The organism is Desulfovibrio psychrotolerans, assembly GCF_013340305.1.
GTDB lineage: Bacteria > Desulfobacterota > Desulfovibrionia > Desulfovibrionales > Desulfovibrionaceae > Halodesulfovibrio > Halodesulfovibrio psychrotolerans.
This window is the reverse complement of the sequence record NZ_BLVP01000008.1, coordinates 404094-519436: the sequence shown is the minus strand read 5'-3', so window position 1 is coordinate 519436 and position 115343 is coordinate 404094. Positions and strand designations below refer to the sequence as shown.

The following is a 115343-nucleotide window of genomic DNA, read 5'->3' as shown; positions in this document are numbered from 1 at the left end:
GGCCAGCCTGTGCCTGCTCGGGGCCGTGTACTTCATCTTCCGGTCCTGACACCCGCAGCGTATCCGGCGTAGCCAGCGCATTCAGCGGATAACACGCCCTGCCTGTGCTGAACCACCCGTGCGCGTATTAGCCGTTGCACCTGCCGCCTATTTGTGAAATATTATTGGGAACAATTCCTGAAAACAGAGCACATCATGACAGGACCCTGCCCCGCCCGCACCGGCGGCACCATATTCGCCATAAAACGCTACGCCATTCACGACGGGCCGAATCTGCGCACCTGCGTGTTTCTCAAGGGCTGCCCCCTGCGTTGCGTATGGTGCCACAATCCGGAAGGCATGGACCACCCCGCCGTCATGGTCACCATGCCGGAACGGTGCGTGGGTTGCGGGGCGTGCATCGCCGCCTGTCCGGGCAACGCCCTGCGCATGACCGCGTCAGGCCCCGCAAGGGACCATGCCGCGTGCAGCCTGTGCACCACCTGCGAGCAGGTCTGCCCCGCCCTTGCGCACGAGGCAACAGGCAACGAACAGTCCGTGGAACAGGTGCTGGAAGCCATAGAAAAGGACCGCCCTTTCTACGACTGCTCTGAGGGCGGCGTCACCTTTTCCGGCGGAGAACCGCTGGCCCAACCCGGCTTTCTGCTGGAACTCCTGCGCGCCTGCGGCAGACGCGGCATCCACCGCGCCGTGGATACCAGTGCCTTTGCGGAGACCTCCCTGCTGCTCCATATCGCCAAAGAGACAGACCTCTTCCTCATAGACATCAAGCATATGGATGATGCCACGCACAGACGGTTCACGGGCGTTTCCAACAAGCGCATCCTGACCAACATCACCACCCTTGCGGAATACGGGCACCCCCTGCGGCTGCGTCTCCCCCTTATTCCCGGCATAAACGATGACGATGCCAACCTGCGTGCCACAGGCGCGTTCATCGCCGCGCTGTCCGAGAGAACGCCTGACGCAACGCCCGGCACCCGTTCCGTAGACGTGCTCCCTTATCACAGCGCGGCAAAAGCCAAGTACGCCAAGCTGGGCAAGGCCTATCCCGGCTCAGACATTCCCCCGTCCGACCCGCAACGGGTGCGGCACGCGGTAGACATTCTCAGGCAATTCGGACTCACAGTGCATACCGGAGGCTGACATGAACCAACGCATTTGGAACCTGCGCAAGGAGAGCTTCGGGGCAAAGCCCGCCATCTCCATAGAACGCGCCCTGCTGGAGACCGAATTTTACAGGGAACACTACGGCAAACATTCCCTGCCCGTGCTGCGTGCGCTGTTTTTCCGCCACCTGTGCGAGCGCAAGACCATCTACATAGGCGCGCACGAGCTCATCGTGGGCGAGCGCGGTCCCGCGCCCAAGGTGGTGCCCACCTTCCCGGAACTCACCTGCCATTCGGCAAAAGACCTGCGCATCCTGAACAGCCGCGAGATGGCCCGCTACAGCGTTTCCGAAACAGACATCGCCACCTATGAGCGCGAGGTCGTTCCTTACTGGAAGGGGCGTTCCATGCGCGACCGGGTCTTCGGCAACGTGCCGCAGGAATGGAAAAACGCCTATGAATCCGGCCTGTTCACCGAATTCATGGAACAACGCGCTCCGGGCCACACCGCGCTGGACGGCACCATCTACAGCACGGGCATGCTGGACTACAAAGCCCGCATAGCAGACCGCATCGCCCGTCTGGACTACCTGAACGACCCCCTTGCCCCGGAACGCGCCGAGCAGCTCCGGGCAATGGATATCGCCTGCGATGCCGTCATCATCTTTGCAGAACGCCACGCCGCCCTCGCGGAATCCATGGCGCAGGCAGAACAAGATCACCACCGCAGGGCGGAACTGCTCCACATGGCGCAGGTCTGCCGCCGTGTGCCCGCCCATGCCCCGCGCACCTTCCACGAGGCGCTGCAAATGTACTGGTTCGTCCATCTGGGCACCATTACCGAACTGAACGGCTGGGACGCCATGAGCCCCGGTCATCTGGACCAACACCTCGCGCCCTTTTACGAGGCAGAACTGGCACACGGCACCCTCACCCGTGACAGCGCAAAGGAACTCCTCGCCTGCTTCTGGATAAAGGTGAACAACCACCCCGCCCCGCCCAAGGTGGGCGTCACCGCCAAAGAAAGCGGCACTTACAACGACTTCACCCAGATCAACCTCGGCGGACTGCGGCGCGACGGCACCGACGGCGTGAACGAGGTCTCCTTCCTCATTCTGGAAGTGGCGGACGAACTCCACCTGCTGCAACCCCAGCCCAGCGTGCACATAAGCAGCCAGACCCCGCAACGCTTCCTCAAGGCTGCGGCGCGGGTCATCCGCAACGGCTACGGCTATCCCAGCGTTTTCAATACAGATACCGTGGTCATGCAGCAGATCCGCGTGGGCAAGACCGTGGAAGACGCCCGCGAAGGCGGCACCAGCGGCTGCATAGAAACAGGCAGCTTCGGGAAGGAAGCCTACATCCTCACCGGCTACCTGAACGTGCCCAAGGTGCTGGAAATAACCCTGAACAACGGCACAGACCCGCTCACAGGCATGCAGGTCGGCCCGCAGACGGGCGACCCGCGCCACTTCGCCACCTTTGACGACCTGTACGCCGCCTTCACCCGCCAACTGGAATACGTGGTGGACCTGAAAATCCGCGTAAACAACTACATAGAGCGCATGTACGCCCTGCATTCCCCTGCCCCGTTCCTGTCCGTGGTCATCCACGACTGCATAGAACAGGGACAGGACTACTACAACGGCGGCCCGCGCTACAACACCAACTACATCCAGTGCTGCGGCATAGGCACGGTAACGGACAGCCTTTCCGCCCTGAAAACCCATGTGTTCGGCACAGATACCGCCACTGCAGATGCCGAGGCCTCCAAGCTTCCCTTAGTTTCCATGGACGAGTTGCTCACCGCCCTCGCCGCTAACTTCAGGGGCAAGGAGGCACTGCGCCTGCGCCTGTGGAACAAAACCCCCTTCTTCGGCAATGATGACGACAGGGCAGACAACCTGATGCGCCGGGTGTACGATTCCCTGTTCGCCGCCATAGACGGCAAGCCGAACACCAAGGGCACCGTCTACCACCTGAATATGCTCTCCACCACGTGCCATGTCTATTTCGGCAAAATGCTGGGTGCCACACCGAACGGACGCCTCGCCCACCTGCCGGAGTCAGACGGCACCTCGCCCTCCCACGGAGCAGACAGACAAGGCCCCACGGCGGTCATCAAGTCCCTGAGCAAGATGGACCAGATCAAATCCGGCGGCACTCTGCTCAACCAGCGTTTCCTGCCTGCCGTCCTTGCAGGCGAGGGCGATCTGGACAAACTTGCCCAGCTTATCCGCACCTACTTTGCCATGAACGGGCACCACATTCAGTTCAACGTGGTAGATACCGCCACTCTGCGCAAGGCGCAGACCACCCCGGATGAATACCGCAACCTGCTCGTCCGCGTGGCGGGATACAGCGACTACTTCGTGGATCTGGATGCCGACCATCAGGAAGAAATCATCCGCAGAACAGAGCAGGAATTCGCGTAGCAGGGCACCCCATCTGCCGCGCCCGCCCGCAGCATCCAAAAGCAATCCCCCGCCATGCACATCGCGTGGCGGGGGATATTTCATGCAGTATCATCATGGCTGAAACCTCAGCCATAGCCGGGTGCCACCTGCCTGTTCATGTTCCCGTACTCGCGGTGAACATTCCGGCAAAGCAGCAACCGCTGCCGGGGATGTAAATCTCCGCTTACTTTTCAGCCTTTGCGGGCTTGGCCGTGCTCTTCTTGCCGCGGCTTTCCACCTTTTCCCAAATCCTCATGGAAGCCATCTTTTCCTTGCGCTGCTTGGCAAGACTTTTACAAACAAGGGCAGTACCCTTTTTGTAGCCGTGCTTCTCGCGATATTCATTAGGCGTAAGTCCGTGTGTAGCAAGATGCTTCTTGCCCAAAATCTTGAAGGACTTTCCGCACTCCACGCAAATAATGGAGTTCTGCTTAATGGCCTTTTTGGGATCAACAACCGGGCCTTCTGCAGCCTCTTCGCACACACACTCTGCAACTTCGCTGCCGGAAAGTTTTGCCAAACCTTCAGCCAAATCCTTAACCATTGCAATCATCTCGGCGGGGGTCATCTGCTTCACGCCAGCCTGCGCCTGCACCATAGCCATCGCCTGATCAAAATACGGGTTCGTGTTCATTATGGCACCTCTTAAGGGGGGGTTAGTTTCTATCCCCAGATAAACACAAACATGGAAAATGTACATGAAAATTTTACGGGAGAACAATTCCTTGCGCTAAACAATACTCCAGCAGCACTCCACATTCACCCTTAGCATGGTATAATCAAAGCATTTTCAACGGGGTGGAGCTTACAATTTTTAAGAACCATGAATAACACATTCATGAACACCCCTGCCCCCATACCTGAAACGACTGTGCAGTCTCTTGCACAAAAGTGCATTTCTTTTGCGTGCGTCTGCATGCTCCATCATCTTCCATCTCGTAAACAGTATATACTCACTCCCCAAATACAAACACCGCACTCCCTCCCCGACCGTCCGGCAGCAAGCAAAAAGCCCTCCGGCGCACATTTTCCGGGGCGCGGCGGGCGTTTCCCCTTTGCCTTTCATGTACCGCCGTGGTAGGAAGCCTCACGCCGTGCGGGTGCCATGCACCGCGCACAGGCATCGGTCAGAAAACCCCCTTGCAGAGCATTGAATTTGCGCTCACGCTGTGCTGGCATGCCGGATGAGGGGACGTTTTCTCCCATATCACGGTTACCGCTTGCTTTGCTTTGCAACTTGCGGGAATTCTGGCAACATGATGCATACGCATGCTGGCAAACCGCGCAGCACCCCGCACACGGGCTCACCACAGTCCCGCCCCGGTCCTGCCGCACGCCGCATGCCCAATGAAAAAGACTGCAATTCGAGAGGAAATCACATGGTCGACCCTAGAGATGTTAACTACGTACTGGACTACTTGATTCTGGGCACCCGAAACGCAACCTCGCCCGGCGGCAAGAAGTCATACAAGTTTAGCATCACCGATCTCGCCGACGATCTGGACTACTCCGAAGAAGACGCCGCGAACATTCTGGGCCACATCAACACCGCCGCCAAGCTCTGGCCTGCCGACTTTGCACAGGCGGACAAAAAGCTGGCCATACCGCATGCCGCGCTGGACGCCCTGAAGAAGATGCGGGGCTAACCCGCCTGCTCGGGCTGCGTTCATACGCGCCTGATCCGCATCCGCCGAACCATTTTCGCCTGACGGCCTGCTGAAAACCCGCTTTTCACAGGCCGTCAGGCGTTCTTCGGCCTATCCACGAATATGTCCGCACCATCACAAGAAAAGGGGCGCCCCGGCGGGACGCCCCTTCGTATGCACATCACACCATCAAGACCACACTAGCGTGCGCGGCCTTCCTTCCACGCCTGAATAAGCGTGTCGTAGTCGATGGTTTCGCCCTGCGGCTTTTCGTTCGCCAGCTTGGGCTTGGGAGCGCCGGGCTGGCTCAGCCAGTACTCTTCGTCCCGTTCGGGGTTCAGCTTGGGACCGCACTCGCCCAGCGTGTTGGAACGCTCAAGGCGGGCAAGAATCTTGTCCTGTTCGCGGGCAAGGTTGTCCATGGCGGTTTCCACAGTCACTTCACCGGCCACGGCTTCACCTATGTTCTGCCACCATAGCTGTGCCAGCTTGGGATAATCCGGCACGTTGGTTCCGGTGGGCGTCCACGAAACGCGTGCGGGGCTGCGGTAGAATTCCACCAGACCGCCCAGCTTGGGTGCGCGTTCGGTGAAGGATTCATGCCGTATGTCGCTGTCGCGGATGGGGGTAAGGCCCACATGGGTCTTCTTCAGCGAGGTGGTCTTGGCAACGCAGAACTGTGCAAACAGCCATGCGGCCTTGCGGCGGTCCACAGGGGTGCTCTTCAGCAGGGTCCACGAACCGCAGTCCTGATACCCGAGCTTCTGGCCTTCTTCCCAGTAAGGTCCGCGCGGCGAAGGAGCCATGCGCCACTTGGGGGTGCCATCGGCATTCACGACAGGCGTGCCTTCTTCCACCATGGAAGCGGTAAACGCAGTGTACCAGAATATCTGCTGAGCCACGTTACCCTTGGCAAGGCTGGGCAGAGACTGGTAGAAGTCCATGCCAAGCGCGCCGGGAGGAGCATACAGACGCAGCCATTCCATGTACTTGCGCAGGGCGTACTTGGCGGCGGGGCCGTTGGTCGCGCCACCGCGGGAAACGCTTGCGCCCACAGGACGGCAACCGTCAACACGAATGCCCCATTCGTCCACGGGCTTGCCGTTGGGCAGTCCCTTGTCACCGGCACCGGCCATAGAGAGCCATGCGTCGGTGAAACGCCAGCCAAGGTCGGGAGCCTTCTTGCCGTAGTCCATGTGACCGTACACGGCAACGCCGTCCACTTCCTTCACATGCTTAGAGAAGAACTCGGCAATGTCTTCATAGGCGGACCAGTTCACGGGCACGCCCAGTTCATAGCCATACAGTTCCTTAAACGCCTTCTTCAGTTCGGGGCGCTGGAACCAGTCGTAACGGAACCAATACAGGTTTGCGAACTGCTGGTCGGGCAGCTGATACAGCTTGCCGTCAGGTCCGGTGGTGAACGACTTGCCGATAAAGTCGTCGATATCCAGCGTAGGCAGGGTTGCGTCCTTGCCTTCTCCCGTCATCCAGTCGGTGAGGTTCACCACGTGGCCGGAGCGGAAGTGCGTGCCTATGAGGTCCGAGTCGTTGACATAGGCGTCAAACACGTTCTCGCCGGACTGCATCTGCACCTGCAACTTCTCAATCACGTCGCCTTCCTGAATCAGGTCATGCGTGACCTTAATGCCCGTGATTTCGTAAAACGCCTTGGCGAGCACCTTGGATTCGTACTCATGGGTGGGAATGGTTTCGGAAACCACCTTGATTTCCATGCCGCGGAAGGGCTTGGCGGCATTGATGAACCACTCCATTTCCTTCATCTGATCGTCTTTGCTCAGCGTGGAAGGCTGAAATTCCTGATCGATCCATTTCTTTGCAGCAGCCTTATACTGGGCATCATCGGCAACTGCGATGCCAGCGAGGCCGAGGAGCGCCGCAATAAGCGTTCCCACCAAGAACACACGCCTCAGTTTCATACATACCTCCGTGTTCAAAAGACAAAGAACTCCACAAACTCCGTACCATGTTCCGCCGGAAAAAGCTCTCCGGCATCTTCACCCCAAAAAAACCGCTGTATGCCCCATCAGGGTCACCTGCAAAACAGACCGTCTCCGCAGTCTGTCTCCGGCAGAGCAAGGCAATCCGCCACACCACAACTCAGGCATTGCACACTGCGGCAACGCAGCAGCACCTTCTGCCGCCCGGTTTCAGGGCACCCTGCTCTCTCCGGCTACCCCCATCGGATGACGGAGATAATAAAGCCCACCGCCAGCACCGTTGCCATCCACAGCGGAAAACCCGTAAGTCCCAGCCATGCCAGATGAATATAGGCGCTTCCCAGCAGACCGATGAACAACCTGTCTCCCCGCGTGGTCACAATGGGCAAAAACCCCTTGCGCGCCACGTTGGGAGAAACAATCTCCCATATGGTCATGCCGATGAGCATGACCACAATAACCGAAAAGAACGCAGCCGTAATCGGCGTCCACGCCATCCATTCCATGTTCATGTCCGCCTCCTACACGCGTCCCAGGGCAAAGCCCTTGGCAAGATGGTTGCGCACGAACCAGATGACCAGCGCACCGGGCACTATGGTCAGCATACCCGCCGCGGCGAGCAGACCCCAGTCAAGCCCCGTGGCACTCACTGTGCGGGTCATGGTTGCAGCGATGGGCTTTGCCGCCGTGGTGGTGAGCGTACGTGCAAGCAGCAGTTCCACCCAACTGAACATGAAGCAGAAGAAGGCGGTAACGCCTATGCCCGCCCGGATGAGGGGCACAAACACCCGGATGAAAAACCGGGGAAAACTGTACCCGTCAATAAAGGCTGTCTCGTCAATCTCTCTCGGCACGCCGGACATAAACCCTTCCAGTATCCACACCGCCAGCGGCACGTTGAACAGGCAGTGGGCCAGCGCCACCGCTATGTGCGTGTCAATGAGGTTAAAGGTGGAATACAGCTGGAAGAAGGGCAGCAGAAACACCGCGGGCGGCGCCATACGGTTGGTCAGCAGCCAGAAGAACACATGCTTGTCGCCGATGAACCGGTAGCGCGAAAAGGCATAGGCGGCGGGAAGCGCCGTAACCAGAGAGATAACCGTGTTCATGGAAACATAGATAATGGAGTTTATGTAGCCGGAATACCATGAAGGATCGCGGAATATCTTCAGGTAGTTCTCCAGCGTGGGCTCCTTGGGATACATGGACAGGCTGCCCAGAATATCCGCGTTGGTGCGCAGCGACATGTTCAGCATCCAGTAGATGGGCAGGAACAGCAGCACCAGATAGATGATAAGCACAAAGTAACGTTTGCGTATCTTCATTTCTTGTCTCCCGTGCCCACGGCCTGCAGGGCCTGATAAAACAGCCAGCAGAACAGCAGGACAATGAGGAAGTAGATGAGCGAGAACGCGGCAGCGGGACCAAGGTCAAACTGCCCCACCGCTATCTTGACCAGATAAATGGACAGGAAGGTGGTCGCGTTGCCGGGGCCGCCCCCCGTAAGAACAAACGGTTCCGCGTAAATGAGGAAGCTGTCCATGAACCGCAGCAGCAGCGCAATGGTCAGCACCCCGCGCATCTTGGGCAACTGAATGTAGCGGAACACCGCCCATGCCGATGCACCGTCAATCTTGGCCGCCTGATAATAGGCTTCCGGTATGGCGCGCAGTCCGGCATAGGCCAGCAGGGCCACAAGCGGCGTCCAGTGCCACACCTCCATGAGCATAAGCGTTATCCACGCATCCAGTGGGCTCGCCGTATGGTCAAACGGTATGCCCAGATTATGGAACGCCGCCCCGAAGAGTCCTATATCCGGCCTCGTAAAGATAATCCAAATGGTGCCTATCACGTTCCACGGAATAAGCAGCGGCAGTGCCAGCACAACCAGACAGGCAGAAGACGCCCATCCCTTCTTGGGCATGGTCAGCGCAATGCCCACACCCAGCGGCATCTCAATAAGCAGCACCAGCCCGGAGAACAGCAACTGCCGCCCCAGCGCGTCATGCAGGCGCTTGTCGGCAAGGGTTTCCGCAAACCACTCCGTGCCCACAAACATGCGCTGCCCGGGGCCAAAAATCTCCTGAACGGAATAGTTCACCACCGTCATAAGCGGAATAACGGCACTAAAGGCCACAATCACGAAGACAGGCAGGATAAGGAACCACGCCCTGTTGTTTTCCCATTTATTCATGCCGCCTCCCTAGCCCACCAGCCGTTCATTGTAATACAGCCGCACCTTATCCGCCGGAAAAGTCATCCAGCAGGCGCCATCCGGCACCGTGCGCTCGTCGTTCACCCGTGCCTTCATCTCATGCCCGCCGAACTGCACAGTCACAATGCGGCAGAAACCCTGATCCTCCACACCGGTCACGCGCCCTTGCAGACAGGGGTTCTCGCCGCACTCGCCTCTTGTGGCATGCACGCCGAGATACATGGGCCGTATGCCCAGCTTGAATTCACGCCCCAGCGCAGCGGCGCGTGCGCCGTACCCCGGTGCCAGCGCAATGGCAGCTTCGCCCGCCACTGCGTTGTCCCCGCTGACCGTGCAGGGCAAAAAGTTCATTCCCGGGCTGCCTATGAAATAGCCCACGAACACATGCTCCGGCCGTTCAAACAACTCCTCCGGCGTGCCCGTCTGCACTATCTCGCCCTCGTACATCACCACGATACGGTCGGCAAAGGTCATTGCCTCCACCTGATCGTGGGTCACATAAATCATGGTCAGGTTGAATTCCTTGTGAATCTCCTTGAGCTTGCGGCGCAAATCCCACTTCAGGTGCGGGTCTATCACGGTCAGCGGCTCGTCAAAGAGAATGGCCGCCACATCGCTGCGCACCAGCCCGCGACCGAGCGATATCTTCTGCTTGGCGTCGGCAGAAAGCCCTGCGGCGCGCTTGCCCAGATCGGCAGAAAGTTCCAGCGTCTGCGCTATGTGGCGCACCCGCGCATCCACCTCGGTCTTGCCCACGCCCCTGTTGCGCAGGGGAAAGGCAAGATTGTCGTACACCGTCATGGTGTCATACAGAACGGGAAACTGAAACACCTGTGCAATGTTGCGCTGTTCCGGCTGCAGGGAAGAAACATCCTTCCCGTCATACAGAATGCTCCCGTGCGAAGGCTTGAGCAGTCCGGAAATAATGTTCAGCATGGTCGTCTTGCCGCACCCGGAAGGACCGAGCAGGGCATAGGCGCCGCCATCCTCCCACGTGGTGTGCACCCGTTTAAGCGCAAAATCGTCGTCGCACTTGGGGTTCGGCTTGTAGCTGTGTCGTATCTCATGCAAATCTATACGGGCCATGGCATCCTTCTCCGCTATCGGTCGTGCTTGGGTGCAACGAGCAGTTCGCCCGCCGTGCTGAAGACATAGAAATCACCGGGATGCGCATACACATCCACGTGGCGTCCCACCTCATGCATGTGCACGCCTTCATCCTGCACGACAAACGTCTTTCCCCCGTGCCGGAAGTGAATGAACGTTTCCGAGCCGTTTATTTCCGCCAGCCCCACCTTGCCCGTCATGGTCAGAAAATCCTTCTCCGGGCGCTTCAGGGTGAACTTGTTGGACCGTATGCCGAACACGTATTCGCCGCTCCCCAGCCCCGCCATGTCCTCTGTGAGGGGAAAACACAATTCATCCCCGAACCGGGCGCACTGTGCGTCCACGGACACGGGGATAAAATTGATGGGCGGATCGCTGAACACTTCCGCAACTTTCATGGAAACGGGATTCTGATACACCTGCGCGGTGGGTCCCACCTGCAGAACGCGCCCCTCGTGCATGACGATCACATTACCGCCCAGCATCAGGGCCTCGGTAGGTTCGGTGGTGGTGTACACCACTACCGATTCGCGCTGGCCGAAAATCTTCTGCAGTTCCTCGCGCAGCTCCTCACGCAGTTTGTAGTCAAGGTTCACCAGCGGCTCGTCCAGCAACAGCAGGTCCACATTTTTCACCAGTGCCCGCGCAATGGCTGTGCGCTGCTGCTGACCCCCGGAGAGCTCTGCGGGCAGCCGCCCCAGCAGGTGCTCTATGTGCAGCATGGCTGCCACTTCCTGCACCCGCTTTTCCACCTCCGCCCGGGCCACGCCATGAATCTTCAGCGGAGAGGCTATGTTGTCATAGATGGTCAGTGACGGATAATTGATGAACTGCTGGTACACCATGCCTATATCGCGCTCGCGTACCGAAACACCTGTCACGTCCTTGCCACCCGCCAGCACCGTTCCCTTGGTGGGACGGTCCAGCCCGGCCATTATGCGCAGCAGCGATGTCTTTCCCGCCAGCGTCCTGCCCAGCACAACATAGCGTTGCCCCGGTTCAAGGCGCAGGGAAATATCCCGCAGATGCACCTCCTGCCCTACCAGTTTCGAAACACCCTTCAGTTCCAGACCCATACCACTCCTACTCCGGATGAATCACCTAGTCCCCACACCGGCTGCCAGTCGCGGCTATTTTGCCACATGCAGTGCCACATTGGCCCGCCGGATAATCTCCACCAGTTCGTCGGGGGGCCGCCTGTCCGTAAAAACGGCGTCCACCTCCTCTATACTGCCCAGCCGCACCATGGCGTTGCGCCCGAACTTGGTGTGGTCCGTCACCAGAAACACCTTGCGTGAATTTTCCATTATCGCCCGCGCCGCGCGCACCTCGCGGTAATCAAAATCCAGCAGGGTACCGTCCATATCAATACTGCTTATGCCTATAATACCGTAATCCACCTTGAACTGGCGGATAAAATCTATGGTCGCCTCGCCCACAATGCCGCAGTCCTTGTGCCGCACCAAGCCGCCGGAAACAATAACCTCTATGGAGGCGTTCTTGCACAGAATCTGGGCCACATTCAGGTTGTTGGTGATCACGCGCAGCCGTTCATGCTTGAACAGTGCCTTGGCCACCTCTTCCGTCGTCGTCCCTATATTGATGAAGAGCGAGGAGCGCGGCCCTATCTGCCTCGCCACCAGCTTGGCTATTTCGCGCTTTTCCTGCAGGCAGAGCACCCGCCGTTCCAGATAGTCCATGTTCTCGGTGCTCAGAATGGGTCCGGCACCCCCGTGGTGCCGCTGCACAAGCCCCTGCCTGCTCAAAATATTAATATCCCGCCGCATGGTCTGCGGCGTCACGCCAAAGCGTTCCGCAAGAGCACCTATGGACATAAACCCGTTCTCGCGCACCAAATCCAGAACCTTGCCATGCCGCGAACGCACTGCCTCATGGCGTGCTTCCGCCAACTCGCCCGTTGCGCCGGACGCAGTGGTCACATCGGCTTCGTCCGGCTCGTTCACCGCATCTCTCCTGTCTACCTCATCGGGAGACGTTTCCCCGTGTCCGGCTTCCGCCTTCATCACTTTCGGCCTCTTATGTTCGTTTCCGAAAAGAAAACAACGCCTTCACTTTCACATTCGAAAAAACTGATGACTCTACAAAGCGATTGCGCTACTATTCAACTCAATTCGGTCACCGAATGATATTTTTTTCGTTTCAAATTGATATCACGTTCGGTTTTTTGCTACAAGGAAAAAAGCAAATTTCATCGTCCGCTCAAGACAGTCTCCGTGCAGGAGAAGAGGGGGCAAAACGGCAATGCCGGAGCCAGGGGAAAAAGGCCACTCTCTCATGTTCCACGGGCCTTCCCTGCCTGCGGAAAGACATGCGGAACGATACCGGCAACAATCGGCAACGACCGACAACAACAACCGGCGCTCCGGGGTTTAGCAGACAAGAACAAGCCTGCCCCGCGGCCATGCCCATGTTGGATACCATTAGCATTTTTTTCGAAAACGAACGCCTTTCTCCGGATTCCGTATCAATCAGACCGCACCGTTCGTTAAACAATTCCGGGCAGAGCGGCATAATACGACCCGCAGAATCGGCAACCGCCGGAAACACCCCGGCACGGAACAGACATGAAGACAATCGGAACGGACGTGCTCATCATCGGCGGCGGGGCCACAGGGTGCGGGCTTGCGCGCGACCTTGCCCTACGCGGGCTCACCTGCCTGCTGGTGGAAAAACGCGACATCAACTCCGGCGCTTCCGGAGCCAACCACGGCCTGCTGCACAGCGGGGCGCGTTATGTGGCGTCCGATGCGGAAGCCGCCGTGGAATGCCGCGAGGAAGGCGATCTGCTCAAGCAGCTTGCCCCGCAGTGCATTGACGACACAGGCGGCCTGTTCGTGGCCGTTCAGGGCGATGACGAACGCTACATAGCCGACTTTGAATCCATGTGCGCCCGCAGCGCCATTCCCTGCACGCCTCTGGAAACGCAGCAGGCCCGCCACATGGAACCGGTGCTCACCGAAAGACTCATCGCCGCCTACGCCGTAAACGATGCCGCTGTAGATCCCTTCATGCTCTCGCTGGACAACATCGCCCATGCCGTGACCATGGGCAGCACCTACCGCTGCCACACCCGCGTCACCGGATTCCGTGTGGAATCCGGCCTCATCCGCGCCGTGGAACTCACAGACGACACCACAGGCGAACCCCTGCTGGCAGAAGCCCGATGTATCGTAAACGCTTCCGGCGCATGGGCGGGCAACATAGCCCGCATGGCCGGGGCGTCCATCCCCCTGCTCTACTCTTCCGGCAGCCTGCTCATCACGCAGAACCGCCTCACCTCGCGGGTGGTGAACCGGCTGCGCAAACCTTCGGATTCAGACATCCTCGTCCCCGGCGGCACGGTCTCCGTGCTGGGCACCACCTCCGTGACCATCCACGACCCGGACCTCGCCCGCCCCACCGTACCGGAGGCAGACAGCATCATCGGTGATGCGCGCGCCATGGTCCCCGTGCTGGAAACCACCCGCTACATCCGCGCCTACGCCGGAGTGCGCCCGCTGGTCCTTGCGGGCGACGCCTCAGACGCGCGCAACGTAAGCCGGGGGTTCAGCCTCATAGACCACGAGCGGGACAACATCGCCAATTTCGTCACCATCACCGGCGGCAAGCTCACTACCTACCGGCTCATGGCAGAAAAAACAGCAGACCTCGTATGCCGCAAGCTGGGTGTTACCGCCCCGTGCCTCACCCGCACCACGCCGCTCCCCGCCTCCTCCATGGGCATGTGGACAGAACCGGGCCTCACCGCCCGCACATGGCTCGGCACCCGCGACGCCCACGACCAGATACTCTGCGAGTGCGAAATGGTCTCGCGCAGCGTGGTGGACGACATCATCAACACCGTAGGCCCCAACCGCGGTCGCTCCATGCTCAACGCCATCGGGCTGCGCAGCCGCGTGGGCAAGGGGCCGTGTCAGGGCGGGTTCTGCGGGCTGCGCGTCACCAGCCACCTGTACGACAGGCAGTGTGTTTCCGGCACGCAGGGCATGGCAGAACTGAAAAGCTTTGTGGAACGGCGCTGGCGCGGTTTCTCCCCCATCCTGTGGGGCCTGCCCGCCATGCAGGCAGACCTGCAGGAAGCCCTGTACTGCGGCATGATGGACATGGAACTGCACCATCCGGACGGGTCCGGCGCGTGCGAGGCAGAAAGCCCCTCTGCGGACTCAACGGGAGAGCGGGCATGAACAGGTACGAAACCCTCTATGATGTCATGGTGCTCGGCGCGGGCTTTGCGGGCATGGCCGCCACCCTGTTCGCGGCGGAACGCGGCCTGCGCGTGGCCCAGACGGGTGCCACCGGCGGCATAGATTTCAGCACCGGCTTTCTGGACCTCATGGCCGTGCATCCCGTGTCCGAAGGCCGCGTGTGGGACGACCCATGGGCCGCCGTAGAGGCCGTCACGCAGGCCGTGCCGCACCATCCCTACGCCCGCATCCCGCGTGAGCGCATCCGCGCCGCCATAGATGACTTCACCGCCTTTCTGGCCGGCCAGAAGCTGCCCTACATGGGCTATGATGACCGCAACGCATGCATCCTCACCCCCGCAGGCACGGTCAAACGCACCTACCGCGTGCCGCAGACGGCATGGAAGGGCACTCTGGCCCTGCGCGACAAGGCCCCCACGCTGCTGGTGGATTTTCACGGCCTCAAGGGATACAGCGCCCGCCAGATTCAGGAAGTGCAGGGCCCCCGCTGGCCGCACCTGAAAACGCTCCGGGTGGAATTTCCCGGCTCCATGGGCGAGCTGTACCCGGAGCACATGGCATGGACCCTCAGCTCGCCGGAGCGCTGCGCCGAACTTGCCGCCTCCGTGAAAGAACACGCGCGGGATGTGGAATACATCGGCTTTCCCGCCGTGCTGGGGCTTAACGACCCCCTGCGCACCGTGACCATGCTGGAAGAGATGACCGGCAAGCACGTCTTCGAAATCCCCACCCTGCCCCCCTCCATCACCGGACCGCGCCTGCGGGCCACCTTCGACAGGGGCCTCGCCCCGCGCGGGGTGTGCACCTTCTCGCAAAAGCTCGTGCTGGGGGCAGAAAGGGACAGTGAAGGCATCTTCACCTTCCACGTAGGTACCGGGCAGGAAACCCGCACGGTACGGGCGCGAAACGCCATCCTCGCTTCCGGGCGCTTTTTCGGCAAGGGACTGCGGGCAGACCGTGCATCCATCCACGAACCGGTCTTCGCCATCCCCGTCACGCAGCCGCAGCAGCGCGCCCAGTGGCACAGAACAGACTTTTTCGACCCACGCGGCCATGCCGTGAGCATGGCGGGCATAGAAACAGACGCGGCCCAGCGCCCCCTCGGCGCAGACGGCACGGTGCTGCACGAAAACCTCTACGCCGCCGGAGCCATTCTCGCGCACCACGACTGGACACGCATGAAGTGCGGCGCGGGCATCGCCATTGCCACGGCGTACAACGCGGTGGAAGCCCTTACCGGACGCCTCTGAACATCTGAACAGGCGCAGGTCAGCTGGACATTATCGGAACATGATCGGAACATGACCTGAACATTATCTGAACATGATCTGAGCAGGGACATACACAAGAACATATGCGAAGCCGGAATAACCTCCGGCCCATATTCAGAACAAACCCGTAATCGGCCCAAAAACAGCCGCACCAGCGGCAGCCCGATAACTGAAGAGGGGGTCCGGGAATGAGCACCTTCAGCATCCTCCTTGCACTGGTCTGCGCCATATGCATCGCGGGCCTCATTCGCCGCTATGCGCGCCACCGGGCTCGCCTCTTCGCCCCGCCCGGCAAAACCCGCGCCGAATCGGCGCAGACGGCGCACAACCCGCCACCCGGTCTTGCGGGGCGCATGGGCCGCGCAGCGCGCTCCGCCGCCCGCTCACTCGCCGCCGCCGTCACAGACGTACTGCTCCTGTGGCGCACCGCACGCACAAGCCCTTACCGCTGGCTGGCGCACACCCTCATCCTTTCCGGCTTCACCGGCCTGCTGGTATTCCACGCGCTGGACGACATCATCTCCTATCCCTACATCGCCGGATATGAATCCACGCTGGACCCGTGGCAGTGGCTGCGCAACCTCTTCGGGGCCATGGTCCTGTGCGGTGCGGGCCTCGCAGTGCTGCGCAGGCTGCGCACTCCCGCCCTGCGCCGCCTCAGCCGCGTGCAGGACTGGCTCCTCCTCGCCGCCGTGGCGGGCATCGTCGGGTCCGGCTTTGCGCTGGAAGCCGTCAAAATCATCTCCCCCCACGTCTTCACCCGCATGACGGACGAATACTTCCTGCCGCAGGACGAAACGGAACTCGCCGCCCTGCGCGCCTACTGGTCCACCGTAAACGGAGTAATCTTCACACCTCCCGCCTCCACAGACCCCGCCCTGCTGGAACAGGGTGCCCAGCTGAACGAGAACAACTGCGTCTACTGCCACGCAGAAACCGCCTCCGCCTTTGTCTCCCGCGCCCTCGCCACCGCCGTTTCCCCTGCGGCCGCCCCGCTGAACAACGCCCGGGCCGACCAGTTGCTGTGGTATCTGCATGTGGGCCTCGCCCTGCTTGCGCTGGCGTGCATGCCCTACGGCAAATTCCTGCACCCCATTGCCACGCCCCTCAATCTTGTGGCGCGGCAGGGTTCGCGCAACGCGGCAGGCCCGGCTGATATCCCGGCTGATATCCCGACTGATACCCCGCCTGATATCCCGACCAAAGCCCCGGCTGCTGCCACAGCTTCCCCGCCCTCCCCTGTCTCCCCGCCCTCTCCTTCGGGCGCACAACGCAGGCTAGGGCTGGAAGCCTGCACCCGCTGCGGCGAATGCAGCCTGCATTGCAGCGTTGCCCCGGCCTACACGGTCGTGGGCAACCCCAACATCCTGCCTTCGGAAAAACTCCTCTCCCTGCGCAGATATACGGAAGGCTCACTCCTTCCCGCCGCCACAGACGCCTTTGCAGAGGGCAGCCGCATCTGTACGGAATGCCTGCGCTGCACAGATATCTGCCCTTCCGGCATCAATCTTCAGGATCTGTGGCTCGCCTCCAAGTCCTCGCTCAAAAAGGAGGAACTGGACGGCCCGAACACCACCATACGCCAATGTTCAGCAGCGCAATGGGCCAACGTGCTCGGCGCACAGGGCAAATCGCGCTTCGAGCAGGAAAAGGGCGACGGTCTGGCAGACCGCGCAGAATCCTTCTGGGGCTGCGTGCAGTGCACCACCTGCACCAGCGTCTGCCCCGTGGTGGCGGTGTGCGAAGCCCCGGCCAAAGATCTGGACCTCATGCCCCAGCAGATCATGAACCTGCTGCGCATGGGCCTCAAGGACGAGGCGCTGGGCGTGCGCATGGTCTGGAGCTGCACCACCTGCTACAAATGTCAGGAACACTGCCCGCAGGATGTCCCCGTGGCCGACATCCTTTTCGAGCTGCGGCAGATCGCCACGGAACGGTTCAAGGAACGCCGCCTCACCTCCTGCCCGCTGCCCGCCGTCTCCCCGGTGCGCATACCGCCTGTTGACGGCGGGACCGGGCCGACCGGGCCGACCATGGCAACCACTTCAACCGCAGCTACAGTGGCAACCGCAGCTACCGTGACAAATCCGGGCACCGCCCTTGAGCCGAATACGGCACCTGCGGCGCATACAGGAACCTCAGACCCCAGCACAGGAACCCCCGCATGAGGTACGCCTATTTTCCGGGATGCAAAATCCCTCACCACCTGCCGGAATACGGCGCATCGGTCCACACCGTATGCACCGCGCTGGGCATAGAGCTGGTCCCGGTAGAATTCGCCTGCTGCGGCTGGCCCATCCGCCACGAAAACCCCATGGCCTCCATCTATTCCGCCGTGCGCAACTTCGCCGTTGCGGCCAAAGCGGGCCTGCCCATCGTCACCCCGTGCAAATGCTGCTTCGGCAACCTCAGATACGCGCAGTCGCGCATGGCCTCAGATGCCCGCCTTGCTGCCGCCGTGGGCAACCTGCTGGGCCGGGAAGGCCTTGCCGTGCCCGCGCACACAGAGGTGCACCACCTGCTCACCGTGCTGGATAAAGACGTGGGCGCATCCCGCCTGCGGGAAATGACCCGCACCCCCCTCAGCGGGCTGCGCGTGGCCTGCCATTACGGCTGCCACGCCCTGCGCCCCGGCAACGTCACGGAATTTGACGACCCGCTGGCCCCTTCCGTGTTCGAACGGGTGCTCTCTGCCACGGGTGCGCAGACCTTGGACTGGGATTTACGGGTGGAGTGCTGCGGGCATCCCCTGCGCGGACGCGATGACGCCATTTCCGATGCCCTCATGCGCAAAAAGCTGGAAAATGCCCGCGATGCCGGGGCAGATGTGGTGGCAACCGCCTGCACCTATTGCCAGATGCAGTTCGGGCAGGAGCGGAGCAGGCTGTCACAACCTGCCCTGCCGCAGGCCGTCCTGTTCACCCGGCTGCTGGAAGCGGCACTGGGCCTTGCGCCCCTGCCTGACTCATGGGCACTATGATGAACCAAGGCTCACTCAGGCACACCGGCGCGACCTTGGACCACCAGGCCGCACGAACATGCGCTGCGGCACGCGCATATTGTCATCGTTCACGGTTCCGGGCAGAGTAACCGGGCACAATATCTGGATACAATATTTGGGATAGTCGCACATCGCGGCTGCGGCCGCACCGTCCGGCAAAGGGCAACGCACGCAAGGAGGAAGGCATGGCACAATACATCGGAGCGGTGGATTCCGGCACCACAAGCAGCAGGTTCATCATTTTCGACCAGCACGGCAGAATCGTGGGCATGGACCAGAAGGAACACCGCCAGATATACCCCAAACCGGGCTGGGTGGAACATGACCCCATGGAAATCTGGGCCAACACGCAGGAAGTCATCCGGGGCGCGCTGGCCAAGTCCGGCATACAAGGCTCGGAACTGGCCGCCATAGGCATCACCAACCAGCGCGAAACCACCGTGGTGTGGGACAAAACCACCGGCAAGCCCTTCCACAACGCCATTGTCTGGCAGTGCACCCGTACCCACGAACTGTGCAAGCAACTGGCTGCAGAAGGCGGACAGGACCGCTTCCGGGCACGCACGGGCCTGCCCATCGCCACCTATTTTTCCGGCCCCAAAATCCGCTGGATTCTGGATAACGAACCGAAAGCCCGCTCGGCGGCGGAAAAGGGAGACATCCTGTTCGGCACCATAGAGACATGGCTCATCTGGTGGCTCACGGGCGGTCCCAAGGGCGGCGCGCACGTTACCGATGTCACCAATGCCAGCCGGACCATGCTCATGGACCTGAAAAGCCTGCAATGGGATGACGAAATCCTCGGCATCATGGGCATCCCGCGCCACGGGCTGCCGCGTATCGTGCCCTCCTCCGATGCCCAGACATGGGGCCCCACGTCAGAAAACGGCCCGCTGGGCGCGCGCATCCCTGTCTGCGGTGCCGTGGGCGACCAGCAGGCAGCGTTGGTGGGCCAAACCTGCTTCGCCCCCGGCGAGGCAAAAAACACTTACGGCACAGGGTGCTTCCTGCTCATGCACACCGGGCACGAACCCATCCAGTCCCGGCACGGGCTCATCACCACCCTCGCCTACCAGTTCAGCGGCAGAAAGCCCTCCTACTGCCTGGAAGGCTCCATCGCCATTGCGGGCGCGCTGGTACAATGGCTGCGCGACAACCTGCGCATGTTCGATTCCGCCCCGCAGGTGGAAAAGCTCGCCCGCGAGGTGGAAGACACCGGCGGCATGTACATCGTGCCGGCGTTCTCCGGTCTGTTCGCCCCCTACTGGCGGCCGGATGCGCGCGGCGTCATGGTGGGCCTCACCCGCTACATAAACCGCAACCATATCGCCCGCGCCGTGCTGGAAGCCACCGCCTACCAGACCAAAGACATCGTGGAAGCCATGAACAAAGACTCCGGTGTCCCCTTAAAAACCCTCAAGGTAGACGGCGGCATGGTTGTCAACGAACTGCTCATGCAGTTCCAGTCAGACATTCTGGACGTGCCCGTGGTGCGGCCCAAGGTGGCAGAAACCACCTGCCTCGGCGCAGCCTACGCGGCAGGCATCGCCTGCGGTTTCTGGTCCGGGCGCGAAGAGCTGTACAACAACTGGGAACAGGACAAGGCGTGGACGCCGAACATGGCGGATGCAAAACGCCGCACCATGTATACCGGATGGAAAAAGGCCGTGGAACGAACCCTTAATTGGGAGGAATAACTCCCCACCCCTCCCGCTTGCGGACGGAACCTCGCAAGTCCGTTTCAATCGCATCGCCCCCGCCACCCCGGCCTGTCCCTGTCGCGCAGACAGGCACAAGGCCCCGGCGGGGGCTTTTATTATCATGCGCAAAATCGCACCATGTTATTATTTTTTAAGAAATAATAACGGCATGTTATGTAAACAAACCATAAGGAACCCAAAAAACATGCCGCGCACCCTAAAGCTCTCTGCATACTGCGCCGATAGGGCATGCGAGTGGGGAGGGGAGAATCTGTGGTCAGAAGGAGGCTTTCGCAACTGACCGTATCCCCCGTAACGGCAAGGAAGTCGTGACCTATTCAAGGAGGAATGGTCATGAGTCTTATCATCAACCACAATATGATGGCCATGAACGCAGCCCGTAACCTGGGCTCGTCATACAGCGGTCTTTCCACGTCCATCCGTCGCCTCTCTTCCGGCCTGCGTGTCGGCAATGCGGCGGACGATGCGGCGGGCCTCGCCATCCGCGAACTCATGCGTGCGGACATTGCCTCGCTCAATCAGGGCGTGCGCAATGCAAACGATGCCATCTCGCTGATCCAGACCGCCGACGGCGCGCTCGGGGTTATCGACGAAAAACTCATCCGCATGAAGGAGCTTGCAGAACAGGCGGCAACGGGTACCTACACTTCCGACCAGCGTCTGATCATCGACTCCGAATATCAGGCCATGGCATCGGAAATCACCCGAATCGCCAACTCCACGGACTTCAACGGCGTACACCTGCTGAACGGTCACCTGTCCAGCGACACGCACTCCGGCAGCGCCCTTCAGGCTACCGGCAAGATGAAGATCCACTTCGGTACCAAGAACGACAGTGCGGAAGACTACTACTACATCAAGATCGGCACTGCCACCGCCTCCGCACTGGGCATAGGCTCTCAGGCCACTGCCACAAACAAGGGCTACACCATTTCCACGCAGTCTGCCGCGCAGGCAGCGTTGGAAGGATTGGAAAACGCCATCATCTCCAAGGACAAGATCCGGGCCGCTCTCGGCGCCATACAAAACCGGCTGGAGAACACCATCTCCAACCTGCAGATACAGGCCGAAAACCTGCAGGCTGCCGAATCCCGGATCTCCGACGTGGACGTATCGACTGAAATGACCGAATTTGTGCGCCAGCAAATTCTCGCTCAGTCCGCAATAGCCATGCTTTCGCAGGCAAACACCCTGCCCCGGCTCGCCCTGAATCTGCTCGGCGGCTAACGGCAGGACACTGCAAGGCTTTGTAGAACGGAACATCCATACCCAAGGCTTCCTCCAACTGCCTGGGGAATATGGAGCGACAGACCGAATTCATGGAACGGCCATATCCTCCTCACTCAATTTTCTGCGCCAGAGGCACCTCCGCAAGGGGGTGCCTTTTTTCATCCGGCACACACGGCGGCCCCATGTTCCGGACAGCCTGATACTCCGGGCGGCTTCCGATAACTTGCCGCCAACACAGGCAGATCGAGGACAAACGCCCATGCACGCATAGAGCCGGACGAGGCAGAACACGTCCTCCTGCCGCGCACGCCGGACGGTCATACCGGCAAGAAATCCCCGGTGATATAGCAGAGCATGACAGAGCATGGCAGAGCATATCGAACCATGGCAGACCATGGCAGGCCCGCACCAACCGTAACGGGCCATAACCTAACGTAATCGGCCACGGTTGCAACTCCCCGCACCGCATGGCAGAAAAAAGACCATGTATCTCCTTGCCGCCAACCTCGTGCTTCTGGTGCACCTTCTTTTCATAGGGGTGGTCGTGCTCGGCGGCCTTGCGGTCCTGCGCCGCCCGCGCCTCGCCCTGCTCCACATTCCCGCCGCAGTGTGGGGATTTCTGGTCGAAGCCATGGGCTGGTACTGCCCCCTGACCGATCTGGAAAACACTCTGCTGCGCCGCGCGGGAGAAGCCGGCTACACAACGGGCTTTCTGGAGCAATATCTTCTGGCCGTCATCTATCCGGAAGGACTCACCCGCGAAATCCAGTATGTCCTTGCCGCGCTGGTGGTCGTGATAAACGCCGCCGTCTACATCACCCTGTGGCGCAGACTGCGGCACCCGCGGCATCCGCAGCACCCGCGCCGCCCGACCCCATGATTCAACCGACTCACCCGATTTGCCCGATTCGCCCGGTTCGCCCGATTTGCCCGGTTCGCCCAGCTCACCCGGTTCACCCGGTTCACCCGGCTTACCCGATCTCTAACCCCCCAAAAATCCTTTAATAAAAAAGGGCATCCTTTACGGATGCCCCAAAAAAACGCGATACGGACCGCCTTTCCCCGATACCCGGCTGAATACGACTACCGCCCCTCAGACTTCAGGTTATGCTTGTTCATAAGGTCGTAAAAGGTGGGACGGCTCACGCCAATGGCCTGCGCGGCCTTGACTATGTTGCCGCTATACCGCTCAAGCGCCTGCTCCACAATGTCGCGCTCCAGCATATTGCGCGCCTCCTTGAGCGTCACATCCTCCTCAGCCAGTCTGCGCCGGTAGTTGCCGCCCACCTTCAGGCCAAGGTCTTCAGGCAGAATCTCCGCGCCGGAGGCCATAATCACCGCCCGCTTCACCCGGTTTTCCAGCTCCCGGATATTGCCCGGCCAGTCGTGATTCAGAATGCTCATCACGGCCTCTTCACCAAACCGACGGGCACCCGAACCGCCGCTTACGGATTTGAGAAAATAATTCGCCAGCAGCATCAGGTCGCTTCCCCTGTCCCGCAGCGGCGGCAGAACAATGTTCACCACCCCTATGCGGTAGTAGAGGTCTTCCCGGAAGCGGTTATCCGCCATGGCCGATTCTATGTTTATGTTGGTGGCGGCAATGATGCGGGTATCCACCTTTATGTCTTCACGCCCGCCCACCCGCGTTATGACCATTTCCTGCAAAAAGCGCAGCAGCTTTACCTGAAGCGAAAGCGGCATCTCCCCTATTTCATCTAAGAACAGCGTTCCCTTGTCGGCAAACTCCACCTTGCCCTTGGTGGTTTTCACCGCGCCGGTATATGCCCCCTTTTCATAGCCGAAGAGTTCAGACTCAAGCAGATTTTCCGGTATGGCCCCGCAGTTTATGCTCACCATCTCGTGGCGCGCGCGGGCACTCCGGTGATGAATGGCCTTTGCCACCAGTTCCTTGCCCGTGCCGGATTCTCCGGTTATCAGCACCGGCACATCAGAATTTGCCACCTTGCGAATCTGCTCAAACACCATCTGCATGGACTGGCAGTCGCCCACTATGCCGTTGCCGGAACTTCCCCGCAGGGAACGGTTTTCCTCCTCAAGCCGCTGCAGATGAAAAGCCCGTTCCACAATGACCTTAAGCTCTGAAAGATCAATGGGCTTCTTGTAATAGTCATACGCGCCGTAGGTCACGGCTTCCAGTGCCGCCCCATGCTCCTCGTTGCCCGTAATGACAATAACCTTGGCCAGCGGGTTATAACGCAGCATCTCGCTCAGGCAGCGCAATCCCTCGGACACGCCGTTCTCATCGGGCGGCAGTCCAAGGTCCAGCGTCACCACGCGCGGCGATGACTTCTTAAACATCTTCAGCGCTTCCTCGCCGTTACGGGCGAGCAACAGTTCATAATTGCCCCGGGAAAGCCCCCACTTGAGCTGCCGCCGCACTTCCTCGTTGTCATCCACAATCAGCAGTTTGTTCATCAGGAACAACCCCGTTCACCTTCGCAACCCCCGTTCAGCGGGGCAAATTAACCCAAAACGTCGCGCCCTTGCCGGCAACATTGGTCACATTCAGCGTTCCGCCGTGCGCCTCCACAATCTGCTTGCTCTGATACAGCCCTATCCCCAGCCCCTTCTCCTTGGTCGTCCGGAAGGGCACAAACAGCCCGTCGCGCAGCACAGATTCATCAATACCCCTGCCGTAATCCACCACCTTCACATACGGCTGCGTCTCGCATCCCACATGTACATCAAACGGCGCGCCCGTTCCCGCCTCAAATGCGTTCAGGTAAAGGTTCAGCAGCACCTTGCGCATCTCTTCCGCATCCGCCTGCACAATAACCGGCTCACCAAAAAAGCGCACCGTATTCTCCGGCATGCTTTCAGCGGTGTCCCGCGCCAGTTCCATCAGGTCCACGGGGCGCATGTCCAGTGCAGGGTTGGCGGGAATATGCGTCAACTGGCGAATGAGCGCCTTCATCCGCGCAACCACTCCCTCCAGCGAATCAAGCATGTCTTTCTGGAACTCCGGCTCGTTAATGTATTCCCGCGCGTTCTCCGTGAGCAGCCCCAGCGGATAGACCTGATTCTTCAGGTCGTGGAGCAGAAAGGCCGCCACCTTGCCAAAGGCTTCCATGTCGCGGGCTTCCGCCAGCTCATCACCCAGCCGCAGATTCTTGAACACCACAGCCACCTGTCTGGACAGCGCGCCCATCAGCGCCATGTCTTCCTCATCGTACTGCTCGGCCATATTGATGGGCCGCCCCAGAACAATAAGCGCCAGCATCTGGTCGCCCGCGCACGCGGGAATGATGAACCGCGCCTCAACATCTTTCAGAAAACGGGCTTCGCCTGCGTCAAAATCCGTACCCTCACGGCGCAGGTCCAGCACTGCCCGCTCCTGCGCCATGCGCACAGCCAGCTTGCCGTCGCTGCAAAAAAGCGTTTCCGCAGAGTCCATTTCATGAAAACAGACGGGCAGAAAGTTCCTGCTGTGGCGGCCACGCATGAAAACGGCCCCGCCCACCACGCCAAACGTCTCGCAAAAGGCGATGAGAATGTTCTTGAACAGTTCGTCCCGCGACCGGGCGGAACTTATCCGCTCTGTAAAGGCATCCCACTCCACCCGGTAGTCGTATTTCTCGCCGTAAAAATTCCGTTGCACCAGCACCCGCAGCTTGCGCCGCAACCCTTCGGAAAGCACCAGCAGCACCAGCGCCACGCAGGCGGCAAACCCCATCCCCGTGAGCATGTACTGGTTAAAACTCTTGCCGAACAGCTTCATCCCCTCGCCCATGATGCCCACCCCCACAAGGAACAGGGCGGCAAGCAGCAGCACAAACGAACGGTAGGTAAGCGACCGGGAAATGACAATGCGCTCCTCAGCCCCGCGCTCCACCTCGGAATAGGCCACAAGCAACGCCCCAAAAGCCAGCGCGCCGAGCCGCACCGTCATGAACCCCATATCCAGACTGCGGAACAACAGGCTCTGGCTGAAGTACAGGATAAAACTCATGGCCATTGCACCCGCGCCCACCACGGCAAATTTCACCTTCCAGCGCACGCCGTGCGAGGCATTGGCTATGGTGGCTTCCAGATTGAACAGGGCTATGGCCAGAAACAACATAATCTGCAGGTAAAAGAAGAAGGCCAGCGGCTCAAGAAACAGCACTTTCTCATAGGCAAAATCCGGCGCAAAGAGAAAGGCACGCACAGGATACACGGCCACAATGGCCGCAGGAATGAACGAAAGCACAAACGCCGCCCGCTGGGTTATGGAAATCTCCCGCAGGGAAAACCGCCGCGCGTAGCACAGGCTGAAGGCTATCCAGACCGGGCAGAGCAGTGCTTCCGCGTACAGCCCCGCCCCCTTCCAGAGCAAGAACGCTTCAGGACTGCGAACGGCCTGTCCGTCCAGCCCCAGCACAAGGGCGGAACACCAGAAGGCAACCAGCATGGCCGCTGAAGAGACACTTCGGTTCCTGAACAGCCGGTACGCGGGGTAGACTGTCAGCAATACCAGCACTGTGATATGAAAAATATCTGCCATACTCCCTCCCATGCCCTACGAAGGCAGAAATTCCCGTATCAACGGATAAAACTCCCGGAAAAACAGTTTGAATGCTGCCCCGTCCCCGTCCATCTCCACGCTCTGGTCCATGGCAACACGTATGAAGGATGAATCCTTGCGCCGCATGGTCAGGGAACTGAACAACTCCATGAGCTTCAGGGAATACTCGTCCGTCACCACGCGGTCCCGCACGCTGAACCAGTAGTAGAACACCGTTGTCTCCCCGTCCTTGCTGTACTCCGCCCGCACCACTTCCACCTCGCCGTCCGGCCCGCTTACGGTCACGGGACGCTGCGACTCAAGCTGCCAGCCGGACCCCGGCAGGCAGTTGCGCGGAGAATGGATGGGACCGGACTTGGGCCCGCCGTCATGAAACCCGATATACAGGTTCATCCTGCGCCCCCCCGCGTCCACATAGTCCCGGAAAAGATAGTCCGTGGCCCGCAGCACGCCCAGAATCCCCTCGCTGAAGGTCACATCCTGCACCTGCCGCCAGCCGTTCACCTGCTGCGGAAACTCCTTGAGCGGCCGCGCAAGCGGAACATTCAGGTTTTCATGAAAATTCGTCAGCCCGCCGAGCATGAGCAGCAGGGCACAGGCAATCAACAGTCTACGCTGCATCACGCACCTCCAGCCGCCGCAGGATAAAGGCCAGCATTCCCGTCAGCACCAGCGCCATAATGAACACGCCAAGCCCGGCCATTTCATGAAACACGCCCTCGGCAAGCTCCGGGCTTACCTTCTCCGCCAGAATGCCGGTCACAATCACCCGTGCCATGTTGGTAATCACGGCAAAGGGAACAGCCGCCGCCACAAGCACTATGCGCATGAGGGGCCTGCGCAGCACCAGAAACGCGCCCGTTACCGAAAGGGTGACAAGGGTCATCAGCGAGCGCAGCCCGCTGCACGCGTCCGCCACCTCCAGCACCAGGTTGGGAAACATGATGATGTTCCCCTCCCGCACCACGGTCATGCCCACCAGCTTGAGCGCAGAGACAGAGGCATTGGCCACCAGCAGCTTCAGCGGAAATGCCGCCGCGTCATACACAATGTAGGGTATGGGAATCATAAGGAGCAGATACAGAATGGGCATACGCATCCTGCCGAACACGTTGCGGCCGAACAGATACAGCACCACCCCCGCCAGCATCACCACAAAGGAAAAACGCATGGTGAAGTATTCTGTGGAAAGAAACCCCATCACCAGCATCACCGTTGCAGCCAGCATCACCGCAAGGCCGCTCAGCGAAGGTTCCACCGGGCAGGCTTTCACGCCTTCCCAGTCCCGGTACAGAAACCAGCAGGCGATGAGCGGAACAAAAAATCCATGGGAATAATTGGGATCAATGTACCATTGAGTCACCAGCCTCTCTCCCACGGGCCAGTAGGCAGCCCCCACACATATCGCAAGCAGGGCCATGCCCATTCTGTACTTGCGCAACGATTCTTCCAACAGCATTGTATTACCGATCCGGCGTTCATGTTCTACGGCTGCTTGCACAGCCCCGGCCCATGCCGTCCCCCTCCTCCGCCTTTGCCTCACTGCGGCCTGCAGCCGCTCAGATTGCACGCCTGCCTGCTCCGGCCCCCCCCTTCCGTTCCGGCCGGTCTGACCATATTATCCAGCCCTGCGGGTCTGACCACATTCTCCGGCCCTGCGGGTCTGACCATATTTTCCAGCCCTGCGGGCCTGACCATATTTTCCAGCCCTGCAGGCCCGATCATACTTCCTGCCCTGTCGGCGTCAGCTTTTCCGGCCCGGACACTCCAAATGGCGCGGCCACCTCCGCATCAAGCCCCGGCAGCCCATCCAAAACCTCACCCATGGGCGCGAACGAAAACCGGGAAAGCAGCTTGCGGAATTTGTCCGCTGTCCGGCTCAGGTTCACGTAATGCCGGAACCGGGATTTAAGCCCCGCCCCCGGAATACGCGGCTGTTCCGGGTCAAACTCCCACGGATGCAGATAAAACACGGCAGGCATCCCCTCCCTTCCGTTCACCGCCCGCAGTCCGGCGCAGACCAGCGATACCGGCAGCAGACGGAAATAGCCCCCTCCGGCGACAGGCACATTGAACTGCCTGCCCGCCACAGAGAACGGCACGGTGGTAAGGGGAAATTCGAGAATGCTTCCTGCGGCAGTCTCTATGCGGTGCGGGCAGCGCCGCGCGCCGGGAATGCCGTACACGTCGTGGTGTATGGGAAAAATGCTGGAATCGTAGGAAAAGCCGGTTTCGGCAAGAATTTCAAACGCCCAGAGAGACTGGGCCGTAATGGAATAGCTGGGTGCCCTGTAGCCCCGCACGGGCTTGCCGCAGGCGTCTTCCAGCAAGGCTTTCGAGATGCGTATATCCCGCCGGAACCGATCAGGGCCGATGCGGAACACCAGCTCGTGCCCGTAGCCGTGGCAGGCAACCTCATGCCCCCTGTCCGCAATGGCGCGCACCAATTCCGGGGTGCGTTCCGCCACCCAGCCCAGCACAAAAAAAGTGCCCTTCACGCCGGTTTCGTCAAGAATATCCAGAACGCGCGTGGTGTTATCCACCACCCGCAGGGGATAGGCGTCCCAGTTGCTCCGGGAAACCACAGGCTCAAACGCGTTGACCTGAAAGTAGTCTTCCACGTCAATGGTAAGGGCATTGATCATCACTGCCATCCGCAGGCGCATTGCGCGCCCGTGCTATGGACAGCGATGCCGGTCGCTGCCCCTGTTACGGCACCTTTTCACGCCTCATGGCGTCATCCCGCGCTTGTTCCGCTTTCATCCGCATCCCCTTCACCTCAGAAGCTGGCGTCCAGATACAGTCCGAGCCGATTGACCTGATAGTCATCGCTGCTGCCGCCTGTATCGACCAGTTTATACCGGTACATCAAACGCCCGGCGAAGGTTTCCGAAAGCTGGTAGCGGAGACCGGCATTGCCGTAAAACCGCGTTGTATTGTCACCGGGTGCATCCTCCATGGTTGAGGAAAGCCCCCCGGAAAGCATCAATCGTTCTGTCAGCTGGTAGGTGGTTCCAACCCCCGGCGACCACACCGCGGTCCGCGCGGCGCTGTTGCCGTTCTCGTAATCGCCGTAGCTCACCTGTGCGTACCATGTGGCGCGCTTGAGTTCGTGGTCAAAACGCACCGTGTGGCGTATGCGGTCTCGGGGCGTGCTGGACTCCGCATCCTCCTCAAGATCCCGGCTGGTTGTCAGCGAAAGCGCCATCCCCTTTTCCAGCGCGTGCTTCACGCCTGCTTCCCATGAAGGGTCGCTTGAGCTGCCGCCTCCCTCGCGTATCATGTGAGAAGGTCCCGCCAGCAAAAACACCTTGGAATCTTCCGCATATTCATAGCTGGTGCCGAGCAGCAGCTTATACACATCCAGCCACGGGTCGCCCTTGTCCGGGTTGTGGTGCGCGTAGCTCAGCCGGGTTTCCGCATTCCAGCGGTCGGTCAGTTCATGCTCCACGTTGCCGAACAGCATGTGAATCGCCTTGCCCGTGCTTGCATCCGCAGAGTAGTCGTACCTGTCGTACTGATACCCCGATTTCAGGCGCGTCCGCTTGAGCAGGTCCGTTTCCACGTAGGGGGAGAAGGTAAACCGGTTCCGGTCCGTCACATCCCCCGAACTGTTGTCCCCCTCCTGCACCTCACCTCGGGCGGCATCCGAATACACCTGCGCGTAGGAGTCGCTCACTTCAAAGAACATGAAATTTTTCAGTGCTTCCAGTTTCATGCGGGCATCAAGCTGCCCCAGCGTCTCACTGTCCTTCACGCCCTTGGCGTACTCGCGGAACTCCATGGATCCCTTGGCAGAAAACTCCAGACGCGAGGAGTCATACGTCACCTCGGCTCCCGGCGTGGCCGAGAGAATGAAATCCCCCTTCCCGTTCCGCCTCTCCTCCACGTTGTCCGAGTATTCGGTTCCGGCACTCATTTTCGGCGTAATCCGCAATTCGCCCGCAAAGGCATACCGGCCCGTCACCGCAAGGCAGAGAAACACAAGCACTGATAGATGTAATCGGCTCATATCCGGTCGCTTTCTTTCTGGAGTGTTATGAATATTTCATTCCGCATAAATACATTCATGGGTATCCGCTCTCCAGAATTTCCGCAACCACCAATTCTGTCCCGTGCCTCCTACTCCTCTCCCAGCAGCAGACGCACGGCCCAGTTGCGCCGCCGGTGCGGAACGGGTTTCGCCTCCGGTTCCCTTCTGGGCTGGACTTCCCGCGCAAGAGCGGCCCGGGCCACTTCCAGTGCAGATTCGCTCATGTCGCGCTGCTTTGCCAGTTGCGCCTCAAGCGCTGTAATGCGCTCTGCCAGCGTCTGCACGGCTGCCGGGTCCATCTTCAATATCTGCGTCTCCAGCCCCTTCACCCGCGCCTCCATGCGCCGGAAAAGGCTCGTCAGCGCATTGGCTCCCGCAGGCCTGCCCTTACCCCCGTCCGCCACGGGCACCGCCTCTTTCCTGCCGGCCGCGCCCTGTACGTCTTCCCCGCCCCAGAACTGCCGCTCAAAATCCAGATCATCCACAATCTCCTGAACAGCCGCCACGCTCACCTCGGCCGTTCCGTTGCCAAAGGCATCCAGCAGGATATACTCCATGAGAATGTTCACCAGCCTCGGCGTTCCGCGCGTAACGCGGTGAATAATCTCCAGCACCTCGTCAGAAAGAACCACGGCGGTGCGGTTTCCGGCGCGCTCCAGCCTGCACAGAATGTATTCGCGTATCTCCTCGGCCGATATGGTTCCCAGATGACAAAAAACCTGTATCCTCTGGCGCAGTTGCAGCAGTTCCAGGCTCTTAAGGGTCTCCTTCAGCTCGGGCTGCCCCACAAGCACAATCTGCAACAGCTTCCCCTGCTCCGTTTCCAGATTGGAGAGCAGCCGCACCTCTTCCAGTAGCTCCACACTCAGGTTCTGCGCCTCGTCGATGATGAGCACGCAGCGGTTGCCCTGCGCATACTGCTCTATAAGAAAATCGTTCAGCATGCGGATAAGGGCTGTCTTGTCCCTTCCCTCCGCGTTCAGCCCAAAATCCTCCACAATCATGCCCAGAAGCTGCGTGGAATCCACCCGGGTATTAAAAACCTTGGCAAGCCTCAGTCCCTTCAGATGACTCCCTATCAGCTCCCTTATCAGCGTCGTCTTGCCGGACCCCACCTCGCCGGTCAGCAGAATGAATCCGCTGCGCTCCGATATGCCGTAGCGCAGATAGGTCAGCGCCTTGGTATGCGTCCGGCTCATATACAGAAACGCCGGGTTGGGCAGCAGTTCAAAGGGCTTGGTCGTAAAACCGAAATGATCGAGATACACGTTCACCCCTCGCCCTACCGCGCTGCGGAGTAATACCGGTCGTAGTAATACCCGTGTTTTTTCATCCAGTTGCGATTAGAAGCCTGATTCAGCACCGTGCCGTAAATAGACGTCTCGCGCAGTGCCTCAACGGTTTCGGCAATATCCTTCTGCGAAGAGGCCCCCTCGCGGATAACCAGCACCGCGCCGTCCACCATACGGCTCAGGGAACGGGTTTCGGCAAAGGGAAGCGCGGGCGGCGTGTCTATGAGCACAAACCGGTCGGGGTAACGGTGCTTCACCTCTTCCAGCAGGCTCACCATGCGGTTAGAGGCCAGAAGCTCCCCGGGATTAGGCGTGGCCTTGCCCGCAGGCATAAAGCTGAGCTTGCCCACGCCGGTCTTGCAGATCAACGAAGAAACGTCCGTCGCCCCCAGCAGAAAATCAGAAAGCCCTTTCTCGTTATCCAGGTTCAGCAGGGTATGGCAGGTGGGCCTGCGCAAATCCGCGTCAATCAACAGCACGGTAAAATCCATCTCCTGCGCAAGGCTTATGGCCAGATTGACGGAGGTCACGCTCTTGCCCTCGCCCACGGAAGAACTGGTAATCATGAGCGTATTCCGGAACCCCTTCTTCTTGCTTATGTTGACAATGCTTTCCTTGAGCTTGCGATACTCTTCCGCAGCATGTCCGGCAGGGTCGTTCAGCGTTACCAGCATGTGCTGGTGCTTCAGGCGTTCCGGCACCTCTTCCTCAAAATGCGTAAAGGTTTTGGCAAAGGAAGAAACACGCGGCACCTGTGCCATCACCGGCACCGCACCGGCCTCTATTCCGGAAGCCGCCCCGGCCATCTCCAGCCTGCGTTCGGCAGCCCTGCTTAAGGCTTCCTCAATTCTGCTCATAGATAATCCCCTTGGGGTCAGACGAGTTTGCGAATGGAACTGATGGCAGCGTCAATAACATTCACATGCAGCACTTCCAGCCCGAGCACGGTAACAATCATCAAAAAATAGACACCGGAAACAAGGCAGATAGTAACATCCCTGCGCCTTCTGCCCAGTTCCTCCGCCACGTTCCCGATAACGGGGACCACCGCAAAGACAGGAATGCCCATCTGCTTGATGCTCTCCGGCGACTTGATGGACGGATTGAGAAAATCCTTCAGCAGAATAAGTCCGGCCCCAAGGCCTATTCCCAGCACAATGCCCGCCAGTATGATAAGCGGCCTGTTGGGGCTCACATGCTGCGATGCCGGAACAGCCGGATCAAGCACCCGAAAGTTCACCGACTTGTTCTGCAGCTCCATTTCCTTGGAAACTTCAGACTGTCCGTAGCGGGCCACCAGCTTTTCGTATATCAGCACCTCGTTGTCCCGCTTGCGCCCCAGTTCCGCCAGTTCCGTCCGCTTGGCGGGAATCATGAGCAGCACTTCCCTGTTGTCGGCAAGGCTTGCCTCAAGGTTCTTGCGGGCCATCTCCAGTGCCTCCAGCTCCACCTTCACCTGCTGGTATTCCGGGGTCACATACACCGCCCTGCGGTCCGCCTCTCCTTCCGAGGCAAGCTGCCGCCGGGTGGCTTCAATAAGCCCCTTTGCCCGCAGCACCTCGGGATGATTCTCGGTATACCGGGCCATCTGCGCGTTCAGCAGCTCCTCCTGCGCCAGCAATTGCCTCCGAAGCGGCGTATTGCCCGCCAGAACCCTGCGGCTGGCCTGCAACCCGTTTATCTGCGACTGCATCAGGCTCAGCCGCTCCTCCATCTGCGCAATCTCGTTACGCAGCGTCACCTCGTCCTTGGAAAGATACTTCCCGAACTCGGTCTTGTACTTGTCAATGGCGGCTTCCGCGTCGTCGATACGTCTCTTGAATACCTCAATCTGGTCGGCAAGAAACTTTGTCGCCTCGTACGATTCCTGCCGCTTGGAAGAGGTATTGTCCTCAATATACAGCCGCGTGAGCGTGTTCACCACATCCGCCGCCCGTCTCGAATCCTCGTTGCGGAAGGAGATCACAAACACGCCCTTGCCCTCGTCCATGCGCACATCAATGGTCTTCTGCAATCCCGCCACAAGGGCTTCCAGCCCCTTGTTGTCCATAATGCCGGCATCCAGATCCAGTTCGTTGACGACCTTAAGCAGCATGGTCCGGCTGAGCATGGTTATCTTGATCGCCTTGACCTTGTTGTCCATGGAGGGGGTAACAGCTATGCCCTTTACAAGATCATTCACCACGTTCTGTTCAATAAACACGGTGCTCTTGGCCTCGTACCGCTTGGGCAGCACGTAGCTGGCAATGACACCCAGCGTCATCACGGTCAGGGCAATGATGGCGAACAGCCCCTTGCGCTCAAACACAAGCGAGACATAGCGCGCCACATCCAGCGTCTGCCGTCCCTCTTCGTAGCCTGCATCGGCAGCGTGATGGGCGTTCATGCTAGAAGTAGCTCTCTTTCACGATAATGTAGTCACCGGCCTGAAGCGGCAGGTTCTGGGCAAGATCACCCTTGTTGACCAGGTCCTTGGCCTTAACGTCAATAAAGCGCTTCTCATCGCCTTCCTTGCGCACAACAACCGTCTTGTTTTCATCCGCATACTTGGAAAAACTCCCCGCTTCGAGTATGGCATCCAGCAGGGTCAGTCCTTCGCGGCAAAATATGGCCTTGGGGTTGTTCACAGCACCCACCACAAACACGTTCACCTCTGTCTTCAGGGGAAGATACACGGTATCGCCCGCCTCAAGCTGTATGTCCTGCTCAAACTGTCCCTTGCTGAACAGCTCATGGAATCCGGTCATAACCTTCTTGCCATCGCGATAGACATAGGAGGCGTGCAGGTCGGCAGCTTGCAGCGAGCCGAGCGATGCAAGCAGTTGCAGCAGCGTGGTGCGGCTTTCCATATGAAAAACGCGCGATTCCACTCCCCCGCCTACCACAAACACGTTGCTGTTGCGGCTGTCGATAAGGCTCACGCTCACAATGGGGTCCTTAAGCAGGGTGGTCAGTCCCCCGGTCAGCAACTCCCGCAACTGTTCCGGCGTAAGCCCCGCCGCCTGCACATCGTTAATACCGGGCAGCGAAATCTTGCCGTCGGGCCGCACCTTCACATGCGTGGTCAGGTCCTGCTCTCCCCACACGCTCACCCCCACCACATCGCCCTCGCCAATCACGTAGTCGGCGGCCAGAGCGCTCACGGGCAGCATCAGCAGGCACATCAGCGCCAGTAGCACATTCTTCACGGCAAACCCTCCTTGCGAACCAACGTACTGTTAAAAAATCCATCTTCTCAGGCTGATCAGGCAACATGCGGGGCTGGTCATTTCCGCGCCGCACGGCAGCGCACCCGTCACCGCCCCATCTTGTTTATGACCACGCCCACCGTCTTGAAAATGATCAGAAAATCGAACGCCAGCGAATAATTCTTAATGTAGTAGAGGTCGTAGCGCAGCTTCTCCAGCGCATCCTCCACGGAAGACCCGTAGGGGTAGCACACCTGCGCCCAGCCCGTTATGCCCGGCTTCACAAAATGCCGCTCCGAATAGTAGGGCACCTTCTCCCGCAGCGTGCGGATAAATTCCGGGCGCTCCGGGCGCGGCCCCACAATGCTCATATCGCCTGTAAGCACGTTGATAAGCTGGGGAATCTCGTCAATCCGGGTCTTGCGCAAAAAACGGCCCAGGCGGGTTATGCGCGGGTCATTTTCCTTGGCCCAGACCGCGCCGGAATGCTTTTCCGCGTCATGCCGCATGGTGCGGAACTTAAAGATCACAAACTCCCGGTCCGCATATCCCGTACGTATCTGCCGGAACAGCACGTCACCCGGCGATTCCAGTTTAATGGCCAGCGCGATGAACGGCAGGAAGGGTGCTGTGATAATCAGCCCTGTAAGCGCCATAACAATATCCAGTCCCCGCTTCACGCCACGCCGGAACCCGTTTATCCGGAACCCGCTGGCAAAGATGAACCAGCTGGGCGTTATCTTCTCCAGCATCAGCTTGCGGTTGACCAGTTCATAAAACTGCTGGGCATCCAGCACAGCCATACCGCTCAGCTTGCAGTCCAGCATGTCCTGCAGGGGAAAGGCCCCGCGCCGCTCGGCAAGAGAAACCACCACCGTATCCGCCTTCACCTCCCGCGCCTTGTGCAGGATATCCCGCGACCCCACCCGCAGCGAACGCCCGCATGCGTCCAGCAGCGGCTGGCATTCAATCACGTCCCGCAGGACAAAACGCCCGTTGGAGTTGGCGATGAGCGTGCGCATTTCGTTAAAGAGTTCGCCGTTGCCCACCAGCACCACGCGGCTCACCAGTCCCGGAATAAGCCGCCAGTACTGTCCGGCCAGCTGCCACAGCAGCTTGAACACGGCAAACAGGCACACGAGTATGACCGCCGCCTTTTCAAGCCCCTCAAACATGCCGGTCGTGGAGTGCAGAACCAGCAGCAGGTTTATGGCAATGATGACACTCAGTCCCGTGCCGACAATGCGGGAGGAAATGAACTCTCCGGCCACACGCTGCATCACCTGCACGGCGCAGGAGGTGACCAGAATGATCGCACCGAGCATCAGCAGTTGCTGGCCGTTGGCCTCCATGAGCATATGGGGAAACCGCGAATCGGGCATTGCCAGCAGAATACACAGCAGCAGCGCAGCAATGTATATGACGCTGTCCCTGAGAAATGCCATGGCCGCAAATGTCGTCATAACCGCCTCCCGGTTTCGTTCCTACAGAGATTTGAGCAGGGCGTTGGCGGCCTCTGCCTCTTTGGGACCTGCATGCTTAAGGCACTCCTGCAACACTTCGCGCGCACGCCCCGCGTTGCCGGCCTCGCTGTATGCAAGTCCGAGATGATAGAGCACCGTGGGATTATTGGAGGCAAGCTCCACGGCCTTTTCAAGTACCTTCACCGCCTCCTCGTGTTTGCCGTTGCGGATGAATGAATAGCCAAAGGTATCCAGCACAGAAGGGTCCCATGGCGCGCGGGAATAGGCCGTGTAGGCAAGCCGCAGCGACTCTGCGGCCTTACCGGGCATATCCGCGTACACCATGGCCAGGTTGTTCAGTGCGGGGACAAAGGCATCCGCAATCTCAAGAGCCTTGGTGTAGCTCTCTATGGCTTTGTCGCGCTTGCCCTGCGCCATCAGCACATCTCCCTTGGCGGTATGCCCCACCACAAACTTGGGGTCGCGCTTAAGGGCTGCGTCCAGATAGGCAATGGACTTATCCATGTCGCCCTTGCCTGCGTGCAGTTTGCCAAGGGCAAGAAAGAGTCCCGGTTCCGGCCCCGCCTTATCCACACCTTCCTCAAGCGCGGCAACGGCGTCGTTAAACTGACCGGAGGCAAGATACACATTGGCAAGGGCCTGATACCCTTCCGGGTTGCGGGGTGAGAACTCGCAAAGCTGGCGCGCCACACGCTGGGCACCCTTGGCGTCGCCCATCATGAGCCGGGTGCGGATTTCCAGCCCCACGGAAGAACCGCTCTGGCGCATCTCCATATCCCGGCACAGGGCCAGCACATCATCAAATCGTTTCAGCCGCAGCAGCAGGTCGGCTTTCAGGCCCACCAGCCGCGATTCCAGCGGAACCTGCGCAAGCCCACGCTCCACAATCTCCAGCGCCCCCTCGGCATCGCCCCGTCTGGCCAGGCTGGCGGCATAGCCGAAATGCGCCTTCACTCCGCCTCTGGGCAGGGCGGCTGCGTAAGAGGCATCGGCATCCTTCTGCCTGCTCATGGCCTCCAGAATGGCGGCCTTCTGCAGCAGCGCATCGGCATACTCCGGCCTGTTGGCCAGCAGCGTGTCGTACTCGGCTATGGCTCCCGTCGCGTCATTTTCCGCAAGGCGTATGGTCGCCATAGTGGCATAGGCAGCCGGGTCCGCAGGGTCGGCCGCCTTGGCCTTGGCCAGCAGCCCAACCGCCTCCTGCCGCTTGTTTTCAAGAAGCAGCATACGGGCCATGGGAATATACAGCGAGGCATCATCCGGCGAACCGTCCAGCCCCTGTTCAAGGGTCTGCATGGCTTTGGCCCGGTTCCCCGAGCGCAGGTAAAAGGAGGCAAGCACCAGACGGGGCCGGGTGTTGTCCGGCGCGCTGTTCAGGGCAGCCTGCAGGGCATCTTCCGTTCCGTCCATATCGCCCATGGACATGTGCAGCAGCCCCTTCTTGATGGATGCGCTATAATCCTCCGGCTTCAGTTCCGTCACGCGCTCCAGTTCCTGCAACGCCTTTTCACTGTTGCCGGAAGCGATCAGTGCATCGCTGAGTATGGTACGCGCCACGGCGTTATCCGGGTTAAGCTCAATAACCTTTTCCGCTTCGGCAATGCTCTCCGCAATACGGCCCTGCTGCAGATAGATAAGGCTGATCATCTCCAGCGACCGCGTGTCCCCGGGGGCACCGTCAGCCGCCATGCGCAATTCCGTCAGAGCCGATTCAAGGTTGCCCGAACCATAGTGGCTCAGGCCCAGATAAAAAAAGCTTTCCACATCGCGGCGCTTGTTCAGTGCGCTGCCAAAGTAGGTAATGGCAGAGGCGTATTCCCCCCGGAAGAAGGAGACCAGCCCCCGGATTTTCAGCCCGTAGGGTTCGGCGGGGTATTTGCCGATCATGGTCTGCCCAAGGGTGTCGGCACTTTCATACTCCTTGCGGGAAAGCATACCCTTGGCCACCATATATTCGGCAACCGCCTCGTTGGGATAGTTTTCCGCCAGCGTGGAATACGCCTTCATCATGCGGTCTTCATTTCCCGTAGCGGCCCCTATGCTCGCGTCCAGATACAGGGCACCCTTGTTCACCGGGTCTTTTTCCAGCACCAAGCGCACAATGGGCGTAGCTTCGTCAAACCGCTTCTGCTCGGCATAGAGCTTGGCAAGCGCAACGGAGGCACTCACCCGACCAGGCTCAATCTGCAGCGCCCGCTGCAACTCCGCTTCGGCAGAAACGGGATCCTTGTCGTTCATGTCCAGAATGCCCTTGGCTTCATGCCCTTCCGCAGAATCAGGAAATGCCTCAAGATACTCCTTCAGACTCTCCTGCGCGGAAAGATTCCGGCCCATGGAGGCATGCAGCCGCGCCATGTCTATGAGCACGGACTTGTCGTAAGGATTCTGCTTGCGGTACTTTTCAAGGTTCGTCTCGGCCAGTTCGATTTTTCCGGACATCAGATACGCCCTGCCCAGCCCCAGCCGGGCAGCCATGCGCCCGGGGTCCTTCTCGAGCACGGTCTTGTATATGACAATGGCCCCCTGATAGTTCTGCTCAGCCATATACCGGTCGCCCTCGGCTACCATGGCCTCCAAATCCCCCCCGTTACACGCAGACAGCATGACCACAAATATGAAGCAGGCCACCAGCGGCAATACTTTCATCAACTTTTCTGGCACGATACGGTTCCTCCATTACACGGTGAAGAACTGCCGGACTGCAGCGGATATAATTCACTCCCCCATTCGCTTCGCCAGAATAGCCAGAAGCGTGCCAAGGCCCGGAACGGAGTACTTCTACGGCAATTAGGGCGTGTTAAAGAAAGTCTATACTCCCGGCACGACCCGGTGCCTCCCAGCATGGTCCGGATTTTCCGGACACTTTTCCGAGAACAGCCGTTTCCCGTGTCCGGCCAGATCAGACCCCGCCTCATCCAGCCCTATCCGGCTGCACCGGACACCAAAAATGTCTAATAATTTCACAATAATATCAGACACTATAATAACTGGGCAAAAGCACACGATTTTTGCATGCCGCTGGCAACACGCATCTCCAAGGAGTCCATCATGCGCACCTGCCACGCCCACACCGGCCCCCCTCTGCGGCAGCCCTCCGCACAGCCTGCCCGTTGCGCACCCGTTGCCGGGCCATGCCGCACGGCTCCTGTCTACCTCCTGCGGACAGGCCGCCCATCCCACGCCCGGACGGTTCCCGCCGCATGATACTGACCATCGCCCGGCAGAACCTCTTCCACGACAAACTCCGGCTCGGCGTCACGCTCACCGGGGTCGCCTTTGCCGTGCTGCTTGTCACCGTTCAGATCGGGCTGTTCATAGGCTTCACAACCACCATCTCCGCCGTCATCGATCATTCAGGGGCCGACATGTGGATTGCCTCGCGGGGCGTGAAAAATTTCGATATCGCCCAGCCGCTCAAGGAACGGCTCCTGTACAGGGCACGCGCGCTGCCGCAGGTGGAGGAAACCGCCCGCTTTCTCATCCGCTTTGCGGACTGGAAAAAGCCGGACGGCGGGCAGGAATCCATACAGATCATCGGGTACGAAACCGCCAAAGGCCTCGGCGGTCCATGGGGGCTGGTGCAGGGCGGCGCAGAATCGCTCTCGCTGGAGGGGGGCATCATCATGGACCAGCTCTACATGCGTCAGCTCGGCATCTCACAACTGGGCCAGTATGTGGAGATTAACAACCGCAAAGCCAGGGTGGTGGGCTTCACACGCGGCATACGCTCTTTCACCACGTCCCCGTACGTGTTCACCACCTTTGAAAACGCCCGGACCATCTCCCGCATGGAACCGGATGAAATGACCTACATCCTGCTCCGCCTCAGCCCGGAAGTGCCTGCCGATGCCGTCAGGCAGCAGGTGGCAACCCTTTTCCCCCAGCATGATGTCTACACCACGCCGGAATTCCGCAAGAAAACGCAGTTGTACTGGATGTTCAACACCGGCGCAGGCACGGGCATGCTCATTGCCGCCTTTCTGGGGCTGGTGGTGGGTACGGTGGTGGTCGCCCAGACCCTCTACGCCACCACCATGGACCACCTGAGTGAATTTGCCACCATCAAGGCCATGGGGGCCCCGGACAGTTTCATCTACCGCATCATTCTGGCTCAGGCACTCATAAGCGCCTTCTTCGGCTACGGCTTCGGCATGGGCATATCGGTCATACTGGCGGCCATAAGCGGCTACACGGCCATGCCCATTCTCATTCCGGCCGAACTGGCCACCGGCATGTTCCTTCTCACCGTCGTCATGTGCGTCACCTCCGCCTGCGTCTCCATCAATAAGGTGCTGCACATAGACCCCGCCATCGTGTTCAGGGGCCGCTGATGAACCACCCCCCGCTCATACGCCTGCACGGCATACACAAAACCTTCGGTGCGCCGCCGTCGGAATTCCACGCCCTGCGCAACGTTTCGGTGCACGCCTCGGCGGGCGAAATCCTCCTGCTCATGGGGCCGTCCGGCAGCGGCAAGACCACCCTGCTCTCCATCATGGGCTGCATTCTGGCTCCCACCTCCGGCTCGGTCATGATCGCGGGCGAAGAGGTCACCACCATGAACAGGCACCAGATGGCCCGCGTACGGCTGCGCCACATCGGCTTCATCTTTCAGGAATATAACCTCTTTCCCGCGCTGACCGTGCTGGACAACCTGCTCGTCACCCTGCGCCTGCGCAACATCACGGGCGGCAAGGCAAAGGCGGCTGCCTTGGCCTGCCTCGACTCCGTGGGGCTATCCGGAAAAACCGGACTCTACCCGGACACCCTGAGCGGCGGGCAGAAGCAGCGGCTCGCCATTGCCCGCGCACTGGTGGGCGAGCCGAACATCATCCTCGCGGACGAACCCACCGCCGCACTGGACTCGGAAAACGGTCAGCGTGTCATGGAACTCATGCGCACCCTCTGCCGCGAGCACCGCAAGGCCGTGGTCATCGTCACCCACGACCAGCGCATCCGCACATTCGCCACCCGCGTGGCCCTGATAGAAGACGGACAGATAAAGGACAACGCACCATGAGAACCGCATTGCTCCTCCTCATCCTGCTGGCACTGGCCGCAGCGGGCATCCACATGGCTGCCCCGGACATGCTTTCCCGCTACCTGCCCTCAGTGCACAATGCCACGCCCGCCATGCAGGCCGCCCCGCCGCTCGCGCCTCCCTCTCCGTGGGTCTGCGGTGTCGGCAGGGTGGAACCCGCGTCAGAAGAAATCGATCTGGCCTTCGAATACAGCGGCATCGTGGCCGATGTTCTCGTGCATGAGGCAGATCCGGTGCGCCGCGGTCAGGTGGTGGCCCAGCTCAAGTCCGACGAGCACAAGGCGCGGCTGGATACGGCCCTTGCCGAGCAGGAGGCCATGCAGGCAGAGTATGATAAGGTCGTTTCCGGAGCCCGGCAGGAGGAAAAGTCAGCATCATGGATTGTCGTCCAGCGCATGCGCACCCTCATGGACAACGCCCGCACCGAAATGATGCGCAGGCAAACCCTGCTGCACCAGCAGATCATCGCACCGGAAGAACTGGACCGCGCCGTCACGGAATACAAGGTCGCCCAGCGTGAGCATGAAGAGGCAATGCAGCGCCACCTTGTCACCCTCAACCTCTCGCGCAGGGAAGACATCCTCATGGCCCACGCGCGCCTGCAGGCTTCCCGCAGCAAGGTCGCAGAAGCGCAGGCCGCCCTGCTGTCCACGCAACTGCGCTCCCCGCTGGACGGCACAGTGCTGCGCCGTTACCGCCACCCCGGCGAGAACGTCTCCATCTTCTTCCCCAGCCCCGTCCTGCGCGTGGGCGACATCTCCACCCTGAACATCCGTGCAGAGGTGGACGAAGCCGATTTCAACACCGTCCTTCCCGGCCAGCAGGCCTATTTCACCTGCGACGCCTTCGGTGACAAAAAATTCACCGGCACCGTGCTGCGCGTCACGCCCATGATGGGCACCAAGGGGCTGCTCACAGAATCCCCCACAGAGCGCGTGGATGCCAAGGTCATAGAGGTGCTCATTGCCGCAGACACCCCCGCCGGGCTGGTCACGGGCCTCATCGTGGATGTCTTCATAGACACCTCCCCGCAGCCCTCCTCCGGCGTCTTCAAGTCCAAAGTCTCAGTAACCTCAGCCCCGCAGGAATAGCCATGTCCGCAGATCACTTGCCCGTGCTCGCACGCACGCTGCCCTTCGCCGCCTACATGCTCTTCATCGCCTTTCCGGAAACCGTGGCCCTGCTGGGAGAACGGTTCGCCCTTGCCCCGCAGGAAAAGCAGGCACTCTATCCATTACAGATAGGCCTGCCCGTTCTGCTCATGGTGCTGTTCCGCAAATACTACACAGAAATCGCCGCCGCAGACCTGCGCACCATGCGCGGCACCCTTGCCTCGCTGCTGTGCGGCATCATCGTCTTCCTGCTCTGGCTGCCGCTGGGCTGGGTACCCTTCGGCGCCGCCCCCGCAGAAGGCTTCCGTCCGGACCTGTACACCCATCCGACAGAACGCGCAGCCATGACCCTCCTCCGCGTCACGGGCGCCACCCTTGTGGTTCCGCTGTTCGAGGAACTCTTCTGGCGTTCGTTCCTCTCCCGCTACCTCATCTCCCGCAATTTTCTCGCCGTGCCGCAGGGCACCTTCACAGCCTTCAGTTTTGCCGCCACAACCCTGCTCTTCGGGCTGGAACACACCTTCCTCGTGGCGGGCATCATGGCCGGAGCCGCCTACAACCTGCTCTACCGGTTCACAAAAAGCACCACGCAGTGCGTGCTCGCCCATGCGGTGACAAACGGCCTGCTCTGCGCCCACGTTCTCGCCACCCAAAGCTGGCACTACTGGTAGTGTAAACCCCGCTGCCAAACTCGTCGGCAAACTTTACAAACACAGGGTCATTTCGCCAAATTCAACAAAAAATCACTTATATACCAAATAAATACACACTGGCACGCCACTTGCTATAGACAGGTCGAACTTCGTTGAAAACCCAAAACTAAGGATACGACCATGAAAAAGATTTTCTCCCTCCTGGCAGCAACACTTCTGGTGTTTGCCCTTACCGTTCCTGCTTCGGCATATGTACAGGACTGGACACTCGACCTCAGCGGCGCGGGCGGCTCCACCTACACAGGCGTTGAACTGCTCACCGTTGTGGGCGAAGGCACCGTCACCCAGAATCTGGGAGGCGACGGCATCCTGAATGACGGCGACACCTTCTCACTTTCCTCCTACCTCGCCACCATCCAGATCATAAACAACAACGGCAACCCCTTTGTAGACGGCTCGTTCTTCTTCCACAGCACCGACCTCGGCGGCTACGTCTATAACGTGGTTCCCGGTATCGGCAATCCCTTGGGCGTGTCCTCCCTCAACTACATGTACACCACCGGCTCCATGCAGCTGTACTATGGCGACCATAACAATATCGCCGGTTCCCAGCTGCTGATGGACATGAGCTTTGAATACGGCAAGGGTGACGGCGCACAGCCCGACCTCGGCGGCAACCTGTTCTCTGGTGCCACAGACATGATCTTTGAATTCGCCGCCTCCAACCCCGGCACCAACCTCTTCTCCCACGCCTCCTTCGGCGACCTTGAAGAGTTCCTGGCCGCCAACCCCCTGTATCAGGCCTTCTTGGTCTTCGACCTTAACAACAACCTGCTTCTGAATACGTTCGTAATGGGTGACGGCTTCTTCGATGTGGGCATCTCCGTAGGCGGCAACGTCTCCCTGATGGTCACCCCCGAGCCCTCCACCTTCCTCATCTTCGGCCTCGGGCTTCTGGGCCTCATCGCCTTCCGCAAAAGAATGGCACAGTAAAACAGCAACGCCTTAGTTCGGCGAGGTTTATCCGGGGGAGCGGGCAGCACCGCTCCCCCTGCTGTTTGTAAAACTTCCCGACACACATTCACATACCGCGCTTATCCGGTAATCCTCCCCCCCCGCCTGCACCGCCGCATTCCCGAGCGGCTCCTCGGCACGCTTCCTCATACAAACAAAAAACCCGCCATCCTTCCGGACAACGGGGTATCACATGCTCACCGCCCTGCGTGTTATCTGCCCGGCGTCCGGTTCATCACCCGGCGCAGGCTGGAAGCAATCTTCAGGAAAAACGGTTTTACGTCGTCCGCAGCAAACATGCCCAGCCGCAACGGCCCTTTCAGCATCCGTCGGCAATCCTGCAAAAAATAAGAAGGCTTCCGGGCAACCACCAGCAGATACGGCACCTCATTCACGTACAAAACGCCGTCACGCTGTTCAGAAATGTTCCCCGCGTCAATACCGCACGCATCCGCATAAGCAATCCACGGCAGATCAACCCCTGCATCCATGGCTATCTTATGAAACATTTCGCTCCGCGTACTCATCTCGATAAAATACAACCCGCCGTTCCCGCGCTTGAACTCCACCCCGCCAAGCCCCCGGTAGTCCACGGCTGAGATAAATGCTTCCCCCGCGCTTCGCAAATCCGCTATGGCATCGGTCATCCCCAAGGCCATAATTCCCGCTCCGGGCGGAAACTGCCGCAGCTTTCTCCCGGTGCAGCCATGCAGCCGTGCGCCATCAAGGCTCCTGTAAAACAGAAAAAACTCCACACTCTCATCGCCGCCCTCAATATAGTCCTGCACCACCACTTCGCCCCCGCCGTGCAGTACAGCCGCTGCGCGCTCCCGCAACGCCTCCCATGAAAATATGATATCCGCCTTGATGGACACCCCCCCGCCGGAATTCCAGTTGCAGGGCTTGAGCACCACGGGATACCGGAATTCACCCGCATACGCGTCAAGTGCTTCCGTCGCAGACACATGCCATGTGCCGGGCACCTGCAATCCGCTCCTGCGTGCCAGCGCATCAACCGTGTCCTTACCCATCAACATACGACAACCGTCCGCATCGCCCATCAGCACAATGAACCGGGCATCCAGTGCCTGCCTGTTGTCCGCAGCAAACGCGGCGTCCTCATCGGTGCAGTAATAGAGCACCGGTCGCCCCTCCGCACCTATGCGCTGCGCATACTCCGTCAGTGCAGCCAGCCTGTCCGCCCCCGATGCTGCGGGCAAGGCAACCCCGGCTGTGTAATACCGGCTGGCACGAAGAATATCCTGCTCCACCCCCCATGATACAACATGGACAGGAACGCCTCTTCTGCCAAGGCTCCGCATGATGGCAAGATAACTCCCCCACGCCCGCCCGGAAACCATAATCACTGCCGGTCTCATTACCAGTTCCCCCTTGCCGTCACTGTTCGCACACCCTGAAAACCGCACGAAATATCCATACGACGCAGCATCAATCAGGCTTAATCAGACGTAATCCGCCCTCTCCGTCATGACAGAATGGACAAAACCGACATACTCATCTGCCGGCTGCGCGAAAAACCGCTCAACATGGCGCACATCTACCGCGCCGAACTGCAACGCATGGTACATGGCAAGTCCCCTGAACGCATGGGCGTAGTCATTGTTGCGCGTCTGGCTGGCAAAGCAGGCAATCAGGTCCATCTTGCCGTCAATAAAACGGTCTATGTTCACAGCGGTGCTGGGAATGCACAACCCCCACACCTCGTAGGAATACACCTGCGCCTTCACCGGCGTTGCTTCCAGCGCCATGGCAAGTGCCTTGGCGGTATACGCATGCTCCAGATTATTATCGAGCACAGAGGGGGCAAAAATGGCATCAGGCGCGTACACCTTCAGAACAGCCGACAACCGGTCCGCCACCCGCCCTGCCGTCTGCCCGTCCACGGCGGGAAAACGCAAAAATTCCGGCTCATCGCATCCCATACGCCGCGCGCATTCCATGGATTCCCGCTCGCGGATATTCATAAGCTCCTCCCTTGTCATGCCCAGTGCGTGCTCCGCGCCGCAGCCATCCTGCACCACCACCGTCCGCGCATGTCCGCCTGCGTTCAGATGCGCCAGAACAGCCCCGCCGCAGCCTATGGCCTCATCGTCCTGATGCGGCGCAATAACAAGTACCTTCTTTCCGAAAGGCGGCGGAATCAAAATGGGCCGCAGCACGGCATTCAGCATGTTGCTTGCCAGAACCTGACGCCTGATCCTGTTGTCCAGATCGGCAAAAGAACCGGCCATAAAAAATTTGTAGTTGCGCCGTGCGTACAGAAGAGGAAGCAGCGTCCTGTATCCTCTGCGAATATATTCCCTCAGCATACCCTCTCCCTCTCCGTTGCCCGCCTGCTCCGAAACAATAAAGTGCCATAAGAAAACGGACAGTGGCCGTGCCGTCACGCCCGCTGTGTCATCACGGCACTATTCTGTACCTCGTAAGCCCCAGAAGATACCGCGATTCAAGCACACCGGCGGACCTGAACCCCGCCTTTGCAAAAGACCGTACAGATGCATGGTTTCCTTTCATCACCTGCGCAAAAACCCTGCATCCCTCTCCTGCCGCACTCACGGCATGCCGTATCAGGTAGCCGATCAACCCCTGTCCCCGGCATGCGTCATCGGTTGCGCACTTGGCTATCTCAATCGCCGGTTCCCGGTTCCATGCATACGCATCCTTGATAAACAGCACGCTCACCACCCGGCCCGAATCCTCAAGCACATAACAGCCCATAGCCTCATTCATATGCTTGGTTATCACAGACGCCGCATCGGCATGCCGCAAGCCGGACGGCATAAACGATTCAGGCCATATACGGGCTATGGCGGGCACATCCTCCGCCCCGGCGTCCCGTATGGTCATGCCCTCCGGCACACGGACACCAAGAGGTTCTGTCCGGGCCGCTTCCAGCAGCTCCATATGCCATACGGCATACATACGGTTCCGTACCCGCCTCAGAATGAAGGGCACCTCCCCTCTGCACACAAGTCTCCCCAACTCCCCAAGCTTCCCCATTGTCATCCTCCGCCGTCTTCCACCACATGACAGATTCCCTACCCTGCGGACCCTGCGCTTTTGCGCCGCCTGCATCACTGTCTTAACCGCTGCCCTCATCACCTTCAGGCCCGCTCCGGCGGCAGAACGGCCTGTTCCGTTTCACAGGCAATACGCTTAAACAGGCACCGGAACCCGTCACTTGTCGTTAGACCTGCCGCAAAGCGTTTCCGGTAGTGCACCGTCCGCATATTCCATGCCCACGGCCCGTCGCACCATCACGGCAAGCAGTGCCTGTCCGGGCGGGCTAAGGTGTAACCCGTCTGACGAAAATTCCTTCCGCAGGCGGCCTTGCCCGTCCGCAAAACAGGGCGCTATCTCCGCAAAAAGTAATCCGTTCCGCCCGCACATGGCGGCTAATTCTCTGTTCACCTGCTCCAGCACCTGCGGCGAACGGGTGGCCAGATGCTCACCGGAAACAGGCAGCACGCTGCACACCACCACCCTGCAACCGGCATGACGTGCCGCCAGTCCCAGCCGTTCCACGGCGGCTACCGTTTCCTCCGGCGAAACACCGGTCCCCAGATCGTTGGTACCCAGCAAAATAACTATATCCGTGGCTTCTGCCGCTGCCTTCACAAGGTCCGGCAGCGCATCCACGGCAAGCCGCCCGGAAACGGAACGGTTCCTGTACGGAGCAAGCCCGAAGTGCCGGGCCAGCGACATCTGCGCCATCAGGGAATCTCCGAACAACACCACCGACCTGTGCCTGTACACGCCGCACGCCGCAGCCAATGTCTCCCACGCGCGATTATCAGCTGCCAGACGCGTCCCTGCGGCTGCACTCGTCACCAGAAGCAGCAACACGCCCGCAATGAGCATTCTCCAGCCGTACCCTGCGCCGGAATGGCTCATTGCCGTCCCCCGCTCCTTCCCAGTGTCCACGGCATATAGCGGTTCACCACGATAAGGGCGGGCGTGAGCAGCAGCAGATTCACCACGGTCTGCAGCAGCCCGAATCCCATGGGAGGCAGCAGAGCGGGGGTTATGCCCAGCAAAGCGAACAGGCGGGAAGAAATGGCACCGGGATACCCGTGCAGCAGGTATATGAGCAGGCTGTTGGCCCCAAGAAAGGAAAACACTGCGTTACGGGGCATGCAGCCGCCTGCGAATATGGCCAGCAGAATGCCGCAAAAGGCCAGCAGGTAGGCATAGGCGTAGTTGTCCACATGGCCTATGGTTTCCATGCCGTAGGCAGGATACCCCCAGTGAAATGACAGCGCAAAAACCACAGCGGCTGCCACCGCAACAGCCGCGCGCACCTGCAATCCGTAGCTGCGGTAAACATACCCGGCAGCATAGAACCCCAGCGCGTTCATGGCGTGCACCAAGGTACCGGCATACGGCACAAGGGCATACCCCTCAAAAAGATGGTGCAGCAGGGCGCACCCGGCAACCAGCACCGGCAGAACCGTTATGCTCACCCAAGGGTACAACTGCCGGAACAGAAGCGAAACCACAAACAGCACAGGCAAAAACCAGTACTGCCCCAGCATGAGCAAATCCCGGAGCGGTTGAAAAAGATACGCCCCCGGCTCTCCCCCGTGCAGCACCGTTACCCGTAAAATCCATATCCCCCATGCCACCAGCCCGAAGAACAGGTAGGGCAGCATGAGCGTACGCGCCTTGTTCACAGTAAATTGCATGAAGGAACGACCGGGCGAAAAAAAAGCCCCGGAGAGAAAAAAGAACAGATGCATATGAAAACCGTAAATGACAGCCTTGGCCGCCTCCGGGATGAACGCATGCCCCAGCACCACAAGAACAATCGCCATGCCGCGCGTATTGTCTGCCCAGACCAGACGTTCAGCCCGGGAAGCCTGCAACTCCCGCGCGCCGTTCCAAAAATATGACGTTGCAAGCTTCTCAGACCCGCTCATGCGCCGCCTCCTGCTTCCACCCCGCAACAGCCCTGCGCAGCCATTTCGCCACCAGAGCCGCCTCCCCGGCATACTTGGGCGGTCCCAGCCGCCGCAGAGGAGAGGCAAAATAGCCCCACACCCCGCGCGCGCCCAATCCGGCTCGGTGGCACACATTCAGCCACTTCACGGCAACCGTCCGCTCCAGATCGCGCCGTTCAATCCCAAAACGCTCCGCGCCCGTGCGGGCGTAATACTGCAAAAGTTCTCCGATTTCCGGCACGGCCACGCTGTCCACAGGCGTATCCGTCTCCGCCAGAATATCGTGCAGGAGCACCTGTTCCGGCAGCAGTCCGGGAAACACGCGCCGCGAATACCGGCTGCGCACCACCCCGCGCTTTTCCCGCATGGCGCGCCCCTGCTGTTCCGTCACCTGCCCTGCATGCCTGCGGTACCGGACAAGCACCTCAGGCAGGTTCGCAAGCCCCGTGCCGTGCGACAGCCGCTCTATAAAATCGTAATCCTCGGCCTGACGCAGTGTTTCGTCGTACATAACCCCGGTCTGCCGCACCGCATCCATGCGCACCATAAGCGAAGAATGCGCATAAGGATTGCCGAACAGCATGGCACACCGAATGGCCGAATCGCTCTGCGGATATGCCACCCGGTACGGTTCCAGCCCCTCGCCGAACACCTCCACCGCGCCGCCGCAGCACCCCGTCTGCGGATGAGCCTCCATAAACGCTGCCTGCCGGGCAAGCCGCCCCGGCAGCATCAGGTCATCCGCATCCAGACGGGCATAATAGCTGCCCCGTGCAAGCTGCATCCCCCTGTTGGTCGCCGCGCTCACCCCGCCGTTTACAGCCATGCGCACCAGCCGGATACGCGCATCGTCAAACGCCGCCACCCGAGCAGACGTGTCATCGGTCGAGCAGTCGTCCACAACCAGCAGTTCAAAAGAGACCTCCTGCTGCGCAAGCACGCTGGCGATGCTCTCGCCTATAAACGCCCCGGCGTTGTAGGCGGGCATAATCACCGTCACCAAGGGGGTATCGTTGCCGCTCACACAAGCCTCCGGTCAGCTGCCGCACACCATCCGGCTGTGTTTGCCGAAAATGCGTTTAACGCTCATGACAAAGAGCATGCTCGTGCCCAGAATCGCCGCATAAAACAGCATGAGCAAAAAGACGCTCCCCTCCGTTGCCCCACCCCCGGCCCGATTCACCACAAGCTTGAAGACGCTTATCAAATAGCTGTGCACAAAAAAGATGCCGAAGCTCATGGTGGCAAACAGGTCCATCCTCTTGCCGATAACATGTTCAAAACGGACCAGCAGCCCGATGTAGAAAGGACACTGCACAATATGCTGCACAAAATTCAACCGCTTGGCGTACATACTCTGAAAATCAGAGCCGTATTCAAGAAGCCCCAGCGCCGTCACTGTAAAAAACAGTAGCAGCAGCACATCTCCCCTGCTGAGAATAGGATTAAAGCGCTCTCGATACCTGCACAGGAACATGCCAAAAAAGTACACAAAGGCATAATGCAGATACGACTGCAACTGATACGGACCACCCCGCCACACAAAAAGGCCGATGATAAAAAATAGCGGGAGCAGGTAATACAGCCAGCCACGCCTGTCGCCATGTATATAAAATGGAGAAAGGAAGAAGTGGATAAAAATCATGGGAATGAACCAGAACGGCACAAGCTGTGCCCCCACAAGATAAAATTCCACCACCCGCAGCAGCCATGGCCATTCGTTCACATATTCCATTCCTGCACGCTGAGCGAAAAGAGTAAAATAGAGTACTCCGGGAACAGACATGATCACATACGGCATACCCACATTCAAAAATTTTGACTTCAAATACTTGCCGTAGTTGTATTTGTAAGAAAGGTACTGAAAGAGATAGCCAGCAATAAAAACGAACAACACCGTTCCGTTCGTGAACACCACGTGCACCACGTCCGCAACCACCCGGTTCGCACTCCAGTCAAAGGCAGAAAGACAATGACCAAGCACAATGTACAATATGGCTATACCTCTAAAATTGTTTATGTAGTTCAAAAATTCTTTTCGCATACTGCTCCCGCCCCCTTTCCCTCTTCAGACCATATGTTCCACATACCCGGCGGCTCCCTTGTCCGAAACCACCTGCGCCGGAACCCCCAGCACAACGGCATTATCGGGCACATCTCTGGTCACCAGACTGTTGGCGGAGATAAGCACGTTGCTGCCCACCGCCACCTTGCCCGCCACCACCGCCCCCGGTCCCACATACACACGGCTGCCGATTGTGGGCACCCCCATGTGCCCGCCCCGGTTCGCCTGCCCCAGCGTCACGTTCTGGCTAATATTCACGTTATCCCCCAGCACACTCTCCCCGTGCAGCGTTATGCCGTGACAGTGGCTTATATATATGCCCACGCCCACCCGCATGTTCACACACATCTCCACACAGCACCTGCGGCACAAGGCCCCAAAGAGGTACCGGAACACTCCGTACAGCGGCAGAAAATCCCTGCGGCTCCACACGGCAAGCCGCTTGTAAACCATCAGCCGCAGGCCGGGTTCCCGACGCATGGTCCGCCACAGCCCCCCCATGCCCCGCGCTCCGCCGTATCGGAACAGGTCAGCCGCAATGGCTGCCCGCGTACCTTCCCAACTCTCTCCCACGCCCGTCTCCTTTCGCCGCCCGCCAGCCGCATTCCATCGCCTGCGTTCCCCGCAACACGCCGGACTCGCGCACTCAACCCCGTCCGTGCATCATTCAGGCAGATGCGGCCCCACCCACGCACCCGCCCCGAAGGTGGTCAGGAACATCTGCGAGGCATCGGCGGGATGAAAGTCTATCCCCTGCACGCTGGCAAACGGAAACGACTCCGCATTACGCCACGTCCCGCCCCGGTCGCGCGATATCCACAATCCCGTCTGCGCCCCTCCCAAATAGACAAGAGAGGCATCGTCGGGATGCAGGGCCACCGCCATCATCCTGTCATAACTCCAGCGGGTGTCTGAGGCCTTGAACACATGCGCCCACCGCCTGCCCCCGTCCTCTGTGCGCCACACGCCGCCAAAATGGGGTTTGTTCCCCGGCACACTGGCCACAGCCACAAAGATGCGGCCTTCATCCGCAGGGTCCACCACAAATGCCGTGGGCCAGATAACCGGCGTGCCCTGCATGAGATTGGTCCACGAAAGCCCGTCATTCTCCGACTTCCACAGTCCGCCGGGGGTCATCACATTCTTGCCGCCCACCACATCGCGCTTGGCTGTCACAAGGCAAAACAGGTTCCCGTTTTGCGGATTACGCCAAAGCCGCAGCGCATGCATATTCTTGGGGTCCATATTGGCGGTAATGTTCTGCCACACCACGCCGCCGTCACGCGAGACAAACACGCCGGCCCCGTAGACGGTCGCATACAGCACGCGGCTGCCGGTCAGGGCATCCATATGGATAATCACATCCGTGCACGGCAGTTCGGGCAATCCTTTCAGGGGTGCCCATGTGGTGCCAAAATCGGACGAGACAACCACCCCGCCTATGTTCCACGCCTTGTTCCACCCAGCAAGCTGCGACCAATTGGGAATATCGTGCCTGTTGGCGGCTGCGGCATACATCTTTCCCGGCACCTGCGGGTCAAACCGCACCCGGTAAAACGTATTGGGCCACGGGGAACCTTTGGCGGCATAACTCCACGTCCTGCCCCCGTCCTCAGAGCGAATGAACCCTATGTCCGTAAACGCCACATAGTGCCTCTCAGGCTCCCACGGGTCGACCAGATACTGAAAACAGGTCGTCATCTCCAGCCCCACACTCGCAAACCGGGGGGTCTTCCCGTCCGCGAGCAGGCCCATGGGCCGGTTTATCAAAAACTTCCACGAGTCTCCGCCGTCCCGTGTCATGTAAAAATCACCCTGCGTCGTCACCAGCGCCACGTCCGGGTCCGCCATGGAGGCATAGAATCCGTTGTTGGTAAAAAAATACCCCCACCGCATCTGTGTCTGCACCCATGAATAGGTAACGTTCTGCCGCAACCCGGAATACCGGAAAACCTCCGCCCAGCGACTTCCGCCGTCAGCGGATTTCCACAGCCGCTTGCCGCGTATGCCGTCAATCTCCATCATCCACGCCACACGGGTCTGCCCGCCCGGTATCTGGATAATGACCTGATGCGCGTACTCCGCCACCTGTTGCCAGCCCGCCCCGTAATCCACGGAGCGGAACACCCCCCTGTCCTTCACCGTGGCCAGCAGCAGGGCATGTTCACCGTCATGCGACCCGGCAAGCGCCTGCATCTCTCCCTCGCTTTCTATCGGCGCATTAACCGGATGCCACGTATCCCCCGCGTCATCAGAGCGCATCATGCGGCCGCCGCTCATAACCATCAGCACGTCGCCCAGCACTATGGGCGGCAGGCAGTCCCCTTCCAGCACCATGTCCCATCTGTCTTTATCAATATCGCAACGCCACAGGTCCTCGCGGGTGGCCACAAAAAGATACCGCTTACCGCCCGGCACGGCTGCCCAGTCTGCCCTTTCTGTCCTGTCTGGCTGGCCTGTCCGATCTGGCTGGTCTGTCCGGTCTGGCTGGCCTGGCATGGCACGCACAGGGGTCACGGCGGTCATGCCCACAATATGCCTGCGCGGTTTCCACGGCCACGGCACATTGCTCCACGCCTTGCCCTTATCCACGCTCACCATGGGCGAAAGCCGCGAATACCAGTACACCCGGTCATGAAAATAGGCGGGCGGCGCGGAGCCGGCGACATCCTTTATATTGTCGCTGCGCACCAGCGACCAGTTCTCTCCCCCGTCGTGGGAGTAGTACACGCCGCTCATGTCGCTGCCCACCAGCATGAAATCCCTGTCAAACGGCGACACGGAAGGAGAAAAGATGCCGCCGCCGCCACCTATGCCCCGCACGGAAAACACGCCATCTGCTGCCCCCGCCACCACCGGAAAAACGGACAGGAGCACAGCGGTCAGCAACACCGCACACTGCAAACGCGCCGCCCATGCACCAACAAACCGATACACCACCATACCTGCTCCTTTCCCCGGCAGCGGGCACGGCAAAGGCACAACGCCACGCCGTTCCCAGCCCCCGTTCCTATCGTCCACCGCTCAACGCGCTCTGTAGTGAAGAATAACCCACCTTGCACAACTCCCGCACAGGCTCCAGACCAGCACCATACCGCATAGCACTCAGGGCAGACCGGGCGGCATCACCCAACCTCCCCTTTTTCCGCATCCAGTACGCATGCTCCATATACTCCTGAACAAGACGCTTCCGGAGCGTCTTCCTGTACCGAGCAAAATCCTCATCACGCATATACGACTCAAACAGCTTGATATGATTCTCCACACAGCAGATACTTCTATCCAGCGATGCAGCCGTTATGCCGCCTGCGTGCCTGTTGTATATTCCGGTAACATCATTGGCGCAGGCCATAACATGCCCGCCTCTTCTGCTCAGCCGAACACAAAAATCCAAATCGTCAACAGAGAACATTTCTTCATCAAAATACATGCCTTCAAAGGCAGACGCTTTGGCAACCAAAGCCTGCATATGAATGAACGATTCATTCAGCAGCACTTTCACCACATCACCTTCAAGCACATAAAGGCATCCGGAAACATGCCGCCTGTCCATTGCCTGAAAAAGCGGCTTCCTTTCAAACCAATTAAAAAGATGCTCTCCAGTTTCATAATCAACCACGGAGAAATCATTAAAAACGATATCAACCCCATCTCGCTCGCAATATTCTATGCTCTTTTTGAGATGCCCGGGAAGCCATACATCATCTGAATCAAGAAAGCTTATATACTTTCCGTTGGCATTCATAAGTCCGGTATTTCTCCCCCCGGCAGGCCCTTTTCTTCTCACATTTCGCATGATCCATATATTCGGGTACGTCCTTTGCATCTCAGAAACAAGTTCCCATGTCGTGTCTGAAGACCAATCGTCCACCACAAGCAGTTCCAGATCATCCATTCCCTGCTCGGCAACAACGCTGAGAATCGCCTTCTCAATAAACCGCTCACTGTTGTAGGCAGGCATGATCACGGAAACAAGAACAGACATGACATCTCCTTTGTGCTGCAACAAAGCGTTCCCCAAAAACATCAGTGCTTACGGCCCCACCAACATCGGTATCCGCCCCCGGAAGGCACGCCGCGCCGCCCTTCCGCCTGCCGCTCGCCTTCCCCGCACAGGCTGTCCGCCGCTTCTTCCGGGCTTCGTCCACATCTCGTCCATATTCGTCCGGCTCGTCCGTCTCCGCCCGACTCAATCCCCGGTCACGCCCACTTAACCCCCCGGAAAATAACACTTTTATCAATTCTCTCCCGGTGCGACAGAACAAACTCCATCAGCTCCCCAAGCACCTCGTCCGTCAGCAGCGTCGGCTCAAGACCAAGCCCAATCAATCCCGTATGTGCCGGATTATAATAATGTTTTTCAAGCTCCTTGCGCGGATTCGGCAAATTCTGAACAGTAACCCCAAGCCCCATATCCTTACCCACCCGGCACACCATCTCCGCCAGTTGGTTCACAGAAAAAGTCTCCGTAAACTGGTTAAATATCTTCAATTCTCCCCTCTCCGCCGGATTCTCCATCGCCAGCCGCACACAGCTCAGCGTATCCCGCAGGTTCAAATATCCCCGCGTCTGCCCGCCCTGCCCGTATACGGTGAGCGGGTATCCCGCCACAGCCTGCACCACAAACCGGTTCAGCACCGTTCCGAACAGCTCGTCATAATTGAAGAAAGGCAGCAATCCCGCATCATGCCCCGTCTCTTGCGTAAACACGCCGTACACCGGCCCCTGCATCAGGTCAGTCACCCGTATGCCCCACGTACGCACGTAGAACCACAGCAGATCCGTATCCATAATCTTGGTGGTGTGGTACAGGCTCGATGCCTGCCGGGGGTACATAAACCGGTGGCTGCGCCCCTTGTGCTCCACGTCCAGCCAGCCTTCCTCAATGTCTATGTTCGGCGTGCCGTACTCGCCCATGGTTCCCAGCTTCACGATGTGTGCATCCGGGCAGAACTCGCGCACGGCGAACACCATATTGGCCGTTACCTGCAAATTGTTGTTCAGCGTCAACGTAGCGGAACGCCTGTCCAGCATGGAATACGGCGCAGAGGGCTGCTCCGCGTAGTGCACCACCACCTCCGGCTGAAAATCGCGAAAAACGTCCGCTGTCACATCCCATTGGGCCAGATCGCCAAAATAGGTCTGTATCCTGTGACCCGAAAGACTCTCCCACAACCTCACCCGCTCATGCAGGTTGGGCACGGGATAGAGTGCCTGCGCATTCACCTCACGGCAGATATTTCTGCGCAGGTAGTTATCCACCACGGCAACAGTGTGCCCGTGCGCGGAAAGATGCATGGCCGTAGGCCAGCCAAGGTATCCGTCACCACCCAGAATCAAAACGTTCATCACTCCCCCCGGTTGTTGCGCGGCTATTCGGCCAACAGGTCATGCGCCAGCAAAAACTGCCGCAGGGCTTCCTGCGTCAGCGGGGCCTCATTGCCGGAATGATACGGCTCAGCCACGGACTCACGCAGCAATCCATTGTAATTATACTGTATTTCCTTGTAGTAATTCCTGAACGCCGGCAAAACCACAAAATAGCGTTCCAATTCCAGCGTACGTCGCGTTTCTTCCAGACTCATCAATTCCTCATACATCTTCTCACCGGGCTTGGAGCCGATAATGGCTATCTCCACGCTGTCCGGGTCGTGCCCATACCTCGGAGCCAGTTCCCTGATCATCACCTCCGCAAGGTCCCGTATGCGTATGACCGGCATCTTGGTGATAAAAACTTCTCCTCCCCGCACATCAGTGGAAGAGTCGATCACCAGCTCAGCCGCCTCCTGAATGCTCATAATGAAACGGGTCATGGAATTATCGGTAACAGTAACGGGACCGCCCCGCCGGATCTGCTCCCGGAAGATGGGAATGACTGACCCGCGCGAGCCAAGCACGTTGCCAAACCGGGTGGACGCAAACCGCGTCACCCCGTTGCGTGCGTTGCTGTTTGCCGCCGTCATAAGCCGCTCCCCCATGAGCTTGGATGTGCCCATAACGTTGGTGGGGTTCACCGCCTTGTCCGAACTGGTAAAAATCACGCGGTCCACCCGGCAAGCTGTTGCCGCCTCAATAATGTTCTGCACGCCCACAATATTGTTCTGCACGGCCTGCATGGGCGCACGCTCACACAGTCCCACATGCTTGAAGGCAGCGGCATGAAAGACGATATCCACATCCTCCATCTTGGCCTTAAGGTCCTGCTGGTCGCGGATATCCGAAAGAAAGAAGGTCATGCCGCCACGCCCGTTCCACTCCTGTTCGGCAAAAAACAGTTCGCTCTCGTTGTTATCCAGCCCGATGAGCTCCCCCACCCCGTATGTGTGGACAAGATGTGTAACCAGTTCCTTGCCCACAGTGCCGCAGCAGCCTGTGACCATGACCCGCTTGTCCGAAAAAAACGATTTCATGCAACGCTCTCCTGTTCCGGTATATTGCGCCTGTCTCTGACAACGCGGGCAGGATTTCCCACCGCAACCGCATAGTCCGGTATGTCGTTTACAACCACACTGCCTGCTCCGATAACGCACTTGCGGCCCACATTGGCCATAATAACGGCCTTGTTGCCTATCCAGCTGTCCTCGCCAATGTGCACTACCTCGTGCCTGCGTCCCTGCAGGCGAATGGGGGTATCCACATCATCGAAAACATGATTCCTTCTTCCTCCGATAACGGAAACATAGCTGCCGATTATGCTATCCTTGCCGATGACCGATTCCGCGATGATGCTGTACGGGCCGATATAGACCCCTTCCCCGATGGAAACGTCCGCATAGGGAAGCAGTACACCGAAATCCAGCGCCACGGACCGATGGCACGAGCGCAGAACCGCTCCGTAAAACTCGGCCCGTGCATACCGCCCCACCACGCCGGGCAGCAGGGCAAGCACCTGTGTACACCCCGGTGAAAGCACCCCGGAGCCTCCCGCGAGTACGCGGTTCAGCAGCACCAGCGGCAGCACCGTCAGGGCAAAAAGCAGACGGACAGCTTTCTTTACCGTTTCCCGCACGGCATTCTCTCCTGTTCCTGTGCAACGTCCGCCGTCACAGTTTTCCTCCCCGGTACAAATCGAGATATCTCCCCACTGCGGCATCCAGATCATAGGCGGCTTCCACACGCCTGCGACCGGCCATTCCCATCCGCGAGGCACGCGAAGGGTCTTTCAGCAATCCGGCGACAGCCCGTGCCAGAGCCTGTTCATCGCCCTCTGCAACCATATGTCCGTTCTCCCCCTCGCTGATGAGTCTGGGCACTCCGCCCACCCGTGTGGAAACCACAGGCAACCCTGCGGCCATGGCCTCCAGCAGAAACAGGGGCAGGCCCTCATCGCACGAGGAAAGCACCGCCACATCCGCCAACGGCAGAATCTCGTGCACATCTCGCCGGGGACCGAGAAAATACACACTGTCCGCCAGACCCAAGGCGGCTGCATCGTCACGCAATGGCTCTGCAAGGCTGCCCGTGCCTGCCACCAGCAGCTTCGCCCCCGCCACCTCGCGCACCACCTGCTGCCATGCCCGCAGCAACATCTGGTGGTTCTTCACCGGCTCCAGCCGGGCTACGATAACGGCAACCCGGTCATCATCTCCCAACCCCAAATCCGCCCGGCGCAGCGCGCCAGTTCCGGAGAATCGCCTTATATCTATGCCGTTACCCACGGTAACCAGCGATTTTCCGGGCAGACCAAGCCGCTGTTCCATGAACAGACGGGTTTCGTCGTTCACGGCGGTAATCCAGCGGCAAAACCGCGCCAGAAAAGGCATGAGCAGGCGCCCTTTGGCGGTATCAAGCGACCAGAATTCGTGCTCGGTGTGCACTATGGGCGTGCGGGTCAGCACGGCGGCGGGAACAGCATGAAACAGCATGTACATGTGGTGGGTATGGAGCGCGTGGGGCCGGAATTCCCTGACCAGCCTGAAGAGCCGGTACATGGCTCCCAACATGCTCCCCTCCCCCCGGTTCAGGGCGTGCGCGGCAATACCCGCCGACCTGAATTCCCCGGAAAGCGGACCGTCATGCTCCAGTGCCACAACCATGTTCGCATGCCCCTGCTCGCCAAGCCGCAGGGCCACCTCCCGGGCCACGGTCTCGGAGCCGCCTATCCCGAAGGAATACACCACATGCAGTATCCGCAGGGGAGAAGCAGGAACGGATGACTGGCTCATGCGGTCCTCCCTGCGGGCACGAGCGCGCCCAGCCGGTTGTAAAAGTCCACGTGGCGGCGCACCCAGCTTTCCATGTCAAACCGCGTACGCACGTTCATATGCGCCGCCTGCCCATGCCTTTCCCGCAGAGGTGCATCCGCAAGATACGCATCCACCCGGACGGCAAGGGCGTCCATGTCTCCCACGGGGTACAGGGCACCGTTCTCTCCGTCCGCAACCACGGCACCGTTGCCGCCCACGTCCGGCACAACCGCAGGAAGCCCGTACGACTGCGCCTCCAGCAGGCACATGGGCGTTCCCTCCCATATCGAGGTCTGCACAAGCAGGTCGGCTCCGGTAAACACCTGATCCATCTCGGCCACAAAGCCCGTGAAGACCACGTGCCGTTCCACGCCGAGCCGCCTTGCCTCTTCCTTCAGTTCCGTCTCCAGCGCACCGTTGCCCAGCAGCAGATAGTGCGCACCGGGTTCGCCCCCGTTGCGCTCCACATCGCGGGCCACCAGCCGGAGGTAGAGGGGGAAATTCTTCTGCGGGCACAGCCTGCCCACGTTAATCACCACGGGCCTGTTCCCGCAAAGGCCGAACCGTTCCATCAGCCTTTCTCTTGCTGCGGCACGCCGCGCAGCAATGTCAGCGTATTCCGCAGGGCACTCAATGGCGTTGATAATGGCAGTCGCCCGGTCTCCGGCACTGTCCGATACGTGCGCCCGGAGAATCTCTTCCGAGCATCCCACCACGCCGTCGCACAGGCGCAGCCCCACATGCTGCACCAGCCGGATAAACGAAGATATCCACCCCGGCCGCAGAACCAGGCCATGCAGGGTATACACCACGGCAATATCCGCCAGTCCGCACTCGCGCAGCAGCAGCGCGTAGAACAGGGATTTGTAGCAATGGCAGTGCACAAGCCGCACGCCGTCTTCCTGCAGCTTCCGCCGCAACTCCATGAGCAGACGCACCGAAAACCGTGAACCGGTTCTGAAAAATCGCATGCGGGCCGTGTCGTCCCCCAGCGAACGGAAGAGGTTGGCATTGCCCGTGGCTCCCACGCGCTCTTCCACCACCATATACAGACGGCAATCGTATCCTGCCCTGTACGTTGCCCTGTGCAGGCTGGCGGCCACCTTCTCACGCCCGCCGAAATCGCCGGAAAAGCTCATATGCACAATGGAAGATGCCATTCCTGCGGTCGGCCTTGCTTTCCTCATGCCCCCTCCCCGCCGCGCGCCAGAATGCGGTCCGCAAACCAGAAGTAACGCTCCGTATAGCGTTCCGGGGTAAATTCCGTGCCGCACCGATGCAGGCCCGCTTCCCCCATGCGCCTGCACAGGGCAGGGTCGTCGAGCAGCATCGCCATCTTGCTGGCAAGGTCCGCGTCATCCTCACTGCGGAACAGAAGACCTGTCTCGCCGTCCGCAATCACATCGGGCACACCGCCCACCCGTGCGCCCACCACGGCCTTGCCGCACGCCATGGCCTCAATCATCACGCGGCCCATGGATTCCGTGCGCGATGCCAGCACGTAGAACAGGCACTGCTGGAAATAGGGAACGATTTCCCTGTGTGAGATGCCCGGCAGAAATTCCACACGGGCCGCATCGCCCACCATTGACTGATACGCAGCAAGGTCCGGGCACATGCCGATGATCTTGAGCCGCACGTCCGGGTACAGCGGGGCTATTCTGTTGAACGCGCGGATGAGCACATCCACGCCCTTAACCCAATACGGATGCCCCACCGTAAGAATGACTCTGCCCTCAGCGGCTGCATCCGGTCCAAACGCCTGCGTGCCAATAAAGGAAAAAAAGGAGTCACACACAGGCCCGCCTGCCCTGCCCGGACGCAGACGACCGAACCGATGTCCGTAGTCTTCCGCAAGCCGGGAGTTAATGAACTTTACAGCGTCCGCTCCTGCAAAGCTCAACCGCATCATGCCTGTTTTGACCCATCGCATGACGCGCGCCTTCAGGCTTTCCCGTTCTGCTTCCGGCCGGTAGAAATGGTCGGTATTCACCTCCACCAGCAGCTTTGCCCCGACCATACGCTTTACCAGCAGGCTGATGAGGCCGCAGATCATAGGATCATAACTGATGACAAGATCATACGTGCCGTGCCTGCGCGCATGCCGCAGGCAGAACAGCAGATACCGCCACTGGCGCAGCAAAACGCTGCCCCGGTGATAGGCACACCCGCGAAAGACAAAGTTGCCGGCTCCGCACTCCGCATAGGCGGGCGCCAGATGCAGCACATCGCCCCTCCAGCGTTCAGAAAGCAATGCGTACTTGGGCGCAAACCCGGGCACGGACGGATCATCAATGTAATAGCTGATAAACAGAACCCGCAGCGGCCTGCCCGTACCGGCAGCGCCCGTCTCATCGCCGGTGCCAAGCTTGCCGGCATAACCATTTGTATCGGCGGTCCCGCTCATGCGGCACCTCCGCACGCCTGTTCCACAACATGGCGCAACGTCTGCCCCACAACGCTCCAGTCAAACCGTTGCCGGACAAACTCCCGCCCCATAAGGGCAAGGCGCTCTCCTTCCGCAGGATTGCCCAGAAGTGTTGAAACAGCGTCTGCAAAAGACCGGGCCGTATCGCCGATAAGAATGTCGCGGCCATGCACCGCCCCAATCCCTTCCGCCCCCAGCGAGGTCGATACCACCGGCACTCCCGCCGCCATGGCTTCCAGAATCTTCAGCCGCGTTCCGCCGCCCACAAGCAGAGGCACTATGGAAACAGCCGCCCTGTGCAGGTAAGGGCGCACATCGTCCACAGCCCCCGTGACCACAACCCCCTTGCCCCCCATGGCACGGATGCGGTCGGGCGGGTTCTTGCCCACAACATACACCGTAAGGTCAGGATGCCGTTCCCGCAGCAGGGGCAGCACCTGCGCATGGAAATACTCCACGCCGGAAATGTTTGCGTGATAATCCATGCTGCCCACAAAAACGAGGCTCATCGGCTCCCTGTCGCTTCCGTTACGTGCATGCAGGGCGCAGTCCACACCGTTGGGCACCACATGAACCGGCACCCGGATTCCGTTGCGTTCAAGTAATGCCCTGTCTTCCGCCGAGCAGACAAAAACCGCATCAAAGCCCTCTGCCGTGCGCTGCTCATACCTTCCCAGCTTGGCAGCGGTAACGGATGCGTATACCCGTTTGAAAATATTATCGCAGTTTGCGGCAAAACGGGCCATCAGGTCGGATTCCACATTGTGCATATCCAGAAACCGCCGGGCCCCTTTCACAAGCGGCGCGTACTGCGCCATGACGATATCCTCCACCAGTGCCAGATCATACGCGTTGCGCCCTGCAAGCTCCCGGACAGCGCGGGCAAACTCCGCATCGCCATAGTTCAGCACGGAAAACGGCGTGGGCAGCACAAGGCCGCACAGCAGGTCCGATGCCGCGTACGCTTTCACACGGGGCACCACCACAACGTCCCTGCACAGGGCCTGCAGCACCTCCGGGCAGCCGGAATGGCCGGGTTCCCCGAAGACAACCATATCCACAGGCCTGCTCCCGGACGCCAGTGCCCGGAGAAGATGAAAGGTTCGCAGCTTCCATCCATCGTCAAGAGGATAGGGCACGCGGCCCGCAAGCATCAGTATGCCGGACATCACACCTCCGCCCGCGTGCGCATGTTGAACGGTCCCAGAGCGAGAACCTGAGCCTCCTCAACCATACCGGAATGCTGCATGGCCTTTCGCGAAGCCACATTGTCCCAATGCACCACCGTACATACCTTCTCCACACCCAGACCGCGCAGACGCCGGAATGCCTCCGCCAGCGCAGCGGAGCATATGCCCTTGCGGCGATGTTCCGGAAGCGTGACAATATACCCTATCTCCGCCACACGGCTGCCTATCCGCAGAAAACGGCTGTGGCCGCCCTCATAGTACAGCCAGTGCAGGTAGACGATCTCTCCGTTCTTCAGCACCGCATGGCAACCGGAGACCTCGTGCATACGGTCGGTGTAAAATTCCTTGGGAAGGCCCTGTGTTGCAGACCTGTAGACATCCAGTTCATCAGGATGCAGTTCCGCAAATTCATATCCGTTCACGCTAAATGCCCCGTCCTTTCCTATGTCTGCCAGGTGCACCGCATACACGCAGAACCTGTTAACCCTCAGGCAACTGTAATAGACAAATTTACAATACCCGCGCAGCCCGCCGCCATACTGCGACCGGACCGACTCGCCAAGGTGCCCCAGCGAATGGACGACACGTCGCCATACATTACGCATCGGCAGCCTTCCTTTGCTGCGCAGGCACGCGGAAATCCCCGCGCAGGTGACATTTCCATACAAGCGTGGAGCACGAGGCCATGAAAATGATCTGCGAGCTGAAGGCAACGGATAAGAACTGCCCGCCTATGAAAAAGGCGAGCCACGCGCATTCAAGGCCGGAAAGCAGCGCATATGCCCGCATGTTGTTCGGCGTGCGCCGCACCTGTGCCCGCATCCGCCTTGCCTGCCGCCACGACACAGCGAAGATGGACAGCAGAATCAGGGCTCCCGGAATACCCAGTTCTGTCGCAACCTGCAGGATGAAGTTGTGCGTCACCACCCCCCTGCTCTGGTTGTTCACCTCCGATTCCACAAAGATAAAATTGTGCATGCCCACCCCGAAAACCGGATTCTCCTCGACGAGGGACATGGCCCGCTCCCATACCATCATGCGCCCGTGCTTGTGGGTCAGGTTGTAGTCCTGCTCCGTGTCTCCAAGCCGGTCAAACCGCTCCCGTATACCGTCGGGCATGAACAGAAACACGGCAGAAACCGTGACGGCAATGAGCAGAATCTTTTTCAGAAACATGCCGCTGTCGACAAGATAGGCGTAGCTCAGCACCACACACAGCGCGATAACTCCGCCACGTGACCCTGTACAAAGCACCGCTCCCGCCCCCAAAACCATGCCGAACAGAAACGCCATGCGGAAGAAACCCCGCTCCCCCCTGAAAAAGTAATAGAGAAACGGCATGAGCACGGCGATAAGCAGAGCACCCTCGTTAGGGTCCAGCGTGTAGCCTCCGGCATCAGCCCTGCCCATGGACGCTCTGGCTATAATGGACGTGCTGAACACGAGCATGCCCAGCAGGAGCACGCGAACCACCTTGTACAGGTCGTTCATGCTATCAATACTTTTCATGAACAGCAGAAAAAACACCATATTCTTCAGAAACGACACACCCCCGGCAATGCTGGCACTGGGCCATACCCCCATCGTGGCAGAAATGAACAGCCAGATGACAAAGAGGACATACAGGCGCACCTGCGGCAACCGCCGCCACGGCACGCGCACCGCCCCCTTGGATGTGAGGATGCAGAACAGACAAAGCAGAATCACCAACTTGCCCGGGTCCGCATACACCAGATACGGCACCATCTCGTGCAGTCTGGGCAACGCCATAACCGCCAGCAGGGTTATGCCCGTCAGCGAACAACTACTGCGTATGCCAGCCCGCCGCACCGATACCGCCGTATCAACAGGCCCCCGGGTCTCGCTGATCATCAGCACGCTCCCCGCAGGTCGGCCGCAGCCGGAACCGCCGTATCCGCCATACGTTCTGCAACGGGGTCGCGCCCCGTAAACAGCCCGTTACGGGCGCATAAATCCGCATAGGTCCCCACCGGACTGGCCTTGCCGTTCTCAAAAACAAAAATCGTATCGCACTTCTCAAGGGTGCTCAGCCTGTGCGCAATAATCACAATGGTCATCTCCCCGGCCAGTCCGGCAATGGATTCCATGACCTTGCGCTCCGTATCAGCATCAAGGGCACTGGTGGCCTCATCAAGCACAAGCACATCGGCCCCCTGATACAGTGCCCTCGCAATGCCTATCCGCTGCCGCTGACCGCCGGAAAGACACACCCCCTGCTCGCCGATGACCGTATCGTACCCGTCGGGCATGTTCTGCATCACATGCTCATGAATACTGGCCGCCTTGGCTGCGTTCACCAACCGCGCCTCATCCACCTCTGATGCGGGCACCCCAAGGGCTATGTTCATCTTTACGGAGTCATCCAGAAGATTGATGACCTGCGGCACATAGCCTATATGCCTGCGCCATGCCCGGATGTTCCCGGTATCGATAGGAACGCCGTCCACAAGAAGCCTGCCGCTGTCCGGCGCAAGAAGCCCCAGCAGCATATCTATGGCGGTGGTCTTGCCCGCCCCGGTCGTCCCCACAATGCCGACCATCCTGTTCCTGCCGATGATCATATTCAGCCCGTCCAGCACCGGTCCGGCTTCCTGCGCGTAGGCGAACGACACATCCTCGAACCGGATTTCCCGCTCAAAGGAAACTGCACCGGCATGGGCTTCCTGTTCCGCTTCATCCACCTTAAAGCGGCTGAAGTCACTGTGCAGCAGGTCCAGGGCGGGCAGATAGAACCGTATGTTCGTCATGCCCGCAAACACCTGCTGCAACGCGGGCATCATCTTCATGCCCCCCAGCGCATACACCCCCAGAAGCGGCAGAATATGGCCTATGTTCCAACCAGATATGAAGAACACCATAACAAGTACCACCATGGCTCCGTATGCCACCACCTCAAGGCTGTAGCGCGGGCTCATGGCAACCACCTCGTTTACCGTGCACTGCCGTGCAAATGATTCCGAAGCATCTGCAAACTTGTCATAAAAAAACAGTTCGCGGTTCGCGGCCTTCACTTCCTTGATGCTTCTGAATGTTTCACCGGCAATACGGAACCTGCGCTCCGTTGCCTCCAGTCTTTTTTTGGAGACACGCTCCATGACACGCCGCGTAAGAACATAGGCAAGAACATAACTTCCGCCAAAACACACAAACACCGCCAGCGAAACCAACGGGTTTATGAAGATCATAAAGATCATTATCGCAATGACTATGGCGCAACGTGAGAGTATGATCATGGCATTCTGCAGAACATAACAGCATACGGATGCCACCTCACCCAGCACGTTCTTGATGATGTCGCTTGAGTTATGATCAAAAAAGAATCTGTACGGTTGCAGAATATACATCCTGAACATGCGCTTCGAGAGTGTGTAGTTGGTCATATGCGTGAACCGCAGCATTGCCCACGTCACAGCAAACCGGACAGCATTGGAGACCAGCAGCATGCCCAGCGAGAATATTCCGCAGTACATGATGAATTGTTTTTCGCTCTCGGCGCCGAGCATTCCATAGGCCATATTTACCCAGCGGTTCTCCTGAATGATGCCGGGGTCGCCCACCAGCGCCAGAAGCGGCATGACCGAGGCAAGCCCCATCACCTCAAAGACGGCAACCGCCATCTGCAGCATCAGCAACAGCACAACGGTGCGTCTTTCCGACCGGCTCAGAATATCCAGCAATTTTCTGGCGGGCATGAACACAGGCATTCCTCCTCGTTGCTACTGCGCTCTGGGCGCCCATCGCACAACAGTTTCACCGCGCAGACATCGTACCAGCCCCGTCACGCCGCTCGCATGCATAAGCAGAAACAGATACGGCAGCTTCAGCATCCCGTTGTCCGCATTGCGAAACGTAATGGCGCAGGCATAAAACAGCCCCTGCATGAACAACACCGCACCATACAGGGGCGATGCAGCGGCAAGCGGGACATTCAGCGCAAAAATGGCAGCCATCAGCGGCAGAACCAGCCACCGCAGCACCTTGTGCGACACAACCTGCCAGAGAAAGCCCCACTTTCCCGCACGGGCAAGCGCACCGGCGCAGGTCAGCACCACCAGCCACGATTGCGTCATGATGCGTCTTTGTCGCCGGTATTCGTTCCCGCCGGTTCCCGGCGTTTCCTCGGTGCAGAAAGCCCCCTCGCACTGCACGGGCAGCCTGCCCGCCAGTACCACCTGTATGGGGTGCAGCAGGTCGTTGATAAGCGCAGGGTCCAGCGCCTCGTACAACGCTCTGCGCATGGCGTAGATGGCACCGTCAGCACCCACAATGCCGAACAGGCGGGACTCCATGCGTTTGAGCATGTCTTCGTAACGGCGGTACATTCCGTCACCGCCCGCCGCCGTGTACATGGTGGTGCCGCTCGCCAGTCCCACCATGGGGTCCGCGAACTCCGCCACCAGATGCCGCACCGCGCCGGAATCCAGCATGGAGTTGGCATCGGTGAACAGCAGTATCTCGGCATCCGTCTCAGCCACAGCGCGGTTCAGAGCCACGGTCTTGCCCATGTTGCGGGGCTGCACGAGCAGACGCACCCGCGCATCGGAGCATGCCCGAACCACATCGTCCGTTCCGTCCGTACTGCCGTCCGAAACCACAACAAGCTCCAGCCTGTCGGGCGGATACTCCAGTTCCAAAAAATTCCGTATTTTCGCCTCTATGACACGCACTTCGTTATACACAGACACAATCACCGCCACGCGGGGCTCGCTGTCATGCGGCTGCCGCACACTGCGGCGAGGCAAAACACGCCCGGCAAGATGCAGCACGGCGGGATACCCGGCAAACACATACACAAGTAACAGGGCGCACACCCAGAACAACACTTCCGTCATCATGCCGCCCGTCCTTTGCGCATGGCCTGCACCGCTTCGTCCACCGCAGCTTCCGTGACATAGCAGTGGGTGGGCAGGGTCATGAGTTTTTCCGCCAGCAGGGCGGCACCGGGATACGGGCCATTGCCGCGCCTGTGCGGTTTCAGCTCATCCAGTGCGTCCAGGCTTTGCGGGTAGCCGCGCACAATGCCGAACTCCTGCAACGCCTCCGCCTGTTCCATAACGGGAACCCGCAGCCATACCGGTTCCGTATCCGGCAGGGGCGCAATGCAACCAGCACCGTCACCTTTCAGGCGTGACCGCCATAAAGCAGCCACGGCCCTGCGCCGGGCATTTATATCCGGCAACCGTGCCAGCATGCGTCGGCCCAGCGCGGCCTGAAATGCCGTAAGTCCGGCCACGGCAAACTCCGGCGCAAAGTGCGACTCTCCAAGGCGGAGCCACGGCAGCCCGGCAGGAATCCAGTACAGCCGCGGATGCAAAAAAAAGCACAGCACCAGCGCCATAATGGCGGTCTTCATCTGCCGTAGAACGGAAGGGCTGCGCAGGGGCATAGCGGTCAGTGCCCGCGCAAGGCGCTCGTCATCCGTTACCAGAATACCCCCGTCCACGGCAGATATGGTCTTGCCACGGCTCATGCTGAACAGGCCCAGCGTACCCGCTGTTCCCGCCTTGCGCTGCCCGCTGCCGACGTTCGCAACTCCTTTGGCGGCCTCGGTGTCATGGATGGAAGCTGTGGCCCCCATCGCCTGTGCCGCATCGTCCAGAACAGGAATGCCCCGCTCCGCCGCCAGGGTCAGCACCGTCCGCATATCCGCAGGCAGGCCGTAAAAATGGCAAACCACAATGCACAGTGTTTTCCCGGTTATGGCCGCCGCAAGGCTCTCCGGCTGCGGGCTCATGGTCTGCGGGTCAAGGTCATACAGGCGCACCTTCAGCCCCGCATGCACCACGGCAGACGGTACGGAATAGGACGTATAGGCGGGAAGCAGCACCTCGTCCCGCTGCGGATGCAGCGCTTGCAGCGCCGTAAGCCCGCAGCTCATGGCCGCCCTGCCGGATGAAAAGAAAAAAACATGTTTCTGCCCGCTGAACGCTTCCACATCCCTGCCAAAGCCTCGCAACGCCTCGTCCCCGCTGAACACTGCGGCCAGAGCGGCAACCATGTCCGCAAGCGTAAACGGCATTCCGGCCGGTGCCAGCATCTTCCTGCTCACGGAATGCACCTCACAATATGCGGCCCCATGAACGTAGCCACGGAAACCGGCAGCCGCTTCCAAATTCGTATGGGCAGGTCGTATTTGGGATTATCCGGATTCACACCGGGCAGGCGCGCGCCCTCTGCCAGCAGATAGTGCCAGTACAGTTGAACCGGTTCCGCTCCCCACTGCTTCTTGAAGCGGTATGTTCCCTTGTCCGGCGTGGACCGGCCAAAGTCGAACACCGTGCAACCCAGTTCGCAGGCATGCCTGAGCATACCCCAATACAACAGATTGTTCGGGCACAGGGAGTTGAATTCCCGCAGGGAAGAGGCCCAGGGAATCTCAAACACGCCCCGGTGCCACACCCCCACCCCGCCTGCGATGCAGGCATTGCCGTGCCATACGGAAAACACGCGCGACTCGTCCGCAAACATATCCAGAACAGCCTCAAACAACTTTCTGGAATAGACAGGGGTACCCAGGTCGCGCATATTCTTGGCAAAAACGTCATAAAAAGCGGCGAGCAGTTCCGGGCCGCCGCTGCGAAATTCCAGCCCCACCTTCTCGGCCTTGCGGATCTGATTACGCACCTTGGCGCTGAAGCCGTTCCATAATGCATCCGCTGTTCCGGGCAGTGCAAGACGCATGGTCACCTTGTGCGTGCTCGCTGGCAGGCCATCCATACGCCAGCCCATATTCCGCAGTTCCACAAACCCCGCCCGTGTATGCACCAGCAGCTCGCGGGCCTTGTCCAGCAAAGCCCCGCGCGCCTGCGCGTCATGCGCCAACAGCCCGCCGTAGTTAAAAAACGGAAGCGAATTCAAGGAACTGCCAAAAACCATACTGCGCACATGCACCAAGGGCAGCACGCCGCGCACGCTTCCTTCCCCGTCGCGCACCCATAGCGGATACACCGCATGCCCGAACACGCGCACCACAAGCGCAAGCCACCGGCTCCTGTGGTAGTTCACAGCATCGGCGCATGCGTCCACAAAGCGGTCCCATTCTTCCGCATCGTGTCCGCTGGCCAAATCTGCCACCGAAGCGGCACACATTCCCCTCGCCATCACTCCCCCCTGTCCCGCCCGCAAACTCAACCGGCAGTCCGGCTGTATTTGTCTTCCAGGCGGACAATATCGTCTTCGCCGAGGTAGCTGCCTGTCTGCACTTCTATAAGCTCAAGCGGAATCTTCCCCGGATTCTCCAGCCGGTGCACATGACCGAGCGGAATATAGGTAGATTCATCCTCACACAGGATGAACTCTTCATCTCCATTAACAATGCGGGCTGTTCCGCGAACCACAACCCAGTGCTCCGCCCTGTGGAAATGCCTCTGCAGCGAGAGAACCTCGCCCGGCTTCACCACAATCCGCTTCACCTGAAACCGGTCACCCGCCACAATGGACTCAAAGCTTCCCCACGGCCTGTACACCACCGTGTGTTCCTGCGTTTCCCTGCGGCCCGCACGGTCAAGCTGCCCTATGGCGGTCTTCAGGTCGTCCAGAGCATCGTTGGCGGCCACCAGTACGGCGTCCTTGGTCTCCACCACCGTCAGGTCCTTCAGCCCCAGTCCCACCACAAGACGGTCAGAAGAACGCACATAGCTGCCGCTGCACCCCTCCGCCAGCACATCGCCAAAAAGGCCGTTGCCGTTGCCGTCCCGCGGCTGCACCGCATGCAGGGCAGCCCACGACCCCAAATCGCTCCACTGTCCGTCAAAGGGCACCACCTCCATGTCCTGCGCATGCTCCATAACCGCATAGTCGATGGAACGCGCAGGGCACCGGCGAAACGCCTCTTCACCCAGCCGGATAAAATCCAGATCGCTGTAACTGCCCGCCACGGCCTCGCGGCACTCCCTGAGTATTTCCGGCGCATGCCGCTCCAGTTCCTGCAGATACACGGATGCCCTGAACAGGAACACACCGCAGTTCCACAAATAGCCGCCGGATGCCACAAAGCTCTCGGCAGTGGCCGGATCGGGCTTTTCCACAAACCTGTTCACGGCCAGCACGCCCGGTGCAGCCTGTTCGCCTGTCCGGATATACCCATAGCCGGTATGCGCACATGTGGGTGTTACCCCAAGACATACCATGCGCCCCTGCGCCGCCCGCTCCCCCGCCGTTGCCACGGTTCGGGCAAAGGCGTGTGCATCGGCAATGCAGTGGTCAGCCGGGGTCACCAGCAGAACCGGGTCTTGCTCCAGTGCCATAAGCGCCGTCACCGCCACGGCAGGAGCCGTATCCCGCCCGCACGGTTCCAGCACAAGCCGCCCGGCCACCTGTCCGTTGCGCATCTGCTCGGAAACAAGAAAACGATGGTCATTGTTACAGACAATCAGGGGCGGCAACGCTCCGGCTATGGACATGCATCGGGCAAGGGTATCGGCAAAGAGCACCCTGCCCTCCGTTACTTCAATAAACGGCTTGGAGCATTTGACTCTGGACAGAGGCCAGAGACGGGTTCCGTTTCCTCCACAGAGTATGACCGGCTGCAACATGAACATTTCTCGCGGTATCAACAGGTTTGCATCGGGGAGACATAACAACGTGCCGCTGGTAGCCAGTTCTATGCCAAAGGGTTTCCATACATTTATCAGGATATATTTCAGGGTGATACAAGATGCCCCCATCGCCCGCAGTTCCAAAGAAAAAGGAAAAGTCCGATAAAAACAGACAGGGGCGCAAAGCCGCAATGCTTACGCCCCAATCCGGAAGACGACACATAACCTTCTGCCTTCATGTATAATTTCATATCCGGCAGAAGAATCTGATAAAACCGGACACCACTCCTTGCGGCCCCCCGGGGCGTATCAGCCGGAACACAGAAATCAGGCCACCTTCCGGCCCGGACCGTCATCCGGCACCCCGACCGGGATACGCCGTGCGGAGCATGTCCGGAAAAGCCGGACATCGGCAGACGCATCGGCAGTGACCACTCTCAGGCATGCCCGTATCACGGCAAAGACCTATGTGGCCTCCCCCCTTGCCGACATGGCAGATGCCGCCCGAAAACTGTTGCCCTCACCGACTCAACTGTCGGTTTGCCTTACACATAACCCCCTTCATTTCCTTCACCACAGCGGCACAATCACCGTTACAGGACTTTGGCACGCATAATGCTCACAGATGCCCAATTCAGTCTGAAAAGCACTCTGAGAGGAAATCCGGGAGGAAACTATTTATGCATACACTGAGACACACACTGGCATGCGGTGCCGCACTCATTGCCCTTCTTATCCTGTCTGCTCCGGCCTTTGCGAGCACGGTATCGTTTACAGATACCAGCAAGGTCTGGCCCGGTTTCAACGCCAAAGCGGGCGAAGATGTTCACGGCATCCCCGACATCCTGTCCGGCGAAGTTAGCGGGCACGGCGGGCTTGATTACCTGAGCATCACCTACCAGAGCGACTACGCCCTGCGTCAGGGGAGCAAATTTAAGAACCTCACCGACTACGGAAAGCTCTGGAACCAGCTGGACTTCGGCAATATCTTCATCAACACGGACCCAAGCGCCAACAACGACTGGGACATCATCATTCAGGCCACGTCCGGTAATCAGTGGACCATCTACAGCGTTGTGGTTCCCTATGTGAACAACGACTACATCATGAGCAGTTCCCCCAGCGGCACCCCCCGCACGGGTCACCCCGTAGCCATAGACCTTTCCAGCTATGATGCAGTTGCCATCGGCACAGCCACCTACAGCGGCTGGCAGGTTCCGGCGGGCGCGGGGGTGGATACTCCGGTAACTTCCTCGTGGCTGTTCTCTCTCTTCGAAGGCTACTCCTGGAATTTCCTGGAAGACACCTTCATTCTGGGCCTTACCGTGACCTGCGCAAACGATGTTCTGTACCAGCGCATCGCCGTTCCCACGCCGGAGCCCTCCACATGGCTCCTGTTCGGAATCGGCCTTGCCGCACTGCTTTTCTTCAAGCGGCACAGAGACAGTCGCGAAGCATAGCACTCGCAGATTATTAAACGTAGTCCGGCCATCCCGGCAACAAGGCGCAATCCATCAGGACTGCGCTGTTGCCGAGATGGCCGGACACTGTTGCTCCATAGCAACACAGAAGAGTGGCATCGGAAGAGATTTCTCTCTAGACATTATTGAGACAGAACAACATAAAAAAAATGACAACATACAATATGATAGATGTGCACTGCGTCTTTTTTTCAAATTGTCACGTATCCGCAATGGACATAAAATAAAGAATGCGCTACGTCATACGGTCAAGGCTCTCATCATTCTTTTCATGCAGATTCTGGTTGACGGGGTGCTTCAGCAGAGGGGGGCATGTAACCGAAACCGAAGGGGGCTCCGCCGCAAGGCGGGACAACGGGGAAGGGACATGGCGAATATTCTGATCATTGACGACAGCATCATCCTGTGCACGTCACTGGATGCGAATCTCAAAAAAATGGGACACTCCAGCCGGTACGCCACATCGATTAACGATGCGGTCAAGCGCATGGAGGAAGAGCGGGCAGACATCATCTTTCTGGATGTGAACCTGCCGGAAGGCAGCGGCATCACATTCATTCCCAAGCTGCTCTCCCTGTCTCCCGCGTCCAGCATCGTCATCCTGTCCGGAGAGGGAGACGGTGAAATCATTACAGATGCCTTTGCCGCAGGGGCCAAGGACTATCTGCTCAAACCTGTTTCCCGTGCAAGATTGGAAAAGGTTGTCCGCAACCTCATCCGGCACGGCATTCCGGAATGCGCAAACCTCACGCTTGCCCGCGAAGAAATCATCGGCAGCAGTGCCGCCCTCATGACCAGCCTGCACAAGCTGGCCCTTGCCTGCAAGGCAAAGGGCAACGTCCTCATCACCGGAGAGACAGGTACCGGCAAGGAACTCTTCGCCCGCGCGCTGCACAAGAACAGCGACCGCGCCGACAAGCGATACATAGTGGTAGACTGCACCAACCTGCCAGGATCACTGGCAGAAAGTCTGCTCTTCGGGCATGACAAGGGCTCTTTCACGGGCGCGGATCAGAAGAAGAAGGGGCTTTTCCACCTCGCGGACGGCGGCACCTTGTTTCTGGACGAAATCGGCGATCTGGACCTTGCCACGCAAAAATCCCTTCTCAGGGTACTGCAGGAAAAAAAGTTCCGCCCGCTGAGTTCCAGCGAAGAGGTCTTCAGCGACTTCCGGCTGGTGGCGGCAACCAACTGCGACCTCAAAGAAATGGTCCGCAAGGGCACGTTCCGGCACGATCTCTACTACCGCGTTCAGGCGTTCACCATTGAACTGCCTGCCCTGCGCGAACGTCTGGGCGACATAGACCTTCTGACAAGGCACTATGCAGAAGCCATCTGCCGTGAGCACAAGATTCCCCCCAAGGAAATGGATGAAGATTTCCTGCAAGCCCTGCGTTCGTACAACTGGCCGGGCAACATCCGGGAACTGGTAAACGTGCTTCAGGTGGCCATTCAGAAGGCCTTTTATGACACCTGCCTGAACTACTACCATCTGCCGCAGGAACTGCGCCTGAACCGGGCCATGCAGGACGCCGTGGACCGTGCCGCCCCGCAGGAAGAACCCCAGCAGGGGCTGCACCTCGGCGACATCTTTGTTTCCGCCTCATCACTGGGCAGCTTCCCAGACATGAAATGCGTCCGGCAGGAAGCCATAAACACTATCGAGCACCAGTACCTGAAAAAACTGGTGGATGCCAGTTGCGCCTCGGTTGTTACCGCCTGCCAGCTTTCGGGCCTTTCGCGGGCCCGCCTCTACGAGCTGTTGCAAAAGCACAACCTGTCTCTGCGCAGCCACTAACTCCGACCCGCACAGGAAACATCACCATGAAGGAACATGGATACAGCCAGTTGATTGAACTGGGCATCAACACACGGCCAAGCGAAAACGCCCCGTTCACCCGGCTGGTAGACCAGATGTGTCCGCAACCGGAACAACTCGCGGAAGAATCCGGCGACAAGCGCAGATACTCCCGGCACAGCACGGCCATCCCCTGCGTGGCTCACATAGCCCGCAAAGGAAATCAGGTCATTGTGCTTACCGGTACCATCCGGAACATCTCCACCAGCGGCATGCTGCTGGAACTGCGCGATAAAGGCCATCTTTATGCGGCCATGTTCAGGGAAATAGAAAGTTTTCAGGTGTCCCTGATTCTGGAAGGCGACATCGTCGCCTGTGTAGACTGCCTGCCCAGGCATATAGAAGATGCGGAAGAACTCATGATAGGCGTTCAGGTCAATGACGAGGACGCCCACCCCCTTCTCCCCATGCCGCGCCGCATCATGTAGCCGTTCCCCGCCGGAAACGGAACATGCCCTTGGCGTGCACTCCTGCCAACCTTGAAGCGGCTTGCCGCCACCCGCCAGCCACCGCTACTGCACGGCCTGTTCCGCGCGGCTTTGCGCCACCCCGTCCGTACAACTCATAATCCGGTTGCGCTCCGAAGCCACAGCCAGCGAATGCGCCCTGATAGCCTTGTCATACACTTCTATGGGCGTTCTGCAATCGCAGAGCCTGGTGCAGCACGTGCCAAAGGCCACCGCGTCCGGCAGCGACGGCTTCATCTTCCTGTACTCCCGCATGATCATATTTTCCAACCTGCGGGCCAAAGCCTGCGCACCCGCATCATCTGTGTTGGAAAGCAGCAGCGTGTAGGCATTGGCATCCACCCGCGAAAAAACGTCCGTTTCGCGTATGGTGGAAGCCACCGTCTCGCAAAACAATCTATGCACCAGTTCAAGGCTCTTTCCCAGCTCGTCCGCCAGCCACTGCACGTTAACAAGTGAGCAGCGGATCAAGGCAAGCGGGGCGTCCACCCGCCTGCTGCGAGAAAACTCCGTATCCAGCGCGCGGAAAAAATACCGCTTGTTATACACGTTGGTCAGCGGATCGACGAGGATCATTCCCCTGATTTGTCTTTGGGAGTATGCCAGCGCGGCAAGGCATGCCAGCACACAGAGGTAGGAATACAGAAATAAAGGCAATCCCCCCTCTCCGGCGGCTTTCCCCGACAGCGTAAGGGAAACAGCCAGCCAGCCAAGGGGAAATCCCACCAGCACCACGCATGCCACCCTGTTCTCGCGGATCATATCCAGAGCTTTCTTCGAAAGCGGCATCGTTGCGCCTCCCTTACAAGGGGTTAACCGGCCATTGAAACAAGGGAATCCGCTGCGTTGCAAAGAAGTTTTCAGACAGTCGCGCATGCCTGGCAGCACGCCCTCCAAAAGCAGGCCTGAACATTCCTTGCGCCCTGCATCGTCCTGTTTTCCCCTGCCCGGCAGAAAGCGGCTTTTTCAATAGCCAGTTAGCCGGGCAGCGGCACCATGACCAACTCCCCCGTCCTTTTGTTAATAAACATCCTCTCATCAGCCAGTTGCAGCAATGCCTCGGTATCGGCAGAATCATCCGGGTACACGGCAATGCCTACAGAACCGAAAACCGTCACCTCTGTCCCGCTCAGGTCGTACGGGGCAGAGACCACCTGCTGCACTTTGGTGGCAATTCTCAGCGCTGCGGCATAGTCCTCCACCTCCGGCAGCAGAAAGACAAACTCGTCTCCGCCAAACCGCGCCACCGTGTCGGAATCTCTTACATTTTCTCCAAGCCGGGCGCCCACTTGCCGGAGCAGTTCATCACCCAGCAGATGCCCCAATCCGTCATTCACCTTTTTAAACCCGTCCAAGTCCACCATCATGATGGCAAACTTGGAACGGCTGCGCCTGCATCGCCGCACCTCCTGCTGCAACCGCTCCTCAAAAAGCAACCGGTTCGGCAACTGGGTAAGCCTGTCATAATATGCCAGCTTGAGTATTGCGGCCTCTGCATTTCTTTGCGATGTAACATCCTGAATAGAAATAACATATCCTGCAAGATGCTTGGCGCTGGGCACACGGTTCACCCGGCATTGCAAGAAGTGCTTAACACCTCCTTCCATCCGCCAGGAGTTGATGGTCTGCTCTCCCCCGTCACGCACTCCGTTCAGGGCGTTGGTCAGTTCGTCCCGCGAAATATTGCAGGCTTCCGTTATCACCCACACCTGACTTCCCAGACTCAACTTTTCAGTACATCCAAGCAAACTTCGGGCCGCGGAATTAAAATAGATGATGTTAAGATATTCGTCAGTGCCCACAATGCCACTTTTGAACGAACAACTCAGCAACCGTTCCAGAAAATCGGCCTGCAAGGCCTTCTGCCCTTCTTCCGCAGACCCGCAAGGCGGAAAGTCGCTAACACCGGCCCCGACGCGCCCGAACAACTCCGGCATAACGGCATCCCGCCACAACAGTCCTTCCGCCCTGCCGTCCTCTCCCGTCACCACCATGCACTCCAGCGCAGAGGTCATAAACCGCACACAGACCTGCTCCAGAGGAACACCGCCCCCTATCTGCACCACGGGTCCGGCAACTTCTCCCAGCAGGGTGTTCCAAACATCACAGCCCTTCTCTATGAGCACGCTGATGTCCTTGTCATTGAACATTCCCACAGGACGCATCGCGTCATCCACAACCAGAATGGTCTGTCTCTGGGATTCAAAAAGGCTCTTGTGCGCCTGATATACGGTCTGCGATGCCCCAAGCACCACATGCCGCGCGGCATCCGCCACATCCCTCGCCAGCCCGGTAATACCCCGCAGCACCCACGACATAAGCTCAACGGCGGTAATAAAGCCCAGCGTCCCTTCTTCTCCCTCTATGACATATACCTGATCGGCCTTGAATGCTTCCGGGGAAAAGAAAGAATCCACAAGGTCCGATGAACGCACCCGCACCACGTGCGAGCACACCTCTGCAGGCACGGCAGAAAGCCTGTCATCCAGCGCATCCAGCAGGCTCCGGACAGACAGCCCTGCAAGATGCCCTTCCCCTGTCCGCACAGGGATAGAAAACGTTCCGCTCTGCCGCAAAGCAGAGGTAACCTTCTGAAATCCATCTTCCAGTGCAACCTCAGGCAATGGCTTCATTGGCACGTCTGCAAAAAGTCTTGTTCCGGCCATGGCTTCCCCTTAGTACTCGAGTGTTGGCACAAATATAGCATAACGTCATTTCAAAAACAAGGATCATCATAGTTAATACGGCAACAGGAACACGCTATGCACAGGACAGCACTGGAGCACCTTCTCATGAGTGATTTAAAACAGTTATGCGTCACTCTTTCTGAGGATGAGTTTCGCTCTCTTCAATTCTACGCGCACTCAAAAGGCCATTCTTCAGAATCCTTCGCCCAGCACATTATCAAGGAACGCCTGCACACGTATCTGCTCTCTGAGGCTAAACATAGTGATGACAGGAGAACAGCCCCACGGGTGCAAGTGTCAATTCCTGCCGTTTCACTTGTAAACTTTCCCGACAACACATCACGAAGCTATCCTGTCACCATCCGCGACATATCCAAAGACGGCATGCGCATATCCTTCCCGGAGATAGACAGTGCCATTTATCAGCAACTCCGAAAGGCCACGGACTTCGAAATAGTCTTCACCGTTCCCAAAACAGCTACAACCATTGCCTTCTCATGCAACGTCTGCCGGGTAATTTCTTCAGACAGCGTGCAGTTTGCCGGAAGATTCGACCCCGAAAGTGCTGGCGGAGTAAGAATGCTCGATAACCTGTTCAACTAAAGCAAGGGAGCGATATGGGCGCAGACATCGAACGCCGAAGAACCATACGTATTCGCAGATCGTCGCTGGCGAACAACAAGCTTGCGGATATGGACAGGCCGAGCATAAAGATTGCGGAAGATCTAAACGATTATGCAGAAGCCTTCAGAATAGTCTACGAGGCGTACCGGGAGGTCGGCTACATACTGGAGCCGCACCCCTCGCAGATGCAGTACAGCATCTTCAGCATGCTGCCCACCACCTGCGTCTTTGTTTTCAAGCAGTATCTCAAACCCATTTCCACCCTCACACAGGTTCTGGACAGCGAACTTTTTGGGCTGCCCATGGACAACCTGTACAAAAAAGAAGTGGATGAACTGCGCAGGCAGGGCAGAAAGGTTGCAGAGATAGGCGCATTGGCCACCAGCAAAGAGAGCCGGTGGAACAACCTGCTCATGTTTCTGGGCAAAGCCTACTTCCAATACGCCAAGCTCATCGGCGTGAACGACATCCTCATCACCGTCAATCCCAAGCATGTGGAATTCTACAAGGCCATCTTCCTGTTCGAACCCTTTGCGGAAGAGCGGCACTACTCCTATGTGGGCGCTCCCGCCGTGGCCTTGCGCATAAATTACGACCTGTTCTGGGAACGGCTGGAGAACACATTCCACGAGCACGATTTTGAAACCGACCTGTATACCTTCTTCAGCCGCATCCATTCCACAGGCATTGACGAGAGCATGCAGTTCAGCGTGGAACGCAATAACCCCCTCCCGCAAAATGATGCCGCCTTTTTCTTCAGACAGCGCCCGGAAATCCTCCAGTCCCTCACACCTGAGCAGGTTGCCTACATCAAAAAATACTATCCAGAAGCTTTTTTTTACGCGCATTGACTGCAGGAGCATGAATAACCGCATGCCCGCCCCACCGGGCGGCAGTCTCCACGAAATTTCCCCCGCAGAGCTTCCGGCTTCAGCGGGATTTGCCGTTTACTGCAACCGGAGAACACATGGATAGCGACCAGTACCGAACAAGGGCCGCAGAATACGGATTCCACAACCGCTTTGCCTACGCGGCAGAGGCTTTTTCACGCAGTATCGGCTTTCTGAACGCAGCCGAACTTGAACGGCTGAGCAGAGCGCGCGTTGCCGTGCCCGGACTCGGCGGCGTGGGCAGTGCGCACGTGGTCACACTGGCGCGTCTGGGCATAGGCGCTTTTTCCCTTGCCGACATGGATGTGTACAATCCCGTGAACATGAACCGGCAGCACGGCGCGCGGATCGATACATGGGGGCAGAGCAAACTGGACACCGTGGCGGGAGATGTGCTGGCTATCAACCCCTTCGCGGAGCTTTCCCTGTTCCCGCAGGGACTCACCGAAGAGAATCTGGACACATTTCTCCATGGTGCAGACGTGGTTATTGACGGTCTGGACTTCTTTGTCTTCGACATGCGCCGCAGGCTCTTCAACCGGGCAAGAGAGCTGAACATACCGGTCATAACCGCCGGTCCCCTCGGGTTCAGCTCAGCCCTGCTCGTCTTCACCCCAAAAGGCATGCGCTTTGACGACTACTTTGATGTGCACGACCATCTGCCCATGGAGCAGAAATACCTGCGGTTCGCCCTGGGCCTTGCCCCTGCGGCACTGCACGCCGGATATCTGGACGGTTCTGCGGTAGATTTCCGCATGCGCAAGGGGCCTTCGCTTATCGTGGGGTGCCAGATGAGTGCCGCCCTTGCCGCCACAGAAGCCGCACGGCTCATTCTGAACAGAAAAGGACTGAAGGCGGCCCCCTACTACCTGCAGATGGACCCCTACCTGAAAAAACTGAGGAAGGGGCGGCTGCACACGGGCAATCGCTGGCCGCTTCAGCGGCTCAAGGCACTGCTCTTTGAAAAGCTTGTTCTTGCCAAATCCGGCAGAACCGGCTGTACGCCGCAATCGCCTCCCTCCACCCCGCTTTCGACATACCTTGCCGACGATATGCCCCTCCTGCGTTATCTGCTGGGGGCGGGCATACAGGCACCCTCCGGCGACAACGTGCAACCGTGGCACTTCACCGTACGGGAAAACAGCATCCTCCTGCGCGCAGACATGCAGGCAGACACCTCATTCTTCAACACGCACCAGCTTGCCACAGTCATCGCCGCCGGAGCGGCTGCGGAAAACATGTCCATCGCCGCCAGTGCCTGCGGTCTTCGCTGCGAGGTGCAGACAACCCCTGACGCCCGCACGGGGCACATGGCCACCCTCTCCTTTGCTCCGGCCCCCGATGCCCGCGAAGATATGCTTGCGGATTCCATCTGGCGCAGGCACACCAACCGCAAACCCTTTTCCACACGGCAGGTGCCGGACGGCATCTGGCAGTATCTGGAACAATGCGCACAGCCTCTCGGCGACATCCGGCTGGAGTGGGTCAACACCCCGCGTGATCTGCAACGCCTTTCACGCGCCATCTTCCATGCGGACAGAATCCGTACGGAACGGCGCGACCTGCACGAACATTTCATGAACATGGTCCGCTTCACACAGGAAGAGGCAGAAACGAGCCGCGATGGCCTGCCCCTGCCCAATCTGGAAGCAGGTGCCCCCGGCAACCTGTTCCTCAAGGCCACCCGAAGCTGGAAATCCGTGCATGTGGCCAATTCACTGGGCATAGGCCGCATCGTCCCCCTTGTCTCGGCCATGGGCATACGCCGTTCGGGCGGGGCGGCCCTGCTGAGCGTTCCTTCCACGAGCATAGACGATTTCTTCATGGGCGGCAGGGCGCTGGAGAGGATATGGCTTGCCGTCACGCACCTGAACATGCGTCTTCAACCCATGACAGCGGTCACTCTCTTCCGGCTGCGCACCATGCTCGGCGAATCGGACATGTTCTCGCAGGCGCATCGGGCCCTGCAGGAAAGAGCCTCAGACGTGCTCTCCGCGCTCTTTCCTCTTGCGGCAGGACGCGCCCCGGTCATGCTCTTCCGTGTCGGATTCGGTCCCGCCATACGGCACGGAACCTACCGCCGGGAAGCTGAAAGCTTCCTCAGTCGGGCGGAATAGCCCTTTCAGAAGCAACACATGCTCCTCCGCAGCGGGTTGCACGGCGCCCGGCATATCCCTTCTGCCGGGTGGTGCTGGCACGCGCCTAGTGGCCTCCCCCTTCCTTTTGACGTGACATCGGCAGCGTACTATTATAGTACTGCCGCCGCCGGATATGCCCGCAGCCCTGCTTCACCTTTCGCAAACGGAACCAACAATGCAGCCCGTTCTCGTGGACATAAAAGTAGACCCGGACAACATCCACAAACCGCAGGCCATACGTAAGGCGGCCCTTAAGATGGCCGGCATGACGGATTCCCCCCATCTGCGTGTGGATGTGGTGCGCCGGTCCATAGACGCCCGCTCCCGCCGTCCGCATTTCGTGCTGCAGGTATCCATCACACACGCTGCGCAGGAAACTGCAGGGCAAACGGCAAAGCAGCTTCCGCCCTCTCCTGCGGCATCCGCCTCCGCCAACGATTCCTCCGCGCCAACCGCTCCCTGTCCGCAAACAGGCTCCACGGACAACCGGAAAGGCATCACGGAAACCGCCGCGCAACAGGCAACACCACCGGCAAGCCGCCTCGCCGCTGCGCACAGCCTGCCGGAAGCTGCCCTGCATTCCGCATTCCGCCCCGTCCGCCCCGGACCGCACCGTGTCGTCATCGTGGGTTCCGGACCTGCTGGCTATTTCGCCGCGCTTACGCTGCTGGAACACGGCATCCGTCCCATCGTCCTTGAACGCGGCAAGGATGTGAATGCCCGCCGCAAGGACCTGAAAAAGCTTTACACCGAGGGACTCGTCAACCCCCATTCCAACTACTGTTTCGGCGAGGGCGGTGCGGGCACGTATTCCGACGGCAAGCTCTACACCCGCGCCACAAAGCGGGGCAATGTCGGCCGCATGCTGGACCTGTTCATCGCCCACGGAGCATCGCCGGACATCCGCGTGGATGCGCACCCCCACCTTGGTTCCAACATGCTGCCCAGAATAGTACGGCGCATGCGCGAATCCATTCAGGAGGCGGGTGGCGAAGTGCATTTCGACGCCCATGTCACCGACCTGCTGCAGGACGGCGGCAGGGTTACGGGCGTACGACTCACCGGGGGCGAAACCATTCCCGCCCACGCCGTCATTCTGGCAACGGGCCATTCGGCGCGCGACATCTTTCATATGCTTGTGCGCCGGAACATTCCTGTGGAAGCCAAACCCTTTGCCCTCGGGGTACGTATTGAGCACCCGCAGGCACTCATAGACGAAATTTTTTACCACCATTCGCCACGGCATCCCAACCTGCCCCCCGCCAGCTACCGGATAACCGCGCAGGTGGAAGACCGCGGAGTCTTTTCCTTCTGCATGTGTCCCGGCGGCTTCGTCGTCCCCGCCTCCACGGCACCGGGCGAACTGGTGCTGAACGGCATGAGCCTTGCCGCGCGCAACGCTCCGTTTGCCAATGCCGGTCTGGTGGTGGAAGTACGGCTCGAAGATATCGCCGAATACGCAATGCACGGCCCGCTGGCGGCGCTGGAGTATCAGGCTGGGGTAGAAAGAGCCATGTTCGCTGCGGGCGACGGCATAACCCAGCAGGCACCGGCACAGCGTGTGGGCGATTTTGTGCGGGGACGAGTATCCGCAACACTGCCGGGCACATCCTATATTCCCGGCGTTTACACCGCGCCTCTGCACGAACTGCTGCCGCAGGGAATAGCCTCGCGCCTGCGCAAGGCTCTGCCGCTGCTGGGAAAAAAGCACAAAGGATACGATTCGGAAGAAGCCAAGGTACTTGCCGTAGAATCCCGCACCAGCTCGCCCGTGCGCATTCCCCGCTCCCCGGAAACACTGGAACACCCTGCCGCGCCGGGGCTCTTTCCCTGCGGAGAAGGCGCAGGATACGCGGGGGGCATCATCTCCGCAGCCATGGACGGCGAACGCGTGGCTTCAGCCGTTGCCGCCACGCTGCACCGTTCCTGAGCAGCCAACCCTTTCGGCTACCCGCATAGTGAACGATAAAGCCTTTTCCCGAACCCTGTCCGGGAAAAGGCTTGAAACAATGTGCTCAAACCGCTCCGCCATACAAAAGAATGGTCGGCTATCCTTCCAGACGCACCACCATCACCGGGGTCACGCTCTTGGACAGCACATGCTGGGCCACACTGCCCATCACCAGCCCGCCTATCCTGCCATGTCCCTGCGTGCCCATAACCACAAGGTCAGCGTGCCTGCCTTCAGAAACAATCACCTCAGCAGCCTTGCCGTTGCGGATGATGAGCCGTTCCTTGGGCAGGGGCTTCATGCCAAAGGCGGCGCAGGCTTCTGCCATCTGCGTCTCCAAATGCTTGTACGCGTTCTCAATGCTGTTCTTCTTGAAGCGGTCCCAGGTGTCCTTGTCAATGTCCGGCACAATATCAAAGCCGGAGAGCAGTCCGTATTCCTGCGGCAGTTCAGGCAATACGTGCAGCACGGTAAGCTGGGCACCAAACTTTTCGGCAGTGCTGAGAGCAAAGCCAAAAGCGTGTCCGGCAGCGGGGGAAAGGTCGGTCGCGTACAAAACCTTCTTGAACATCGGCAACATAATGCACCTCCTGTCGTCGGGTTATGCGGAACCACACCCGCAGGTTGCACCTGCGGCATCACACAATACTCAGCTTCCTACCCTACTCATAATCATCTTTTTTGTCGTGCCACAAGCGTTTCCCATGATAATCAGGCATCCGGTAAAAAAATAATTTTGCAGCCCCCGGATAATACAAAGTGCCCCCTGATCCGGTTACTTTACCGGGCCAGGGGGCACGAAAAAAGTGGATACATAGCTGCTACAGAATCTGGCTGAGAAAGAGCTTGGTCCGCTCATGGCCCGGTGCCGTGAAGAAATGCTCAGGCGTTCCCGTTTCCAGAATCTGCCCTACGTCCATAAAGACCACCCGGTCCGCCACCTCGCGGGCAAAGCCCATCTCATGTGTCACTACCACCATGGTCATGCCTTCCCGGGCCAGATTACGCATCACGTCCAGCACCTCGCCCACCATTTCCGGGTCAAGGGCAGAGGTCGGCTCATCAAACAGCATCACCTTGGGGTCCATAGCCAGCGATCTGGCAATGGCCACGCGCTGCTGCTGCCCGCCGGAAAGCTGGTCCGGGTACACGCCGTGCTTTTCGGCAATGCCCACCTTGCGCAGCAGTTCCATGCCCTTCGCCTCCGCATCCTTGCGGCTGCGCTTGCGCACGGTCATCTGAGCCATAACCACATTTTCCAGCACCGACATGTGCGGGAAAAGGTTGAACGACTGAAACACCATGCCCACTTCGGCGCGCACCTTATTGATGTCACATGCCGGATCCAGAATATTCTGATCCTCCACGAATATCTCGCCGGAGTCAGCGTATTCCAGCCGGTTCAGGCAGCGCAGAAAAGTTGACTTGCCGGAACCGGAAGGCCCGATAACCACAACCACCTCACCGGCTGCCACATGCAGTGACACGTCCTTCAGGGCATGCAGTTCATCGGGGGTGTAAAAAAACTTGTTCACATTGATGGCACGAATCATCGCAACGCTCTCCTCTCAAGCTGCTGGATCAGGAGCGACAGCGTAAACGTCAGCACGAGATACAAAACAGCGCACAGAATCCACAGCTCAAACGGCTGCAATGAAGAACTCACCACCTCGCGGGTACTCTTGGTCAACTCGCGCACGGCAATAACCCCAAGCAGCGAGGAATCCTTTACAAGGCTGATAAACTGCCCCGCAAGCGGCGGCAGTATGCGGCGGAAGGCCTGCGGCAAAATGATCCTGCGCATGGCCTGCCCGTACCCCAGCCCCAGAGAACGGGCGGCTTCCATCTGCCCCCGGTGTACGGACTGAATACCCGCGCGGACAATTTCGGCCACATAGGCCCCGGTGAATATGGCAAGGGCCATCACACCGTACCACAGGGGTGGCATGGCACCCAATCCCACGCTCTGCAAAATTCCGTTAATCAGCGTGCCCGCCACAAAATACCAGAGAAAAATCTGCACCAGCAGAGGCGAGCCGCGAATAAGCTCAATATAGACAATGGCTGTCCAGCGCAGGGCCGGATTCACGGATATACGGCACAGCCCGGTTGCCACGCCCAGCACAATACCGAACACTATGGCCAGCATGCTCACTTTCAGGGTAATCCACATGCCCTCAAGCAGCACACCGGGTTTGGAGTGATGATACTCGGCAATGGAATCGCCCATGTACACATAGTCGCCCTGTGCAACCCGTAATTCCGAATCACCGGGAAGGCTGCGCACGTACTCATGGCCTGCGGAAGCAATGACAAGCACCACCGCCCCGGCTTCTTTCCGCACGGCAACCAGCTCACCCTCCGCCTCGGCGCGCACATCCACGTCTTCCTTCAGCCAAAAGTACTGCGGAACACGTTCCCACCTCCATACGTACTCAACAGCACTGGAGGCGTAATATACAAAGCTGATAAATCCCAGCAACATGGCAACAAAAACGGCTTTCCAGAACAGGAAATACCCCGGCCCCTTGGGGCGATCAAGACCAACATACCGACTCATGTCACATCCTCTGTCTCAGCAATCTAGGCCCGTTTCCACAGGCCCGGTGAACCGGCACAAAAGGTTCCGGCTCCGGCTCCGGCCGCGCGCCCTTCTGGGGCATCGCGAGCAGAGCCAAAAACGGAACGCACCGGATCAGACATACATACCGCAGGCATACCGCAGGCATACCGCATGCATACGCAGGCATATCCACGCATACAGGGCCGGACGGTTTTCCCGTCCGGCCCTCTTTACTTCGGGCTGGGTGCTACTGCACCTGCTCCTGCCATGCATCGGAACGCAGCCACTTGTCGTACATACGCTCGTAACGGCCGTCATTCTTCAGCTGACGCAGGAAGTTATTCAGGAAATTCATGAAATCAGGGTCGCCCTGCTTCACGCCTATGGCCATGGGCTCAAAGGTGAAGGGCTCTGCCAGCAGGTAGGTCTTGTCCTGACCCTGCTGACGCTGGAACACTTCGTTCACAGGCAGGTCGTACACAAAGGCATCTGCGCGTCCGTTAAGAACTTCGACAACGCAGTCCACTTCCTTTTCAAAGGACTTGTAGGTGGCCTTGGGCAGGAAACGCTTGGTGGCTTCCTCACCGGTGGTGCCCATGCGGGAAACCACAATGAACTTGGGATCGTTCAGATCCTTATAGCTGGCAACGGTGCCCTTGTGCTTGGCATTAACCAGCACGGTCTGTCCCATGATGATATAGGGGTCGGTAAAGCCCACCTTCAGGTTGCGTTCCTGGGTCAGCGTCATACCGGAGATGATGATGTCAAACTTGTCTGCCAGCAGGGAGGGAATCATGCCGTCAAAGTCCGTGTTCACGGGAACATACTTCACGCCCATGGCCTTTGCCAGTTCCTTGCCGAGATCAATGTCAAAGCCGATGAAGTTGCCGTTCTTGTCGGTCATTTCAAAGGGCGGATATCCCGCATCAAATCCCACACGCAGTTCGCCGCGCTTCAGAATTTCATTGATCGTGGACTTCTTGGCCAATTCAATATCTGCCGCAGAAGCCGGAGCGGCAAAAGCGGCCACGAGCAGAGCAAGAACAAGAATCTTAAGGAATTTCATACCATTTCCTCCAAAACCCCGTTAAAGTTCAGAGAATGCTCGGCATTCCCTACGCCGGACCCAATTCCGGCCTCCGCTGGGCGGAACACCCTAAAACCATCCGCCGGCATTGCACCGTCCGGCACACTAACGCGCCAGCACCCGACCGACGCGCCGAAAGGCATACCCAAACACGCACAGCGCGTGTACAAAAGCACTACAGGAGGCCATACAGCACAGTCATAGCCCCGCCAATGTCTCACACCCAAAGCACATGGCTGCGTATGCCCGTGCAGACGGCTGTTGGTAAATTCTCCCGGGCCGCCCTTTTCAGTACTTTCCTTCCGTCAGGACTTCCTTGATCACCATATCCCTCTTGCATTCCTCGCAACGGGGCATGGATTCCTCGGGAACGGCGATTATCTGGGTACGCCTGCACTTGGGACACACCACTTCCACAAATTCCCGCTTATAGCGATCTTTCAAAGGGTTCTCACTGGGCACAAAACCGCTCCTTGCATGCAGTATCTCCCCTTCGCCCGCACACAAGGGCAGGGGGTGATGTTGTTTTCTTCTGGAAAAAATTGATTCGCGGCAACGCAGCAGATTGCCCGCCTCCTCCCGCCCAGCCCGGCGGCTAGAAGGTAAGACCGGGTATCTTGACGTACAGGTTCACGCTGTCATCGTCCGGCGTTCTGGAAAATTGGGCTATGATTTCAAAACATTGATGCGTGTAAACAAGTTCCACCGTCTTTTCCAGATCGGTTCCCTTTTCTACGTCAGCCCTATACAGGGTGCGGAAGCTCCACGGCTTGAAGAAGGAGAGTGTGGCCTCCGTCTTGAAGATGCGCAATCTGTCTTCACGCTGCCGTTTGTATTCGTCAATCCTGTCGCGGAAATCCAGCCCCGTATCTATGCGCCCCACATCATCCAGATAAAATCCCAGCAGATGCTCGTGGCTGGTAATGCTGCCCGTATAGGGGGACCAGAATGACCTGTTGGTCACATCCACATACTGCATGGGGGAGAATGAAAGTTCCGCCATGGTGTCGGACAAAGGCCGCCGTTTGTACTCATCCAGATGGTCGGTGCGTTCCGACTCACGGAAGTCATATGCCTGATCCAGACGAAACCGCATCACATCCTTATAAGAGTACTCAAGGGCAGGCGCAGAGGCATGTTCCCCGTCCAGCATGGTCACTGTGGCCGCCTTGCGGCTGAGCACGTTGGTCAGTGACACCCGCAGTTCGTTCTCCGGCTCTATGCGGTCATTCACATCATAATACGGATTATCCATCTGGTTCACATTGGGCACGTGAGAATACTCAATGCGGGGCTGAAAACTATGCCGAACAGCCATCCACCGGCTTTCGCCCACATTGTCGGCAGTGGGCAGGAAGGAACCTTCGGGAGTCACCTCAAAAGTCCGTGCAAGCTCCGTAAAGGCGGCAACGCTGAAATCCGGAATATCCCGCTGCGTTCCCCGCCCCGTCCCCCGGTCAGTATCCAGTTGCTGCACCTTGTCGGTGTTGTACTGGGTAACCCGCCAACCGGCTTTGGGTATGATGGTGCCGTATTCGCTCACCAGCGGTACGCTCACGCTGGGATGAATTTCAAACCGGCTGCCGCTGGTGCCGTTGTGCCGGAAAAAATTCACCGCCTGTCCTTCCGCTTCGAATTCTATCGGAATGGCAGGCGACTGCACGGGCAGACCGCCCTTGAAAAGGAACATATCGAACTGGGGCAGGCGTTGCAGCGTGGTGTTGCGTCTGGAGGTAATATTGCCGTTGCCCACATCCAGGTTCTGTTCAAACCGCGCACCAAAGGCAATACCCACCCGCTCCCAGTCGCGGGAAACCAGAATCTCGCTTGTCCTGTTCTGGTCTATCTCCTGCAGGTCGCGACCGAAATGCTCGTTCAGCGTCTTGCGCGTGGGGTAGTAGGCAGCGGAACTCTGCTTGAACTCGCGCAGATAGTTCTGGTCGGAAACAACATCCAAATCCATCTTCATCTTCCAGCGCGGGTCACCAAGGCTGCCGTCAAACATACCACGCAACCAGAACCGTTCCGGGTTGGTACGCACCAGCCCATCATTATCCAAGCCTCTCGGTTCGTTGGCCTCCGCACGATGCCGCCTGTTGTCCCACATGGCATCAAGACGCCACCAGCCCTTGTCATAGGGGGTGTACTGGTGCCGATACTCCACACCGGACATCATGCCGCGCCGTTCTATCCACTGCTCGGAAATGGTCAGATCGCTGGACTCGTTTATAGCCCAGTAGAACGGCTGACTGTACCACACGCCCAGCCGCTTGGAATAACCGAATTCAGGAAACAGGAACCCGGTCTGCCGCGATGTCTTCATAGGCAGCACAAAATAGGGAACATAGCTGACCGAGGTGTCCTTGATGGCGAACGAGGTTCCCCACAACTGCGAGTAGCCATCCAGTTCTATCGTGGCAGACCCGGCAGAAACGGACCATGCCGGCACATCGCCGTCACAGGCGGTTATCTTGGCATTCTTGAAGGAATAAAAATCCCCCCAATGCTTGTTCACCCGCTCCCCGGATAAATACATATGGGGCCCATCCACAAAGACCTTGCCGTTCTTCAGCCAGCCTATGCGGTTGCCAAGGTCAAACTCAGCTTCTTCAGCCTCCATCAGGTCTTCGCCCAGCTTCACCTCCACATTGCCCCGCAGAAGCACCCAGTTGGTGGCGGCGAAATAGCGCACAAAATCAGCCTTGAGGTAGTCGTCGCCCTGCCGCAGGGCCACATTCCCCTCTCCTTCCATCACTTTACTGTCGTTCAGGCTGGTTACTTTGTCGGCGTGCAGGCTCCACACCACAGATTCTTCGTCCTCATTGAGCACGAACAGGCTGGTTGCAGAGGCCGCGGAAGGGAAAAGGCAGGCCAAAATCAGGATCAGGCACGCACAAAAAGCCGCCACGCCCCGGAAAGGAGGCATGACGGAGGGCGGGAACGAGCAGCAAAAAAGCCCTCTATCTGCTTGAATTGCCTTGGTCAAATCTGTATGAAGCATGCGTACCCTTTGATACGGCAGCTTGTATCACAGCTTGCTGCACAGGGAAAGCCCCGAAATGGCGGACTTAGCGGCCAAATGACATCTTTTATCACCTTCGGGCCCCAACCGGGCCGCAACAGCGACGGGAACCCGCACACGGAACAGTCCCAGCCGACATCCGCACCCGCCTCAGGAGGCGTATATGACCATATCCTATAATAAGCTGTCTGTCCGCGTCCATACAGACCGTATATGCGACAACTTCCGCCTGCTCGGCAAGCTGGCCCCCTCGCCTGTCGCCATCATCAAATCAGACGCTTACGGACACGGCCTGCTGCCGGTTTCCCGCGCCCTTGCCGCCGCAGGTGCCGCCACCCTGGCAGTGGGCACCGTGGGAGAAGCCGTGCAACTGCGTAACGGCGACAGGAATAACGGGGGTAGCGGGCGCTACGGAGGATTTGATGGACGCATCATTGCCCTTCTGGGCGCCACAGACGCGGAAGAAGCCCGCGCCTGCCACGCGGAGCGCATCATCCCCTTTGTTTTTTCACTGGACCATCTGCGGGTCCTGTCGCAGGCAGGGAGTGCAGAAAGCCCTGTAGCCGTAGCGCTGAAGTTCGATACAGGCATGGCCCGGCTGGGCTTTTCAGAAAACGACCTGCCGGAACTCATCACCGCCCTGCGCACCCTGCCCGGCGTTCGCCTTTCCATGGTCGCATCCCACTTCGCCGCATCGGACGAACCGGACAAGGATGACTTCACGCGCACGCAGCACGCATGCTTCACCAAAATCATCCGCAGCCTGCGCGAGTCAGGATTTGCCTTCGAAGCGACCATAGCCAACTCCGCCGCTCTGCTGGCTCATGCTGAAACTCACCACGACCTGCAACGTCCCGGCATAGCGTTATACGGCGCCAATCCCCTGCATGGCACAAAGCGCGAACACCTCGGCGCGGCACTCGTTCCCGCCATGGAAGTCAGCGCGCCGGTTCTGCAGGTGCACGACCTGCCAAAGGGCACGAGCATCAGCTACGGGCGCACCTTTACCGCCCCCCGCCACATGCGGGTGGCCATAGTGGCCGCCGGATATGCCGATGCGTACAGCCGTGGACTCTCCAACAGGGGGAGCATGGTCATTCATGACCACCGCGCGCCCATTGTGGGCCGTGTCTGCATGCAGATGACCGCCGTAGACGTGACCGACCTTCCGCCCGTGTGCAGCGGCGATACGGCATGGCTTCTGGGTGGCGGGGGCAACAATCCTGTCACGCCGGAAGACCTGTCGGCATGGTGGGGCACCATACCCTATGAAGTATTCTGCCTTCTGGGCATGAATCCCAAAACGTTTTTCTGATGCCCCCGCGTCAGGGTGACACACCGTTTGCAACGTGCTAAGGTTGTTTCCCTGCGCTTTTGCCGTGCCGCAGCCCACTTTCTTTGTTGACAAGAGGTCGGGCTTCCATTAACCAATCTCGTTCTGCCTTGCTCACCCCTCGTGCGGGTGGGCCAAGAGACCACAAGGAGATACAGGAATGAGAAAATTCGAAACGCTGCTGCTCCTTTCCCCGGAGCTTGCCACCGATGCCCGTGAGACCGTGCTTGCCACCCTCACCGGTGTTGTGGAACGCGTTGAAGGCAACGTGCTCGCCGCCGACCACTGGGGCATGCGCGACCTTGCCTATCCCGTCAAGAAGCAGATGCGCGGTTACTACGTGCGCCTCGAATACGCCATGCCCCCCGCAGGCGTTGCCGAGCTGGAGCGCATTATCCGCATCACTGAAGGCATCTACAAGTTTGTAACCGTGAAGCTGGCTGAAGAGCTGGAGGAGGTAGCGTAATGGCTTTCAAAAGACGTTTTACCCCCCGGAGAAAGTTCTGCCGCTTCTGCGCGGATTCCGATCTGCCGCTGAACTACAAGCGTCCCGACATCCTTCGCGATTTCGTGACTGAACGCGGCAAGATCATTGCCCGTCGCATTACCGGTACCTGCTCGCATCATCAGCGTCTGCTGACCACTGAAATCAAGCGCGCCCGTCAGATGGCTCTGCTCATCTTCACCTCCACGCACGCAAGTGACGTAAAGAAAAAGAGCACCCTGTAGGAGGAGCGGGAAATGAAAATTATTCTTCGCGCAGACGTCGAGAACCTTGGTGTTCTCGGCGACATAGTGGAAGTAAAGCCCGGTTACGGACGCAACTTCCTTGTTCCCAAGGGCTTTGCCATGATGGCCACTGCCGGCAACATCAAGGCGTTTGAACTGGAACGCAAGAAGCTTCAGGAAAGAATGGAAGCCATCCGCGGTGCAGCTCAGGCCCTCGGCTCCAAGCTGGAAAAAGCCGAAATCACCATTCAGGTCCGCGTTGGCGAAAATGACAAGCTCTACGGCTCCGTCACCGCCGCCAATATTGCCGAAGCACTGGCAGCGCAGGGCATTGATGTGGATCGTCGCCGCATCCTGCTGGATTCCCCCATACGCGTTCTGGGTGAATACCCCGTACGCATTCGCCTGCACGCAGGCGTCATCTCTGAAGTGCTGGTCAAGGTAACCCCCGAAGGCCGCATTGCCGAAGAGGCACCCGCTGTAGCCAATGAGTCCGCAGAGGAAGCCGCTGAATAACGGTTCTGACCATGTCTCCGCCCCCTGGGGCGGAGACATGGATTACTCCGAGGCGCTGACACAGCACTCGGACGATATGTTGCGCAATGTCCCGCCCCACAGCATGGAGGCCGAGCAGGCCGTGCTGGGGGGCATTTTTTTGCGCTCCGATGTCCTGTATACCCTTGTTGACATCATCAACGAGGAAGACTTCTACGCCCCCGCACACCGCACCATCTTCACCGCCATAATGGACCTGCACAGGCAGAACAAGCCTGTAGACCTGCTCACCGTGGGGCAGTTCCTGAAGGACAGGGGGCAGATGGAAATGGCGGGCGGCGCGGTATATCTTGCCGAACTCGCCAATTCCGTCATCAGCGCAGCCAATGCCGAGCACTACGCCACCATCGTGCGCGACAAGTCGCTCCAGCGCAATCTCATCGCCTCCTGCTCCCAGATCATCAGCAAGTGCTACGAGCAGTCCACAGACGTGGACGCCCTGCTGGACGAATCGGAACAGGCGGTCTTCGCCATTTCAGAACGCACCGCCGGGCAAACGTTCATAGACTCCAAGACGCTGGTGAAAAACGTCTTTCAGGAGCTTGAAAAGCGCATAGACAGCAAAAATCTGGTCACAGGCGTCACCACCGGATTCTATACCGTAGACCGGATGACGGCAGGGATGCAGCCCACCGACCTCATCATCATTGCAGCGCGCCCTTCCATGGGCAAAACCGCCTTCACGCTGAACCTTGCCACAAACGCCGCTTTGCAGGGCGGGGTTCCCGTGGTGTTTTACTCGCTGGAAATGGGCATGGAACAGCTCATGACCCGCATGATCGCCGCTGTGGGCGGGGTGGAGCTGAACAAGCTGCGTACCGGGCGCGGCATTACGGATGAAGACTGGCAACGCCTGCACTGGGCGGCAGACGTGCTGGGCAACGCGCCCATCTACATTGATGATACCCCCTCGCTCAGCACGCTGGACCTGCGCGCACGCACACGGCGGCTTAAGGCGAGCAAGGGCGTAGGCATGGTGGTGGTGGACTACCTGCAGCTCATGCGTTCCAGCCGCAAGACCGACTCCCGCGAGCTGGAAATCTCAGATATTTCGCGCAACCTGAAAGCCCTCGCCAAAGAACTGAACATACCTGTCATTGCCCTCTCGCAGCTCAACCGCAAGGTTGAGGAGCGCGCGGACAAACGCCCCATGCTTTCCGACCTGCGCGAATCCGGCGCCATTGAGCAGGACGCAGACGTCATCATGTTCATCTACCGCGATGCCATGTACAACAAGAGCGAAGACCGGGCACTCATCCACGCCGCCGAAATCATCATCGGCAAACAGCGTAACGGTGCTGTCGGCTCCTGCCCTCTGCAATACAACGGGCAGTTCACGCGGTTTGAAAACGCCACAGACCTCTATCCTTCCGAATCCCTGCCGGACGGCATGTAGCCGCCCACAACGTCAGCCATGAAAAAACCGCCGCATTCCCCCAGAAGCGGAAATACGGCGGGTAAACGGCGGGCAAGCACCCGGATGCACTGGCCGCAAAATGCCTAATGGCAGCCGCAGCCGCAACCGCAATCAGCAGAAGCCTTGGGCTGATCGTTTTCCAGCAGCAGTGCCAGCGGCATGAAAGGACCAAGGGGAATCAGATCGAAATCGATCATCTTTTCCCGCACCAGCGGCAGGGTCTCAATCATCTTCCGGGCATCTTCCAGACTGGGGGCTTCCAGAACCAGCACGGTGCCGGAACGGTCCTGACGGAAGTAAATCTCGCGGACCACATCCGCAAGGTACAACTTTACCGTCTGGTCCACTTCCTTCATAAAATTCGTCTTTATGCCTTCCGGCGTAGCGCTTTCCAGAACCTTGTCGATGGCGAGTATCTTCATCGCATTCTCCTTGCGTGGTCTGCGTCACGGTCCGCAAAAGACCGCTCCGCCAGCAGGGAGTACGCAATTTCCCCGCATAATTCAAGGCATATCAGGTCGATAGAAATGGCATGTTCCGCTCCCTGCGGGTATCCGGCTGTTCCGCAAGTCTTTTCCGCAGGGCGTCCATATGGCGCTGGGCAGCGCAATCGCCCTTTACAGCGGCTTCCAGACCAGCACTTCGGGCGCATGGGCCAGCAAACCGCTTACCTTTTCCCGAAAAGCCAACAGGTGCGGCTGGTGCAGATGCGCATCCAGATGGTCCTGCGAAACCCATTCCTCAAAAAAGAGAAATTTATTGCTGTCCGTCGTGCAGCGGTGCGGGTCATACTGTATGCAGCCTTCTTCTTTACGGGTATGGGGCACAACGGTTTCAATAGCCGCCTTCACGGCATCACTCTTGCCGGGCAGCGCAATCAGCACAGCGGTAACGCGAACATGAGAGGTCATGAATACTCCTTTGAGTGGGCAACATCAGGCCGTAGATGTAACAGGCAATCCCAACGGATGAAAATCCTAACGGACAAAGCAGGCACACTGCAAGGCTGTACCCGCGCTGCAAGCAGCACGGCAGCATGTCATGCAGTTCTCAAGCAGACGGAAACTGCTCAGAAAAACTCAGGCTGGTTCCGGCTCATGACGGCGGGCGGTCCGCCAGCAGCACACCGCCCACACCTATAGCCTCCGGCGGCTTTTCGTCCAGCACCACCACAATGGTCTGCGCAGGCAATCGCATAACCCGCGCGCAGGCTTCCGTCACGTCGCGCACCAATTCGCGCCGTTGTTCTGCAGACAGCGGATTGGAGACAATAGTCACTATGGGCACGGCTACCACCTGTTCCAATGGATTTTGGCGGCGTCATACCTGTCCTGCGGGCCCGCATTCTGGTCGGGAACTCCCACGGGAATAAGGGCTAGCGGAATAATGTGCTCCGGTACCCCCACCAGTTCACGAAACGCCTCCACGCGCTCCTCCACGGGCCACAACCCGCACCACACGCCGCCAAGCCCTTTGTCATGCAGGGCCAGCAAAATGTTCTGAATGGCGGCAGAGCAGTCCAGCATCCAGTTTCCGGGATACTTCTCCGCCGTCGGATCACCGCACACCATAATGGCGCAGGAAGCCTTGGAGGCCATTACCGCATAGGGATGTATGGCCGGAATCCTCTCCAGCACGGCCCTGTCTTCAATAACGACAAACCGCCACGGCTGCTGGTTGCCCGCGCTGGGGGCCGCCATGCCCGCCCGGAGCAGTTCTTCCACAACGTCCCGCCCCACCTTGCCCGGTGCATAACGGCGGATGGACCGACGGGTATGAATAGCCTGCAATGTTTCCATACAACCTCCAGGGGGTTTGCTTCGTTGGCATGAGTATCCGCCGTAAGCGTTGCCGCCCGGCGACACTGTTCCGACAATACTGCTGCACAGGGTGCAACCTTGCCATGCTCATGTGGTTTCGTGAAGGCTTGCTCACACGATTCGCCTTTTCACACGCAGGTTGCAACAGCCATATCAGCAAACAGGTTCAGGAAGCCAGCAGCCGCCCGAAGGCTTGCGCCCTCTCCGCCGCCAACGGGTCGTTTTTCAAGTCCCCCGCTTCCATGCGCACATCCGGGAAAAGACAGGAGGCGAATGAACATCCGAGCATGGCCGCAGGATTTCTCAGCTGACTCTCCAGCACCTCAAGATTATCCTGCATAGGCCCGCCTGCAGTGGCTATAAGGGCAAGCGTTTTTCCGCTCACCACAGACCGGATTCCTTCCTCGTCCGAGAATTTGCACAGAGAATACATCCTGTCTATGAACATCTTCAACTGCGCAGAATAGCTCCACCAGTACAACGGGGTCGAGAACACTATAACATCGTACTCCGCCAGCGTCGCCACACTCCGCGCAAGTTCGTCACCCAGCGTACATTCATAGGTATCCGACTGCTGGCATTGAGCGCAGCCGATACATCCGGGAGTGCTGAACGCCAGCTTGGTAACGTCAATCTCCGTCACCACGGCACCTTCCCTGCGTGCAGCCTCTGCAGCCAACCTTGTCACTGCACGGGTGTTGCCCTTCTTGCGGGGGGCTCCGTGCACAATCACAATACGCTTTGACATATCAAACTCCTATGGCACTTGCTCCATTCCGGATACTGAACGTATCCACCAAGCCCATAGACCACACAACAAACATATCAGCAAGTACGCACGAAAATGTTTCCTAGCATACTTTATGATACCATACCCCCTTGAAAGATACCACAGAGAAGCGTAGGTTCTGCGCTGGCATTACGCCCACCGCGACAATGCCGGACCAAACCGTATGCCGGAAGCCGCAGCGCCCGGAGAGGAGTCTGTTATGGGATGTCAGTTGAAACGCTGTTCCGGCAAGGAATACTTCTGCGCCATGGAGCTTACCCTGCTCCTCATAGGCGGCAAATGGAAACCCATAATCCTGTACCGGCTGGGGCAGGACGGCACCCGCCGCTTCAGCGAACTGAAGCGCTCCATGCCCAGCATCACGCAGAAAATGCTCACCCAGCAACTGCGTGAGCTGGAAAACGACGGGATAGTGCACCGTCAGGTGTATGCGGAGGTACCGCCCAAGGTGGAATATTCCCTCACGCCCATGGGGCAGTCCGTGCTTCCGCTTCTGAAGCAACTCTGCCAATGGGGTGCGGAATACGAACGCCAGCGGGGCGTGGAGACTGTGGAAGATCAGGACGACCTGCCCTGCGAAACGCCTGCCGCCCGTACAGCCCTTGCGGGCAAGGCCTTGCCCAGGCAATAGCGGCTCACAATGGCGGTTCCTGATGGCGGCTCACAAGAGCGGTTCATCTGTCCGGTCTTTCCTGAGCGCGTAACGCGAACCTGCCAGTCGGAAAAACCGAACGACAAGGCAAAGGGCGCAGCCTAACGCAGAAAAAGCATGGCCGTGCCTGCAAAGGCGATAGCAGCCCCCACGGCCAGCCGCGGAGAAGGCCGCTTGCGTTCATACACGGCCAGCAGGGCGATAACCACCAGCGGCTCCAGCCCGATAATGGTGGCCGCAATGCCCGCCTTGGTGTACTTGACCGCCACGAGCGAAAGCCACACCCCCACGGTGGGACCTATGATCCCGGCAGCCAGCATAAGCCGCAGGGCCTTCGGGCTGCCCCGCAGCGTGCGCACCACATGCCCCGCCCTGCCCGCCAGCAGCACAAACATCCAGAGCGCAAGCGATGCGCTGCCCGTGCGCAGTGCGGCACCGGTAAGCACATCGCCGCCCATAATCAGCGCGTTGCGGGCGCACACGGTGCTCACGCTCTGCGCCGCCACGGAAACCAGCGCAAAGAATATCCCTTGTACCCAACGCTGCGGAGTCAGGTCCGGTATGCTGCCATCATGCTTTTCCAACAGCACCCACAGCACCCCGAGCATGGTCAGCGCAATGCCCGCCATGCCGGTCAGGCTTATGGTTTCACCAAGGAAAAAATAGGCCAGAACAGCAGTGGCAGCGGGGGTGAGTTCCCACAGCAACACAGAGAGCCGCGCCCCCAGACGCACGGCACTGGCGTAAAACACCACATCCCCGAATGCCAGCCCTACCACGCCGGAAAGTATGAACCAGCCCGCCGCTCCTTCCGGTAGCGACCACGGCGTTCCGAAAATCAGCATGCCCGCCAGAAAAAAGAGCAGCGACAGCGGCAGCCGGAAAAGATTGAGCGAAAGCGACCCGACAAGACGGGCCGCAGATGTGTGCATGCAGGCGGAAAGCCCCCAGAGAATGGCCGTGAGCAGGGCCGCCGCCTCTCCCATCAGGGGCATCACGGACACCATGGACGCCATGGGCAGCAAGGGCATGGATTCACCAACCGGATATGAGGTCGAAAAAAAGGCAGTCAGCCGGGCAGACACGCGCTGGAAGAAACGCAGAAAATCCAAATGGTCCGGAATGCTGCGACCCCGTTACTCCGCAGTCTCTCCCTGCAGCACGCTGCGGCACAGCAGGGGAAAATCGGTAAACAGGCCGGTTACGCCCCATGCAACAAGCCGGGCCATTTCCGCAGCATCGTTGATGGTGAAGACATTCACGCCAAATCCGGCATCGCGCAGACGCGCCACGTCGTCTTCCGTGAACAGCCCCGTTTCCGGATGATACGCGTGCGCGCGGAGCGAGCGGACAAGGTCCACCGGGTCCATGTCGTGCGGTTCCTCCACCAGCACGCCCAGCGGCATGCCCGGCATGCGGCGTCCGGCTTCCATAAGATAACGATGCTGGAAGGAGGAGAGCAGCACCCTGTCCGCCATGTCCGTGGCGCGGATAAGCTCCAATGTGGCTTCCACAATGGTGTCATGGCCAATGAGGTGCTCGTGGTCCTTGATTTCCACGTTCACGCACCAGTCCGCGTCACGGGTAAACTCCAACCCTTCCCGCAGGGTGGGCACCCGCAGTCCGGCAAAGGCGGCACGGTCTTTGGCATCCACACCCCCCGCAGCAATCTGCCCGAAGGGATCTGTCTGCAAAAACCAGCTCCCCGCGTCCAGCGTCCGCAGTTCGGCAAGGGTAAAATCGCAGACGCGCCACGGCGCACGGGCAGCAAATTCCGGCCGAAGTGCCACGTCAGTCGTGCGTTCCAGCGTGTCATCGTGCACAATCACCAGTTCGCCGTCCGCCGTCATGCTTACGTCCAGCTCCCACATATGCGCGCCATGGGCCAAACCTATACCGGCGGCCAGCAGGGTGTTTTCCGGGCATACGGAACGCGCACCGCGATGGGCTATGTTCATTACGGGAACGTTGGGCAGCATGGGCAGACTCCTCTTTTTGCTCCTGTCAGCGGATGCGCACACCGTATATACCGAGTGTCTTCCATCCGCCAGACAAAAGAACGACCCGCCGCGAAAATGATAACCGACCGGCCCCACCCCACGGCTTTTCATTGCCCTGCGGCCCGCTTGCCTATAGAGTAACTGCCTATGAGCCTTGTACGTATTGCAGAAGACAGCGGTTCCGTCATCCGCCTTGTTCCCGGTCCGGTGCCCGCCGCAGCAACTGGTGCGTGCGTTCTGCTGGGAGCGGGCTTTGCCGTTGCCGCCGCCCTGCTTGTGCACCAGCCGGTGCAGTTCGTCATCATGCTCATAGCGTCCTGCGCCTTTTTTCTGGTGGCATTCATGGTGCGCAGCCAGCGGCGCAGCTTTGAGATCAACCTGACGGATAAGGCTCTCTACGTCGTGGGGCGGCAGCAGCCGGATATGTACGTCATCCCGTTCAGCGACATTGCCTGCCTGCGCGTAACCCGCAAGATACCTGTCATCCGCGTTTCCATGCGCGAAATTCAGCGCGGCGACCAGTTCCGCCATGAAAGACCGGGCAAACCCCGCTACGCACTGGACGTGGTGCGGCGCGATTCGGGCTTTGAAACGCTGGACACCTCTGTCACCCCGCAGGAAATTGCACGGCTGGCCGACCTTCTGGCCTCGCGAACGGGCCTGCCTGTGGACGACGAGGCAGGTCTGGAACTCACCCGCGAGGCAACCCTTCCCTTTCCTGCCGATACTGCGGAAGTCCCACCGTCGCCGCCTCCGGGTTCCGTCATCCGGTACGAACGCGGACGTTCTTCCTTTTCATGGGTATGGACCCTCTCTCCGGGCACGGTGGTTCTGCTGCTCATGGGGCTGGTGGGGCTGGGCATGCTGGCCATAGGTGCCATAGGCATTCTGGAAATACTGCGCGAAGGGGGCAGCCACTGGGTAGGCTTTGTCGCCGCACTGCTGGGCGGCGTTCTTGCCTACCAGATATCGTGGCGGTTCATGTACGGTGTTTTCTGCACCCGCTATATCCATATAGACCATGGGGGGCTGCACTGCGGCCACTACTGCATGGATACCCCAAGCGAGCATACGAGCATTCCGTTTTCCGGCATTGCCGCCTTCCGCGTCATTGCGCCGCGCCAGGGGCGCTGCTGGCTGGAGGTACTCACCACGGAAGGAGAACGGTACACGCTTGCCTCCCTCACGCCGGGCCTCTATCCCCTCACCGTGGGCGACCTGCACTGGATGAACGCCAGTCTGGCGGATGCCGTCCGCCGCATGCGCATCCACTAGCCGCAACCAGCACGGTGCACCTGCCGGCGCGCCGCCCCTTCCGCTCCGCGGAAAGGTGATTTTTTCTTCGCCTCCATTGCGCAAAAACACCTCCACGCGTTAAGCTCACGCATGTACACCGCTCTGCCCACCACGGGAACGCCCCACGGCATGCCCCCCTCTTCCGCAGACCTTCTCCCGTGGCTGCTCTCTGTACTGCTGCTCATGTGCCTGACAGCCACCCTTGCCCTGCTCCGGCGGGCGTGGCGGCAGACCTCCTCACTGCGGCGCGAACTTGTCCGCAGCGGGAACGAGGTCCGCATGACGGCCGAGCAACTGCAGGCAGCCTTTCAAACCATACCGGAAGGCCTTGTTCTGGTGGACTGCGATGCCCGCCTGCTCCTGTGGAACAGTCACGCCGCCGCATGGGCAGACACGGATACCCAGCCCCATAACGGAGCGGATTTCCGCACGGTCTTCCCCTCCTTGCCCGTTTCCCCCGCACAGCTGACGCAGGCAATGGCCCGCATGACCCCGCTGCATCTGCCCAACTGTACCGTTACCCTGAAAGGGGAAACACACCGCACCGATCTGCACATTCATCCCGTCTCGCTGGCGGGCGGGAACGCCGCCTTTATCCGCTACACATCACGCGACTCCCTTTGGCGGCTGGAGCAGTACATGTCCGGCACGGGCGAGACAAACGCGCTGCTCGGCGCAGCACTGCACACGGTGCACGCCGCAACCAACGGCGTGGCAACTGTGTTGCAAAACAGCCAGAACATACGCAGAAGGCTCGCTGAACCGCTGCCGGACAATGCCGAAGCCGCGCGCGCCAGCGGCTGCACCATGGACTCCGTACGAGCCTACTGCGACCGCAGAGGCATTTTGCGCATGCTGGAAACCATGCGGACAGCGGGAGACAGCATGGCTGCTGCCGTGGAAAAGCTGGCCGCAGCACTGGAGCATTCGGGAAATCCCTCCGTCACCACAGAAAAGGCCGAGGACTCGGTACGGCTGGCACGCCGCGCGGCAGGGCGGGCTGTAAGTGAATTTGCGCTTGTGGCCCCCGGCGGCGATGCGGAGATTACCGTCCTTGCGCCGCAGCACGAGGTCACGCCCATACCGGAAAATATGGCGCATATGATCAGGCAGGCGCTCATAAGCCTGCTCCTGTGGCACCTTGCGCAGGGGCATAGGGCACGTGCAGCCCGGGCAGACTCAGGGGGAAAGCCCGATCAGGCCCCCGTCCCTCGCGCAGACCCGCCCAGACTGAACATATCCGTCGCAACGGAGAACGGGATGCTCACCCTGAAAATTCACAATCCGCTCATCTCCGCGGAGGGCGAAACCGGACGGCTTCTCTTCCGGCTATGCCCGTCTCCGGAAAGCGGAACAGATGACGTTCCGCCCCCGCACTCCATGCCGGAGCAAGGGCTGGAGCTGGACCTTGCCCTCGCCTACGGGCTTGTGGTGCTGCGGGGCAGCGGCACCATGCAGGTGGAGCCGCACATCCGCACAGGCATCGTCCACACCCTGCATAATCCCATTCCGCAGCTTCAGGCCGGATAACCACCCGGTACCGCACCCGTTTTGGGACTATACACCCATCGTGTTTTGAGTATAATGCGTATACCCGGCAACGGCATGCTGTGCAGACGCAGTGCTTTCCGTGGGCGGGGAAACATTCTGCAACGCCGGAGGAATACGAATGCTTGATCCCAAAGAGTGCATCCTGTACAGCGGTGGTGCCCGCGGAACGGAAACCTGCTTCGGTGAAACCGCCGAAAAGTACGGCCTTCAGGAAGTGAATTACAGCTTTGAAGGGCACAAGATAGACCGCACCAGAGGCGTGCGCGTCCTCACCAGCGAAGAACTCGCCCTCAAGGACGTGAGCCTTACCTATGTTTCCCGGCTCATGAACCGCAACTATTCCACCGCTCCCGTCTTCCGCAAGGTGCTGCAGTCCATATGCTGGCAGGTCTCCAGCGGGCACGAGGTTTTTGTGGTGGGCGATATCCAGGAAGACGGCACTGTCAAGGGCGGCACCGGATGGGGAGCGGAATTCGCCAAAATCTGCAACAAGCTGCTCTTTGTGTTCGACCAGACCCGGAACGCTTGGTTCCATTGGGAAAAGAACAAATGGGAACAGGTGGAAGCCCCCGTGATAACCCATCGCCACTTCACCGCGACCGGAACCCGATTCATTGATGAAAACGGGGTTCAGGCCATAGAGGCGTTGTTCGCGCGGTCTTTCTCATAACGCGACACTCACCCTTCCGCCGGAACCTCAGGGTTCCGGCTTTTTTTTTTGCCCCCGCCATACGCCGGGGCACAGGAGCACATGTCATGGGGTATATGACAGACAAAAATACAACGGCAGGCGTAGCCGCCGCTGGCGGGGCCTTTGTTTTATGGGGGCTGCTGCCCCTCTACTGGCAGTTGCTGCACAATGTGCCGGCAACGGAAATCCTGTGCCACCGTATTGCGTGGTCCGTGGTCTTTGTGGGCATTCTGCTCACCTGCACCGGAAGATGGCACGAACTGCGCACAGCTCTGCACTCCAAAAAAACCCAGCTCACCATGACATGCAGCAGCATCCTCATCGGCGTAAACTGGTGGCTGTACATATGGGCTGTGAACAACGGCCGGGTGCTGGAAACAAGCCTTGGCTACTATATTAACCCGCTGGTCAACGTGCTGCTGGGCTTTGTCTTCTTCCGCGAAAGGCTTCGTCCGTGGCAAAAAGCGGCTATCCTGCTGGCGGGCGCGGGCGTTGTTTACCGGCTCCTGCATCTGGGCGAACTGCCATGGGTTGCGCTCACCCTCGCCTTTTCGTTCAGCCTGTACGGCCTGCTGCGCAAGGTGGTGCATGTGGAATCCATTCCCGGCCTTATGTTTGAAACCCTGCTGCTCACTCCCGTGGCACTCGGCTACCTGATCATGCTGCACGTGCAGGGCACGGGGGTATTCGGGCAGACCGGCACGGCGCAGACCCTGCTGCTCATGGGCGCGGGAATAACAACATCGCTGCCGCTGGTGGGCTTCGCATTCGGTGCCCGGCGCATACGGCTGGCAACGCTCGGTCTGCTGCAATACGCAGCCCCCAGCATCGCCTTTCTACTGGGTGTTTTTGTCTTCAAAGAAGAGTTCACCACCGTGCACCTTGTTTCCTTTGTCTGCATATGGACCGCCCTTGCCCTGTATACGGCAGAAGGGCTCAGGGCTGCCCGGCGGTAAATCGCCCTGCGCCGTGTAGAGTATTGCCTTATTCCCTGCAAGCAAGTACACTGTATACAAGTTCCCGTCTGTATGCAGGGGGAGGAGGTAGCCATGGGACAGGTAGGAAGCGTTGTTGCCCTTTCCGGCCGTGTCGTCGCCGTGCTTAACGGTGCGGAACGCGTGCTTGAAAACGGAAGCGATGTGTTTGAGGGCGAGATCATCAGAACCGGAGACGGTGCCTCCGTGGAGGTTCGCTTTGCGGACAACACCGTTCTGTCTCAGGGCCCTTCCAGCGAACTCACGGTAGACTCCTATGTCTACGACCCCAATGCCCCGGCCGGGGGCGGCTTTCTTTTTAAAATGGCGCAGGGCACCTACCGCATGGCCACCGGCCAGATTGCGGAAGACAACCCGGACGGTGTGCGTCTGGAATCTCCCCTTGCCACCATCGGCATCCGCGGCACCATTACCGTCTCGCAAATTCTCCCCAACGGGCAGGAAATCCACGGCGCAGAAGACCTTACCGGCGGCCGCTCCATCCTCATCTCCGACCAGTTCGGCAACCAGCAGCTCATAACCTTTCCCACCGGCGGCGTTCCGCTTGCCCCGGGCCAGCCCATGGGGCAGGTGTTCACCCTGCCGCAAAGCTTTTTCGAGGCCATCCGCTCCAATGCTCCGCTCACTTCGCAGGGCGAGCCGCCCACGCAGGGGGCTCCCGGCGATGAAGGCGGCAGCCAGCAGGATGGTGCAGGCGGCGGTGATGGCGCAGGCAGCTCTGACGGCGGCCCGGATGGCGGTGGCGGCGACGCAGCAGGAGGAGCAGCCGGAACAGGCGGTGAAGGCGGTTCCGGTGAGGATATTGGCGAAAGCCCCCTGCAGACCGGCGGCGACCTGCCTCCTGAAGGCGATCTGCAAGGATTCGGACAGGGGCTTGGCCCCGATGCAGGAACAGGGGGAACGGGCGACCCAACAGGCGGCACGGGCCTGCCGGGCGGACAAACAGGGCTGGGCGGCCCGGGTGGATTGGGCGGAGCAACCGGACCGGGTGGTCTGGGTGGCCCGGGCGGGTTGGGCGGATTGGGCGGCACCGGCGGTCAATCGCTCGGACTGATCGGCGGCAACCCTGCGCAGGGCCTGCTGGGCGGTCTGGGCGGCGGTTTAGGCGGTGGTTTAGGTGGAGGCCTTGGCGGTGGTTTAGGTGGGGGCCTTGGCGGAGGCGGCCTGGGCGGCAATTCCGGTCTGCTCGGCTCCTTCTTTCAGAATGCGCCGCTGCCGACACCTCCCTCACAGCCTCCGACAACGCCCTCAACCAACAATAACGATACCGTACCGGGAACAACGCCTCCTCCCACCACGCAGGGAGATGTCGCCATAAAACTCGGCACGCAGGGGCCAGACAGAATTATCGGCACCAATGGAACAGACCTGCTGTACGGACTGGGCGGCGATGACACCCTCATAGGGCTGCGCGGCATGGACCTTCTGAACGGCGGTGCGGGCAATGATATGCTCTGGGGGTACAAAGAAGGTCACTCTTCCCAGACAGATCTGATACTCACCATGAATCTTCAGGACGACTTTGGCGGCTCTCCGGATATCACTGACGGCATGGCGGCAGACCTTAACGGAGACGGACGCGCCGATGCCGTTTTTCTCGTAGACACCGGCACTTCCACGACTTTGGGGTGGAAGTCTGTCAGCTTCAACCCCAATACCGGAACTGCTACGGTCACTAACCATCTCATAGACAACAGCCTTCCCACCCTGTCGGGCGGCAGCGTGATGGATGTGAGTGATATCGACGGAGACGGCGATCTGGATATCCTTGTCGGCAGTTCCGATGGAATACACCTCTACCAGAACAACGGATCAGGATCGTTTACAAAAATTTCTGACTTCATAGAGGGGCCCTTCCCCGACATGAGTATGTTTGTCGTTGCCGATGTGGACGGCAACGGCAGCAAGGATGTGGTTGTGCGCCATGATGCTTATCTCTCTTGGGTTTCTAATGGCAATTGGAACAACATCCTTCCGATTGATGAACTGGGCACATCGCCCCATGACATCTTGGAAGTGGCCGAGCTGAATGCCGCAGATAGCAATTATAAGGAAGTGGTCGCCATAGACTCTGACGGTTATCTGTGGGTGTACCATTACAACGGCTCCACCTGGGACAGCGTAAGTCTGGCCGGTGCAAGCAGTGTCAGCAACATTGCCCTTGGCGATGTGAACGGCGATGGAAAGATTGATCTGGTTGCCGCCATAGGCAGTGAGGTGAAGGTATTCCTCGGCAACGGAACCACCTTTGAATCCAGCCCTTATGTTATTCTCGATGACTTTGACGGCCCGGTCAACTCTGTTGCGCTGGCCCATATGAACGCCGGTTCTCCCGGCGGGGACAACTATCTGGATATCGTGGCATCCACCTCCACCACCGTGTCCGTCTTCCTTAATCAGGGTGGCGGAACGGTATTCCCGCAGCTTGATGTGCTGCGGGACCTGAACAACATCACGGATGTAACCATCGGCGACTTCAATGGCGATGGCTACGCCAATGACCTTGCCGTCGGCATTGGAGATGCCACCATTGCCATCTACGAGAACCTGCTGCGCGAAGCTGCCATGAACACGGTGGACTACAGCGAATCGGACCGCTCCGTGGGAATGTACATCAATATCAATTTAGATGAAGGGTATGCATCGGGCGAAAACGATGAATTCGATGAACTCTATCTCATCGGCAACGTACAGGGCAGCCAGCACAACGATACAATTTACGGCAACGTGCTGAACAACCTGCTCAACGGGATGGGCGGCAACGACTCTATCTATGGCGGGGCGGGGCACGACACCATTCTGGGCGGCGCGGGCAATGACACCATTATAGGCGGTCTGGGACGGGACTACCTTGTGGGCGGCGCGGGCAATGATGTCTTCAAGTATGATAATCCCAATGAAGGCGGCGACACCATAGCCGACTTCACCAAGGGCGAAGATTCCTTCCTGTTCTTTGGGGGCGCCTTCGGCAACCTGAACATGGGCCAACTGAGCAGCAGCCACTTCGCCACCGTTTCCACTCCATATACAGGCGACGCGTTCAGCGCAACGCCGGGCTTTGTCTACGAACAGACTTCCGGCAAACTCTATTACGAAAACTCAGATGGAGACGGAACCCACATTGCCACTGTCAACCCATCCGTCCCGCTCTCGCATGAGGATATTATCATCGCTTCAACTACATAGAACCTCTGTTCAGAACAGCACCAAAACCACACGCGCCCCCGCCCGGCATCTCCGGGCGGGGGCGCTTTTCTGCATCATCCAAACCGCATTATTGCCGCCGTGCCCGCCAAGAAAAGGTTGGGCACACTGCCGCCGCTCCCGGCAAACAGAAAATTCCGGCACGCCCGGCACAACATGACCGGACGAACACGAGGAGCAGGACGGGCAAAACCGGATAAACTGAATTGACTGAACCGGTTGAACTGGCTGATTCGCCTGAATTGAAGCGCCTTACCGCTCCTGCAATGAAAACGACAGCGACGTCATGAACGGCGAGAGGATATACTCCAGCACGGTCCGGGTTCCTGTGTGTATGGAGCACATGACCCGCATACCGGGATAAAGACAGTAGGTGTCGTCTCCGCGTTCAAAGCAGGCCTGTTCCGTCTCTACCCGCACCTTGTAGAAGGTGTTTCCCTCGCGGTCCACAAAGGCATCCGGCGAAACCAGCACCACCTTGCCATCCAGCATGCCAAAACGGCGTGCATCGGCCGATGCCAGCGATATGCGCGCATCCTGCCCGGTTGCCACATAGCCGATATCCTGAATGGGCAGATGCGCCTCCACCACCAGCTTGTCGGAAGAGGGAACCACCACCAGCACGGTGCCCCCCGGTTCCACCACTTCTCCGGGCGAAGCAACTCCCAGTTGCTTCACCACGCCGTCCACCGGCGAACGCAGCACGGTGCGCAGAAGGGTATCCTCAAATTTTTTCATCCGCTCGACAAACTCTTCATATTCCCGCTGCACCTTGCGCTGCTCCTCGCGTGCCCGCTGGCGAAATTCCGATTCGGTCCGCTCAAGCGCCGCCTTGGCTTCCTCTTGCTGGGAGCGCAGCCGGGCAAGATTGGCCTTGTCCTGTTCTATGCGGCTTTCCAGATTGTTCACCTCACGTTGCAGCTTCAGATACTGCAACTCAGTGGCAAGCTGATCACGGTACAACTCTTCAGTAATGCCCAGTTCCTTGCGCATCAGCACCAGTGCGTCGCGGTCCTTGGCAATGCGCACCAGCACACTGCGCACCTCGTGCTCGGTCTGCACCACCTGTTGCGAACGTTCCGCCAACTGGCCTGCCACAGAACTCATAATGCTCTCAAAGAGCTCGCGCGCGGCAGCCACTTTTTCGGGCTGCTCCCGTACCAGCTCGGGCGGGAATACCAGTGTCCGGCTCATGTCCGCCATGGCCTGCAAGCGAACCATGTCCACAGTGAGGGAGGCAAGGCGAACCCGTATTTCCTCCACGGAAGAGCCCTGCTGCACCCCCTGCAACACCACCAGTTCCTGTCCTTCCCGCACCACCTCGCCTTCACGCACCCGAATCTCGCTGACAATGCCGCCTTCCAGATGCTGCACCCGCTTCACAAGGGACGAAGGAACCACCTCCCCTTCTGCCACGCTCACAATATCCAGCCTGCCCACGGCAGCCCAGAGCAGAAAGGCAAGGCAGCCGCCAATGCATATCCACAGAAATACCCGGGTGGTGCCGAGGCCCGCTGTGTCTTGTACGCTGCTCATGAACGGGTCTCCCCTTGCGTGCCCTGACCGGGTTCTTCCGTGCCCACGGGTTCGTCCCCGGCGCTGTCTTTTGCGGGCCCGGCCTTTCCGGTGCTGTTCTTTTCTGTGCTATCCTTTCCCATGCCCGCCTGTCCCGCCTGTCCCGCCTGTCCGATCTGTCCCGCCTGTCCGATCTGTCCCGCCTGTCCGATCTGTCCGGCCTGTCGGGCCACATCCCTGTCCGCCGCAGCCGGGGGAACAGGCGGCGTGCCGCCCTGTGCCGGAGCGCCTATGCCGGAAACGGTTTCCAGCGGAGTCCCGGCATCCGGACCGGGGGTTCCATTCTCCGAGGCAGGGTACGGAACAGGCGCAACAACGGCCCCGTTACCGCCTGCCGGGGCACGGCGTGCCACCAACGGTCTGGGTTTTATGCCAAGGTCAAGCTTCTGCCCGGCAACGCGCTCAAGGTCCGCGTCTGTGGAAACAACCACCACCGTCCGCCCTTCACGAAGCATCTGCACAATACAGCGCAGTGCGGCCTTGCGGCCCTGCGCGTCCAGCCCCTCCGTGGGTTCGTCCAGAATAACCAGCCTTCCGTCCGTGACCATGGCCCTTGCCAGCGCCAGCCTGCGCCGTATGCCTACCGAAAGGGTTCTTCCGGCATCTTCCAGCACCGTGTCCAGCCCGGCGGGCAGAGAAAAAATGTAAGAGGCCAGATCGGCGGCATTCAGGGCGGTGTTGAGAACGGCATTGAGTTCTGCTTCATCCTTCCTCTCCTGCCCATCCCGCAAGGATCCCGCATCAACCTTAAGAACAGGGGAGCCGTCAGAGACGGATGCCTCCGCCGTCTGCCGCCCCAGCAGGGGCATGAGAATATTCTCGCGGATGGTGGCGGGCATGAATGCGGGTTCCTGCGGCAGGTACCGAATCTGCCCGCGCCACCAGTCAGGGGCTATCTGCCGCAGGGTCACGCCGTCTGCAACGATATCTCCCCTGCCCGGCTCAACCAGCCCGGCGAGCATCCGGGCGAAGGTGGTTTTGCCGCTGCCGTTGGGGCCCTGCACAATGGTGAGCATCCCCGGTTCCATCACCACGTTGAGCGATTCGAACAGCGGGGAATGGCTCCCCGACCAGCCGAACCCCACATCGCGAAATTCCACCCGCCCCTTAAAGCTCTGCTTGGCCGTGCCTGAGGCAGGCTCCTGCGGCAGAGCCAAAAAACGGTCCAGATCGGCCTGGGCTGTCCGGGCACGGGCGCATAGTCCCAATGCGGAAGCGAACCCGGCCGCAACGCCCACGGCACGGGAGGTGAGGATATTCGCGCCTATGAGCACCCCCACGCTGATGTCGCCGTTCACCACCTGCATGGCACCTATGGCATATACCGCCACGCTTTGCAGCAGAACCACCGTGGCGGTAGAACTTTTGCTTCCTTCGCGCAGAAAGGCCAGACGCAGACGCAGCGGTTCAGCACGGCGCGTGCGTTCCGTCCACGCCCTGCGCACAAAGGCTGCGGCCCGGAAGACGCGCACCGTGTCCGCACCGTCTATGGCGGCGGCGTTCATGCGTCTGCGCTCCGCCTCTTCGTGCTCCAGTGTTCTGAAATGGACAGACTGCCCCGTGTTGCCCGCATGGGCGAGAACTCCCACGGCCACCATGCCCAGTGCGCCCACAAGGGCCAGCAGGGGAGAAAGCAGAAAGGTGACCAGCAGGTACAGCACGGCAAAGGGGGCGTCCAGCACCTGCATCACAATGCCGGGCTCACGGGCGGAACGTACCGTGGCAAGGCGGGCAGGCACCTCGTGCGCCGCACGCACCACCTCCGGCCCCAATGCCTGTGCCCGTATACGCAGAATGATCTCGTGGCACGCGGCAGAAAGCCGTTCTTCCGCATCACCCATCACCACGGCGGCAAGGCGGGGCCGCAGGAGGGTAAAGGCATAGAGCATGGCCACCGCCACCAGCATGCCCACGGTCAGCGTGACCAGCGTGCCGTCAAACCCAAAGGTGACATAGCGGTTCAGCACCTGAATGACAAACACCGGCGAAGCCAGATTGAGCAGCGTGACAAAAAAGGTTGCCAGCAGCAACTCCATGGCGGGCACGGGCCGTTGCGCCATACGACGGAATATTTCTTTCACCTGGGCACCATCCCGTTGAAATATCTACTGCCCAAGCTGTATACCGCATCAGCAACCGTGGCAACGGGCGCGGGCATGCCGGGCAGACATACTCTCTTATCGGACAGCCAGCGCACCTCTGTAGGCTTCGCGTACAGCGTGCGCCCACCGTTGCACATCAAATCCCGCCGGACTGTGCGCTCCGGGGTCAATCCCGCTGTCCAGCACCCCGGCATACGCCGGTACAAGCCATGTGCCCGCCCGCTGCGAAGCAGCCATATAGATGTGGGCCAGCCGTGCGTACTGCGCCTCTGTCACGCCAGCCTCGCCCTGCTGCGGCAGCACCAGCACATGCAGAAAACGCCCTTTGGCGCGGGCTCCGGCATACTCCAGTTCAAACCGCGTTGCCCGCAAGGGGGTAAAAAAATCCACCAGCGTCACCGATCTGCCGTTGGGCCACACGGCCACATGCCAGCAGGGCAGCGGCAGGGGCACGGCTCCAGAAATGACAGGTCTCGGCGCAGTTGCTCCCGGGCGCACTGCGGCGTGTCCTTCCTTTCCCTCCGCAGGGGGCGATACCGGAGCCGGTTTTCCCGCAAGGCACGGCCCAGCCCCTTCAATACCGGCAATGCTCCCTGCCGTGCCATGGCGCAAAACGCCGTGCAGCACGAAATACCGCGCCGCCTCTCCGCCGGAAAGCGACACCCGCAGCCGCAGAGGACCGCCCACGGCCTCGTCCGTTATTCTGCGGGAAAAGAAAAACCGTTCCAGCGCCTCAGCGGGAATACCGAATTCCGTTCCCAGCAGGGCGTCAAAGGTGGAAGGAAGCGAGTGGGAACCCGCACTGCTCCCCTGCGGCGTCAGCAGGCACTGCCCCTGTTCCACTGCGGCTCCGCGAAAGGACATGTCCGCCGCAACCCACGGGCAATCCGCAGGGCCAAAGGCTCCCGCCGTCCCGGCCCACGCACACAAGGCAAGAGCTAGCAATAAAGACAAGACTCGTATCATCAAACATCCTGCCATATCAGCGCGTTGAAGAAAGAAAAAAAGAAAGAAAGCCTGCGCGTTACCGCACTCTGCTCAAACCGTACGCCTGCATTGTTCCGCAAACGATGGAAACCGGGCCGGAACATTCCCTGCTCCTGCCCCTTGCTTCCTGCACCCTGCATCGCGGCATCATTGTTTATCCACCCGCCGGCATGAACATTTTCCGCAGCCGGAAACATGTTGCCCGCAGCTGCCCGCCCTTTGCGCATGGTGGGCAGCAACAAGAAACGCCTTGCGTTTTAGCCGTGTTACCGGCAGGTTGGAGCATTCACGGAGAACACATGCACAGACTGGCTGGTTACGGATACGTTCTTCTGGCAGCCGCCCTGTGGGCACTGCTGGGACCGGTGGCAAAGTTCGGCCTTGCCGTGGACATGGCACCGCTGGAGATAGCTTTCTGGCGCGCCACGCTCGGCGGCGTGCTTTTTGCCATTCACGCCCGCCGCCACAACCTCACGCGGGTTCGCCGCAAAGACATGCCCGTGTTCCTGCTCTTCGGGCTTGTGGGAGTGGCCCTGTTCTTCGGCTCATACCAGCTTGCGGTGCAGGGAGCGGGAGCCGCACTGGCCTCCATTCTGCTGTACACCGCCCCGGCGTGGGTGGCCCTGCTCTCCCGCGTGTTCTTCCGCGAGACAATAACCCACGGCAAGCTGCTCGCGCTGGCACTGTCCATGACAGGTGCCGCTCTGGTCTGCCTTTCCGGCTCGGGAGCCGGGCACACGGTTACGGCTTCGGGCATTCTGTTCGGGCTGCTCTCGGGTTTTACCTACTCACTGCATTATATTTTTGGCAAGACGTATCTCAAGGATTATTCCTCCGTCACGTTGTACATGTGGTGTCTGCCCGTTGGGGCGCTTGCGCTGTGGCCGTGGGTTACATTTTCCGCGCCCACAGTCACGGGCGTGACTGTCATAGCCGTTCTGGGCGGTGTCTGCACCTACGGAGCCTACTACGCCTATTGCGAGGGGCTGAAGCGTCTGGAAGCCACCCGCGTGGCGGTTATAGCCAATGCAGAACCGGTGCTGGCAGCTATACTCGCCCTGTGGTGGTGGGACGAGTTGCTTTCTCCCTCCGGGTATCTCGGCGGCATGCTGGTGCTGGCGGCCGTGGTGCTCATTGTACTGGACGGGAAAAACCGCAGACACGCAGCCTGAGCAGTCCCATGAAGAGCATCTTTCGCGCCGCGTACAAGAAAGCCCTTCACACCGTGGGCGCGGAATGCTACTCTGATAAATATTTCTTTCATACCTGCGGCTTCCGTGCGAAGGCCCCCGGCTGCCCGTAAGGCCTGACCACGAACTGCCGCCACAGATGCAAAGGGGATTCCCGTGGCAGAAAAGAACACCTCTGCAAAGCCGGGGGGTAAACCCGGTGGTAAGAAGCGCTTAACCATCATTATTCTGGTGGCCTTGCTAGCCTTGGCGGCCATAGGGGTGATGCGCGAGAACATGCGTAAGGAAGCGCCGGATGAAGGGCAGATGCGCGTGCAACTGCCGGGCTCGGCACAGCCGGATAACGCCCTTGCCGTTCCGGAAGATGCGACCAACAGCACGGGTAATGCTACCGCCCAGCGGCCTCCCGCCGGAGAGCAGCCTGCTCAGACGGGGCAGCCTGCGGCACAGCCGGCCGATGCGCATGTGGGCGTTGTCATGCCCAAGGTGGACAGCGACTCCATCATCCTTCCGCTCTTCATTGAAGACCTGGCAAAATACCTCGTCAGCGGCTACTACCCCGCCAACGCATCGCCCGCCACGGAAAAAGGCGGCGTGATCAGCCTTGGCCCAAAGAACCTGAACATGCGCTACGGGGTGGATATGACCGGCCTTTCATGGTCCGGTGATGATGTGCGCAAGGGCAGACAATCCGTGCTGCGCTATATTCTTACCCCCACCATGGCAGACGCCCTATACCGGCTGTATGTGGATAAGTTCATGAGCGCGGTGGAAGCCGAAGCCAAACAACTTGTGCGTGATGTGGAAGGCGAGGAACGCCCCCTTACCCGGCGCGAGATAAAGGAAATGCACCTGCTGCTGGCGCAAAAGGTCATGGCCACGGCGGGCGTGCTGCGCGCCTGCGCCATTATGGAAGATGCCATGGTACGGGTGGACAGCCTGCATATGGCCACCCGCGCCGCTTTCAGCGCCAACGAGCGCTTTCAGGTCACGCTCCACCAGTATCAGGAACTGGCGGACAACGGCGGCGACCCTGCCGCCATAGCGGATGCCAAAAAAGCCATGGATACGGCAGGCAAGACCTACCAGCAGGCCATCATGCAGCGGGAGCGCACCAAAGAATCGCTTGCCAACGCCCTGCGCAAATATAAGTGGGTGTCCATGCAGGATGATGCGGCCAACATCTACGTTGCCCAGTGGGTCTTCCGGCGGGTGCAGGACAATCCCCGGGTATTCCCCGCGCTTATGACGGTGCACGAACGCCTTCTTGATCTGGCGGAACGGCTGGAAAAACGCTCCGCCCTGTAATGCCAACCTTCCGGCGGCGCATCGGCACTCTGGCTGACGCGCCGCCTTTTTCATTTCCGGAAGCCACATGAGCAAAGATTACGAACCGAGAATGCATTCCGCCGAGCACATTCTCAACCAGACCATGGTACGCATGTTCGGTTGCGGACGCTGCTTTTCTGCGCACCTGAACAAAAAGAAATCCAAATGCGACTACCACTTTCCCCGCCCCCTGAGCGAAGAAGAGGTGCGCGCGCTTGAACAGGCGGTGAACGAACACATAGCGGCGGGCCTTGCCGTGACTGAGGAGATACTGGACAGGCGAACGGCAGCCGAAGTATACAGCCTCGACAGGTTGCCCGACAACGCTGTCTCCACCGTGCGCATCGTCCGCATAGGCGACTACGATGCCTGCCCGTGCATTGGAGAGCATGTGGCGAACACCTCGGAAATAGGAACGTTCACCATCATCTCGCAGGACCATGCGGATGGCGTGCTGCGCCTGCGCTTTAAGCTGAAAGAAGCCGGATAACCCAACAATCAACCGCCTCCGCAGGATACGCTGCATGTATACCCCCATCCGTCGGCCCCTTGCCGTCCTTGCCCTGTGCTCTCTTTTGGCTCTTGCCGTCCTTCTCGGCGGCTGCATTCCCCAACGTCAGGCTCCCGCAGTGCCCGATGTCAATGCCACGGCCATTCCCCTTCAGGCACCGCTCACCGTCATG

At 59.3% G+C, this 115343-nt stretch carries 100 protein-coding genes (2 of these 100 cut by a window edge); 38 read left to right on the top strand and 62 right to left on the bottom strand.

The window, feature by feature from the left end; all coding sequences use genetic code 11:
• The 3 genes from HUV26_RS10020 to hypD form a co-directional block, all read left to right on the top strand.
• Positions 1-49 carry the end of a DMT family protein gene (locus tag HUV26_RS10020; RefSeq protein ID WP_174409959.1) on the top strand. 296 nt of this gene lie to the left of the window's left edge, so the window shows 49 of its 345 coding nt (coding positions 297-345); the start codon falls outside the window, past its left edge; its stop codon occupies positions 47-49.
• 146 nt (positions 50-195) lie between these two features.
• The gene (locus HUV26_RS10015) at positions 196-1146 is read left to right on the top strand and encodes a glycyl-radical enzyme activating protein (protein WP_174409958.1); all 951 of its coding nucleotides are present in this window, start codon (positions 196-198) and stop codon (positions 1144-1146) included.
• 1 nt (position 1147) lies between these two features.
• Positions 1148-3544: a trans-4-hydroxy-L-proline dehydratase gene (hypD, locus tag HUV26_RS10010; protein WP_174409957.1), complete on the top strand. Its 2397-nt coding sequence runs from the start codon at positions 1148-1150 to the stop codon at positions 3542-3544.
• Between the two features lie 205 nt (positions 3545-3749).
• Here hypD and HUV26_RS10005 read toward each other — a convergent pair whose 3' ends face one another.
• On the bottom strand, positions 3750-4265 hold the full coding sequence (locus tag HUV26_RS10005) for a Ros/MucR family transcriptional regulator (protein WP_308483160.1): 516 nt from the start codon (positions 4263-4265) through the stop codon (positions 3750-3752).
• A 679-nt stretch (positions 4266-4944) separates the two neighbouring features.
• On the opposite strand from HUV26_RS10005, the gene HUV26_RS10000 reads away from it, so the two are divergent.
• Positions 4945-5211, top strand: a complete 267-nt coding sequence (locus HUV26_RS10000; protein ID WP_174409956.1) for a hypothetical protein — start codon at positions 4945-4947, stop codon at positions 5209-5211.
• A gap of 200 nt (positions 5212-5411) precedes the next feature.
• Here the strand turns inward: HUV26_RS10000 and HUV26_RS09995 are convergent, their stop codons facing one another.
• The 7 genes from HUV26_RS09995 to HUV26_RS09965 all read right to left on the bottom strand — a co-directional run bounded on the left by HUV26_RS09995 (position 5412) and on the right by HUV26_RS09965 (position 12521).
• Complete coding sequence (locus HUV26_RS09995; protein ID WP_174409955.1) at positions 5412-7151, bottom strand: ABC transporter substrate-binding protein; 1740 nt, start codon at positions 7149-7151, stop codon at positions 5412-5414.
• Positions 7152-7405: 254 nt separating this feature from the next.
• Positions 7406-7684: a DUF2160 domain-containing protein gene (locus HUV26_RS09990; protein WP_205245136.1), complete on the bottom strand. Its 279-nt coding sequence runs from the start codon at positions 7682-7684 to the stop codon at positions 7406-7408.
• A gap of 9 nt (positions 7685-7693) precedes the next feature.
• Positions 7694-8497, bottom strand: coding sequence for a carbohydrate ABC transporter permease (locus HUV26_RS09985; protein WP_174409954.1), 804 nt, complete (start codon positions 8495-8497; stop codon positions 7694-7696).
• The gene (locus HUV26_RS09980; protein ID WP_174409953.1) at positions 8494-9366 is read right to left on the bottom strand and encodes a carbohydrate ABC transporter permease; all 873 of its coding nucleotides are present in this window, start codon (positions 9364-9366) and stop codon (positions 8494-8496) included. Before HUV26_RS09980 ends, HUV26_RS09985 begins: the two co-directional genes overlap by 4 nt.
• A gap of 9 nt (positions 9367-9375) precedes the next feature.
• On the bottom strand, positions 9376-10473 hold the full coding sequence (locus tag HUV26_RS09975) for an ABC transporter ATP-binding protein (RefSeq protein ID WP_174409952.1): 1098 nt from the start codon (positions 10471-10473) through the stop codon (positions 9376-9378).
• Between the two features lie 14 nt (positions 10474-10487).
• Positions 10488-11570, bottom strand: a complete 1083-nt coding sequence (locus HUV26_RS09970) for an ABC transporter ATP-binding protein (protein ID WP_174409951.1) — start codon at positions 11568-11570, stop codon at positions 10488-10490.
• A 54-nt stretch (positions 11571-11624) separates the two neighbouring features.
• Positions 11625-12521, bottom strand: coding sequence for a DeoR/GlpR family DNA-binding transcription regulator (locus HUV26_RS09965; protein WP_373869058.1), 897 nt, complete (start codon positions 12519-12521; stop codon positions 11625-11627).
• A 558-nt stretch (positions 12522-13079) separates the two neighbouring features.
• Between HUV26_RS09965 and glpA the strand changes: the two genes are divergently transcribed.
• From glpA to HUV26_RS09930, 7 genes are all read left to right on the top strand, one after another.
• Positions 13080-14699: an anaerobic glycerol-3-phosphate dehydrogenase subunit A gene (gene glpA / locus HUV26_RS09960; RefSeq protein ID WP_174409950.1), complete on the top strand. Its 1620-nt coding sequence runs from the start codon at positions 13080-13082 to the stop codon at positions 14697-14699.
• A complete protein-coding gene (glpB, locus tag HUV26_RS09955) occupies positions 14696-15970 on the top strand; it encodes a glycerol-3-phosphate dehydrogenase subunit GlpB (protein WP_174409949.1) in 1275 nt (424 codons plus the stop codon). Before glpA ends, glpB begins: the two co-directional genes overlap by 4 nt.
• A gap of 209 nt (positions 15971-16179) precedes the next feature.
• Positions 16180-18159: a 4Fe-4S dicluster domain-containing protein gene (locus HUV26_RS09950; RefSeq protein ID WP_174409948.1), complete on the top strand. Its 1980-nt coding sequence runs from the start codon at positions 16180-16182 to the stop codon at positions 18157-18159.
• Positions 18156-18971 (top strand): CoB--CoM heterodisulfide reductase iron-sulfur subunit B family protein, encoded by an 816-nt coding sequence (locus tag HUV26_RS09945; protein WP_174409947.1) that lies wholly within the window; start codon positions 18156-18158, stop codon positions 18969-18971. Before HUV26_RS09950 ends, HUV26_RS09945 begins: the two co-directional genes overlap by 4 nt.
• A gap of 206 nt (positions 18972-19177) precedes the next feature.
• A complete protein-coding gene (gene glpK, locus HUV26_RS09940; protein WP_174409946.1) occupies positions 19178-20689 on the top strand; it encodes a glycerol kinase GlpK in 1512 nt (503 codons plus the stop codon).
• Positions 20690-21046: 357 nt separating this feature from the next.
• Complete coding sequence (locus HUV26_RS09935; RefSeq protein ID WP_174409945.1) at positions 21047-21940, top strand: flagellin N-terminal helical domain-containing protein; 894 nt, start codon at positions 21047-21049, stop codon at positions 21938-21940.
• Positions 21941-22427: 487 nt separating this feature from the next.
• A complete protein-coding gene (locus HUV26_RS09930) occupies positions 22428-22823 on the top strand; it encodes a DUF2784 domain-containing protein (RefSeq protein WP_174409944.1) in 396 nt (131 codons plus the stop codon).
• A 203-nt stretch (positions 22824-23026) separates the two neighbouring features.
• On the opposite strand, the gene prsR is transcribed toward HUV26_RS09930, so the two are convergent.
• The 12 genes from prsR to prsT form a co-directional block, all read right to left on the bottom strand.
• On the bottom strand, positions 23027-24382 hold the full coding sequence (prsR, locus tag HUV26_RS09925; RefSeq protein WP_174409943.1) for a PEP-CTERM-box response regulator transcription factor: 1356 nt from the start codon (positions 24380-24382) through the stop codon (positions 23027-23029).
• A gap of 34 nt (positions 24383-24416) precedes the next feature.
• The gene (gene prsK, locus HUV26_RS09920; RefSeq protein WP_174409942.1) at positions 24417-26450 is read right to left on the bottom strand and encodes an XrtA/PEP-CTERM system histidine kinase PrsK; all 2034 of its coding nucleotides are present in this window, start codon (positions 26448-26450) and stop codon (positions 24417-24419) included.
• Positions 26451-26465: 15 nt separating this feature from the next.
• Positions 26466-27092: an exosortase C-terminal domain/associated protein EpsI gene (locus tag HUV26_RS09915; RefSeq protein ID WP_174409941.1), complete on the bottom strand. Its 627-nt coding sequence runs from the start codon at positions 27090-27092 to the stop codon at positions 26466-26468.
• Positions 27082-27930 (bottom strand): exosortase/archaeosortase family protein, encoded by an 849-nt coding sequence (locus HUV26_RS09910; protein WP_174409940.1) that lies wholly within the window; start codon positions 27928-27930, stop codon positions 27082-27084. Before HUV26_RS09910 ends, HUV26_RS09915 begins: the two co-directional genes overlap by 11 nt.
• Positions 27931-28192: 262 nt before the next feature.
• Positions 28193-29116, bottom strand: coding sequence for an XrtA system polysaccharide deacetylase (locus tag HUV26_RS09905; RefSeq protein ID WP_174409939.1), 924 nt, complete (start codon positions 29114-29116; stop codon positions 28193-28195).
• 134 nt (positions 29117-29250) lie between these two features.
• A complete protein-coding gene (locus HUV26_RS09900) occupies positions 29251-30483 on the bottom strand; it encodes a TIGR03016 family PEP-CTERM system-associated outer membrane protein (protein ID WP_174409938.1) in 1233 nt (410 codons plus the stop codon).
• Positions 30484-30593: 110 nt separating this feature from the next.
• A complete protein-coding gene (locus HUV26_RS09895) occupies positions 30594-31772 on the bottom strand; it encodes an XrtA/PEP-CTERM system-associated ATPase (protein WP_174409937.1) in 1179 nt (392 codons plus the stop codon).
• 14 nt (positions 31773-31786) lie between these two features.
• Positions 31787-32653: an XrtA-associated tyrosine autokinase gene (locus HUV26_RS09890; protein WP_174409936.1), complete on the bottom strand. Its 867-nt coding sequence runs from the start codon at positions 32651-32653 to the stop codon at positions 31787-31789.
• A 17-nt stretch (positions 32654-32670) separates the two neighbouring features.
• Positions 32671-34182 (bottom strand): XrtA system polysaccharide chain length determinant, encoded by a 1512-nt coding sequence (locus HUV26_RS09885; protein WP_174409935.1) that lies wholly within the window; start codon positions 34180-34182, stop codon positions 32671-32673.
• Between the two features lies 1 nt (position 34183).
• Complete coding sequence (locus HUV26_RS09880) at positions 34184-34984, bottom strand: polysaccharide biosynthesis/export family protein (protein ID WP_205245135.1); 801 nt, start codon at positions 34982-34984, stop codon at positions 34184-34186.
• A 107-nt stretch (positions 34985-35091) separates the two neighbouring features.
• A complete protein-coding gene (locus HUV26_RS09875) occupies positions 35092-36447 on the bottom strand; it encodes a TIGR03013 family XrtA/PEP-CTERM system glycosyltransferase (RefSeq protein WP_274602457.1) in 1356 nt (451 codons plus the stop codon).
• A gap of 21 nt (positions 36448-36468) precedes the next feature.
• A complete protein-coding gene (gene prsT / locus HUV26_RS09870) occupies positions 36469-39129 on the bottom strand; it encodes an XrtA/PEP-CTERM system TPR-repeat protein PrsT (protein ID WP_174409934.1) in 2661 nt (886 codons plus the stop codon).
• Between the two features lie 539 nt (positions 39130-39668).
• Between prsT and HUV26_RS09865 the strand changes: the two genes are divergently transcribed.
• From HUV26_RS09865 to HUV26_RS09845, 5 genes are all read left to right on the top strand, one after another.
• A complete protein-coding gene (locus tag HUV26_RS09865) occupies positions 39669-40799 on the top strand; it encodes an ABC transporter permease (protein ID WP_174409933.1) in 1131 nt (376 codons plus the stop codon).
• Positions 40799-41488, top strand: coding sequence for an ABC transporter ATP-binding protein (locus tag HUV26_RS09860; protein WP_174409932.1), 690 nt, complete (start codon positions 40799-40801; stop codon positions 41486-41488). The genes HUV26_RS09865 and HUV26_RS09860 overlap by 1 nt, the downstream gene beginning before the upstream one ends.
• Positions 41485-42600, top strand: a complete 1116-nt coding sequence (locus HUV26_RS09855) for an HlyD family secretion protein (protein ID WP_174409931.1) — start codon at positions 41485-41487, stop codon at positions 42598-42600. Before HUV26_RS09860 ends, HUV26_RS09855 begins: the two co-directional genes overlap by 4 nt.
• 2 nt (positions 42601-42602) lie before the next feature.
• A complete protein-coding gene (locus HUV26_RS09850; RefSeq protein WP_174409930.1) occupies positions 42603-43292 on the top strand; it encodes a CAAX prenyl protease-related protein in 690 nt (229 codons plus the stop codon).
• 162 nt (positions 43293-43454) lie between these two features.
• A complete protein-coding gene (locus HUV26_RS09845) occupies positions 43455-44267 on the top strand; it encodes a PEP-CTERM sorting domain-containing protein (protein WP_174409929.1) in 813 nt (270 codons plus the stop codon).
• A 233-nt stretch (positions 44268-44500) separates the two neighbouring features.
• Here HUV26_RS09845 and HUV26_RS09840 read toward each other — a convergent pair whose 3' ends face one another.
• The 24 genes from HUV26_RS09840 to HUV26_RS09725 form a co-directional block, all read right to left on the bottom strand.
• Positions 44501-45667: a carboxylate--amine ligase gene (locus HUV26_RS09840; protein WP_174409928.1), complete on the bottom strand. Its 1167-nt coding sequence runs from the start codon at positions 45665-45667 to the stop codon at positions 44501-44503.
• An 84-nt stretch (positions 45668-45751) separates the two neighbouring features.
• A complete protein-coding gene (locus HUV26_RS09835; protein ID WP_174409927.1) occupies positions 45752-46618 on the bottom strand; it encodes a PIG-L deacetylase family protein in 867 nt (288 codons plus the stop codon).
• Positions 46619-46709: 91 nt separating this feature from the next.
• Positions 46710-47231: a GNAT family N-acetyltransferase gene (locus HUV26_RS09830; RefSeq protein ID WP_174409926.1), complete on the bottom strand. Its 522-nt coding sequence runs from the start codon at positions 47229-47231 to the stop codon at positions 46710-46712.
• Positions 47232-47486: 255 nt separating this feature from the next.
• Complete coding sequence (locus HUV26_RS09825; RefSeq protein ID WP_174409925.1) at positions 47487-48203, bottom strand: SGNH/GDSL hydrolase family protein; 717 nt, start codon at positions 48201-48203, stop codon at positions 47487-47489.
• A complete protein-coding gene (locus HUV26_RS09820; protein ID WP_174409924.1) occupies positions 48200-49228 on the bottom strand; it encodes an acyltransferase family protein in 1029 nt (342 codons plus the stop codon). Before HUV26_RS09820 ends, HUV26_RS09825 begins: the two co-directional genes overlap by 4 nt.
• Complete coding sequence (locus HUV26_RS09815) at positions 49215-50273, bottom strand: glycosyltransferase family 2 protein (RefSeq protein ID WP_174409923.1); 1059 nt, start codon at positions 50271-50273, stop codon at positions 49215-49217. The genes HUV26_RS09820 and HUV26_RS09815 overlap by 14 nt, the downstream gene beginning before the upstream one ends.
• A 12-nt stretch (positions 50274-50285) precedes the next feature.
• The gene (locus HUV26_RS09810) at positions 50286-51293 is read right to left on the bottom strand and encodes an acyltransferase family protein (protein ID WP_174409922.1); all 1008 of its coding nucleotides are present in this window, start codon (positions 51291-51293) and stop codon (positions 50286-50288) included.
• Positions 51294-51317: 24 nt separating this feature from the next.
• The gene (locus HUV26_RS09805) at positions 51318-51887 is read right to left on the bottom strand and encodes a serine acetyltransferase (RefSeq protein WP_174409921.1); all 570 of its coding nucleotides are present in this window, start codon (positions 51885-51887) and stop codon (positions 51318-51320) included.
• 90 nt (positions 51888-51977) lie between these two features.
• Complete coding sequence (locus tag HUV26_RS09800; protein WP_174409920.1) at positions 51978-54257, bottom strand: sialidase family protein; 2280 nt, start codon at positions 54255-54257, stop codon at positions 51978-51980.
• 67 nt (positions 54258-54324) lie between these two features.
• Positions 54325-55299, bottom strand: coding sequence for a glycosyltransferase family 2 protein (locus HUV26_RS09795; protein WP_174409919.1), 975 nt, complete (start codon positions 55297-55299; stop codon positions 54325-54327).
• A gap of 215 nt (positions 55300-55514) precedes the next feature.
• Complete coding sequence (locus tag HUV26_RS09790) at positions 55515-56663, bottom strand: NAD-dependent epimerase/dehydratase family protein (protein WP_174409918.1); 1149 nt, start codon at positions 56661-56663, stop codon at positions 55515-55517.
• 23 nt (positions 56664-56686) lie between these two features.
• Positions 56687-57724 carry a polysaccharide biosynthesis protein gene (locus HUV26_RS09785; RefSeq protein ID WP_174409917.1) on the bottom strand — a complete coding sequence of 346 codons (1038 nt, stop codon included), beginning with the start codon at positions 57722-57724 and terminating at the stop codon, positions 56687-56689.
• Positions 57721-58323 (bottom strand): acyltransferase, encoded by a 603-nt coding sequence (locus tag HUV26_RS09780; protein ID WP_174409916.1) that lies wholly within the window; start codon positions 58321-58323, stop codon positions 57721-57723. Before HUV26_RS09780 ends, HUV26_RS09785 begins: the two co-directional genes overlap by 4 nt.
• A 34-nt stretch (positions 58324-58357) precedes the next feature.
• Positions 58358-59479, bottom strand: coding sequence for a GT4 family glycosyltransferase PelF (gene pelF / locus HUV26_RS09775; protein ID WP_174409915.1), 1122 nt, complete (start codon positions 59477-59479; stop codon positions 58358-58360).
• On the bottom strand, positions 59476-60687 hold the full coding sequence (locus HUV26_RS09770) for a glycosyltransferase family 4 protein (protein WP_243451343.1): 1212 nt from the start codon (positions 60685-60687) through the stop codon (positions 59476-59478). The genes pelF and HUV26_RS09770 overlap by 4 nt, the downstream gene beginning before the upstream one ends.
• On the bottom strand, positions 60684-61907 hold the full coding sequence (locus HUV26_RS09765; RefSeq protein WP_174409914.1) for a glycosyltransferase family 4 protein: 1224 nt from the start codon (positions 61905-61907) through the stop codon (positions 60684-60686). Before HUV26_RS09765 ends, HUV26_RS09770 begins: the two co-directional genes overlap by 4 nt.
• Positions 61904-63097, bottom strand: a complete 1194-nt coding sequence (locus HUV26_RS09760) for a glycosyltransferase (protein WP_174409913.1) — start codon at positions 63095-63097, stop codon at positions 61904-61906. Before HUV26_RS09760 ends, HUV26_RS09765 begins: the two co-directional genes overlap by 4 nt.
• Positions 63097-63723, bottom strand: coding sequence for a GNAT family N-acetyltransferase (locus HUV26_RS09755; RefSeq protein WP_174409912.1), 627 nt, complete (start codon positions 63721-63723; stop codon positions 63097-63099). Before HUV26_RS09755 ends, HUV26_RS09760 begins: the two co-directional genes overlap by 1 nt.
• A complete protein-coding gene (locus tag HUV26_RS09750) occupies positions 63716-64990 on the bottom strand; it encodes an O-antigen ligase family protein (RefSeq protein WP_174409911.1) in 1275 nt (424 codons plus the stop codon). Before HUV26_RS09750 ends, HUV26_RS09755 begins: the two co-directional genes overlap by 8 nt.
• Positions 64990-66831, bottom strand: a complete 1842-nt coding sequence (locus tag HUV26_RS09745; RefSeq protein WP_174409910.1) for an ABC transporter ATP-binding protein — start codon at positions 66829-66831, stop codon at positions 64990-64992. Before HUV26_RS09745 ends, HUV26_RS09750 begins: the two co-directional genes overlap by 1 nt.
• 24 nt (positions 66832-66855) lie before the next feature.
• On the bottom strand, positions 66856-67974 hold the full coding sequence (locus HUV26_RS09740; protein WP_243451342.1) for a glycosyltransferase family 2 protein: 1119 nt from the start codon (positions 67972-67974) through the stop codon (positions 66856-66858).
• Positions 67971-69188, bottom strand: coding sequence for a DegT/DnrJ/EryC1/StrS family aminotransferase (locus HUV26_RS09735; protein ID WP_174409909.1), 1218 nt, complete (start codon positions 69186-69188; stop codon positions 67971-67973). Before HUV26_RS09735 ends, HUV26_RS09740 begins: the two co-directional genes overlap by 4 nt.
• Positions 69185-70204, bottom strand: coding sequence for a FemAB family XrtA/PEP-CTERM system-associated protein (locus HUV26_RS09730; protein WP_243451341.1), 1020 nt, complete (start codon positions 70202-70204; stop codon positions 69185-69187). Before HUV26_RS09730 ends, HUV26_RS09735 begins: the two co-directional genes overlap by 4 nt.
• A 62-nt stretch (positions 70205-70266) precedes the next feature.
• On the bottom strand, positions 70267-71673 hold the full coding sequence (locus HUV26_RS09725; RefSeq protein ID WP_308483159.1) for a mannose-1-phosphate guanylyltransferase/mannose-6-phosphate isomerase: 1407 nt from the start codon (positions 71671-71673) through the stop codon (positions 70267-70269).
• Between the two features lie 683 nt (positions 71674-72356).
• On the opposite strand from HUV26_RS09725, the gene HUV26_RS09720 reads away from it, so the two are divergent.
• The 3 genes from HUV26_RS09720 (at position 72357) to HUV26_RS09710 (ending at position 75443) form a co-directional block, all read left to right on the top strand.
• Complete coding sequence (locus HUV26_RS09720; protein ID WP_174409907.1) at positions 72357-73136, top strand: PEP-CTERM sorting domain-containing protein; 780 nt, start codon at positions 72357-72359, stop codon at positions 73134-73136.
• A gap of 388 nt (positions 73137-73524) precedes the next feature.
• Positions 73525-74955: a sigma-54-dependent transcriptional regulator gene (locus tag HUV26_RS09715; protein ID WP_174409906.1), complete on the top strand. Its 1431-nt coding sequence runs from the start codon at positions 73525-73527 to the stop codon at positions 74953-74955.
• 26 nt (positions 74956-74981) lie between these two features.
• Positions 74982-75443 carry a PilZ domain-containing protein gene (locus HUV26_RS09710; RefSeq protein ID WP_174409905.1) on the top strand — a complete coding sequence of 154 codons (462 nt, stop codon included), beginning with the start codon at positions 74982-74984 and terminating at the stop codon, positions 75441-75443.
• 84 nt (positions 75444-75527) lie between these two features.
• On the opposite strand, the gene HUV26_RS09705 is transcribed toward HUV26_RS09710, so the two are convergent.
• Positions 75528-76271 carry a GGDEF domain-containing protein gene (locus HUV26_RS09705; protein ID WP_174409904.1) on the bottom strand — a complete coding sequence of 248 codons (744 nt, stop codon included), beginning with the start codon at positions 76269-76271 and terminating at the stop codon, positions 75528-75530.
• A 188-nt stretch (positions 76272-76459) separates the two neighbouring features.
• Positions 76460-78115 (bottom strand): diguanylate cyclase domain-containing protein, encoded by a 1656-nt coding sequence (locus tag HUV26_RS09700; RefSeq protein ID WP_174409903.1) that lies wholly within the window; start codon positions 78113-78115, stop codon positions 76460-76462.
• Positions 78116-78274: 159 nt separating this feature from the next.
• Here HUV26_RS09700 and HUV26_RS09695 point away from each other — a divergent pair, with 159 nt between their 5' ends.
• The 4 genes from HUV26_RS09695 to HUV26_RS09680 all read left to right on the top strand — a co-directional run bounded on the left by HUV26_RS09695 (position 78275) and on the right by HUV26_RS09680 (position 83751).
• A complete protein-coding gene (locus HUV26_RS09695) occupies positions 78275-78772 on the top strand; it encodes a PilZ domain-containing protein (RefSeq protein WP_174409902.1) in 498 nt (165 codons plus the stop codon).
• 14 nt (positions 78773-78786) lie between these two features.
• The gene (locus tag HUV26_RS09690) at positions 78787-79644 is read left to right on the top strand and encodes an N-acyl amino acid synthase FeeM domain-containing protein (RefSeq protein WP_174409901.1); all 858 of its coding nucleotides are present in this window, start codon (positions 78787-78789) and stop codon (positions 79642-79644) included.
• A 116-nt stretch (positions 79645-79760) separates the two neighbouring features.
• Positions 79761-81800 (top strand): ThiF family adenylyltransferase, encoded by a 2040-nt coding sequence (locus tag HUV26_RS09685; protein ID WP_174409900.1) that lies wholly within the window; start codon positions 79761-79763, stop codon positions 81798-81800.
• Positions 81801-81996: 196 nt separating this feature from the next.
• Positions 81997-83751 carry an NAD(P)/FAD-dependent oxidoreductase gene (locus HUV26_RS09680; RefSeq protein WP_243451340.1) on the top strand — a complete coding sequence of 585 codons (1755 nt, stop codon included), beginning with the start codon at positions 81997-81999 and terminating at the stop codon, positions 83749-83751.
• A 118-nt stretch (positions 83752-83869) separates the two neighbouring features.
• Here HUV26_RS09680 and HUV26_RS09675 read toward each other — a convergent pair whose 3' ends face one another.
• From HUV26_RS09675 to HUV26_RS09650, 6 genes are all read right to left on the bottom strand, one after another.
• Positions 83870-84352, bottom strand: a complete 483-nt coding sequence (locus tag HUV26_RS09675; protein ID WP_174409899.1) for a universal stress protein — start codon at positions 84350-84352, stop codon at positions 83870-83872.
• A gap of 241 nt (positions 84353-84593) precedes the next feature.
• Complete coding sequence (locus HUV26_RS09670) at positions 84594-85325, bottom strand: amino acid ABC transporter ATP-binding protein (RefSeq protein WP_174409898.1); 732 nt, start codon at positions 85323-85325, stop codon at positions 84594-84596.
• Positions 85322-86332 carry an amino acid ABC transporter permease gene (locus HUV26_RS09665; protein ID WP_174409897.1) on the bottom strand — a complete coding sequence of 337 codons (1011 nt, stop codon included), beginning with the start codon at positions 86330-86332 and terminating at the stop codon, positions 85322-85324. Before HUV26_RS09665 ends, HUV26_RS09670 begins: the two co-directional genes overlap by 4 nt.
• A gap of 250 nt (positions 86333-86582) precedes the next feature.
• Positions 86583-87401, bottom strand: a complete 819-nt coding sequence (locus HUV26_RS09660) for a transporter substrate-binding domain-containing protein (RefSeq protein ID WP_174409896.1) — start codon at positions 87399-87401, stop codon at positions 86583-86585.
• A 309-nt stretch (positions 87402-87710) separates the two neighbouring features.
• Positions 87711-87866: a hypothetical protein gene (locus tag HUV26_RS09655; RefSeq protein WP_174409560.1), complete on the bottom strand. Its 156-nt coding sequence runs from the start codon at positions 87864-87866 to the stop codon at positions 87711-87713.
• 151 nt (positions 87867-88017) lie between these two features.
• Positions 88018-90252 carry an LPS-assembly protein LptD gene (locus HUV26_RS09650; RefSeq protein WP_174409895.1) on the bottom strand — a complete coding sequence of 745 codons (2235 nt, stop codon included), beginning with the start codon at positions 90250-90252 and terminating at the stop codon, positions 88018-88020.
• 355 nt (positions 90253-90607) lie between these two features.
• Here HUV26_RS09650 and alr point away from each other — a divergent pair, with 355 nt between their 5' ends.
• The 5 genes from alr (at position 90608) to dnaB (ending at position 94457) form a co-directional block, all read left to right on the top strand.
• Positions 90608-91759: an alanine racemase gene (alr, locus tag HUV26_RS09645; RefSeq protein WP_174409894.1), complete on the top strand. Its 1152-nt coding sequence runs from the start codon at positions 90608-90610 to the stop codon at positions 91757-91759.
• 178 nt (positions 91760-91937) lie between these two features.
• The gene (gene rpsF / locus HUV26_RS09640) at positions 91938-92243 is read left to right on the top strand and encodes a 30S ribosomal protein S6 (protein ID WP_174409893.1); all 306 of its coding nucleotides are present in this window, start codon (positions 91938-91940) and stop codon (positions 92241-92243) included.
• Positions 92243-92506, top strand: a complete 264-nt coding sequence (gene rpsR / locus HUV26_RS09635; protein ID WP_174409892.1) for a 30S ribosomal protein S18 — start codon at positions 92243-92245, stop codon at positions 92504-92506. The genes rpsF and rpsR overlap by 1 nt, the downstream gene beginning before the upstream one ends.
• A 12-nt stretch (positions 92507-92518) precedes the next feature.
• Positions 92519-93022, top strand: coding sequence for a 50S ribosomal protein L9 (gene rplI, locus HUV26_RS09630; protein WP_174409891.1), 504 nt, complete (start codon positions 92519-92521; stop codon positions 93020-93022).
• The gene (dnaB, locus tag HUV26_RS09625; RefSeq protein ID WP_308483158.1) at positions 92994-94457 is read left to right on the top strand and encodes a replicative DNA helicase; all 1464 of its coding nucleotides are present in this window, start codon (positions 92994-92996) and stop codon (positions 94455-94457) included. Before rplI ends, dnaB begins: the two co-directional genes overlap by 29 nt.
• Before the next feature lie 104 nt (positions 94458-94561).
• On the opposite strand, the gene HUV26_RS09620 is transcribed toward dnaB, so the two are convergent.
• The 5 genes from HUV26_RS09620 to HUV26_RS09600 all read right to left on the bottom strand — a co-directional run bounded on the left by HUV26_RS09620 (position 94562) and on the right by HUV26_RS09600 (position 97046).
• The gene (locus HUV26_RS09620; protein WP_174409890.1) at positions 94562-94900 is read right to left on the bottom strand and encodes a hypothetical protein; all 339 of its coding nucleotides are present in this window, start codon (positions 94898-94900) and stop codon (positions 94562-94564) included.
• 195 nt (positions 94901-95095) lie between these two features.
• Positions 95096-95389 (bottom strand): putative quinol monooxygenase, encoded by a 294-nt coding sequence (locus tag HUV26_RS09615; RefSeq protein ID WP_174409889.1) that lies wholly within the window; start codon positions 95387-95389, stop codon positions 95096-95098.
• A gap of 184 nt (positions 95390-95573) precedes the next feature.
• Entirely contained in the window at positions 95574-95765 is a 192-nt protein-coding gene (gene dmpI / locus HUV26_RS09610) for a 4-oxalocrotonate tautomerase DmpI (RefSeq protein ID WP_174409888.1), read from the bottom strand.
• A gap of 2 nt (positions 95766-95767) precedes the next feature.
• Entirely contained in the window at positions 95768-96277 is a 510-nt protein-coding gene (locus tag HUV26_RS09605) for a nitroreductase family protein (protein WP_174409887.1), read from the bottom strand.
• A gap of 187 nt (positions 96278-96464) precedes the next feature.
• Positions 96465-97046, bottom strand: a complete 582-nt coding sequence (locus tag HUV26_RS09600) for a flavodoxin family protein (RefSeq protein ID WP_174409886.1) — start codon at positions 97044-97046, stop codon at positions 96465-96467.
• Positions 97047-97287: 241 nt separating this feature from the next.
• On the opposite strand from HUV26_RS09600, the gene HUV26_RS09595 reads away from it, so the two are divergent.
• Positions 97288-97719, top strand: coding sequence for a winged helix-turn-helix transcriptional regulator (locus HUV26_RS09595; protein WP_174409885.1), 432 nt, complete (start codon positions 97288-97290; stop codon positions 97717-97719).
• 122 nt (positions 97720-97841) lie between these two features.
• Here HUV26_RS09595 and HUV26_RS09590 read toward each other — a convergent pair whose 3' ends face one another.
• The gene (locus HUV26_RS09590; RefSeq protein ID WP_174409884.1) at positions 97842-98771 is read right to left on the bottom strand and encodes a DMT family transporter; all 930 of its coding nucleotides are present in this window, start codon (positions 98769-98771) and stop codon (positions 97842-97844) included.
• A gap of 105 nt (positions 98772-98876) precedes the next feature.
• On the bottom strand, positions 98877-99719 hold the full coding sequence (locus tag HUV26_RS09585; RefSeq protein WP_174409883.1) for a glycerophosphodiester phosphodiesterase: 843 nt from the start codon (positions 99717-99719) through the stop codon (positions 98877-98879).
• A 168-nt stretch (positions 99720-99887) separates the two neighbouring features.
• On the opposite strand from HUV26_RS09585, the gene HUV26_RS09580 reads away from it, so the two are divergent.
• From HUV26_RS09580 to HUV26_RS09560, 5 genes are all read left to right on the top strand, one after another.
• On the top strand, positions 99888-101015 hold the full coding sequence (locus tag HUV26_RS09580; RefSeq protein ID WP_174409882.1) for a hypothetical protein: 1128 nt from the start codon (positions 99888-99890) through the stop codon (positions 101013-101015).
• A 111-nt stretch (positions 101016-101126) separates the two neighbouring features.
• Complete coding sequence (locus HUV26_RS09575; protein ID WP_174409881.1) at positions 101127-102566, top strand: PAS domain-containing protein; 1440 nt, start codon at positions 101127-101129, stop codon at positions 102564-102566.
• Between the two features lie 139 nt (positions 102567-102705).
• On the top strand, positions 102706-103257 hold the full coding sequence (locus tag HUV26_RS09570; RefSeq protein ID WP_174409880.1) for a hypothetical protein: 552 nt from the start codon (positions 102706-102708) through the stop codon (positions 103255-103257).
• An 86-nt stretch (positions 103258-103343) separates the two neighbouring features.
• The gene (gene rarD / locus HUV26_RS09565; protein WP_243451339.1) at positions 103344-104234 is read left to right on the top strand and encodes an EamA family transporter RarD; all 891 of its coding nucleotides are present in this window, start codon (positions 103344-103346) and stop codon (positions 104232-104234) included.
• A gap of 93 nt (positions 104235-104327) precedes the next feature.
• A complete protein-coding gene (locus HUV26_RS09560; protein ID WP_174409879.1) occupies positions 104328-107459 on the top strand; it encodes an FG-GAP-like repeat-containing protein in 3132 nt (1043 codons plus the stop codon).
• Positions 107460-107729: 270 nt separating this feature from the next.
• Here HUV26_RS09560 and HUV26_RS09555 read toward each other — a convergent pair whose 3' ends face one another.
• The 3 genes from HUV26_RS09555 to HUV26_RS09545 form a co-directional block, all read right to left on the bottom strand.
• Positions 107730-109013, bottom strand: a complete 1284-nt coding sequence (locus HUV26_RS09555) for an HlyD family type I secretion periplasmic adaptor subunit (protein ID WP_174409878.1) — start codon at positions 109011-109013, stop codon at positions 107730-107732.
• Positions 109010-111133: an ATP-binding cassette domain-containing protein gene (locus tag HUV26_RS09550; protein ID WP_174409877.1), complete on the bottom strand. Its 2124-nt coding sequence runs from the start codon at positions 111131-111133 to the stop codon at positions 109010-109012. Before HUV26_RS09550 ends, HUV26_RS09555 begins: the two co-directional genes overlap by 4 nt.
• Positions 111134-111229: 96 nt before the next feature.
• Positions 111230-112120, bottom strand: a complete 891-nt coding sequence (locus tag HUV26_RS09545) for a hypothetical protein (protein WP_174409876.1) — start codon at positions 112118-112120, stop codon at positions 111230-111232.
• 320 nt (positions 112121-112440) lie between these two features.
• Between HUV26_RS09545 and HUV26_RS09540 the strand changes: the two genes are divergently transcribed.
• The 4 genes from HUV26_RS09540 to HUV26_RS09525 all read left to right on the top strand — a co-directional run.
• The gene (locus HUV26_RS09540) at positions 112441-113313 is read left to right on the top strand and encodes a DMT family transporter (RefSeq protein ID WP_174409875.1); all 873 of its coding nucleotides are present in this window, start codon (positions 112441-112443) and stop codon (positions 113311-113313) included.
• A gap of 174 nt (positions 113314-113487) precedes the next feature.
• Entirely contained in the window at positions 113488-114639 is a 1152-nt protein-coding gene (locus HUV26_RS09535; protein WP_174409874.1) for a hypothetical protein, read from the top strand.
• Positions 114640-114706: 67 nt separating this feature from the next.
• A complete protein-coding gene (locus HUV26_RS09530; RefSeq protein WP_174409873.1) occupies positions 114707-115150 on the top strand; it encodes an alanyl-tRNA editing protein in 444 nt (147 codons plus the stop codon).
• A gap of 34 nt (positions 115151-115184) precedes the next feature.
• Positions 115185-115343, top strand: the beginning of a protein-coding gene (locus HUV26_RS09525; RefSeq protein ID WP_174409872.1) for a hypothetical protein. Its footprint extends 627 nt past the window's final position; only the first 159 of its 786 coding nucleotides appear in the window; its start codon is at positions 115185-115187; the stop codon falls past the right edge of the window.

Bases quoted from the DNA above. Each gene is read 5' to 3' on its own strand.
- HUV26_RS10015 (WP_174409958.1), top strand. From the start codon at position 196: ATGACAGGACCCTGCCCCGCCCGCACCGGCGGCACCATATTCGCCATA.
- hypD (WP_174409957.1), top strand. From the start codon at position 1,148: ATGAACCAACGCATTTGGAACCTGCGCAAGGAGAGCTTCGGGGCAAAG.
- HUV26_RS10005 (WP_308483160.1), bottom strand. From the start codon at position 4,265: ATGTACATTTTCCATGTTTGTGTTTATCTGGGGATAGAAACTAACCCC.
- HUV26_RS10000 (WP_174409956.1), top strand. From the start codon at position 4,945: ATGGTCGACCCTAGAGATGTTAACTACGTACTGGACTACTTGATTCTG.
- HUV26_RS09995 (WP_174409955.1), bottom strand. From the start codon at position 7,151: ATGAAACTGAGGCGTGTGTTCTTGGTGGGAACGCTTATTGCGGCGCTC.
- HUV26_RS09990 (WP_205245136.1), bottom strand. From the start codon at position 7,684: ATGAACATGGAATGGATGGCGTGGACGCCGATTACGGCTGCGTTCTTT.
- HUV26_RS09985 (WP_174409954.1), bottom strand. From the start codon at position 8,497: ATGAAGATACGCAAACGTTACTTTGTGCTTATCATCTATCTGGTGCTG.
- HUV26_RS09980 (WP_174409953.1), bottom strand. From the start codon at position 9,366: ATGAATAAATGGGAAAACAACAGGGCGTGGTTCCTTATCCTGCCTGTC.
- HUV26_RS09975 (WP_174409952.1), bottom strand. From the start codon at position 10,473: ATGGCCCGTATAGATTTGCATGAGATACGACACAGCTACAAGCCGAAC.
- HUV26_RS09970 (WP_174409951.1), bottom strand. From the start codon at position 11,570: ATGGGTCTGGAACTGAAGGGTGTTTCGAAACTGGTAGGGCAGGAGGTG.
- glpA (WP_174409950.1), top strand. From the start codon at position 13,080: ATGAAGACAATCGGAACGGACGTGCTCATCATCGGCGGCGGGGCCACA.
- glpB (WP_174409949.1), top strand. From the start codon at position 14,696: ATGAACAGGTACGAAACCCTCTATGATGTCATGGTGCTCGGCGCGGGC.
- HUV26_RS09950 (WP_174409948.1), top strand. From the start codon at position 16,180: ATGAGCACCTTCAGCATCCTCCTTGCACTGGTCTGCGCCATATGCATC.
- HUV26_RS09945 (WP_174409947.1), top strand. From the start codon at position 18,156: ATGAGGTACGCCTATTTTCCGGGATGCAAAATCCCTCACCACCTGCCG.
- glpK (WP_174409946.1), top strand. From the start codon at position 19,178: ATGGCACAATACATCGGAGCGGTGGATTCCGGCACCACAAGCAGCAGG.
- HUV26_RS09935 (WP_174409945.1), top strand. From the start codon at position 21,047: ATGAGTCTTATCATCAACCACAATATGATGGCCATGAACGCAGCCCGT.
- HUV26_RS09930 (WP_174409944.1), top strand. From the start codon at position 22,428: ATGTATCTCCTTGCCGCCAACCTCGTGCTTCTGGTGCACCTTCTTTTC.
- prsR (WP_174409943.1), bottom strand. From the start codon at position 24,382: ATGAACAAACTGCTGATTGTGGATGACAACGAGGAAGTGCGGCGGCAG.
- prsK (WP_174409942.1), bottom strand. From the start codon at position 26,450: ATGGCAGATATTTTTCATATCACAGTGCTGGTATTGCTGACAGTCTAC.
- HUV26_RS09915 (WP_174409941.1), bottom strand. From the start codon at position 27,092: ATGCAGCGTAGACTGTTGATTGCCTGTGCCCTGCTGCTCATGCTCGGC.
- HUV26_RS09910 (WP_174409940.1), bottom strand. From the start codon at position 27,930: ATGCTGTTGGAAGAATCGTTGCGCAAGTACAGAATGGGCATGGCCCTG.
- HUV26_RS09905 (WP_174409939.1), bottom strand. From the start codon at position 29,116: ATGATCAATGCCCTTACCATTGACGTGGAAGACTACTTTCAGGTCAAC.
- HUV26_RS09900 (WP_174409938.1), bottom strand. From the start codon at position 30,483: ATGAGCCGATTACATCTATCAGTGCTTGTGTTTCTCTGCCTTGCGGTG.
- HUV26_RS09890 (WP_174409936.1), bottom strand. From the start codon at position 32,653: ATGAGCAGAATTGAGGAAGCCTTAAGCAGGGCTGCCGAACGCAGGCTG.
- HUV26_RS09885 (WP_174409935.1), bottom strand. From the start codon at position 34,182: ATGAACGCCCATCACGCTGCCGATGCAGGCTACGAAGAGGGACGGCAG.
- HUV26_RS09875 (WP_274602457.1), bottom strand. From the start codon at position 36,447: ATGACGACATTTGCGGCCATGGCATTTCTCAGGGACAGCGTCATATAC.
- HUV26_RS09865 (WP_174409933.1), top strand. From the start codon at position 39,669: ATGATACTGACCATCGCCCGGCAGAACCTCTTCCACGACAAACTCCGG.
- HUV26_RS09860 (WP_174409932.1), top strand. From the start codon at position 40,799: ATGAACCACCCCCCGCTCATACGCCTGCACGGCATACACAAAACCTTC.
- HUV26_RS09855 (WP_174409931.1), top strand. From the start codon at position 41,485: ATGAGAACCGCATTGCTCCTCCTCATCCTGCTGGCACTGGCCGCAGCG.
- HUV26_RS09850 (WP_174409930.1), top strand. From the start codon at position 42,603: ATGTCCGCAGATCACTTGCCCGTGCTCGCACGCACGCTGCCCTTCGCC.
- HUV26_RS09845 (WP_174409929.1), top strand. From the start codon at position 43,455: ATGAAAAAGATTTTCTCCCTCCTGGCAGCAACACTTCTGGTGTTTGCC.
- HUV26_RS09840 (WP_174409928.1), bottom strand. From the start codon at position 45,667: ATGAGACCGGCAGTGATTATGGTTTCCGGGCGGGCGTGGGGGAGTTAT.
- HUV26_RS09835 (WP_174409927.1), bottom strand. From the start codon at position 46,618: ATGCTGAGGGAATATATTCGCAGAGGATACAGGACGCTGCTTCCTCTT.
- HUV26_RS09830 (WP_174409926.1), bottom strand. From the start codon at position 47,231: ATGTATGCCGTATGGCATATGGAGCTGCTGGAAGCGGCCCGGACAGAA.
- HUV26_RS09825 (WP_174409925.1), bottom strand. From the start codon at position 48,203: ATGAGCCATTCCGGCGCAGGGTACGGCTGGAGAATGCTCATTGCGGGC.
- HUV26_RS09820 (WP_174409924.1), bottom strand. From the start codon at position 49,228: ATGAGCGGGTCTGAGAAGCTTGCAACGTCATATTTTTGGAACGGCGCG.
- HUV26_RS09810 (WP_174409922.1), bottom strand. From the start codon at position 51,293: ATGCGAAAAGAATTTTTGAACTACATAAACAATTTTAGAGGTATAGCC.
- HUV26_RS09800 (WP_174409920.1), bottom strand. From the start codon at position 54,257: ATGGTGGTGTATCGGTTTGTTGGTGCATGGGCGGCGCGTTTGCAGTGT.
- HUV26_RS09795 (WP_174409919.1), bottom strand. From the start codon at position 55,299: ATGTCTGTTCTTGTTTCCGTGATCATGCCTGCCTACAACAGTGAGCGG.
- HUV26_RS09790 (WP_174409918.1), bottom strand. From the start codon at position 56,663: ATGAACGTTTTGATTCTGGGTGGTGACGGATACCTTGGCTGGCCTACG.
- HUV26_RS09785 (WP_174409917.1), bottom strand. From the start codon at position 57,724: ATGAAATCGTTTTTTTCGGACAAGCGGGTCATGGTCACAGGCTGCTGC.
- pelF (WP_174409915.1), bottom strand. From the start codon at position 59,479: ATGAGCCAGTCATCCGTTCCTGCTTCTCCCCTGCGGATACTGCATGTG.
- HUV26_RS09770 (WP_243451343.1), bottom strand. From the start codon at position 60,687: ATGAGGAAAGCAAGGCCGACCGCAGGAATGGCATCTTCCATTGTGCAT.
- HUV26_RS09765 (WP_174409914.1), bottom strand. From the start codon at position 61,907: ATGAGCGGGACCGCCGATACAAATGGTTATGCCGGCAAGCTTGGCACC.
- HUV26_RS09760 (WP_174409913.1), bottom strand. From the start codon at position 63,097: ATGTCCGGCATACTGATGCTTGCGGGCCGCGTGCCCTATCCTCTTGAC.
- HUV26_RS09755 (WP_174409912.1), bottom strand. From the start codon at position 63,723: ATGCGTAATGTATGGCGACGTGTCGTCCATTCGCTGGGGCACCTTGGC.
- HUV26_RS09750 (WP_174409911.1), bottom strand. From the start codon at position 64,990: ATGATCAGCGAGACCCGGGGGCCTGTTGATACGGCGGTATCGGTGCGG.
- HUV26_RS09745 (WP_174409910.1), bottom strand. From the start codon at position 66,831: ATGCCCGCCAGAAAATTGCTGGATATTCTGAGCCGGTCGGAAAGACGC.
- HUV26_RS09740 (WP_243451342.1), bottom strand. From the start codon at position 67,974: ATGATGACGGAAGTGTTGTTCTGGGTGTGCGCCCTGTTACTTGTGTAT.
- HUV26_RS09725 (WP_308483159.1), bottom strand. From the start codon at position 71,673: ATGTTGCAGCCGGTCATACTCTGTGGAGGAAACGGAACCCGTCTCTGG.
- HUV26_RS09720 (WP_174409907.1), top strand. From the start codon at position 72,357: ATGCATACACTGAGACACACACTGGCATGCGGTGCCGCACTCATTGCC.
- HUV26_RS09715 (WP_174409906.1), top strand. From the start codon at position 73,525: ATGGCGAATATTCTGATCATTGACGACAGCATCATCCTGTGCACGTCA.
- HUV26_RS09710 (WP_174409905.1), top strand. From the start codon at position 74,982: ATGAAGGAACATGGATACAGCCAGTTGATTGAACTGGGCATCAACACA.
- HUV26_RS09705 (WP_174409904.1), bottom strand. From the start codon at position 76,271: ATGCCGCTTTCGAAGAAAGCTCTGGATATGATCCGCGAGAACAGGGTG.
- HUV26_RS09700 (WP_174409903.1), bottom strand. From the start codon at position 78,115: ATGAAGCCATTGCCTGAGGTTGCACTGGAAGATGGATTTCAGAAGGTT.
- HUV26_RS09695 (WP_174409902.1), top strand. From the start codon at position 78,275: ATGAGTGATTTAAAACAGTTATGCGTCACTCTTTCTGAGGATGAGTTT.
- HUV26_RS09690 (WP_174409901.1), top strand. From the start codon at position 78,787: ATGGGCGCAGACATCGAACGCCGAAGAACCATACGTATTCGCAGATCG.
- HUV26_RS09685 (WP_174409900.1), top strand. From the start codon at position 79,761: ATGGATAGCGACCAGTACCGAACAAGGGCCGCAGAATACGGATTCCAC.
- HUV26_RS09680 (WP_243451340.1), top strand. From the start codon at position 81,997: ATGCAGCCCGTTCTCGTGGACATAAAAGTAGACCCGGACAACATCCAC.
- HUV26_RS09675 (WP_174409899.1), bottom strand. From the start codon at position 84,352: ATGTTGCCGATGTTCAAGAAGGTTTTGTACGCGACCGACCTTTCCCCC.
- HUV26_RS09670 (WP_174409898.1), bottom strand. From the start codon at position 85,325: ATGATTCGTGCCATCAATGTGAACAAGTTTTTTTACACCCCCGATGAA.
- HUV26_RS09665 (WP_174409897.1), bottom strand. From the start codon at position 86,332: ATGAGTCGGTATGTTGGTCTTGATCGCCCCAAGGGGCCGGGGTATTTC.
- HUV26_RS09660 (WP_174409896.1), bottom strand. From the start codon at position 87,401: ATGAAATTCCTTAAGATTCTTGTTCTTGCTCTGCTCGTGGCCGCTTTT.
- alr (WP_174409894.1), top strand. From the start codon at position 90,608: ATGACCATATCCTATAATAAGCTGTCTGTCCGCGTCCATACAGACCGT.
- rpsF (WP_174409893.1), top strand. From the start codon at position 91,938: ATGAGAAAATTCGAAACGCTGCTGCTCCTTTCCCCGGAGCTTGCCACC.
- rpsR (WP_174409892.1), top strand. From the start codon at position 92,243: ATGGCTTTCAAAAGACGTTTTACCCCCCGGAGAAAGTTCTGCCGCTTC.
- rplI (WP_174409891.1), top strand. From the start codon at position 92,519: ATGAAAATTATTCTTCGCGCAGACGTCGAGAACCTTGGTGTTCTCGGC.
- dnaB (WP_308483158.1), top strand. From the start codon at position 92,994: ATGAGTCCGCAGAGGAAGCCGCTGAATAACGGTTCTGACCATGTCTCC.
- HUV26_RS09620 (WP_174409890.1), bottom strand. From the start codon at position 94,900: ATGAAGATACTCGCCATCGACAAGGTTCTGGAAAGCGCTACGCCGGAA.
- HUV26_RS09615 (WP_174409889.1), bottom strand. From the start codon at position 95,389: ATGACCTCTCATGTTCGCGTTACCGCTGTGCTGATTGCGCTGCCCGGC.
- HUV26_RS09605 (WP_174409887.1), bottom strand. From the start codon at position 96,277: ATGGAAACATTGCAGGCTATTCATACCCGTCGGTCCATCCGCCGTTAT.
- HUV26_RS09600 (WP_174409886.1), bottom strand. From the start codon at position 97,046: ATGTCAAAGCGTATTGTGATTGTGCACGGAGCCCCCCGCAAGAAGGGC.
- HUV26_RS09595 (WP_174409885.1), top strand. From the start codon at position 97,288: ATGGGATGTCAGTTGAAACGCTGTTCCGGCAAGGAATACTTCTGCGCC.
- HUV26_RS09590 (WP_174409884.1), bottom strand. From the start codon at position 98,771: ATGCCCTTGCTGCCCATGGCGTCCATGGTGTCCGTGATGCCCCTGATG.
- HUV26_RS09585 (WP_174409883.1), bottom strand. From the start codon at position 99,719: ATGCTGCCCAACGTTCCCGTAATGAACATAGCCCATCGCGGTGCGCGT.
- HUV26_RS09580 (WP_174409882.1), top strand. From the start codon at position 99,888: ATGAGCCTTGTACGTATTGCAGAAGACAGCGGTTCCGTCATCCGCCTT.
- HUV26_RS09575 (WP_174409881.1), top strand. From the start codon at position 101,127: ATGTACACCGCTCTGCCCACCACGGGAACGCCCCACGGCATGCCCCCC.
- HUV26_RS09570 (WP_174409880.1), top strand. From the start codon at position 102,706: ATGCTTGATCCCAAAGAGTGCATCCTGTACAGCGGTGGTGCCCGCGGA.
- rarD (WP_243451339.1), top strand. From the start codon at position 103,344: ATGGGGTATATGACAGACAAAAATACAACGGCAGGCGTAGCCGCCGCT.
- HUV26_RS09560 (WP_174409879.1), top strand. From the start codon at position 104,328: ATGGGACAGGTAGGAAGCGTTGTTGCCCTTTCCGGCCGTGTCGTCGCC.
- HUV26_RS09555 (WP_174409878.1), bottom strand. From the start codon at position 109,013: ATGAGCAGCGTACAAGACACAGCGGGCCTCGGCACCACCCGGGTATTT.
- HUV26_RS09545 (WP_174409876.1), bottom strand. From the start codon at position 112,120: ATGATACGAGTCTTGTCTTTATTGCTAGCTCTTGCCTTGTGTGCGTGG.
- HUV26_RS09540 (WP_174409875.1), top strand. From the start codon at position 112,441: ATGCACAGACTGGCTGGTTACGGATACGTTCTTCTGGCAGCCGCCCTG.
- HUV26_RS09530 (WP_174409873.1), top strand. From the start codon at position 114,707: ATGAGCAAAGATTACGAACCGAGAATGCATTCCGCCGAGCACATTCTC.